Origin of the sequence: Candidatus Enterovibrio altilux (genome assembly GCF_002381345.1) — a bacterium.
In the GTDB taxonomy this organism is placed as follows: Bacteria; Pseudomonadota; Gammaproteobacteria; order Enterobacterales; family Vibrionaceae; genus Enterovibrio; species Enterovibrio altilux.
Genome location: NZ_CP020660.1, coordinates 1,211,102 through 1,326,444, shown reverse-complemented (window position 1 = coordinate 1,326,444; position 115,343 = coordinate 1,211,102). Strand labels below are relative to the sequence as shown.

Sequence of the window (115,343 nt, the reverse complement as noted above, 5' to 3'; positions counted from 1 at the left end):
CTCAGCATAAAGCTGCTTGCAAACGTTGTCATAAAATATTCAGAGGCAGCACTCCGGCGGTCTCTCATCGTTTTTTCAAGACGGCGTTTTGCTTGTTTAAACTCATGATTACCCGCAGATAATTCTTCTAGACATTTGAAATAAGCACAAATTGCATCTGCTTGTTTTACTATTTGATAATAGTCTTTATCAATAATTTTACTATCAATGAGTAGTCGATAATCATCTCTAAACTCTTCAGGCAACATAGACACCAATTTGGCTTCCGCAATACGCTCTATTTTTTTATATTCATCAGCAATCGCCGGATTGAAGTATTTAATGGGGGTAGGTAAATCACCAGTGAGTACTTCACTGCAATCATGGAACATAGCAAGCAGAGCCACCCGCTCCGGTATAATGTTAGCGTTAAATTTTTTATTTCCTATCAATGCTAGTGCGTGAGCCACAAAAGCTACTTGCAAACTGTGCTCTGAAATATTTTCATTAACAACATTACGCATAAGTGGCCAACGATAGATAAGTTTCATCCTTGCGAGATGAGCAAAAAAATGGCTTGTCTTCTGATTCATAACATTCTTAGCCTCAGTAAAATATTTTTTAATACCATTTTGTTGTTACATCACCGATACCACAAGGTCTTAGCCAATAAAATTTGATTGTAAATTGAAGATAAAGAAACTCACTGACGAAAGATATTGCAATTATAGACTTAAATAAGCTTTGTTTCCTCATTCGCGTTCAGATAACAAATCTCAACATAATTCACTATAAAATAATTGCTTTTGTTTTAGACATACCTCGCCCGGTAAGCTTATATAACGCTTTTATTATACTGTAAATTTTGCTAAATTAAATATTATGATTTTTTGAGCGCAATGTCCCTTCCAGGAGTTTTTTGACTCTAAACATTATCACCTCTGATAGGGAACGTTTATGGTGACCATATCTCGTTTTTAATGCTAGTTGGAACCGTATCAATTCTGGTAATTAACCGCTAAATTACGCGGATGACCTCGTTTCCAAAAGTTGCTCCTGTTCTTGGTGGGATCAGTAGAACCGCTCGTTTAATACGAAAGGTTTCGCAATATTATCAAGTGTCGTAAGATCCATCGTCGGATATTTTATTAATTCTTCGGCGGGTCTGTTTGAGTCAATTAAGTAGCACTGCACCGCCAGTCACCTTTGATGCACTTAACTCAGCAGCAATGATTTCAAACGTATTTATATCTATCATTAAATATCACTGCGACAGACTCGTAGTTCCCCCCTCAGTCCATGATTTTTCACTTGCCATTCACTGTCGCTGTAGACTTTTAGCCCGTGGAATCAATGGGGTAAGTACGGGATGGTTCCTTGAGTCTTAGTTTTGAACGCGGCATTAACCGTTTTGGTTAGCTGGCTAATGCATGAATAATGAGGACGTCACAACAACAGTTGAGAAAGCTTGAAAATAGAATTAATGAATTATTGCAAACTTTTCAACGGCATTGAAAACACTCATTAGACCATAAGAGTCGTCGTAATGGCTAAGCCACTAAATAAACGAGGCCTCCCATAATTCCTCTGCTTAGTTTTATTCCATAGTGAATAGCTTTTTCATAAATCCATAATGTTAGTGAACCGCGATTAATTACAGCTTGATTACACTACTTCCAGTCGGTTGTTTTGTGGCGACGCTTACCCATAGCCCTAAATACTGAAGTGAAACTAGCTATTTAGAGCATAAAGTAAGAATTTAGTTTCTTGATTTAGGAAACAAACTCATCAAAGTGTTGTTAAACAATCCAATAGTGAACGTTAATCCTCAATTATATGTGGAACATAAAAAACCGGTAATTGATTACCAACTATTGGAGAGCATTTCATAATCAGCTGATTTTATTTTTATTTTTAATGAAATTAATCTTATTTTTCATCAAGAGTGCTACTTAGTTTTTTCATAATGCATTCTATTACTGTAGGCAAGATATTACTTTGATTCTTGCGAAGATCATCATCCGTGGGCAATGGTTGACCGGTATAAGCATGCAGAAATACTTCATATAGCAGTTCACTGTTGGTGGCATGACGCAGATTAGTTACTTAATAACGAATACGTCGTCCATCAAAATTTTACTGATTTTCAATGATATAGAGACAGTAATTTTCTTTACTTACTCTTTTTTCACCATGTACGGCGTACAGGTTAATATAGTTACCATTCCAGTCTACCATTTTCCATCTTCTAAGTAATCTTAATTATTAATGTTGTTAACTTTGAAAATTTTGGCTAGGTTCGGTAAAATACATTTTTAGTAATATTTACGTCGATATGCCTCGGCATATCGACGTCTAGAGGCATTGACGGCCTATTTATGAGTCGTTAAGGTTGAAGATAATCTGAATATATTCTGCATACATTATTACAGGGAGGCTTCTATGAACGACAAAAAATCAACTACCATAGCTGTACGCGCTGATATCACCAGAAACTCACAACACCAGGCCGTAGTGCCTGCCATTCATCCCTCCACTAACTATGAATTCCCTGAATTTGATGAAGTGCTTACCTATGACTATACACATGACAACAACCCAACACAAACAAACTGGACACACTATGACATGATCTAGAAACCTAGCTAATCCTGTAGTGACAAATTACGGCAGGTCAACCATAAACTTAGTACTTTCATTGCTCAGTCCTTATGATTTAATTTTTGCAAGATATAATTATCATAACGGTACATACTGCTTGTTTGCTTCACGAGTAAAGAAAAAATATTTTGCAGTTTGCGTTTATTAATTAATTTGATGAAAAAATGTTAACGGCTATTTTTGCAAAAAATTTGAGGTTATTCTGGATTGAAACACAATTAAATCCACTTTTGCATGCCAATAATATCATATATGTCTTTAAAACAGTACATAATATAGATGCTTGGATAAGCATGAATAATACTTTTCTGTTTTCTTTTATGCAGAAACCGCTGCATTTAAGCGCAGATTTTGTGATGCACTTCACTACAATATTCATCGACGGACATTCCGATGCCACTAATGGTGTGGTGGTCGCAAAAGACCAAGCTTTGTCTAATGACTGTATATGACGGAGTAATCTTATAGGTACCACCGGTAGTGCCTTCGATAACTATCTAACGCCGCGTGGATTGCGAGCACTAAATGCTAGAATGTGTCAACATGAAGCAAATAGTGCCATAGTATTGGCGCATCTAAGAAGTAAAGCCTTGATACTGATTATATACCATTCGACGCTACCAAATAATCATGATTATAAATTTGCAAAAAAGCAGCCAGCAGGTTTTGATGGCATATGAAGTTCCGCCCGAAATGGCGTACAAGTTAGGTGACTCATCCTGATTCGATAATGCACCAATACATGCCTAATGAAACACAAGCGAAGGTTAGTATTGCCGAGACCCTATTACACTTATCTATTGATTTAGAGGATCATAACGACTTGGTCGCTAATCTGGCACATGCATTTGACACAGTAAGAGAGAGTCTGTGATGAGCGCGGTAGAAATTGCATCTCCACAGCATTCGCTGTCCCGCCAGTTACATAAATTTGGTGGTAGTAGCCTTGCCGATCCTGCTTGTTTTCGGCGCGTTGCTCATATTCTTAAGCAATACGGTGGAGAAAACGATTTAGTAGTAGTCTCTGCAGCAGGTAAAACCACTAATGCCTTAATTGAATGGTTAATGTTGTTCAACGAAGACAGTTGCTTGGCGAATGATAGTATTCAGGGCCTGCGTAAATACCAGCAAGACTTAATTGAAAACCTCATTGCTGGCGAAAAAAAACAGGCGCTGGTGGATGCACTGTATCAAGATTTTAGTGCGCTAGCGCTAGCAGCCGAAGCAGGATTCACAGATGCCGAATATGCTTGGGCACAAGGTTTTGGCGAAGTATGGTCTGCGCGCCTTTTGTCTGCACTACTCATCCAGATGGATTTACCCGCAATTATAATAGATTCTCGTTCATTTTTACGCGCAGAGCGCGCAGTGCAACCTGAAGTTGATCATGAGAGCTCGTGGCCATTGTTAAATGAGCAGTTAATTCAGCATAAGCATTGTCGCATTGTGATCACCGGTTTTATGGCTCAGAACCATGTTGGAGAAACAGTATTGCTTGGGCGCAATGGATCAGATTATTCGGCCACCGTTATTGCCGCGTTAGCAGAAGTAAATTGCGTAACCATTTGGAGTGATGTTGCGGGCGTGTATAGTGCAGATCCTCGTATCGTGAGCGATGCTTGCTTACTTCCACTACTTCGCCTTGATGAAGCAACAGAACTTGCACGTCTGGCTGCGCCAGTGCTGCACACAAGAACGTTACAACCTGTCGCCCAAAGTTGCATTAATCTTAATTTGCGTTGTAGTTACGATGCAGAATCAGGTTCAACGCGTATTGAACGTGTGCTTACTGCTGGCTGTGGCGCAAAAATCATTACCTCACTTAATGATGTATGTATATTACAATTAGACATTCCTCGTTCACATGATTTTAATACGGTATATTTAGATATTGAGCGTCTATTAACACGTAATCAACTTCAGCCATTGGCAACATCATCAAGTAAAGAGCAACATTGTATTCAATTGGCCTATACCGCTGAAATCGTAAATAGTGTGTTGGAACAACTGCAAAATACAGGTATTCCAGCCGAGATGCATTTACGAAAGGGATATTGTCTTATTGCTGCTGTGGGCGCTGGTGTCACAGGAAATTCTAAACATTGTCATGGTTTTGACCAGCAACTTCGTCAGCAACCTATTGAATTTATTTGTGAGTCAAAAGATGGCTTAAGCATTGCGGCATTGCTGCGCACAGCAGATACGAACGTACTTGTGGCAGGTATTCACCGAGCTTTGTTTCAGGTACAGCGCCGTATTGGTCTGGTTCTGCTAGGTAAAGGAAATATTGGGTGCCACTGGTTGAGTTTATTTGCTGAGCAAAAAGATGCGATGGAAAAATGCCATAGTATGAATTTTGAGCTGATTTCAGTATTAGACAGTGATAATCAATGGTTAGATTTTAATGGTATTGACCCCAAAACAGCCATGGATGAATTCCTCAAGCATTCAATTATTTATAGAGGTGCAGAATGGATTTATCGGTTACTTAATCACCCGTACAATGATGTTATCGTATTAGATGTCACTACAAGCGCGCCCATGGCAAAACAATACTTTGATTTTGCGAAACATGGATTTCACTTAGTGTCAGCGAATAAGGTAGCAAGATCTGCCAGCAGTTCAGATTACGGAGCTATCCAAGATGCATTTGCCAAGATGAGCCGCTACTGGTTGTATAATGCCACAGTAGACACTGAGTTACCTGTGAATACCACCGTACATCATCTGCGCGAAAGTGACGATCACATTCTAGCATTATCAGGCATTTTTTCTAGCACTTTGTCTCGCTTATTTCAGCAATATAACGGTGACATTAGGTTTAGTGTCTTACTTGAACGAGCATGGCAACAAGGATTAACAGAATCTGACCCACGTGAAGCTCTTAATGGCACAGATGTGATGCATCAGCTTGTGATTCTTGCACAAAAATTTGGACTTACATTGGAACCCAAACATATTTGTGTGCAGTCGCTCGTTCCAGAGGTATTGATGTCACTATCACTTGATACTTTCTTTGAACAAAGCTCTAAGCTTGATGAAATACTTGACGAGTGGCTAAGAGAGAATAAGAAAGAACATGGAGTATTACGCTATGTCGCCAGATTAACAAGAGATGGTAAAGGACGTGTAGGCTTAGAGATGCTTTCTAAGGAGCATCCGTTAGCATATTCATTACCATATGACAATATTCTGGTTATTGAAAGTAACTGGTGCAAAGCAAACCCATTGGTTATTCGAGGACCTGATGCTAATAAGAACGCCACTGCAGGTACCCTATTATTAGATGTGAACCAAATTGCGTCTTTGCTTAAATCAAGAAACTAAATTTTCAGTCAATACTCTAAACAATTAGGCTCACTCAAATATTCAGGTCTATGAAGAATCTTCGCCACAAAATAACTAACTGGAAACAGTATAATCAAGCTTTAATCAATGGTGGCTAGCTAACATTCTGGATGGATGAAAAAGCTATTCAGCTATGGAGTCAAATAAAGCATGGCAATCATGAAAGACTTAGTTTATTTAGCGACTTATTCATTACGACAGTCCTCATGGTTAAATGCGTATTTTCAATGCCATTGTAAGGTCTGCAAAAACTCCTTAATTTTATTTTCAACTTTGCTCAACTGCCATTGTCATACCCTCACTATTCATGCATTAGCAAGCGAGCCAAAACGGTTAACGTCACGTTCAAGAAAAAGAATAAAAGAACTATTCCGTACTTAGCCATTGATTTTACTGGGTTCACAGTCTATAGTGAAAAAATTGAACAGCATAGTACTGATGGAAAACAGTGAGTCTGGCGCAAGTTACATTTAGCGGTAGATATAAATATGCGTGAAATCATTGCTGCTGAGTTAAGTGCATCACATTTGACGGACGATGAAGTGCTACCTAACTTGCTCAAACAAACCTGTTGAAAAATCAGTGCAATATGAGCCGATGGTGCTTACAACACCAAAGAATATTAAGGAACCGCTCGCATTAAACGAGCTATTCCACTCATCCCACCCAAAAAAGCAACTTTTTAGGACGAGGTTATCCGCGCAATTTAGCGGTTAGTTACCAGAAGTTATACGGTCCCAATCAGCATTAAAAAACGAAGTATAGTTACCAGAAACGTTCCCTATCAAAGGCAGCAATAGTTCAAGTTAAAAAATTACTAGGAGGAAAATTGAGCTTAAGAGATCACAATGATCAGGTTAGTTAAATTTGCGCATAATAAAAGTATTAAATAAGCTAATCGGGCTAATTATACCTAAAACAAAAATTATCACTTAATGATTAATCATGATAGGATTGGCTATCTGAACTAGAGTTCAGAAACAAAATCCTCCTTTCAGGTGAAATGATTGGAATAATTCGGCATATCTTATACACTTAACTCAACTGCAATAATTTTATACGCATTTTAAATACCACTATATGTAGCTTACGCTAAACTTTATGTTTTCCATTAATGCCATGATCTTTTACTTACTATTCGCTGTCATCATAGGCTTTTAGCCCCATAGCATCAATAAACAAGTATTGGATGCTTCCTTTAGTCTTCGTTTTGAACGCGACGTTAACCATGTTGGCTCGCTTGCTAATGCATAGCTAGTGAGGGCGTAATAACAGCTGTTGAAAAGATTTAAAAAGCAAAATTAATGAATCCTTGCAAACCGCTCAATAGTATTGAAAATACGCGTTTAATCATGATAGCATTGCAATGGTTACGTCACTAAATAAACGAAGTCTCCTATAATTACCCTGCTTAATTTGAGTCCATAGTGAAATGACTTTTTTCATAAATTCACAATGTTAGTGAGCCACGATTGATTGCAGCTTGATTATACTGCTTGCAGTTAATTGTAGTGTAGCAAGTTTATGCATATATCTGAGTATTTAAATGAACCTAGCTGTTTAGAGCGTAAATTGAGCATTTAGTTTCATTGCCTAAAAACAAAGCCACTTACTATCTGAGCTCAAATTAGGAAACGAAGCCAATTTTAATATAAATAAAAAAATTTAACCTAATGATAATTAATCGCTAACGTACTAGGCTAGAATGAAGAATGCTAAGTTCCATTTTATTTAGCAGATGACGGAAGGAAGACATTCAAGAACTACAATCACTGCTCGAACAGTCGCAAGGAAGAATTACAATGTCGCTGTATGATCCAATGCTGGAAAAAAGCAACTGTGGCTTTGGTCTCATAGCTCATACTAAAGGTGAATCAAGCCACAAGCTTGTGCAAACCGCTATTTTTGCACTGACCCGGATGACTCACCGCGGCGCAATAAATGCTGACGGTAAAACCGGTGATGGCTGTGGTTTATTACTCCAAAAACCTGACACGTTCTTTCGCATTATTGCCAAAGAGAACCATTGGACACTTAGTAAGCTCTACAGTGTTGGGATGTTTTTTTTAAGCAATAACCTTAAAAAAGCACAGCATGCAAAGGAAGTGTTTACACGCGAGATAGAAGCTGAAACCTTATCTATTGTTGGTTGGCGTAAAGTACCAATAAATTTAGACATACTAGGTAAAATCGCATTAAGCTCAGCACCAAACATTGAACAGGTCTTCATAAATGGTCCCGCAGGATGGCGAGCTAGAGATTTAGAACGCCGTTTATATATTGCGCGACGCCACGCTGAAAAAATACTTTACGACGATAAAGACTTTTATGTCGCAAGCCTTTCTACCCGTACGATCGTCTATAAAGGTTTGTGTATGCCAGCAAATCTTCCAAAATTTTACTTAGATCTTGCCGATCTTCGTCTTGAATCATCTATCTGTCTATTTCACCAACGGTTCGCAACAAATACCATGCCCAGATGGCAACTTGCACAACCATTCCGTTATCTCGCACACAATGGCGAAATCAATACCATAGAAGGTAACCGTCAATGGGCGCGCGCACGAGCTTACAAATTTAAATCGCCATTATTACCTGATCTTTCTGAAGCCTCTCCTTTTGTAAATGAGACCGGCTCTGATAGCTCGAGCCTCGATAACATGTTGGAAGTATTCCTCGCCGGAGGCATGGATTTATTCCGCGCGATACGCATGCTAATTCCGCCAGCATGGCAAAATCATCCAGATATGGATGATGATCTTCGAGCCTTTTATGATTTCAACTCGATGCACATGGAGCCGTGGGATGGTCCTGCCGGCATCGTCATGTCAGACGGGCGCTATGCTGCATGTACCCTTGACCGGAATGGTTTGCGCCCTGCCCGCTATGTTATGACAAAAGATAAATTAATCACCTTGGCATCTGAAGTTGGTATATGGAATTACGCCCCTGATGAAGTGACTAAAAAAGGGCGTGTTGGCCCAGGTGAATTGCTTGTCATTGACACCTTCGAAGGAAAAATTTTGCACTCTACCGACATTGACCACGATTTAAAAAATCGTCACCCCTACAAAGCATGGCTTGATAAAAATGTTTTTCGCTTGATACCTTTTGAGGAGATAGCTCCCGCCCAGCGAGTGAGCCAACGTAGCATTGATGATGATAAACTGCAAACTTATCAAAAGCTCTTCGGAGTTTCTAGCGAAGAACTTGATCAAGTGTTACGTGTATTGAGTGATATTGGTCAAGAAGCCACGGGTTCAATGGGTGACGATACGCCAATGGCTGTTTTATCATCAAAAACGCGTAATATAGCTGACTATTTCCGCCAAAAGTTTGCTCAAGTTACGAATCCTCCCATTGATCCTTTACGTGAAAACCATGTGATGTCATTGGTGACTTTCATTGGCCGTGAAAAGAACGTGTTCTCAGAAACTGAGGATCATGCACACCGTGTTGCTTTCAGTAGCCCCATCTTACTGTATTCCGATATGGTTCAGTTACTTGAATTGGATAACGCATACTATCGCAACAACATCATTGATATAAATTTCAATCCAAAAAAAACAGACCTGAAACAAGCTATTTTTGATATGTGCAATCAGGTTGAACACGTTGTTCAGGACGGAACTATTTTAATTATTCTATCAGACCGAAGCATCGCAAAAAATACACTGCCTATTCCAGCTGCAATGGCGGTAGGTGCAGTTCAACAACGATTGGTTACGGCTAACTTACGTTGTGATACCAATATCGTGATTGAAACCGCATCAGCTCGTGACCCTCACCAATTTGCCGTTTTACTTGGTTTTGGTGCAACTGCAGTTTACCCATACCTTGCTTATGAATCAATTAGCAAAATGGTTGAAAGTAATGTCATTGCAAAACCAACGGCGGATGCACTGCTGAATTTTCGCAATGGCATTCACAAAGGATTGTTCAAAATCATGTCTAAAATGGGTGTTTCAACTATCGCTTCATACCGCTGCTCTCAGCTATTCGAAGCAATTGGCCTAAATAATAATGTGGTGGATCTATGCTTTACAGGAGTAGTTAGCCGCATTCAGGGTGCTGATTTTGATGACTTCCAGCAAGATCTCGTTAACTTATCGCGTAGTGCATGGCATAAACGCAAACCTCTCGAACCAGGTGGATTGTTCAAGTATATCCATGGCGGCGAATATCATGCCTACAACCCAGACGTTGTCAATAACCTACAGTTAGCGGTCAAATCCGGCGATGTCATGGATTACAAAGCATACGCTGCAACAGTCAATAATCGCCCTGCTTCCATGCTTCGTGATTTAATGAGCTTAAAGTTCATTGACAGACCGATTAAGCTGGACAAAGTTGAACCGGCGAGTGAGTTGTTTAAACGCTTTGATTCTGCAGCCATGTCTATTGGCGCACTGAGTCCTGAAGCGCACCAAGCATTAGCAATAGCAATGAATCGCCTTGGCGGTAACTCCAACTCCGGTGAAGGTAGTGAAGATCCTTGCCGATTCAATTCCGAACGCAACTCTCGTATCAAACAAATTGCTTCAGGTCGGTTCGGAGTAACACCCCATTATCTGACCAATGCTGATGTGTTGCAGATCAAGGTGGCTCAAGGTGCAAAACCGGGTGAAGGTGGTCAGTTACCAGGCCATAAAGTTACCGCAGAAATCGCACGTTTACGTTATTCAGTACAAGGTGTAACACTGGTTTCACCGCCGCCACACCATGACATCTATTCGATTGAAGATTTAGCACAGCTAATTTTTGATCTCAAACAGGTTAATCCGCAAGCTCTGATTTCAGTCAAACTGGCATCAGGGTCAGGCGTAGGTACAATCGCAGTTGGCGTAGCAAAAGCCTATGCAGACCTCATTACAATTTCAGGTTGTGACGGCGGCACAGGCGCAAGCCCACTAACATCAATAAAGTATGCGGGAAGCCCTTGGGAACTTGGCCTTGCTGAAACCCAGCAGGCTTTAGTTGCTAATGGTCTTCGCCACAGAATTAGACTCCAAGTGGATGGCGGTTTGAAAACAGGTTTAGACATCATTAAAGGCAGCATTCTGGGCGCAGAAAGTTTTGGCTTTGGTACTGCACCAATGGTGGCTTTAGGTTGTAAATATCTACGTATTTGCCACCTGAATAACTGTGCAACGGGCGTTGCAACCCAAAACGACATTTTACGTCGAAAGTGCTTCAAAGGTCTACCGGAACAAGTAATTAATTTTTTTAAAGGTCTTTGCGAAGAAGTACGTGAACTAATGGCTCAACTTGGCATAGAAAAGCTAACAGACCTTATCGGCAGAACAGATCTATTGGATGTAACTGAAGGCTTTACTGCAAAGCAACTTAAACTAGATTTGAGTAGTATTCTAGTAAGACCAACGTCAGGTATAGATAAAACCGTATATTGCAGTGAACCGAACCCACCATTTGATAAGGCCCTGATGAATCAGGCCTTATTAAGGGCATTTACTGATTCCATCGAAAAGCGACAACCAGCAAGCATTTATCTCAATGTAAAAAATACTGACCGTTCAATTGGTGCCAATTTATCAGGAAAAATTGCTAAACAATATGGCAACCAAGGTATGGCAAGTACACCGCTCAATATTCACCTACAAGGTACTGCAGGACAATCTTTGGGTGTATGGAATGCAGGTGGAGTACATATCACGTTAATAGGTGATGCTAATGACTATGTTGGTAAAGGTATGACAGGCGGTATAATTGTCATTAAGCCTCCCGTGGGATCCACTTTTAACTCTCATGAATCTACCATTATTGGTAATACCTGCTTATATGGCGCAACAGGTGGAAAACTCTTTGCAGCAGGTATGGCAGGTGAGCGTTTTGCGGTGCGTAACTCTGGCACATTAACCGTTGTTGAAGGCACAGGTGATAATGCTTGTGAATACATGACAGCCGGTGTTGTGGCAATTTTGGGGCATACTGGTGTTAACTTTGGTGCCGGTATGACTGGGGGGTTTGCCTATGTACTCAACGAAACAGGGGATTTTGTGGGGCACGTTAATCCTGAACTGGTTGAAATACTCTCGCTTAATGAGCTCACAACTCATCAAAAATATCTCCGTGATATGATTGATCAACATTTTAAGCTCACGGGTTCCAGCCGTGCGCAGGAAATTCTTGCCGATTTTGCACAATGGATCAATAGATTCTATCTAATTAAGCCAAAAGCAACTGACATTCACTCTCTACTCAATCACCAAAGCCGAAGCGCAGCTGAACTTCGTATTCAGGCACAATAACGAAGAATATTATGAATCAAAACGTATACCAATTTATAGATGTACAACGCATCGATCCGAGAAAGAAGCAGCTCAAAGCTCGAAAAACGCAGTTTTTTGAAATCTATGAATCCTTTACTAACAAACAAGCTTCTGCGCAATCTGATAGATGCTTGGATTGTGGCAACCCTTACTGCGAATGGAAATGCCCAGTCCACAATTACATTCCTCAATGGCTAAAGCTGGCTAATGAAGGCCGTATCATTGAAGCCGTTGAGCTTGCGCACCAAACCAACAGTTTGCCAGAGGTATGCGGGCGTGTGTGTCCACAAGATCGATTGTGCGAGAATGCGTGTACGCTAAACGAAGATTTTGGTGCAGTAACCATTGGAAATATCGAAAAATACATTACCGATAAAGCATTCGAAATGGGCTGGAAACCAAACATGTCTGGAGTGGAATTGACCGGTAAAAAAGTAGCCATTATTGGAGCTGGCCCAGCAGGGCTCGCCTGTGCAGATGTCCTGGTTCGAAAAGGCGTACAACCTGTTGTCTTCGATCGCTATCCAGAAATAGGCGGTTTACTCACTTTTGGTATTCCCGCATTCAAGCTTGAAAAAAACATCATGCGAAACCGTCACCGCATATTTTCCGACATGGGTGTTGAATTCCAACTAAACACTGAGATTGGCACGGATGTAGGTATGGTGACCCTATTGAAAGACTATGATGCAATCTTCCTAGGGGTTGGCACTTACCAGTCCATACGAGCAGATCTAAAAAATGAAAATTCCTCAGGCGTTTACGATGCTCTTCCGTTTCTCATTGCTAATGCCTATAATCTGATGGCGTTGAAAGGCAATGTACCAGAATACATCGACATGAAGGGAAAACAAGTTATCGTGCTTGGTGGCGGTGATACTGCTATGGACTGCGCGCGCACTTCAATTCGCCATAACGCAAAAAGTGTAGTGTGTGCCTATCGCCGTGATGAAGCCCACATGCCTGGTTCTCGCCGTGAAGTGCAAAATGCTAAAGAAGAAGGTGTTAATTTTATGTTCAATGTTCAACCTTTAGGCCTTGAGCTCGACTGTCGCGGTAATGTCTACTGCATCAAAGTAGTCAGAACTCAACTTGGAGAGCCGGATGATACAGGATATTGCCATCCTACACCTATTGAAGGCAGCGAACATGAACTGCCAGCCGATGCTGTGATTATGGCTTTTGGTTTTCAACCACATCAAATGACATGGCTCGAACAGTTCAACGTTAACCTAGATCAATGGGGCCACATTAAAGCACCCCAAAAAGGCCCCTTCGCTTACCAGACCTCCCATTATCAAATTTTTGCTGGCGGTGATGCCGTACGAGGATCTGATTTGGTTGTTACCGCCATTGATGATGGGAGAAAGGCCGCTGAAGGTATAATGGATTTCCTAAGAGTCTGACACTTACTATACTTAATCAACTTAAAAATGTATGCTTGTGCACGTAAAATTTATTATTTTTAGCCATGTTTCACTGAATCTAACTAGTATTATTTACCCTATTTTTACGGAATGATTAGGTTCTGTTTCCTAATTTAAGTTCAGATAATACAGCCCAAACATAATTCACTATTAGACAATAATTTTAGGGTTAGGGATATCTAGTTCTATCAGCTTATATGACGCTTTTATCATGCGTAGATTTAGCTAATCTAAGTTGTATAATCCCTTCGACTCAATATCCTTCTCAGTAATTTTTATTCAAGCCACGGCTGTCTTTGCTAAGAAACGTTTATGGTAACCGGCTTTGTTTCCTAAACCCGGGAGCTAAATTTTCAATCCACACTCTAAACAGCTAGGATCACTTAAATATTCAGGTCTATGGATAAGCTAAGCTACAAAACAACTCACCAGGAACAATATAAGCAAGCTTTAATCAATCATGGCTCACTAATATTTTGGATTGATGAAGAAGCTATTCAGTTATGAAATCAAGCTAAGCAGGGTAATAATGCGAGACCTGTTTATTTAGCGACTTAGCCATTAATTTTACTGGTCTCAAAGTCCACGGTGAAGGCGAATGGCAAGCAAAAAAAGCATGGCCCTTATGAAGAAGCGGCTAGTTTGATGCAAGTTACATTTAGTGGTAGATATCAATACGCATGAAATAATTCCTGCTGAGTTAAATGCATAAAATATAACTTAAGGTGAGTGCTACCTAACTCGCTCAAACAGACCTTCAAAAATTAATGGAATATCAGTCATTGGTGCTTACAACACCAAACAATATTACAGCATCCTTTGTATTAAATGAGCGGTTTCACTCATCCCCCAAGAAAAGGAACAATGTTTAGAGCCAAAGCACTACGCGGAGAGACATTGAACTTAAGAACACATAATGCTCAGATTAACGAAATTTACACCATGATAGAAGCGTTAAATAAGCTGACTGGGCTAGGTATGCCTAAAACAAAAATTATTCTTTAATCGTTGACCATGTTGGGACGTGTTATCCAAACTTGAATTAAGGAATAAGGCCATTTTAATGAAAAATAGCCTTACTTATTCCTGTCCTGATTTGGTAACGTGGGAATATCCATTTGTTGGTCTTCTACTAACCAACGCGCTACGTCTTTAGCAAAGTACGTGAAAATGCCATCAGCACCTGCTCGTTTAAAGCACATTAATGATTCCATCACGGTTTCGCGTTCGTTTAGCCAACCATTTTGTGCTGCAGCTTTATGCATTGAATATTCACCAGACACTTGATATACAAAAGTCAAGACCTGCAGTTCGGTCTTAACTCGACGAACCACATCCAGATAAGGCATACCAGGCTTCACCATAATAATGTCTGCACCTTCTTGTAGATCCATTGCCACTTCTTGAATGGCTTCGTTACAATTAGCAGGATTCATCTGGTAGGATTTTTTATTACCACCTTTCAGATCTACTGCAGAACCAACAGCATCACGGAATGGCCCATAATACGCAGATGCGTACTTAGCTGAATACGCCATAATTTGAGTATGAATGTGACCTACTTTCTCCAACGCAGTGCGAATAGCACCGATCCGTCCATCCATCATGTCAGACGGTGCAATAATATCTGCACCAGCTTCAGCATGAGACAGTGCCTGCTGAACCAACACCTCGATGGTCTCATCATTGAGTACATAACCCAGATTATCCGTCAAACCATCTTGACCAGACAATGTATATGGGTCGAGCGCCACATCGGTGATCACACCTATTTGTGATACATGTTCTTTAAGCGAGCGTACTGCGCGCTGAATTAAACCTTCTGGATTATATGCTTCTGACGCGCACGAAGATTTAAATTTTTTCGATACAACCGGAAACAAAGCAATCGCAGGTACACCTAAAGCTACCAAGTATTCTGCTTCATACAACATTAGATCGATAGATAAACGTTCAATACCCGGCATGGATTTAATACTTTCACGACGGTTCTGCCCCATCAGAATAAACATTGGATAAATTAAATCATTCACTGAAAGCTGGTTTTCTGCCATTAAGCGACGGCTAAAGTCATGCTTGCGCGATCTTCGCATACGACAGGCAGGGAAGGCACTTATAGTAGATACAGTCACAATATTTTCCTTATTCCAATGACGTTAAAAATTCAATTACATTGAATGTATGATAGCGTTTATATTTTGAAGAATCGATGGTTATTGCGTGATCAAATACTCAATGTTCTGTTGATGTAATTCTGTAATCAAAGTGGTTATATGAAACTTTAGTTCCATGATTCAGAAAATAAAGTCTTGATATGCCTAAAACAAAAGTAATAATCTAATCGTTAATCATGTGAGTATTTTCGATCTGAACTTTAATTAAGATAACAGAACCCTTCAAATTCTATAATATTCGCTGCGTTTACCACTACTTCACTACCGAATCACTGAAATTCATCAGATACATGCGAATGCTCAAGCTCATGCATGGTGTTCTGATTCCACTTTGATCTGACCCCATTCACCGAAAGGAAAGGCTTTTCTTATGCGCAGTTTATGTTAATAATTTCAAAAAATGAGAAAATATAATTTTTCATTACTTATGTTTTACGCCCAATCTTTAGTCAGACATAGTAAATTGAAAGTTAGTCAAAAAAGCATAAAATAAAGGAGGAACCGTGACTGAGGTAACAGAGCAACTAGTAGCAGCAACAATATTACAAGGCGCAGATGCCATGTATGGCCGTTTTCTTGATGTTACTGCTGGCGCGCAAGAGCGTTTTGAGCAACAAGACTGGAAAAATGTTCAATATGCACTAAAAAAGCGAATTAATTTTTACGATCTTCATGTAGGTATTGTGTCACAACAACTAAAAACCATGCTCGATAAGCAACATACAGCCCGTTCGTTTCTGATGGGAGTCAAAGATGCATACAGTCAACTCCTTTACGACTACCCTCGCTATGACATCGCCGAAAGTTTTTTTAATTCTGTTTACTGTAAAATTTTCGACCATCGTAATATTAGCCGTGACAAATTATTTGTAAATAGCTCCCAAGGTGGACGAATTCCCAAGTACCCTACTCCACTGTTAAAGCACTACACCAATAGCAAAAATTTAATCTATACGGTTGAAAGAATACTGGATGATACACCTTTTTCGCTTGAATGGGAGGATAAGGCTCGAGATATTTACCGCATCGTTGAAGCTCTTCAAAGCAAATTAGGCCCACAACTTACTCGCAAAATCACCATAGATATGGTGCGAGAGCCATTCTACAGAAACAAAGCAGCTTATTTAATTGGCCGAATCGAAATCGCTAACCAAACACGACCTTTGGTTATCCCTATTTTAATTAATAATAAAGAAGGCCTGTTATTTGCAGATGCCTGCCTTTCAGATTTTGATGACGTCAGCATGATCTTCGGTTTTGCCAGGTCATACTTTATGGTATATACCCCCGCACCAGCAGCCCTAGTCGACTTTTTGAATCAACTTATGCCTCACAAGACACCAGCTCAACTTTACACAGCTATTGGTTGCCAAAAGCACGGAAAAACAGAACTATACCGTGAATTTTTACACCATATAAATAACTCCGATGATAAATTTATTATCGCTCCTGGCATTAAAGGCATGGTCATGTCGGTGTTTACACTTCCTTCATATGGCTTTGTCTTTAAAATCATTAAAGACAAGTTTGCACCACAAAAAAACATTACCCATGCTGTTGTAAGAGAAAAGTACCAGTTAGTCAAAGAACATGATCGCGTTGGTCGAATGGCTGACACATTGGATTACCGTAACTTTATTTTCCCAAGAGATCGTTTTAGTACAGAACTCATTCAAGAACTACTCGCTGTTGCACCCTCACTGATCAAACTCACCAACAAAAAAGTGCACATCAGCCATCTTTATATGGAACGACGAATGATCCCACTTAATATTTATCTTAAGTACGCCAATGAAAACAAACTCAGAGAAGCAATTCAGGAATACGGTAATGCCATAAAACAACTCGCGGCGGCCAATATTTTTGCGGGAGATATGCTGTTTAAAAATTTTGGTGTATCAAGACACCGTCGAGTGATTTTTTATGATTATGATGAAATTATGTACCTCACTGAAATTAACTTTAGGCATATCCCATCACCCAAGTTCCTTGAAGACGAAATGGCAGCAGAACCTTGGTATAGCGTAGGAGAATATGATGTATTTCCCGAAGAATTTCGTACTTTTTTGTTAATTAACCCAAAAATTCGCTTTCTATTTAATGAACTACATTCTGATTTATTCGATGCAGACTATTGGAAACACCTACAAAATAATCTTCAACAAGGGCAATTTAACGATGTATTTCCTTACAGTGATAAATCTCGTTTCACCATTCTCTAAATTTTGCTTCCTAATGCAAGTCAGATAGTAAACCCCAGCATTATGAACTGTTAAACGATCGCTTTCAGTTGAGACATACTGAGCCCTATCAGATTACTTCACTTTTTTATCATTGCGTAGGTTTCTCTAATCTAAGCTTTGTGATCCTTTCACTCAATATTCTGCCGAGAAATTTTTTAATGCGAAACATTGCCGTTTATAACAATCATACCTCTTTTCCCAATGCTGATTTGAACCATATAATTTCTGGTAACTAACCACTAAATTACGCAGATGACCTCGTCCCCAAAAGTGCTCCTTTTTTTTAGTGGTATGAGTGGAACCGCTCGTGTAATACGAACGGTTTCATAATATTGTCTGGTGTCATAAGCACTATTGGCTGATATTTCATTGATTTTCTGGCGGGTCTGTTTGAGTAAATGAGATAGCACTTCACCATCAGTAACATTTGATGCACTTAATTCAGTAGCAATGATTCCACACGTATTTATATCTGCTGCTAAATATGATTTGCGCCAGACTCACCGTTTGCCACCCATATCATGTTTTTTACTTTCCATTCACTTTCACCGTAGACTTTCAGCCCCGTCGAATCAATGACTAAGTGCTGAATAGTTCCTTTGTTCTTCGTCTTGAACGTAATGTTAACCATTTGGGATCATTTGCTAATGTAGGACTAGTAAGGGCATGACAATGGCAGTTAAACAAGTTTAAAAATAAAATTAATGAATTTTTACAGACCTCTCAATAGCATTGAAAATATGAATGTAACCATGAAAAAAGTCGTCATGGCTAAGTTACTAAATAAACGAAACCTCCAATTATTACTCTGCTCAGTTTGATTCCATAACTGAATGACTTCTGCATCAATCCAGAATGTCAGTGAGCCACGATTAATAACAATTTGATTATACTACTTCCAGTTAGTTGTTTTGTAGCTAAGCTTGTTCATAGGCTTGAAAATTCAGTTCCTTGATTTAAGCAATAAAGTCGCAGTAATGACTCCACCATAAATGACCAAATATATCAAAAAGCTAGCATATATTTTCAATATTAACGTTATTTTCAGGACGTTGAGCATAACATTAACATGCAAAGAAAAATCAATACTGAGAGTGGCCTGAAAAATTTAAGCCACTCTAATTTAAGCAATTTACGCTAGCGCACAAGGAGATATATGGTTGATTCTCCACGCACAACATTAAAGACAAGTACGTTGGGTTTACTCTCAAGCAGTTCACGGAGGTCTTCAAGATCTTTTACGACATTCCGGTTTAAACCAACAATGATGTCGCTTTGCTTGAAACCATAATGTGCGGTGATTGAATCTTTTATTACGCTAATCACGCGTACACCTTTCACATTGTCTTCACTATAATTTGCCAGTTCGGCACCAGCTAAAGCTTCGTGCAAAGTTTCAGCTTTTTCTTGCATCATGCTTGCTCCGTTTAACGTAGCTGTGACGATTTGTTCTTTGCTATCGCGGATTAGGCCAAAGTTTACTGCCTTTCCAGCCCCTAATGTGGCAACTTTAGCTCTTAGTTCACCAAACGTACGAATGTCTTTACCATTGACTGAAACGATGATGTCACCTGCTTTTATTCCGGCTTTGTCTGCGGCAGAATTTGGAACCACTAGGCTTACAAATGCACCGTGATTTATTTTATAACCAAATACTTCTGCAAGCTCAGACGTTAGTTCGCCACCTTGAACACCTAATACACCACGACGTATTTCTCCATACTCAAGAATTTGTTCAACCAAATTCTTAACCATGTTTACTGGGATAGCAAAGCCAATACCAACATTGCCACCGTTAGGTCCAATAATTGCGGTATTAATACCAACTAATTCACCGTTCAGATTGACGAGTGCTCCACCTGAGTTGCCACTATTAATAGCAGCATCCGTTTGGATGAAATTTTCAAAGTTCTCCAGGTTTAATCCGCTCCGACCTAATGCTGAAATAATACCAGACGTGACAGTCTGACCAAGACCAAATGGATTACCGATCGCGATTGTAAAGTCACCAACACGCAGTGCATCAGAATCGGCGAATTTAATTTCAGTGAGATTTTTTGCTTTTTTTAATTTAAGCAATGCAACGTCTGACATACTATCACTACCAATGAGTTCTGCATCGTATTCACGCCCACCATGAAGTTGAACACGAATCTTATTGGCATCATCTATGACATGGTGATTAGTAACAATGTACCCTTTTTGGGCGTCAATAATGACACCAGAACCCAATCCACGAAAAGGGCGTTCTTGAACTTGTTCTGATGGAAAGTCGGGACCAAAGAAAAAGCGGAATGATTCAGGAATGCGCTGCTTGGAAATATGACGGCCTTCAACAGCAATACTGACAACAGCAGGACTGACTGTCTCAAGCATGGGTGCTAAGCTAGGCAAATTTTCACTGACGATAGCTGTGGGCAAAGTAATCGACGCATGTAAAACAGCAATAGTAGAACTAATGATAAGTGCTAGCGCACTCAAAGTAAGAAAAGGCATCTTTTTCATAAATACTCCCTGTATCAGTACGATGTAAGAGTGGGCATTGTTTAAAAAAGTTCAATCTTTCTTCAAATTAAACTCAGTCAACGTAAAGATGCAGGCTTAAGCACCTGAAACTTATTATTTATTAGGAACGTCAAATAGTCTATAATTTTTAAAAAAAACTACCAAATTTTATTTCCTAAATTAAGGGACTAAATGATTAAGCTATATTCTAAACAGCTAGGTTACTTAAATATTTAAGTCTATCCTCAATCAGATCGTGTGTTCAACGAATTGGGCTTTAATGTAAAATACTCATTTTTTATGAAGCTATTATTGTAGCTTTATTTCCTAATTCAAGTTCAGATAACAAATCCTACGCAATGATACAAGCGTTAAATAAGTTTACAGGGCTAGACATTCCTAAAACAAAAGCAGTTGTCTAATAGTAAATCATGTTGAAATTTGTTATCTAAACTTAAATTAACAAACAAGGCCACGATAACAAGCAGTGCTATTCAACTATTCGTATGAAACTAGCGGTCAGTTTCATCCCACCCCGAAAAAGTATACTGTTTAAGAACGTCCTCATCCACGTAATTTAGTGATCAGTTACTAACCGTTATATGGTTCAAATAAACATTGGAAAACGAAGTATGGTTACAATAAACGTTCCCTGTCAAAGATGGCAATGTTTTGAGTCAAAAAATTTCTCGAAGGGACATTGCACTGAAGAAATGAGAATACCCAAATTGGCGCAACCTACACAATGATAGAAGCATTATATAATGCTAACAGACTAAGTCTGTCAAAAGCGCAAACGAGCTAAAATAATTAACCGTATTAAAGTTTACTATCTGCACTCGAGTTAGGGGGGGACAAAACCTTACTTATCATTACATCATGACGACGTCAAACTGTTCTTGGGTATACAGAGGCTCAACATGGACCTTGACTTGCTTACCAATAAAGACTTCAAGCTCTGCAATGGAATGGGATTTTTCACCTTCAAGTGCTTCTCCTATGGCAGCTGATGCGTACACCACAAACTTATCTGCATCGTAAGAACGATTTACTCGTGTAATTTCGCGTAGCACTTCGTAACACACAGTTTCGACTGTTTTCACAGAACCACACCCAATGCACGTTGGACATTGACCACACAACACATGCTCAATACTTTCTCGTATGCGTTTACGCGTCATTTCCACCAAACCGAGCTGCGTAAATCCATTGATGTTTGTTTTTACTCGATCTTTAGATAAACCTTGCTCCAAGCACTGCAAGACGCGTTGGCGATGCCCCTCAACAATCATATCGATAAAGTCGATAATAATAATACCACCCAAGTTTCGAAGACGTAACTGACGAGCAATTGCTTCTGTTGCTTCCATATTAGTGTTGAAAATCGTCTCTTCAAGATTACGACGCCCCACAAACGCGCCTGTATTAATATCAATAGTAGTCATGGCTTCCGTCTGGTCGATAATAAGATAGCCGCCAGATTTGAGTTCAACTTTACGGTTTAAAGAACGCTGAATTTCATTTTCAGTGTCGAACATATCAAAAATAGGTTTATCATCCGTGTAAAGCTCAAGTTTATCACTCAACTCTGGCACAAACTCTTCGGTGAATTCACTTAGCGCATCCAAGCTTGCACGTGAATCCACACGGATTAACTGCAGTTCAGTACCAACAAAGTCGCGCAGAATACGCTGAGCAAGGCCTAGTTCACCATAAAGCATGGATTTTGATGGAAGTTTACTACGACGCTCTAGTACTTTATTCCAAAGGCGCTTGAGAAAAGCAGCATCATGTGCCATTTCAATGTTTGATGCGCCTTCTGCAGCAGTACGAACAATAAATCCACCCAGATCATCGCAGTAATCCGCTACAATACGCTTCAAACGCTCACGTTCAGCATCACATTCAATACGCTGTGAGACACCCACATGTGAGGCTCCAGGCATAAACACCAAATAGCGGGACGGCAAGGTAATATCTGTTGTTAAACGTGCCCCCTTCGTGCCAAGAGGGTCTTTAACCACTTGAACAACAATATTTTGACCTTGACGGACAAGCTCAGAGATACCTCTAGCCTGAAACTGCTGTTTTTCGTTTCCAGAAACACATTCAGTGTTCGACACAATGTCTGTCGCATGCAAAAAAGCAGCTTTGTCTAAACCAATATCAACAAACGCTGCCTGCATACCAGGAAGCACTCGACTAACTTTACCTTTATATATATTTCCGACAATACCTGGCTTTGCATCACGCTCAATATGAACTTCCTGAAGATTTCCACCTTCAACCATGGCAATGCGTATTTCTGTTGGTGTTACGTTAATCAATAATTCTGCATTCATAAATTTTCACCACGTTGGAATTCAGTCAACATAGCAACTGTCTTAAATAATAGCAGACAAGCAACAGTCAATGCGTGTTACAAGCCAACTTCTTCGCCTTTGAATACTATAGCTGCCCACGTTATCGACGGATTCACTACTACCCCAGTAAGCGTTAATTTTTCATCGTTCAATGGTTTAAAAACGGCTTTGTTTCTTAATACAAGTTTGAATAGCTAATTCTAATATGCTTGACTATTAAACGATTTCTTTTATTTTAGGCATACCTGACTTTGTCAATTTATCTAACACTTTTATTATTGTGTAGGTTTACCTAATCTGAGTATTATGATTCTTTAGACTCAATATCCCTCCTAAGTCATTTTTTTGACTAAAAACATAACCTTCTCTGGCAAGGCACATTTATAGTAACTATACTTTGTTCCCCAATGCTTATTTGAACCGTATAATTTTTGATAATTGATCGCTAAATTGCACGAGTGCTCTCGTTTCTAAAAAATTGCTCTTTTTTCTTAGTGAAATAAGTGGAACCACTCACCTAATACGAACGGTTTCGTAACATTGTCTGCTGTCATAAACACCATCAGCTAATATTCCATTAGCTTTGCGGTGACTCTGTTTGAGCAAGTTAGATAGCACTCCACCGTCAGCCATATTGGTTGCACTTAACTCAGCAGCAATGATTTCATACGCATGTATATCTACCATTAAATATAACTTGCGCCAGTCTCACAATCGTCCACCAGTATTATACATTTTATACTTTCCATTCGCCTTCACCGTAGGCTTTGAGCCCCGTAGTATCATTGGCTAAGTGCTGGGGATGGTTTTGTTTTAAACGTGACGTTAACCGTTTGGACTCGCTTGCTAATGCATAAATAGTGAGGATATGACAACGGCAGTTGAGCACGTTTAAATAATCCTTGCAGACCTCTCAATGGCATTGAAAGTACGCATTGAACCATGAGGGCCGTCGTCATGGTTAAACCGTTAAATAAACGAGGTTTTCCCTGATAACCTTACTTAATTTGATTCCATAGCTAAATGACGCCTTGATCAATACATAGTTTTAGTAAGCCACGACTGATTAAAACTTGATTATACTGCTTTCAATTAGTTGTTTTGTAGCGAAATTCATCATGGACTTAAATAGTTAAGTGACCTTAACTGTTTATCATGTAAATTGATAATTTAGTTCCTTCATTTAGAAAAATAAAACCATATCAACACGCAAAATAACATTAAAAATTATTAAAGAAGCTCTTTTCTTCGGAGTGAAACAGACGCAAGATATAATTGAAGCATCACCATAACCTCTCCAAATTACTTAATTGAAAACTTACGACGAACACGACGTAGCAAAAAGAATAGCCAAGGCCACAATAAAAAATTAAGCACACCAGACCACAATAAATTTGGATCAAATTTTACATCAGACACCAAGTACTCCGCCCAAAACTCTAGCACTTTTCCTACAAGCATTAACAGAGATAACAAAGCCGCCTGCTGCCATAAGGACATATTTATTAGCAATTGGCAGTTCAATGCAACAATATAAATCAGTACGGACATCATTAACCCTCGGACACCTAACGTAGAGCCAATCATCAAGTCCCATAATAAGCCTAAAACAATAGCAGTACCTATATTGATACGGTGTGGTACCGCCAACACCCAATAAAAAGCGACTAGCAACACCCAAGAGGGACGAAATGACGCTAGCTCACCCGGCCATGGTGCTGCTTGTAACATAAGCGCAACAATAAATGACAACCAAATAAGCACATGATTTCGTAATGTAAAATTAGTCATTAGTTATCTTTTATTGTTCTTGTGTGACATTAAAATATTCATCAAGTTATAGCTGCTACTTTGGCGTTCCTTGCACATCACCAGCTGCATTTAAATCGACATCAACAACTGCTCTCGCTCTGTCTACGTTGGTAGACCACACCAAGAGTAAGTAACGCAAACGATCAAACTGTACTTCTGGTTTTGCATCCACTTGCGCAAAAGGTCGACGGTTATCAAATGAAAATGCTGAGACTTGAGCCACCGGATAACCTTCAGGAAAAACGCCACCTAAACCAGATGTGACCAACATGTCACCCGGTTCGATATCAGCACTACTAGGAATATTTTCGAGCTGAATATTATCATTTTGACCACGACCTCCTGCGATAACTCGAACATCATTACGCACGACCTTAACAGGAATGCCATGTGTCGGATCGGTGATTAATAATACACGACTATTATGCGAGCCAACATAAGAAATCTGTCCTACGATACCATGTTCATTAATTACGGGCTGTCCTTCATACACACCATGTGTTCGTCCTTTATCTATCATAACCTGCTGTTTATAAGGGTCAGAATCAACTGACATCACTTTCGCAACTACTTTACGTTCACCACGCACAAACGAAGAACCTAATAACCTTCTAAGGCGTTGGTTTTCCTGTTTAATGTGTGTTAATAATAGCTGTTCGCTTTTAAGCATCAAAACTTCTTCTTTCAACTTCAAATTATTTAACAGAAGCTGTTGATGAGAGGTCAACTGGCTGGACAAATTATCCAGAATATTCCGCGGAAAATTTGACATATATTGCAGTGGTGCAACAACAGAATTGAGTAAATGGCGGAGATTAGCAAAGGCGTTAAGACGACTATCAGCCAGTATAAGACTGACTGATATTAGTAAAGCGAAGAATAGGCGTAATTGTAAAGATGGTCCACGGCCAAATATTGGTTTCATTCAGTTACAACCTGCTTTAGAGAAGGAAGACGCTCAATCTTCGCTAAACAGATCGCCACCGTGCATGTCGATCATATCAAGCGCTTGACCACCACCACGTGCAACACAAGTCAGCGGCTCCTCAGCAATAATAACCGGAATACCTGTTTCTTCTGTCAACAAGAGGTCCAAATCACGAAGCAATGCACCTCCACCCGTCAGCACCATGCCGCGTTCAGAAATATCTGACGCTAGCTCAGGAGGGCACTGCTCTAGAGCAACCATCACAGCTGATACAATACCAGTTAGCGGTTCTTGCAGTGCTTCCAAGATTTCATTTGAATTTAGTATGAAGCTACGTGGTACACCTTCGGCAAGATTACGACCACGAACTTCAATTTCAAGCATTTCATCACCAGGGTAAGCTGAACCGATTTCATGCTTAATGCGTTCTGCGGTTGCTTCACCGATTAAACTACCATAGTTACGACGTACATAGTTGATGATTGACTCATCAAAACGATCACCTCCTATACGGACTGACGATGAATAAACAACACCATTTAGAGATATAACCGCAACTTCGGTAGTACCACCTCCGATATCGATCACCATTGAACCCATCGCTTCAGACACGGGCAAACCAGCACCAATTGCCGCAGCCATTGGTTCATCAATCAAATACACTTCACGTGCACCAGCACCCAATGCAGATTCACGAATCGCACGACGCTCAACTTGTGTCGAACCACAAGGTACAGCAACAAGTACCCGAGGACTTGGACGCATAAAACTATGATCATGCACAGATTTAATAAAGTATTGTAACATTTTTTCCGTAACATAAAAATCAGCAATAACGCCGTCTTTCATTGGTCGTATAGCTGCAATGTTGCCGGGGGTACGACCCAGCATTTGCTTAGCTTCATGGCCTACAGCTGCAATGCTTTTTGGTGAGCCAGCACGATCTTGACGAATAGCGACCACGGAAGGTTCATCAAGAACGATGCCCTGTCCTTTAACATAAATAAGTGTGTTTGCTGTTCCTAGATCGATCGACAGATCATTAGAGAACATGCCACGAAGTCTTTTAAACATAATCTTCGGTTAATCCTACGAGCGTTAAAATTTTTTAAATTCCATTAAATGTACCAACGCTAACGATTCACGACAAGGTGATGATTTCCAAGCCTGTATGACATAAGTCTTTTTTCATTACCCTGTCAAAGTAATATTTTTTTCACCTTTAACTAGCTGTGTCTCCTAAGTCAAGGAACTTAATTATTGATCTACGCTCTAAATACCTAAATTTACTTACATATTCAGGTTGATGAATATGCTAGCTAAAAAAATTAAACTGGAAGTAGTGTGACCAAATTTTAATCAATAGTGATTTATTTACATGTGGATTAATGGAAAAGCCATTTAGCTATGAAATTAAACTAAGCTGGGTAATTATGAAAAATTTTGTTTATCTAATAACTTAGCCATTATGATGGTCCTCATGGTTAAATGCATTTTTTCAATGCCATTGAAAGCTCTGCAAGGATTCATTAATTCTATTTGCAACCTTGCTAGACTGTCCTTTTCATGCCCTCACTATTCATGCATCAGCAAGAGAGCTAAAATAGTAAACATCACGTTCAAAACGAAGACTAAAAAAATCATCCTGTACTTAACCATTGATTCTACAGAACTAAAAATCGACAGTAACAGCGAATGAAAAGTAAAAAAACATAGCACTGATGGGCAATGAAAAGTTTGGCATAAATTACATTTAGCAGTCAATTATCAAAAATTATACAGTTCAAATAAGCGTAAAATAATCTGGCCGAGTTGAGTATACCTAAAACTAAAGCGATTGCCAAATAGTGAATCGTGTTAAGATTTACTATTTGAACTCACATTAGGAAACAAGGCCTAATTAAACGCGTATTTTCTATGCCATGGAGGGTCTGCAGAAATTCACTCATTCTGCTTCCCAACTTACTCAACTGTCATTATCATGTATTCACGATTCATTCATTAGCAAGTAATCCGAGATGGTGAAGCTCGTGTTCATGACAAAGATCAAAGGAACTGTTCAACACATGGTCATTAGTTCTACTGGGTTAAAAGTTTGCGATGATAGCTAATAGCAAGTAATAAAGTATAATATGAGTAATAAACGTCTCATTTAGCGCAAGTTACATTTAGTAATAGATGTAAATACACGTAAAATCATTGTCGCTGAGTTCAGTTTTTTAAATGTAACTGGCGGTTAATTTTTGCTTAACTTGCGCAAACAGATCCGTTGAAAAATCATGGAATATCAGACAATAGGGCTTACAACACTAGGCCATGTGATAAAATCGTTTGTAATACACGAGCTGTTCTACTCATCCCACCAAGAACAAGAGCAATTTTTTGAGAACAAGGTTATCCGTGTAAATTAACGGTCAGTGACCAGCAATGATATGATTCAAATTAGCATTAAAAAATAAAGCATCGTTACCATAAACGTGGCTTTGCTTCCTAAATCCAAGAACTACATTATCAATCTATATTCTCAACAGCTAAACTCACTTAAATATTCAAGTCTGTAAACAAGCTTCACTATAAAATAATTAATGGAAAACAGTATAATCAATAGTGGCTCACTAACATTTTGGAGTAATGAAAAAGCCATTCAGCTATGAAATTAAACTAATCAAGGTAATCATGGGAGACCTCTTTTATTTAGCAGCTTAACTATGACAATGGTTCTCATGATTAAAAGCATATTTTCTATGCCCTTGAGATATCTGTAAAAATGCATTCATTCTATTTTTTAAACTTACTCAACTGCCATTGTCATTCTTTCACTATTCATGCATTAACAAGCGAACCAATACAGTTAACGTCTCGTTTAAAACGAAGATTAAAGAAATTATTTAGCACTTAATCATTGATTTTACAGGATTAAAATTTTACGGTGACGACTAATCAAAAGTAAAAAAGCGTGATATTAATGAGAAACAGCGAGCCTGACGCAAGTTACATTTAGTGGTAGATATCAATATTCATGAAATCATTGTTGTGAGTTAAATAAATTAAATGTGACTGAGAGTAAAGTGCTACCTAGCTTACTCAGACAAACCCACCGAATAATCAATGCAGTGTCAGACGATAAAGTCTACGATATCAGACAATGTTACGATAACAGAGCAGTTTCAATCGTCTCACCAAGAAACGGAGTAATTTTTGGGGAACGAAGTCATCCGTAGAATTAGCGGTTAGCTACCAGAAGTTATACGGTTTAAATAAACATTGAAAAAGGAAGTATGGTTACCACACACGTTTTTATCAAAATCGGTAATGTTTCAAGTCAAAAAACTACAGAGAGAAATTTAGCTTAAGGGAGCACAATGCTTAGGTTAGTGAAGTCTACGCCATAATAAAGTCGTTAAATAAGTTGATATGCCTAAAACTCAAGCGATTACCTAATAATGAATCATATTGAGATTTGCTATCTGCACTCACATTAGAAAATAAAGCCTGAAGCAAAAACCTTTTTTGTGCCTTACTTTATATCAGTGGTATACTGCATGCCTTGCGAAGAAATTTTGATGCAATAGACACGAGAGCGCTACAAAGTATGTAGAATAGTAGGGTGCAAAATGTACACTTCCACTACACATGCGATATCAAACACCTAAAGTCATTCACGTGCCAACGCACCCACAACTAAACCAGTTTGCTCACACAACGGTGCAATAGGCTTGTGGGAGTAAGCAGTTAATAGTATTACAACGTTCAGTACAACAGGTTCATCACACTAAACGATCAAGAGTGCTATGGAAAAGACATACAATCCAACATCAATTGAAAAAGCGCTGTACCAACGCTGGGAAGAAGCTGGTTACTTTAAGCCTCATGGTGATACATCAAAAGATGCTTACAGCATCATGATTCCACCACCGAACATTACTGGCAGTCTTCATATGGGCCATGCATTTCAATATACCATCATGGATATCTTGATCCGTTGCGAACGCATGAAAGGTAAAAATACCTTATGGCAAGTAGGTACCGATCATGCGGGCATCGCGACACAAATGATTGTTGAACGTAAAATTGCCTCAGAAGAGGGTAAAATTAAACACGATTATGGACGTGATGCTTTCGTCAATAAAATTTGGGAATGGAAAGCGGAGTCTGGTGGTACCATCACTAAACAGCTACGCCGTTTAGGCGCATCTGTCGACTGGGATCGCGAGCGATTTACCATGGATAATGGCCTGTCTAACGCCGTTCAAGAAGTGTTCATTCGTCTTTTTCAAGAAGATTTGATTTACCGTGGTAAGCGCTTAGTGAACTGGGACCCAAAATTACACACCGCAATTTCTGACCTCGAAGTAGAAAACAAAGAAGTAAAAGGTCACATATGGTATCTCCACTATCCACTGGCTGACGACATAAAGACCGCTGATGGCAAAAACTACATTACTGTTGCGACTACCCGTCCAGAAACAATGTTGGGCGACACTGGCGTTGCGGTAAACCCTGAAGATCCACGCTACATGGATCTAATTGGTAAAGAAATCATACTGCCAATTGTTAATCGTCGTATTCCTATCGTGGGTGATCAGAATGCAGACATGAACAAAGGCACAGGTTGTGTAAAAATCACCCCAGCCCACGACTTCAATGACTATGAAGTCGGCAAACGACACAAGCTTCCAATGATCAACATTTTGACTTTCAATGCTAACATCCGTGACAGCGCTGAAGTATTGAACACTCACGGTGAAAAGAGTGACGTTTACAGTACTAACCTACCAGAAACTTATCGTGGCATGGAACGTTTCGCTGCACGTAAAGCCATCGTTGCTGAATTCGACAACCTAGGCTTGCTAAAAGACGTTAAAGATCATGATCTGACCATACCTTACGGCGACCGTGGTGGCGTAGTGATAGAACCAATGTTAACTGACCAATGGTACGTGCGTGCAGCAAAACTAGCAGTTCCAGCAATTGAAGCGGTTGAGAACGGCAACATTCAATTTATACCTAAACAATACGAAAATATGTACTTTTCTTGGATGCGTGGTATTCAAGACTGGTGTATTTCCCGACAACTTTGGTGGGGACATCGTATCCCTGCATGGTACGACAAGGACGGCCACATCTATGTTGGCCGTAGCGAAAAAGAAGTGCGCGAAAACAACAATCTAGCACCAGTTCTTCTACTTCGACAAGACGACGACGTATTGGATACTTGGTTCTCATCTGCGCTGTGGACGTTCGGTACACAAGGCTGGCCTAAACAAACTTCTGATCTAAAAACTTTCCATCCTTCTGATGTACTAGTGACTGGTTTTGATATCATCTTTTTCTGGGTTGCTCGCATGATCATGATGACCATGCACTTCTGTAAAGACGAGAATGGTAAATCACAAGTACCGTTTAAAACCGTTTATATTACGGGACTCATCCGTGATCAAAACGGCAATAAGATGTCCAAATCTAAAGGTAACATCCTTGATCCTATTGATATTATCGATGGTATTGATCTGGAACTTTTAGTAAAGAAGCATTGTGGCAACATGATGCAGCCTCAATTAGCAGCTAAGATCGAAAAAAACACTCGCAAGACTTTCGAAAATGGAATCGAGCCTTACGGTACTGATGCACTACGTTTCACTCTTGCTGTAATGGCCTCCACTGGTCGTGACATCAACTGGGATATGAAGCGTCTTGCTGGTTACCGTAACTTCTGTAATAAATTGTGGAATGCAAGCCGTTATGTGTTACTGAATGCTGCAAAAAAAGACTGTGGCGCACAAGGTGGCAAAATGGAATTTGTACTGGCAGATAAATGGATTGAGTCTCAATTCCAACTGGCAGCGAAAGATTTCAACACGCATATCGATAACTTCCGGCTCGATATGGCAGCAAACACTCTGTACGAATTCATTTGGAATCAATTCTGTGACTGGTACTTGGAACTAACTAAGCCTATTCTATGGAAAGGCACTGAAGTACAACAACGTGGTACACGTTATACGCTAGTAACGGTACTTGAAAAGACACTACGGCTTGCTCACCCAATATTGCCGTACATTACAGAATATATCTGGCAGAGCGTGTGGTATCTAATCAATAATGTTGAGAGTACTGTTTTTGAAAAAACAAGTATCATGCTGCAAGCGCTGCCTCAATATGATGCAGTACAATTCGATAAAAATGCACTAGAAGATATCGTATGGGTAAAAACATTTATCACTTCTATCCGTAACCTACGTGCAGAATATAACATCGCACTAAGTAAAGCGCTTAATGTGATGCTAAAAACAGCTGACGAAAGTGACATTGAGCGTTTAGAAGCAAATAAGCAGATATTGATGTCTTTAGCAAAGTTAGCAACCATTCGTGTTCTGGCGGCAGGCGATGAAACACCAGCGTGCGCAACCGCGGTGGTAGGTAAATCAACCCTAATGATCTCAATGGCAGGTCTGATTGATAAAGACAAAGAACTTGCACGTCTAAACAAAGAAATAACAAAAACAAAAAATGAAATCAGTCGCATTGCAAGCAAATTAAATAACCAAATTTTTATTATAAAAGCACCTGAAACAATTATTATATCAGAGCGAACGAAACTAAATAGTTGCAACGAGACACTAGTAAAACTGGAAGAGCATAAAACAATTATGACTACTCTATAATTCTTTTTAACACTAAAATAACAGTCTAATTTGTTGAAGCAGTTTTCTGCTTAACAGCCATTACGCTGGTTCAATGATGGATTCATCAAATTGAATCTAACGTAATACCCTTTTTGCGGAATGATGATTATGATCACCCTTGATGTTAAGTGCCGTTCCCTCCACAAACAAGTGCAGTGCAAAAGTACGGGGTTAGGTATGGTGGACACTCATACTGCCATTGTGAACGACTCGGTTTGCTAAATCAGGGAACTAAATGATGATAGCTATGAACAGGCTTCACTACAAAACAACTAACTAAAAGCAGTATAATAAAGCTTTAATCAATCATAACTCACTAACGCTCTGGATTGGTACAGACGCCATTTAGCTATAAAATCAAACTAAGCAGGGTAATCATGGAAGATCTCATTTATTTAGTAACTTGGCCATTACAATAGCCCTCATGGTTAAGTGCGTATTCTCAATGCCATTAAGAGATCTGAAAAGATTCATTAATTCTGTTTTCAAATTTACTCAACTGCTGTTGTCATAGTCTCACTATTCATGCATTAGTAAGCAATCCAAAACAATTAATGCCACGCTTAAAACGAAGAATCAAGGAACCATTCAGCACTTTCCATGACTTCTACGGAGGCTCAAAGTATACGATGAAGGCGAATGAAAAATAAAAAAACATGGTACTAATAGGCAATGTCGAGTATGTCGCAAGTTACATTTGACGGTAGATATAAATATGCATGAGACTATTGCTGCTTAACTAAGTGCATCAAATGTGACTGACGACGAAATGTTACCTAACTTGCTCAAACAGACCCGCTGAAAAATTAATGAAATATCAGCCGATGGTGCTTACGACACCAAACAGCATTACGAAACCGTTCGCATTAAATGAGCTTCTCCATTCATTTCACCAAGAAAAGAAGCAACTTTTTTGAAAAAAATTATCCGCGTGATTTAACAGTCAGTTACCAGAAGTTACACAGTTCAAATCAGCATTAAAAAACAAGGTATAGTTACCATAAACATTCCCTAGCAAAGACAACAACGTTTCAAGCCCAAAAATTCCTCGGGAGAACATTGAACTTAAAATTTGTAATGTTAAGATTAGTAAAACTAATGCCATCATAAAAAGGTCAAATAAGCTGATATAACCAGGTATACCTAAAACAAAAAATTTATTTTTCGTGAATCGTATTAAAACTTTTTTATCTATACTCAAAGTAAAAAATAAGACTCTTCCGCTACGTAGAATCAATAACTAAGTGCTGGATAGTTCCTCTAATTTTAATTTTGAACGTGACGTTAAACTGCTTTGGCTCGTTTGTTAATGAATCAATAGTGAAAAGAATGGCAACAGCAGTTGAACAGGTTTGAAAGTAGTGTTACTAAGTCTTGCAGACTTATTAACAGCATTAAAAATATTTATTTAACTATTAGAATCATCGTAATAGCTCAGTTACTAAATAAACGAAGTCTCCCATGATTACCCTTCTTTATTTGATTCCATAATTGCATAACTTCTTCATCAGTCCAGAATATTAGTGAGCCACAATTAATCAAAACTTAGTTATACTGCTTCCAGTTAGTTATTTTATGGTGACGTTTGTTCATAAGCCTGAATATTTAAGTGAGCTTAGTTGTTTAGAGCGTAGATTAATCATTTAGTTCCCTGATTTAACAAACAAAGCACACGGGAAGCCATTAATTCTATAGACTATAATATTTAAATTGGCGAAACCTACGCCACAATAAAAGCATTAAATAAGCTGACAAAGGTCAGCATGTTTAAAATAGAAACGATTACCTAATGATGAATCATGTTGAGATTTGCTATCTGACTTTTAGTTAGGAAATGAAAGCCTTATTGCGAAAAATGCTTATGAGCATAAGTATTTAAATGATCTTAGTTGTTTAGATTATAACTTACTGATTTCAATATTTAAAATTTAAATTTATTTAACTATATTAGCTTAAAATTAAAGCTTCAACTTCAATTAATAATTATAATATTTAATTTATACGATTATCTATTGATTCATGTGAACGTACTGATTTATTTTTAGATAAGCCCGTTTTTTTACATAACTGAAAAATCGTATTTTTATAAAATATACATAAAGTATATCATATTAAATAACCATGACTTAACACCTTGTTAACTTTAACTTATTTATTTTCGAGCTAGATCTTATTTTCATAAATATCCTCCCTTAAATTTTGCCTTATACAATAAATTGTATATCTTAGTTGATAGTAGTTATAAACTAATTATAGTTGTAATTTAAATTAATTAAAAACTATCTCATACTATCAGTTTTTATATTTTTGGGTAACCAATTGCAGTAATAAGGCTTGTTTTTCTTACTTGTTGTTAAGAATGGAGTCATCAATGAAAAAGCTCGTATTCATCACCGGTGCAAAAGGTGGCATCGGCTCAGCGATCACGGAAAAGCTAGTCAGCCAAAATTATCGTGTTATTGCTACTTACTTAACCGGAAACATGCAATGTGCTGAGCACTGGTTCCAAGAAAAGGGATTCAATGCGAGTCAAGTACGCCTATTTGAGTTAGATGTTACTAACACACAAGAATGTACTATACGTTTGCCAGCACTGTTGGAGGAAGAAGGAACAATCGATGTAGTTGTCAATAATGCGGGTATCATTCGCGATGGACAGTTCAAAAAAATGGTTGCCGACAACTGGTATGCAGTGATTGATACCAATCTCAATAGCTTATTCAATGTAACCCAACCCCTATTTGCTGCCATGTGTGAAAAAGGCAACTGTCGTGTTATCAATATTTCGTCGGTAAGCGGCTTGAAAGGTCAGTTTGGTCAAACTAACTATGCTGCTGCAAAAGCAGGAATGATTGGTTTCACCAAAGCACTAGCTTTTGAAGGTGCAAAATTTGGCGTTACAGCAAATGTTGTAGCCCCTGGCTATACAGCAACCCCAATGATAGAAACCATGAGCGATGCAGTGCTTGATTCAATTAAAAATGAGATTCCGCTGAGACGTCTGGCTCGCCCGGAAGAAATTGCAGAGGCTGTTGCTTATCTTGCTAGTGATGCAGCTGCTTATATTACCGGTGAAACACTGTCGATCAATGGCGGCCTATACATGCATTAACAAGGCACAAAACACATGAAAAAAGTGTATATCGTTGCGGCCAAACGCACTCCGATTGGCGCATTCATAGGTTCATTAAAAGACACATCAGTAGGTCAACTTGCAGCTATTGCTATTAAAGGTGCACTGGAAGCGAGTAATGTCTCTCCTGATGCCATTAATGAAGTCATTCTTGGCAACGTTATTAGTGCCGGTCAAGGCATGGGCATTGGCCGCCAAGCAGCTATTTTTGCAGGCATTCCTTTAACAGTTCCTGCCTATGCTATTAACATGGTTTGCGGCAGCGGAATGAAAGCTGTCATGGATGCAGTCGCTCACATTCGTTGTGATGATGCTAACATTGTGGTTGCTGCGGGTGCCGAAAACATGTCTCAAATTCCATTTGCTACGTCAGGTTCATTGCGCAGCGGTCAAAAGATGGGTGAAATCCGCCTTAAAGATCTTCTGGTGAGCGATGGCTTGACCGATGTGTATAATCAATATCACATGGGCATGACTGCAGAAAATGTTGCAGAACTGGTTGGTCTCAGCCGAGCACAACAAGACTCCTATGCAACACAAAGTCAACAAAAGGCCGTTGCTGCCGTTGAAAACGGTCGATTCAAAGACGAAATCGTACCAGTGGAAATAAAACAACGACACCAAACTATTTTTTTTGATACCGATGAGTACCCTAAATCAGACACTACACAAGAAAACCTAAACAAACTCAGCCCTGCATTTAACCTTGAAGGCACAGTGACCGCAGGTAATTCTTCGGGTTTGAATGATGGTGCAAGTGCGATAATCGTAGCATCTGAATCTGCGGTTCAGCGTCTCGGATTAAAGCCACTAGCTGAGATTTGTAGCTATGCACAGGTTGGACTCGACCCAAAAATAATGGGTTTAGGTCCTGTAGGTGCAGTAACGGAAGCTTTGAAAAAAGCTAAAATTTTTATTGCCGACGTGGATCTGTTTGAACTCAATGAGGCCTTTGCAGCACAAGCATTAGGGGTTATCCACCAGTTGGCTGACGCACACAATGTCAGCCCAGACACCATCATAGAAAAAGCAAATGTAAATGGTGGTGCAATTGCGTTGGGCCACCCTTTAGGTGCATCAGGTAACCGTATTTTAGTTTCTCTGATCCACGAGTTGGAAAAACGTGAAGGCACGTATGGTGTGGCTTCATTATGTATCGGTGGTGGCATGGGTATAGCGATGATAATCAAACGTGCTAGCACTAACGAATGTAATACCCCGTTGAATCTAATTACTTACACTTAGGAGATACACCATGTATACAGATGTGTTTAAAACATTTTCAGAGCAAGCTGAAAAAACTCTGGCACCTTATGTAAAATTCAATAAAATGGTAGCAAAAACCGTTGAAATGCTTACTGAACTGCAACTAAATGCAGTTCGCACCTACAGTGAAATGGGCTTAGCACAAGTTAAAGCAGCAAGCAGCGTTACAGACGTAACTTCTCTAACTTCATACGCCAGCCAACAACTTACAGCAATGACGAAGCTATCTCAGTATATGATGGATGACAGTGCCAAATTGCAAGCAGTAGCTAAAGAATTCAAAGACGATCTTGAGCAACTAGCAACTGAAAATCTCAAAGCTGCTACTCCAGCTTAACCAAGGTTAACGCCCTCTTTTAAAGAGGGCGGTATCGTTTCCGATAAAGAGGGTTTACACATGTTTCAGAGCTTCTTCTCGGACTACCTTGTAAAACTCCAAGAAAGTAACCAGCAATGGTGGCAGGATTTTGAGCAAGGCAAGGCAGCCGTAAACACCCCCCTGAACCACGCAATGAAAAAAATAAGTATCGATGATACAACTCAGTTTCTTGAAAATGCCGCAAATCAACCTGCTACAATGTTACACATTCAAATACAGTGGTGGGAAAAGCAGCTACAAATTTGGCAAAATATTACTCTCGCTACAAATAGTGAAGAAATCGTTGCCCCAGAAAAAGACGATAAACGCTTCCAAGACAAAGGTTGGCAAGATGAAGTTCTTTACAACTTTATAAAACAATCCTACCTTTTGTTTAGCCGTACATTACTTGAAACCATCGACGCAGTTGACGGCCTAGATAAAAAAGCCAAAGAACGCTTAACCTTTTTTTCGCGTCAAGTCATTAATGCTATGTCTCCAAGTAATTTCATTGGAACAAACCCGGAGTTATTTCGCTTAACGCTTGAAAAAAATGGTAAAAACTTAATTCAAGGTCTCAAACAATTTCAAGAAGATCTTGAGTCAAGTTCAGACATCCTCAAAATCAGAATGACAAACAACGATGCATTTCGTATTGGCGAGGACATTGCGAGCACTCCAGGTGATGTAGTGTATCAAAATGAGCTATTTGAACTAATCCAATATCGTCCAATGACAAAAAAAGTAAACGCAATACCATTACTCATAGTGCCACCTTTCGTCAACAAGTACTATATTCTGGATCTTCGTGAAAATAACTCAATGATGCGTTGGTTAGTCGAGCAAGGCCACACTGTATTCATAATGTCGTGGCGCAATCCTGGTATTGAACAAAAAAATGTAGAATTTAGTGATTATGTTACTGAAGGTGTCGTTAAAGCAGTATCTGCTATTGAAGACATCACAGGACAATCACAAATCAATGCTGCAGGTTACTGTATAGGCGGCACTCTATTGGCTAGCACTGTCGCTTACTATGCGGCAAAACGCATGAAAACACGTATTAAATCAGCCACGTTCCTCACGACGATCCTTGACTTTGCACAACCTGGCGAAGTGGGAATATATATTAATGAAAATATTATTAGCGCTATAGAAACACAAAATAACGAGCGTGGTTACATGGATGGGCGCTCATTAAACGTAACATTTAACCTACTGCGTGAAAATAACCTATATTGGAATTACTACATCGACAACTATCTCAAAGGGAATAGTCCTGTCAATTTTGATCTCCTTTACTGGAACAGTGATAGCATCAATATTACAGCTGCTACTCATAATTTCATGTTACGTGAACTTTACCTAAATAATCGTTTAGTCAAAGAGAAAGGCGTAAAAATAGGTGGTGTATGGATCGATTTAAATAAAATCAAAATCCCTACCTATTTTATCTCAACTAAAGAAGACCATATTGCGCTATGGCAAGGGACTTACTGTGGCGCACTAAATTTAAATGGCAGTAAGACCTTTGTGTTAGGTGAATCAGGACACATTGGAGGTATCGTGAATCACCCAAGTAAAAATAAATATGGCTTTTGGATAAATCCAGAGTTATGTGAATCAGCCGAACAATGGTTGAATGCTGCAAAGCACAACACAGGCTCATGGTGGCCACACTGGAATAAATGGTTAAAAACCTACTGTCCAAAAGAACAAATTGAGCCATGTTCACAGGGTTCTGAAAACTTTCCTGTTCTTTTTATTGCACCAGGCAAATACGTAAAGCAGAGGCTTCCATTTGAAATGAAAGAAACCAAAGTAGCCCAAACTAAAACAAACGTTTAATATAAGCATCATTTCAATAATGCAAAATAAGAGGCCACTTAACTGAGTGGCTTTTTTTCAGTTATGTTATTTTGCTCTGCGTCTAATACACTTATTTCTGCATTATCAACTTTATCATAATGCGAGATACCGCAATAAAACCAAATGTGGCCGTTACCATGGCTGCCGTACCAAATCCACTGTTGCAATTCATTCGCTTATATCCTTCCACAGGAACTTTAATTTCACACACGCTACCATCAGGTTGCAGGTATTTTAGCCGCTCTGTAGAAAACACACAATCGACACCAAATGTACGGCCTGGAATTTTTGTAAAATTATGGAACCGACGCAACTTATTACGTAACTTAGCCGCCAAAGGATCCTGAATTGTTTTAGTAAGATCTGCTACTTGAATTTGGGTCGGATCAAGCTGACCTCCAGTACCTCCGACAGTAATAATCTTAATCTTATTTCGCTTACAGTATGCAATCAGTGCGGTTTTAGGTTTGAGGCTATCAATGGCATCTAAAACATAATCAAATTCTTTAGTAATATACTCAGAAATATTTTCTTCAGAAATAAAATCATCAATCAACTGCACACTACAATCAGGGTTAATCAAACGAACACGATCTGACATTACTGCGATTTTGCTTTGACCAATGGTGCCAGACATTGCATGGATTTGACGATTAATATTCGTCACACATATATCATCCATATCAATCAAAGTTAGTGCGCCCACACCGCTTCTAGCCAATGCTTCTACGGCCCAAGATCCAACACCACCGATACCAATCACACATACATGAGATTGCCTTAAAATTTCCAGTTTAGACATGCCATATAAACGACGTGTACCATCAAAACGTTGCTGATAACTTTTTGAAGCAGGTAATATAACAGTAGACATACTTAATTGTTCAGTTTTAGGTTTATACATATGGACTATCATTCATACACGTTTAACACAAAAATGTCCATGTTCATCGTTTTATAAGCTTTATTCCAAATATGAGTTCAGATAATAAATCCCAAAATGATTCACTATTAAACAATCGCTTTTGTTTTGGGCATACCTAGTCCAGTCAACTTATTTAACGCTTTTATCACGGCGTGAGTTTCGCTAACCTGAGCATTATGATCTCTTAAACTCAATGTCCCTCTTAGTAGTTTTTGACTCGAGACATTACCGTCTCTGATAGGAGACATTGATGGTAACCATACCTCGTTTTTCTATGCTCATTTGAACCATATAATTTTTGGTAATAAACCGCTAAATAATGCGGATGACATCGTTTCCAAAAAATTATTTTTTTCTTGATGGTATAAGTGATGCCGCTCGTTTAATACAAATTATTTCGTAACATTGTCTAATGTTATAAGCACTATTGGCTAATATTTTATTGATTTTTCGACGGGTCTGTTTTAGTAAGTTAGGTAGCACCTTATAGCCAATCACATTTGATGCATATTTATATCTACCGCTAAATGTAACTTACGTTAGACTCGCCGTTTCCCATTCGTACCATGCTTTTTTACTTTCTATTCTCCTTCACCGTAGACTTTTAACCCGTAAAATCAATAGATAAATACTGGATGCTTCCTTTTTTTTTCATTTTGAACGGGACGTCAACCATTTTAATTCGCTTGCTCATGCATGAATAGTGAGGGCATGACAACGGCAGTTGAGCAAGTTTGAAAACAAAATTAATAAATTTTGGCAAACTGCTCAATGGCATTAAAATACGCATTTAACATAAGAGCCATCGTAATGGCTAAATCGCTAAATAAACAAAATCTCCCATCATTACCCTACTTAGTTTGATTCCATAGCGGAATAGCTTCTTCATCAATCCAGAATGTTAGTAAGCCACTATTGATTAAAGCTTGATTATGCTGCTTCCAGTTAGTTGTTTTGCCGTGAAAATTATTCATAGACCTGAACATTTAAGTAAACCTAACTGTTTAGAGTGTTGAGTGAAATTTTTATTCCTTTATTTAGGAAATAAAGCCAGTCACCATAAACGCTCTCGAGCAGAGACAGCAATGGTACGATTCAAAAAATCACTTGGAGGGACCTTGAGCCTAAGGAGTCGTACAACTCAAATTAGTTAAACCGACACCATGATAAAGCGTTAAATAAGCTGACAAGACTAGGTAAATCTAATACGACAGCGGTTGTCTAATAGTGAATTATGTGGGGATTTACTATCTGAATGCAAATTAGGAAACAAAATTCCTTCGGTCATCAAGCTAACTTATCCATGATTTTCACTAAGAGCACCCACAATAAAGTTGATTTTACTGTAAAAATACGAGTACAAAACACAATAACTTTGCATATCTTCCATGTTGCTTCTGTCTTATTTCGCATATCTTCGATCAAAGATCATCAATATAGCCAAGACCGCGCAAGGCACATACGTCATCTGCCCAACCAGATTTCACTTTAATCCACAATTCAAGATAAACTTTACGTTCAAACATTGTTTCCATGTCTAAGCGAGCTTCACGACCAATAATTTTAATTTTATCGCCACCTTTGCCAATAATCATACGTTTTTGTCCATTGCGTTCAACCAAAATCAATCCATTAATTTTAAAGCCATTAGTATCTGAATTGTAATCAAAACGCTCAATTTCTACGGTTACAGCATATGGCAATTCATCACCCAAAAAACGCATTAATTTTTCACGAATAATTTCAGACGCCATAAAACGCTGTGAACGGTCAGTAACATACTCCTTCGGGAAATACCACTCACCTTCTGGTAGCGAATCACGTACCAACTTTTTAATTACGTCGACATTGGTGCCTTTTTTTGCTGAAACAGGCACAATATCGATGAAATCCATTTTCTCACTCAACGCCTGTAAATGTGGAAATAACTTCCCTTTTTCACGAATGTTGTCAACTTTGTTGACTAACAGAACCGTTGGAAGGCCTGACTTCTTCAACTTATTAAGCACCATTTGATCATCTTCGGTCCACTGAGTTCCGTCCACTAAGAACAGTACCAGCTCAACGCCTGTCAATGCACTTGTCGCAGTACGGTTCATTAAGCGATTAATCGTGCGTTTTTTTTCAATGTGAAGTCCTGGAGTGTCTACGTACATCGCCTGATAACTATCATGAGTATCAACACCCATAATGCGGTGGCGAGTGGTTTGAGGTTTACGCGAGGTAATAGATAGTTTCTGCCCAACCAAACGGTTAAGGAGCGTTGACTTACCCACGTTAGGGCGACCAACTATAGAAATGAAACCACTGTGGTGAATTTGATACGAGTCTGTCATGAGTCCAGCCTCTCTAATGCTCGTTCTGCAGCCTCTTGTTCTGCTTTACGACGATTGCTGCCTTTACCTACGACAGGGCGTTCCAGACCTGCGATTCTACATTCAACAGTAAATCGCTGGTTGTGCGCTTCTCCATCCACTTGAGTTATATCATAGACGGGTAATGGCTTATGCCGCCCTTGAAGGCATTCCTGCAATAGTGTTTTTGGATCTTTCTGATTAGTACCCGGCATAATGGTCTCTAGACGTTCTTTGTACCAACCCAGGATAGTTTCACGGACTGTTTCCAGATCACTGTCAAGATAGATAGCGCCAATGATCGCTTCAACTGCATCAGCAAGAATAGAATTACGACTAGAGCCCCCGCTTTTTAATTCACCTTGCCCTAATTTCAGAACATTACCTAGCTTAAATTCTCGACCTAGCTCAGCTAAAGTATTACCACGAACTAAGGTTGCACGCATACGACTCATGTCACCTTCATCAACGTTCGGGAAACGATGGTAAAGATTATCAGCCACAACGAAGCTCAAAATAGAGTCCCCCAAAAACTCTAAACGTTCATTATGGTGACCACTTGCACTTCGATGAGTTAAAGCAAGACTTAGTAGCATAATATTACGAAATTCATAAGCTATGCGACGCTGTAATTTATGTGTTGGTATTGTCATGTTATTCCAAGTTAATCAATGCCGCCGATACGATGAAAACGCACACTAACAGGTACCCATGAAGGTAAGAAACCATAGCCCTGATCATTAAATTCAAAACTGGTCCATATACCTACTGCCTTGCCAACTAAATTCGCCTCAGGAACAAATCCCCAGAAACGGCTGTCCCTACTGTTGTCACGGTTATCACCCATAACAAAGTACTGACCTTCGGGAACGATCCACTCATTCAAGCCCGGTTGCGGGTAATACTGCGCAGATTGATTTGGAGCATAGGGGTTAACTAAAATTTGGTGTGGTACTTCATCAAACAGCTCTTGTGCTTGAATTAAACTAACACCGTGCTGAGTAAATGAGTTTTCGTGAACGTCACCCATTTTCACCAACTCACAGGTTGCTTCACCTTTACTTTGAATACAAAGGCGCTTATTTTCACTATAACGAACTATGTCATCTGGAAGGCCAACCACACGTTTAATGAAGTCCAAGCTTGGCTGTGGCGGGTACTTAAACACTACCACATCTCCACGCTTGGGTTTACCAGTCTCAATTAATTTATGACGAAAAATAGGATCTTTTATGCCATAAGCAAATTTTTCCACCCAAATGAAGTCACCCGCAAGCAATGTAGGCATCATAGAGCCAGAAGGAATTTGGAATGGCTCGTAAATAAATGAACGCAGAACCAAAACAAAACCAATAACAGGGAACACTGAAACGGCCATTTCAATCCAAATAGGCTGCGATGCAACTTGTGCGGCACTTAACTCACTCCTCTCCGAGTTCAGCGTTTGTGTAGCTTTTTTAATGCGTTGCTGAGCCCATCTGAATCTATCCAGTGCCCAGATGACCCCAGTCAATAAGGTGACCAGCACCAAAACCAGAGAAAAAATATTTGCCATAATGCTCCCTAACTTTTAGTATTTATCCTTGCCTACATGCAAGATCGCAAGGAATGCTTCTGAAGAAAGTTCTATGTTACCTATCCGCTTCATGCGTTTCTTACCATCTTTTTGCTTCTGTAGTAATTTTTTTTTACGGCTGATATCGCCACCATAACACTTAGCAATAACGTTCTTTCGCAATTTTTTAACAGTAGAACGCGCAATAATATGTGTACCGATTGCAGCTTGAATTGCAATATCGAACTGTTGACGAGGAATATACTCTTTCATCTTCTCAACCAAATCACGTCCACGATTTTGTGCGTGTTCTTTGTGCGTGATGATCGCCAACGCATCCACTATATTGCCATGTAACAATACATCTATACGCACCATATTCGAGGTTTCATAACGTTGGAAGTTGTAATCCAGTGATGCATAACCGCGTGATGTCGACTTAAGACAATCAAAGAAGTCCAATACAACTTCTCCCAGCGGAATATCATAGGTCAAAGCAACTTGCTTTTCGTGGTAAACCATGTCTATCTGTGTACCACGCTTTTCAATACACAGCATAATAATGCTGCCAATAAATTTTGAAGGAACCAAAATATAACAGCGTGCAATAGGTTCACCTATGGTCGCAATATCATTAATCGCTGGTAATTTAGAAGGATTATCTATATATAAAATATTACCATTCGTTTTCTGGACTTGATATACTACAGTTGGTGCTGTAGTGATCAATGCTAAATTGTATTCACGCTCTAAACGTTCTTGAATTATTTCCATGTGTAACATGCCAAGGAAGCCACAACGAAAACCAAAACCTAGTGCAGCAGAACTTTCTGGTTCATAGAACAATGATGCATCGTTTAAACTTAATTTACTCAGCGCCACACAAAAATTTTCGTAATCATCTGAAGAGATTGGGAATAAACCGGCATAAACTTGAGGCTTCACCTTCTTAAACCCAGGTAATGCAGTTTGTGCACCATTTTTTGCATGAGTCAGTGTATCACCAACAGGTGCACCTAAAATATCTTTGATACCACAAACAACCCAACCAACTTCGCCAGTACATAAACTTGGGGTATCTTTTTGTTTGGGCGTGAAGATACCAATGCGATCAACCCTCCAAACCTGACTCATTGCCATAGCCTTTATCTTATCTCCTTTCTTAAGTCTACCATGTTTAATACGAACCAAGGCGACAACACCTAGGTAGTTATCAAACCATGAATCAATGATCAAGGCTTGTAAAGGTTCTTCTGGGTCACCTTCCGGAGCAGGAATATTTTTCACTATATCTTCAAGAACGAGATTAATGCCCCAACCTGTTTTCGCTGAACAACGAACAGCTTCCGCAGCATTAATGCCAAGAATGTTTTCGATTTCTGCCGCAACTCGATCTGGATCAGCAGCAGATAAATCAACTTTATTCAGAATAGGAATCACTTCAAGGTCCATTTCAATGGCCGTGTAATAATTAGCCAATGTTTGAGCTTCTACACCCTGACTTGCGTCCACTACCAGCAAAGCACCTTCACAGGCCGCCAAGGAACGTGATACTTCATATGAAAAATCTACATGTCCTGGAGTGTCAATGAAGTTTAACTGATAGGTTTCCCCATCATTTGCTGTGTAATTCAGCGTCACACTCTGTGCTTTAATAGTGATACCGCGTTCGCGTTCCAAATCCATAGAATCCAAAACTTGTGCTGCCATTTCACGGTCTGAAAGACCACCACAAAGCTGAATGAGACGGTCTGATAATGTTGACTTACCGTGATCAATGTGAGCAATAATTGAAAAATTTCGAATGTGCTTCATAAATAGTGTGACTAGTTCGTTTGTAACTAAATAGATCAAGTGACGTGATTCTACCGAAATTAATGACTAGTCGCTATCCTCAGTTGTGGCATTTATTGTCACAGTCTCCATAACAGATGCCTCGAAGACATGAATAAGCTTAGCTATCGTTCTTGTATCTCGTTCCAATTTATGTGAAAAATAGTGTGCTATAATAACACCTATTCCACCAGCAGATATGAAAGATAAAATTACAATGCCTTCACTACTTGCCATTAATATTGCAAAAAGTTGACCAATACATGCACCCACAATCATAAAAAATAAAGGAAATATATAAACAATAGCGGCAAATTTCAGAATGGTTTGCTCTTCAAAACCAATTTCCACCATGGTTCCCTCAGAAACAAATAAAGCAAAAGGTACTCTAATATTAAGAATTTTTTCTGAAAAAGTATTGCTAACAACACCTGTTCCACAAAAATTTTTCGATGCACAACTTCCACAACTGGTTTTCTGCTGACAACGAACGATAAGGTAGCCATCACCTCCACCAATGGTTTCAGCTAACACTGTAATCATTATTCTTGCTCCTCAATATAGTATGATTTATGTTCTGGCCTCTTTAATTACTACAGCGTCTGCTACGAGAATCGGACGTACAGACTATGCCACTTTTTTTGCAGTTGCCGGAGAGACATTACCAACAGTCATAGTTTCATTATTATCCGGCACACGGTGGTGAAGGGTAATATTACCTTTATATACTAGTTGTTCACACACGAACAGTGTGTTCTCTTCCGCTAATAATTTAACAAATCGGTACGCACACACAAATTAATATTTGAGTCAATCCATAGTATATAAGCATAATATGCGCCATTTTTTAAAATACTTTCATCAAATCGAACGGCAAACTTGCTTCACGTATTTGCTCTCATGCAATGAAATTGCATTATGGTTGCAAGGTAGATAATATGGATCTGTGTAATAACTAATAAAAATGCTCACATTCATGTACTTTAAGATTTTGTTTCCTAATCCAAGTTTAAATAGCGGCTTCAGTATGATGAACGATTAAACGCTCACTTTCATTTTAGGCATATATAGCCCTATCAGCTTATTTGACACTCTATCATAGCGTAGGTTGAACCAATCTGAACATTATAATCCTTTAGGCACATGTCTCTCTAAGTAGTTTTTGATTCAAAATCATTACCGTTTTGATAGAGAATGTTTATGATAACCATATCTCGTTTTCAATGCTGATGGAAATCGTATCACTTCTAATAACTGACCCGCTAAATTACAAAGATGACCTCGTTCCAAAAAAATTGTTCCTTTTCTTGGTGGTATGAGTAAAACTGATCGTTTAATACGAACGGTTTCGCCATATTGCTTGGTGTCGTAAGCACCATCAATTGATATTTCATTAATTTTTCAGTGGTCTCTTTAAGTAAACTAGGTAGAACTTCACCGTCAGGCACATTTGATGTACTTAACTCAGCAGCAATGATTTCATGCGTGTTTATATCTACCGCTAGATGTAACTTACATCAGACTCACCGTTTTTCATCAGTACCATGCTTTTTTACTTCCATTATCCTACACCGTAGGCTTTCAACCCTGTAAAATCAATGGCTAAGTGCTGAGTGCTTCCTTTATTCTTCATCCTGAACGTGACATTAACCGTTTTAGCTCGCTTGCTCAGGCATGAATAGTGAAAGCATAATAATGGCAGTTAAACAAGTTTAAAAATAGAATTAATGAATCCTTGCAAACCTATCAATGGCATTGAAAATACACATTTAACCATGAGAACCGTCGCAATGGCTAAGTCACTAACGAAATGAGGTCTCTCATGATTACTCTGCTTAGTCTGCTTCCATAGCTGAATAGCTTCTTCATTAATCCAGAATATTAGTAAGCCACGATTGATTAAAGCTGTATTTACTGCTTCCAGCTAGTTGTTTTATAACGAAAATTATTTATATGCCTTAATATTGAAGTGAGCCTAATTATTTAGAGTGTTGCCTAAAAATTTAGTTCCATGATTTAAAAAAATAAAGCCGATTACCATAAACATTTTCTAGCAGAAACAGCAATGAGACGAGTTAAAAAATTACTAGGAGAGTCATTAAGCCTAAGGAATCACACAACTTATATTAGCTGAACCTACGTATGAGCAAAGCGTTAAATCAGCTGACAAACTAAGTATGCTGAACATTAAAGCGTTTGCAATCATTTCATCTATTTCACTGCTGTTAAACAGGCTATTAGCTAGTGGCTCATCAATCTACGAAAACGCTCATCCACCGCTTTTTTGACACGAAAAATACGCTAATATACCACACCTACTAAGCAATCCATAATTTTTGCATTATACTAAAAACGATTGATTTTAATTGCTCTGATAACATAAGATTTTCAAAAGTGAAATTTTTTCATGCACCCATATTTTCATAGTGTATAGCTGCTTCCGCATCAATATTACTGGGTTGAAGACATCTTTCCTGCGCAACTAAATAATATTTAGTTTTATTTACCTCCATACGATACAATCATGAATAAAAAATACTTTCTTAGTGAAAATTTTTTAGCGAAAATCCGACAACACACAATACACTTTGATGCAGACTTCTTGAACCACATCCGGGACATCACCTCTATTTATGAACATAGCGTAAAATTAGACTGCACACTTTATTTGGATATTTGATTACCAAAAATTTAAACTCCTACTTATTACTATTTTATATGCGTTCAACCAGCGCGTAATAAGTAAAGAGCTCGTTCATTTGAACGTCTTTTCCTTATTATTGATATCAATAATAATTCCGGTTCTGTATTCAATAGATTATGCTGAGCATGATGTATCCACTTTTTACGGAGTAATTATTATAGCTACCGTTGATGTGAAGTCCTTTTCTTGTTAGCAAACAAATACAGTTCAAAAATATGCAATAGGTCATGGTAGACACCAACGCTATAGTTATGTATTCAATAAGTTGCTTATGCTTCACAGGTAATACTCGTGTTAATTTAATGTCCAATGACTTTATCATGCATGTACGTTGATTTTGAGCAGCTATTCGTTTTTTATTGAGTCGTTTAAAGCGAGTGCGAAGGGTTACATTATTCTTCTCAATGTTTTGCATATGGGGATTGTCAACAATGTGATTATTCTCGGAAAGAGTGTCGTATCCATTATACATTATCTGCACATTATAACGTAACTTAGGATCTTGGTAAATAATTGAAAAATATATAAATATTATTTTTAACAGTCATTAAATACGTCAGCAATAACTTTTTTTAATCTAGATATTCATGCACGTACAGCAGCAGCGTGGCTACACAGTAATTTTCAAGTTTTTAAAACACAAATAACTTTATTAATATTGATGTGTAACACTTGAGTCTAATCACGAATCCCCATATTATTCATTGTAAATTTAACAATATGCTCTTTGATATCTGGCTGATTAGCTTTATAGGTATATTTAAGCTAAAAGATTCAACAATATTACTTGCTATAGTTGCATTTCTGTCTACTCTAATCTATTATATTTTTTGGACACATTTATTTACTAGCAAAAACAGCACGAAAAATAAATGACAGTCACAATAATTACTTTGCAAAAAATAGATACATTACACTAAGTTCAATCTATGAAGTACATAACTGGCAATTTTATCACTTAAGTTACTTATGGGCGGTAATTATTTCTACATCATAGTCATCTTCGTGGTAATCATCCCACTTAAATGCAATTTTCGTTTCTTTTCTTGATTGTTTAACAAGATCAGATGACATTGTATCAATTAATTCCATCAAAGCGAAGGTTAACTGCTGTGTGTTATTTTTATTGATAGCAGAGATGGTGTAGTAAGATTCATTCCAACCCAATGCCTCTAGTGTACGTTTAATTTGAATTTTAGTATCTGTTTCTGACAACAAATCCATCTTATTGAACACAATCCAACAAGGTTTATGTGCAAGTTTTTCACTGTAACATTGTACCTCTTTGATAATCGTAAGTGCATTATCTACGAGATTGGAGCCATCTACCGGCATTAGATCAATGATGTGTAACAACACACGACAACGCTCAAGATGCTTCAAAAAGTGAATACCAAGACCCACTCCTTCTGCCGCACCCTCGATTAAACCAGGGATGTCAGCAACAATAAAGCTCTTATCTTGGGCAACACGCACAACTCCTAGATTAGGAACCAAAGTTGTAAACGGGTAGTCAGCTACTTTAGGTTTCGCTGCAGATATGGCTCGAATGAAAGTTGATTTACCTGCGTTAGGTAAGCCCAGCAGCCCTACATCTGCCAGCAGAAGTAGTTCAAGACGTAAGTGACGAAATTCGCCTTTAGTTCCCGTAGACTTTTGACGTGGTGCACGGTTCACAGATGATTTAAATCTGGTATTGCCTAATCCATGCCAGCCCCCTTTTGCCACCATAATCTTCATGTCATGTTGGGTAAGGTCCGCTATTACTTCACTAGTATCTTCATCAACAGCACGTGTACCAACAGGCACTTTAAGCACCGAATCATCACCACGTTTACCAGTGCAGTTACCACCACGACCATTGTCGCCGCGAAGTGCTGTGTGGTAAGATTCAAAGCGAAAATCAACCAGCGTGTTCAGGTTTTCATCTGCTAGCAGGTATACATCACCTCCATCACCTCCATCACCTCCATCAGGACCGCCTTTTGATTCATATTTTTCACGACGAAAACTGATAATACCATTACCACCGTCTCCCGCTACAACGCGGATCACTGCTTCATCTATAAATTTCATCTTTTTCTCCAAACTCTACTTCACCAAAATATAGGTTTTGTTTCCTAATTTGAATGCAAATAGACACTCCCAATATGTTAAATTATTAAACGTTCTCTTAGTTGTAGGCATACCTAGTCCTGTTAGCTTATTAAACTTTTTTATCATGACATAAGTTTAGCTGATCTGGGTATTATAATTCCTTAGGCTTAATGCACAACCGAGCAGCTTTTAACTCACAACGTTGCCGCCTCTTAGAGGGAACATTTCTGGTAATCACACCTCGTTTTACAATGCTGATTCAAACCGTTGAACTCCTGGTAACTCACCACTAAATTACGCAGATAATTTCGTTTCTAAAAGTTGTTTTTTTTGATGGGGTGCATGGAATGGCACGTTTAATACAAACAAGTTCATAACATAGTCTTGTGTCGTAAGCTCCATCGCCTAATATTTCCTTGACTCTTCGGCGGGTCTGTTTGAGTATATTAGGTAGCACTTCACCGTTAGTCACATTTGATGAACTTAACTCATTAGTAATGATTTCATGCGCATTTATATCTACCTCTAAATATAACGCACACTAAACTTGACGTTTACCGTCAGTGCTAGGTTTTTTACTTTTTATTCTCTTTCACCGTAGACTTTGAGCCCCGTAGAATCAATGGCGAAGTGCGGAATGGTTCCTTTAATCTTCGTCTTGAATGCAATTTGAACTACTTTAGCTCGCTTATCGTGCATGAATTGTGAGGGTGTGACAATGGCAGTTGAGCAAGTTTACACACAGAATGAATTCTTAAAAGTTTTTCAATGCATTGAAAATACGCGTTTAATCATGAAAGTTATCACAATGGATAAGTCGCTAAATAAACTAGAGTTTCCCACGATTACCTTATTTAGTTTAATTTCATAACTGAATGGTTTCTTCATCAATCCAAAGTATTAGTGAACTATGATTCTTTAAAGCTTAATGATACTGCTTCCACTTAGTTATTTATTAGCTAAGCTTATTCATAAACCTGAATACTTCAGTAAACTTAGCTGTTTAAAGTGTAGATTAATCTTTAAGTGCCCTGATTTAGGAAACATTACATATTTATAGAAGTCCACAAATAGCTCCTGATTTATCTCTAAGGCCAATATTTATAAATGATTTTAAGCTAAACATTCAGTGTTAAAGTTACTTATGTGCACAACGAAAAAGTCCAGCCGTGAAGCAGGACTTTTACATTAGAACAGAGAGTTATTATTCAATATTGATACTAACGAATTTACAATTTTTAGGACCTTTCACTCCAAATTTCACTTTACCATCAGACAGAGCAAAAAGAGTGTGGTCTTTGCCACAACCAACGTTAATTCCAGCGTGGAACTTAGTGCCACGTTGACGAACAATAATATTTCCTGCAGATACATATTCACCACCGAAACGCTTAATACCAAGGCGTTTACTCTCTGAATCACGCCCGTTACGTGTAGAACCACCAGCTTTTTTATGTGCCATTTATTTTTTCTCCTATATTAAGCAGTGATACCAGTGATTTTAACTTCAGTGAACCATTGACGGTGGCCCATTTGCTTACGAGAATGCTTACGACGACGGAACTTAATAATCTTCATTTTGTCACCACGTCCATGGGTAACCACTTCTGCAGTGACTTTACCTCCGACTACGAATGGTGCACCCGTAGCAACGTTTTCACTATTAGCTACCAACAGAATTGCATCAAATTCAACAGTTGAGCCAGCCTCAGTGTCTAGCTTTTCCAAGCGTATAGTTTGACCTTCAATAACACGGTGTTGTTTACCACCGCTTTGGAAAACTGTGTACATGATATTCTCCGCATTCCTGCACAGCTTATTACGTATATAAATCGTACAGTTAAGAATGCATTTAATTTAACAATATTTTGTAAATTTTACGGCAAAACTAATCAACTAACAAGAGGGTATTCAAAGACAATCGTGAAAATTTATTCAGCTAATCTTCCTATATTTTTTTCATAATAGACTCTGTATAGAGAAATACTATTTAGTGTAATATCATCGCAAAAATAACAGCAGGATACTGCATTCAATTCTTGGAACGGACGCATTAATGGATTTTCATACCATCCAAGTACTTACTGCCGACGACATGGCAAAAGTGGATAAAAAAATACTTGCTCAACTGAGCTCTGAAGTAGCACTGATCAACCAACTTGGTTTTTATATCGTCAGTGGTCGCGGCAAACGTCTACGTCCAACATTGGCGGTACTTTCTGCAAGAGCACTCGATTATCAAGGTGAAGGCCACTGTACAGCAGCAGCTTTTATTGAATTCATTCATACCGCGACCTTACTTCATGATGATGTTATCGATAAATCAGAGTTTCGCCGTGGTAAAGCTACTGCAAATGTTATGTTTGGTAATGCTGCCAGTGTACTAGTCGGTGACTATATATACACACGCTCTTTTCAGATGATGACAGAACTTAGATGCTTAAAGATCCTTGATCTTATGAGTCTAGCAACCAATGTCATTGTAGAAGGTGAAGTGTTGCAGTTAATTAACTGTAATGACCCAGATACTACTGAAGCTAGTTACATGCAGATTATCTATTCTAAAACGGCGCGTCTGTTCGAAGCTGCAACACAAATTGGCGCTATCCTAACTAATTCACCCAATAACATTGAAAGAGCAATGCAAGATTATGGCCGTTATTTAGGTACAGCCTTCCAGTTAATCGATGATATTATGGATTATACATCTCAAGGCGATGAGATGGGTAAAAACCCGGGTGATGACCTTGCTGAAGGCAAACCAACATTACCACTTCTCCACGCAATGAGACATGGTAATGACGATCAAGTTTCCATGATTCGTGAAGTAATCAAACAAGCAAACGGACTAGATAAACTTGATCAGATGCTCGACTGCATGAAACAATTAGGATCACTCGAATACACGCAACAGCGTGCAGAAGAAGAAGCAAAGAAAGCAATACTAGCACTAGCACCAATTCCCGAATCAGACTATAAAGAAGCACTCAAAGGACTTGCCTATATTACAGTCAAACGCAAGAAATAACCTTTCCACACACGTATTCTTTTAAAGACTTTTTTCATTAAAAAAGCTGCTAACCACAAAGCTTTATTTCCTAATTCAAGCTCAGATAGTAAATGCCCTCATGATTCACTATTAAAAAATCGCTTTTGTTTTAGGCATACCTAGTCCTGTCAGCTTATGTAACGTTTTTATCATGGCGTAGATTTTACTAATTTGAGTTGTCTTACTCCTTAGACTCAATGTGCCTCTCAGTAGTTTTTTAACTCGAGCCATTGCTGTCTCTACTAGCAAACGTTTATGATTACTGGCTGTATTTCCTAAATAAGGGAACTAAATCTTTAATCAACACTCTAAACAGTTAAGCTTACTTAAATATTCAGGTCTATAAATAATCTTCGCTACAAAATAACTAACTGGGAACAGTATAATCAAGCTTTAATCAACCGTGGCTAACTAAAATTATGTATTGATGAAGAAGTCATTCAGTTCTGGAATCAAACTAAGCAGGGTAATCATGGGAGACTTCATTTATTTAGCGACTTAGCCATTACGACGGCCCTCATGGTTAAATGCGTATTTTCAATGCCAATGTAAGGTCTGCAAGAACTCCTTAATTCTGTTTCAAATTTGCTCAACTGCCATTGTCATACCCTTACTATTCATGCATTAGCAAGTTAACCAAAACGGTTAACGTCACGTTCAAGAAGAAGAATAAAAGAACCACCCCGCACTTAGCCATTTATTCTACGGCTCAAAGTCTGCGATGAAGGAGAATGGAAAGTAAAAAGCATGGTACTGATGAAAACGGCGAGTCTGGCGTAAGTTATATTTAGCGGTAGATATAAATAGGCATAAAATTATTACTGCTGAGTTAAGGCATCAAATCTGACTGATGGCGAAGTGCTACTTACTTACTCAAACAGACCCGCTGAAAATCAACGAAACATCAGCCAATGTGCTTACGACACCAAACAATGTCACGAAACTGTTCGTATTAAACGAGCTGTTCCACTCATATCACCAAGAAAAAAGCAATTTTTAAAAATGATGTATAATTGCCATAAACATTCCCTATCAAAGACGGTAATGTTTCAAGTCAAAAAACTACTGAGAGGGACATTAAGCTTAAGATAACACAATGCTCCAATTAGAGAACAAAGTCCATTCATCTGCACCGTAGACTATGAGTCCCATAAAATTAATGGCTAAGTATTGGATCATTCCTTTATTCTTCATTTTGAACGTGATATTAATCATTTTGATTCGCTTGCTGATGCATTAATAGTGGGGGCATGATAATGCCGGCTAAGCAAGCGTAACACACAGAATTAATTAATTTTTGCCGACCTCTCAAAAGCATTAAAACTCCGCGCTTAACCATGAGGACCATCCTATGGCTAAGCCGCTAAATAAACGAAGTCTCCAATGCTTATCTTGCTTAGTTTAATTCCAGAACTAAATGACTTCTTCATTAATACATAACGTTAGTAAGCCACGATTGATGAAAGCTTAATTATACTGCTCCCAGCTAATTATTTTGTAGCGAAGCTTATTCATAGACCTGAATATTTCAGTTAACCTATCTGTTTAGAGTGTCAATTGAAAATTTAGTTCCTTAATTTAGGCAATAAAGCCAGTTATTATAAATATTCCCAGCTATTTAAAACAAAACCGATCTTACGACTGGCTTTTTTATGTCTAAACATTTATAATTAGTAACACTCGAGTTTCCAATACTTAGCTAATTCTTTTCGCTCAACATTACAGTAAATTACAGGACATTAAACGTAAATATTGGGTTAAATTTTTGAATCTCTTAAAACTCTCCAAACAATGTTTGTTTGATTGTCTTGAGCTGTTTTTCTACTTTCTTCTACTTTAGAGCTAATTATTTTAGCGTTCTGCGCAAAAGACTACCTTATTTATATATTAACATTTAAGTTATCATAATCTATAATATCATTAAGTGAAGACATATTCTCAATAAATCGTAAACTTCTGTTTTTTAAAGAGGTTGAAGTAAAAACGAGTTTATTTCACGAAAAAAAATATTCTTTCGAAAAGCATCACTAAATAGCTGCATAGAAAAGCTCGTTGATACTCTCAATTTAAAGAATGAAATTAAAGAAGCTCTAAAAAGAACGCACTTTCATCAAAACCCTGCCAGTTTTATTAGAAACAATGAAAAGATCAAATTTCCAACAATTTTTCATCACATTCGATCCCAAGTAGATCAATCTCTTATTGATAATATTCTTGAAAGTGAGCGGATAGAGTTTAACCTTAAAGTCCAATCAAATCAGATTCTAACGTTCAAAAATTACTTTGATAAAGTTAAAAGCAATCCCTTGACTCAAGAACAAAGAGAAGCGTATGTTAGTGATGAAGCAAACACATTAGTGCTAGCAGGGGCTGGATTGGGCAAAACATCAGTAATGATTGCTCGTTTGGGATATCTTCTGAAATCTGGCCTTGCAAAGCCACAAGAAGTAATGGACGCTTGCTTTTAATGCCGATGCAGCTAGAGAGCTAAAAGAGAGGCTTATTGAAAAGCTGGGAGATATACTTAATATTGAGGCTTGTCATATTAGCACCTTTCACTCTATCGAGAATTTTATTTACAACAAGGTTCATGATAGACCACACTCCATCTCGAAACACTGTGGAGATGAAAAACTATATATTAAAATCATTGATGATATAATTAATGACTTACTTCTAAAAGACCCTACTTTTCAAACTCCATTTCTACATGCTTATAACTCTACCTATTATCCGGAGCCTGAAATCAATGAAATAAGGTCTAGTGATGAGTATAAAAGATATATAGAGAAACAAAATCTACGTACATTAAAAGGTTATCTCATTAAAAGCTATGGAGAACTAACCATAGCAAACTTTCTTTACCTGAAAGGAGTTGATTATGAATACGAACCAGACTACTCAAAAATAACAGGCGCTAACATTGAATTTAAATATACTCCCGACTTCTATATTAAGAGCAAACATATTTTTCTCGAACACTTTGGTATCAATAGAAACCAAAACACTCACCCCGGTGTTAATAAAGAAGCATATAATCATAACATTCAACAAAAGAGAAATATTCACGAGACCCAAGGTTCAGTGTTAATTAAAAATTTTCACTATGAAGATCAAAAAGGTAATTTAACAAGTAACTTAGAACAAAAGCTAATCGAAAATGAAGTAGTATTTGAAGATATTGATAAAAGCAAAATCTTTGATAATATCAATCTTCTAGAGAAAAGAACCGCTCTTGGTAAAGAGTTTGTAAATGCAATTTCCAAGATTAGATCCAATGACGTTGCCAGAGAAAAAGTATTGGAATTACTTCAGAGAGAATATCGTGAACATGAAGCCCTCAGTATAACCAAAACCATCTGGACAATCCTTGAAGTATACAAAACCGCACTCAGAGAAAGAGATCTATATACCTTTGATGATATGATTATTAAGGGTTTAAAGTATGTCTCTGACTTAAAATTCTCTCCTTCTTGGAAGTATATTCTAGTTGATAAGTTTCAAGATATATCTCCTAAAAGAGCTGAACTTATTCAAAACCTAAGAGATCAAGCACATGAGTCAAGTTTGTTTTGTGTTGGCGATGACTGGCAGGCAATTAACCATTTTGCGGGATCAGATTTAGCCTATACTGTTCACTTTGATTCACTTATTAGATCTTGTAGCATAATTACCCTTGATAAGACTTTTAGATTTGATAACAACCTTTGTGATCTCGCTTCAAAGTTCATTACACAAAACCCATTACAGTATAAAAAAACATTTCAACTCTCAAGGTAACAAATGAGGCATCGGTCGAAATAGTTTGTGTTAATAAAGAGAATTACAAGAATACTATTAAAAAGCTATTAACAAAGATCCCCCCAGTGGCAAGTGTATTAATCCTTGAAAGAAACAAGTTAGGGTTTTATTTATCAATGAGAGAAATCAAAGAACTCTCTTCGAACCACGCTGTGAGTAAAATGAGCATACACAACTCAAAAGGTCTTGAGGCTTATTATGTAATAATACCCGAAGTAATAAACAGTTCCCCAGGTATTCCATCACTAATACCCAGCACTAGAATAGAGAAAGCATTTTCATTAAGCGATGATGATTATCCTCATGCAGAAAAAAGAAGGTTGTTTTATGTAGTTATTACAAGGGCTAAAAAAAGATGCTTTTTCTTAACTGAGTATGACTCCCCTTCTACTTTCATTAATGAGCTCTTAACCGACAAATAATATGTCGATAAGAGCTATATTGCTCAATCTCTTTTCTATGCCACTCAATCCTGCTCTAAATCTGGGGGGGTGATTTAAACAAGAGAACTAACAAGAAAACTGGTAATATTTTTTACGCATGCTCGAGAAGCCAATATTGTGGCGAACTTTATAATGGTTGTATTTCATGTGGATGCTTATGGGTAAAAAAGAATAGTTTTCATGACTGTATTAACGAGGAATGCGATTATAGCAAAGCTAATGGAACAAATACATGTAATGTTTGCCAAAAAGATACAAACAATGCATCAACAAGGATTGCGTAAACCCATACCAGTACACTTGTCTTTTTTGTAACAAGGTTCTAAAACAAAAATCAGATGGTAGATTAAGATGCAATTATAAAAAATTCTTTGCCTCAACATATAAGTGTCAGAAATGTGGGTCACCTACAAGAAAACGAACAGGGAAATATGAAGAATTCTATAGTTGTTCAAAAAAAGAATGTAAATGAACAATTACGAAACCATAAAAGACTTCTACACCATCAACAATATTATATCTAAGTAACTCAACTGCACGAGAATATTATTGGGATTATAGATATTAATGAATATCTCGATACGATTAATTGGAATAAATCGATATCAGGACTCTAGACATAAATGAAACCTGGTTGAAGGAATTTCCGCGCCTAAGTGTTTCTGACTAACCACCCTTTCTCCGAATCATAACATCATAAAGCACGTAGCTCAGGCTTAGAGCACCTCTAAAAAACTGATACTTGATGAGCTATTCTGCCAAAAGAATTGTCTTTGGTGGAATTTATTTTTATATTCCTCCAGTAAAGCCAACTTACTTTTTTAATAACTTCATCAATGGCTTTAAGGATAACCTCGTTCATACTCTTGCCACTTGCTTCTGCAAATCGAGATATTTCAAGATGCCTATCAATTCCCATTCTAAGATTCGTTTGACCGGAAACTAATTTTTTAGGCTCTCTACCTTCTTGTTCAGAAGTAATAGTTTGAGTTAAGAAACTACTGAAAGGACAGTGATCCTAAGGTATTACCATGTTCAGATCAGCTAAATTTACGCAATGATAACATCATGTAAAAAGTTGGTAGAATTAAGTATGCCTAAAACAATTGTCTAATAGTTCATTGTGTTGAAATTTATTAACTGGACTTTAATTAGCAGCAAAACCTCATTACAACAGCTTTCACAGTTAAACTAGTATTTTTAAGCTTGCTCACCTACAATTATCATTCCCTCACTATTTATGCATTAACAAACAAGCTAAAATGACTTTGTTCCTTAAATCAGAAAACTAAATTATCACTCTGCACTGTAAGCAGCTAGGTTCACTTCAATATTCAAGCCTATGAATGAATTTCACTATAAAATAGCACTTAACATCAATGGTAGCCACAATAATCACTTGGAGGTAAAGTATATTTTTTAGGCCTACTCTAATAGATACATAGCCTGCATCTAGAGCTTTCGATTCAGCAAATAAAGAGTCACACCAATCAATACCAAACTCGGTGCAATAGCACCAAAGAAAGGTGGTAAATGGTACACTAAAGTTAATGGTCCAAATACTTCATTGGAAATATAGAAACCAAAGCCAAAAATTACACCCGACAGTACCCTCTCCCCCATAGTTACAGAACGAAGTGGTCCGAACACAAAACTTAACGCTAGTAACATCATAATACCAATAGACAGTGGCTGAAAAACTTTACGCCAAAGTGCTAATTCATAACGAGAAGCATCTTGCTTTGATGCTTTCAAATACTTCACATAGCTATACACACCGGCAAGTGAAAGTTCTTCTGATTTTACTGTTACAATAGACAATTTTTCTGGCGTCAATGTTGTATACCATACCAATTTATCCTGTTTGATTTTATTCAAGTTTATAGGATCACTAAAATGCGTAATAGTTACCTGATCTAACATCCAACTGTTTTTACTTAAAAAAGCACCACTTTTAGCAAAAACTAGTTCTTTTAATTGCTGCTTTTCATCGAATTTCCAAATATTAACTCCTATCAATGATTCCTTGTGGTTGGTGCGCGCAATATAAATGAAATCATATCCATCTTTCGCCCAGACGCCATTGCGATCTAGCATAATAGTGCCACCAGATTTAGCAAATGTGCGTAATTCACGCGCAGATTGTTGTGCTTCTGGTGCGCCCCATTGCCCTAATACTAATACCATTAACATAAGTGGCATTGCCGTTTTTAACACGGACAGACCAATATTTAGTTTCGAAAAGCCTGATGCTTGCATAACAATAAGCTCAGAACTTGATGCTAAGGTACCAAGCCCAATCAAAGCCCCTAATAATACTGCCATAGGGAAAAACATTTCGATGTCACGTGGCATACTTAAAAGAACATATTGAACTGCCGTTGTCATGGTAAAAATACCATCACCGACAGAGCGTAGTTGTTCGACAAACTTAATAATTGCGGACAACCCCACCAGCGTTGATAAACACAATGATGTCGTCGCAATAATGGTTCGCCCAATGTAAAGATCTAAAATTTTAAATATTAGGATGGCCTTCTAAACCGACACTTAAATTTTCGCAATAGCAAGCTGTCCCAGCTAATAAGCATTATAGCTACGAACACTGCCGCCATATTGATACCCCAAAGCCCAATATCAGGTATCAGTTTCCCTTCTTCGATTGCTGATTTTGCAGCACTTATTGCTAAAAAATAAGCTAGATAGATAAGTACTGCAGGAAATAGTTTTGCAAAACTACCCTGGCGTTGATTCACTGACGATAATGGCACAACAATCATAGTCATCAATGGAATACATAGTACCATCGAAATTCGCCATTGAAGTTCAGCTTGCGCTTGCGCTGATTTTTCGTTGAATAATTGTTGCGTTGGCACAGTATTCCAATCACGGTACTTCAGCCTAACTTTACGCTGTCCGATCAAGACCTGATAATTTTCGTAATTCGTTATGGTATAATCCAAACTCGTTGGAGCTCCTTCATAGCGGCTTCCAGTACTCAGATCGAGTACTTGTCTGCCGTCCGGCAATTCCGAGACATAACCTTTCTCTGCAACCACGACATTTGGGCGTATTGTTCCTCGTAGGACATGCCGCGCAATAAATACATTATGGAGATCTTTACCGTTCCCAGTAATATCACCCACATAGACAACAGCTTCGCCATCTGATGAAGACTGGATCTGGCCTTTAACTAATAATGCAAGACCATTTTCCACTTCTAGGCTTGCCATCACATTGATTTCTTTATTATTAGCCCAAGGCGCCAACCAAAGCGCATTAAATGCAGCAACCGTACCCGTAAGAAGTGCAAGATACAATGCCGCACGGATCAAAAACTTATTGCCAATCCCTGTTGCATTCATAACGATAATCTCACTTCCGGCATAAAGACGTCCAAAAGTGATTAATATTCCGATATAAAGACTTAACGGCAATATCAACATAGCCATCGATGGCATATAAAAACCAACCAACATTAACACTTCATTACCTGGAATTGAACCAGCTGTAGCATTAGCTAACACACGAATGAATTTCTGACTAAAAAAAACTAAAAATAGTATAAATAGTACCGCTAGTTGCGTTTTCACTGTCTCTCGGATCAAATACCGAACAATAATCACAAAATTTTACCTTTAGAAAACTTGTTTTTTAACTCGAATCGCTATAGCTTTTGATCAATTGATTATTTTTAACTTTCCGGCCAAGTGTTGGCCTGCTTATTTCAATTTATCTCACATATAAATTCGAGTGTAAATAAAGTGAGTATTATTCAACATTTAGCCCCACTTGTCTTGAGGATGTAGGAGTTCGCATGGAGTTCAGTGTAAAAAACGGCAGTCCAGAAAAACAGCGTAGTGCTTGTATCGTAGTCGGTGTATTTGAACCACGTCGCCTGTCGCCTGTCGCAGAACAACTCGATAAAATCAGCGACGGTTACATCAGTAGTTTACTACGTCGTGGTAATCTCGAAGGTAAATCAGGGCAAATACTACTCCTTCATCATGTTCCTAATGTTTTGTCTGAGCGTGTTCTACTGGTAGGTTGTGGAAAAGAACGTGAGCTCGGAGAGCACCAATATAAAGAAATAATAAAAAAAACCATCAGTACGTTAAATGAAACCGGATCAATGGAAGCCGTTTGCTTCCTAACAGAACTGCACGTCAGAGGAAGTGATATTTATTGGAAAGTGCGCCATGCAGTTGAAAGCACCCAAGACAGTTTATACACTTTCGATCAATTTAAAAGTATTAAACTAGAAACACGTCGTTCACTACGCAAACTAGTATTCAACGTATCAACACGTCGTGAGCTTAATCTTGGGGAATCTGCCATCGCACACGGATTAGCGGTCTCTTCTGGTGTTAATGTCTGTAAAGATCTTGGCAACATGCCACCAAACATTGCTAACCCAGCTTACCTTGCATCACAAGCCCGTCAATTAGCAAATGACTTTGATAAAGTAAGCACTAAAATCATCGGCGAACAAGAAATGAAAGAGTTAAGTATGACATCATACCTCGCTGTAGGCCAAGGTTCAAAAAACGAATCCATGATGTCGATCATTGAATATAAAGGTCACCCAAATCCAGATGCAAAGCCAATTGTATTGGTTGGCAAAGGCTTAACATTTGATACCGGTGGTATTTCATTAAAGCCGGCAGAAAATATGGCTGCGATGAAATACGACATGTGCGGTGCTGCATCGGTCTTTGGTACCATGAAGTCGTTAGCTAAGCTTAAGTTGTCAATCAACGTTATTGGTGTTCTTGCGGGTTGTGAAAATATGCCAGGTAGCAATGCATACCGACCAGGTGATATTGTGACGACGATGTCTGGTCAAACAGTAGAAGTATTGAATACGGATGCTGAAGGTCGCTTGGTATTGTGTGATGTCTTGACTTACGTTGAACGTTTCAAGCCAGAATGTGTCATTGATGTTGCCACCCTTACCGGTGCATGTATCATTGCTCTAAGCCATCATATTAGTGGCTTAATCTCTAACCATAACTCCCTTGCACACGAACTTATTAATGCATCAGAACAAGCAGGTGACCGAGCGTGGCGCCTGCCAATGACTGAAGAATACCAAGAACAACTCAAGAGTACGTTTGCTGATATGGCTAACATTGGTAGCCCCGGCGGTGGTGCTATCATCGCTGGTTGTTTTTTGTCTCGCTTTACGAAGAAATACAACTGGGCTCACCTTGATATCGCAGGTACTGCTTTCCGCGACGGCACAAACAAAGAGGCTACTGGCCGTCCTGTTCCAATGCTAGTTCAGTTCCTTTTGAACCGTTCTGGTTTAGAGACAGTAGCGTAAAAATACCACTAACACAAAAGGGCTTTGTTACCTACGAGTTCAGATAACAAGTCCTAACATGGTTAACTATTCGACTTTTGTTTTCATAATAGGCAGACCTATACCTATTTAGAGCGTAGATTAAGAGTTTAGTTCCCTTATTTAGGCAGCAAAACCGGTAGGATGAGTGAAACCGTTCGTCTAATACGAATGGTATTCGTAACATTATCGGTGTCGCAAGCACCATCACCAGATATCTCATCGATTCTTCGACAGCTCTGTTTGTGCAGGTCAAGCAGCACTTCACAATTAGTCGCATTTAATGAACTAAACTCAGCAGCAATGATTTTACGCATATTCATATCTACCGTTAAATGTAACTTGCACCAGACGCAACAGTTCTCGTTATTGCCATGTTTTTTTACTTGATATTCGCCGGTATCGTAGACTTTCAGCCCTGTAGAATCAATGACAAAATGCTAGCTGGTTCCTGCAATCTTAGTCTTAACTGTGATGTTCACCGTTTTGACTTGTTTGCTAATGCATGAATAATGAGAGCATGACAGCAGCGTTAAAATAGGCATTTAACCAAGAGACTATCGTAATGGTTCAGGCACTAAATACATGAAGTTTCCTAGGATTATCTTGCTTGGGTTGATCCTATAGCGGAATAACTTCTTCATCACTTCAAAATGTTAGTGGGCCACGATTGACTACAGTTTGATTATATTGCTTCTAGTGGTTATTTTTGTGGTAAAGCTTGTCCATCAGCATAAATCTTTAAGTGAACCGAACTATTTAAAAAACTCAATCTACATATGTGTAAGCATTGAAAGTACTTATTTATTTAATCATTTATTATTAAATAATTGCTTTTATTATAAACATACTTAACTTGGTCAACTTATTTAACACTTTTATCATGCCGTAAATTTAGCTATCTGAACATTATGATCTTTCAAGCTCAATGTCCCCTCCTAGTAATTTTTTAACTTGAAACACTGCCGTCTTTAATAGGGAGCGTTTATGATAACCATGCCTCGTTTTTTTAATGTTTTTTGAACCGCATACCTTCTGGTAACTGATTGTTAAATTACGCGGATGACCTCGTCCCAAAAAGTTGTTCCTTTTTTGGGTAGCATAAATGAAACAGCGCGTTTAATACGAACGGTTTCGTAATATTACCTGCTGTCGTAAACACCATAGGCTAATATTTCATTGATTATTCAGCGAGTATGTTTAAGTAAGCTAGGTTACGCTTCACCGTCAGTTGCATTTGATGCACTTCACTCAACAGCAATGATTTCATGCATATTTATATCTATCACTAAATGTAACTTGTCAGACTCGCCGTTTCCATTAGTACAATGCTTCTTACTTTTCGTTTTTCTGCACCGTAGACTTTGAGCCTTGCAAAACCAATGGCTAAGTGGTGTATGCTTCCGTTAGTCTTCGTCTTGAGCGTGACGTTAACCGTTTTGACGCGTTTGTTCATGAATAAATAGTGAAAGCATGATAATGGCAATTGAGCAAATTTAAAAAAATTAATTAATTTTGCAGACTTCTCAATGGCATTAAAATACGCATTTAACCATGCAGACCATTATAACGGCTAAGTCACTAAATAAACGAAGTCTCCCATGATTCCTCTGCTTAGTTTAATTTCATAGCTGAATAGCTGCTTCATTAATCCAAAATGTGAGTGAGTCATAATTGGTTAAAATTTAATTATACTATTTTCAGTTAGTTGTTTTGTAGCGAAAATTGTTTATAAACCTGAATATTTCAGTTAGTCTCACTGTTTAAAATGCTGATTAAAAATTTCGTTCCCTGATTTAGGAAATAAAATCGGTTACCATAAACAAATGCCTCCTAGCAGAGACAGCAATGGTTTGAGTTGCAAAACTACTGGTAGGGACATCAGTCTAAAAAATAATTTCAATTGATCAGCTCCATATGGATATCGATGTAGCAGAATATCATTGAAGTAATTTCGTTAAAAATACAGTATTTACTCTAAATATTGATTCATTACTTTTCTTCTTATAACCCAATTTTCAACCTAACAAAGTAACTATGACAGGTGATAGATTGTAAGTGAACAATCCATAAGTAACGTTACTGCTAGAGTTAATATTGTTTACTAATAAAAATAATACATACTTAAATTATAGTCATAATCATCACAATAAAACAGTAAGTATGTGATGCTAAGTTCGCTTTAATGAATATAAAACCATATTTAGTAGTGAACTATTTTAATTATTTTGACCTACGCCAAACACCCTATATTCAGTTTGAGACTGGGCGCTATTTCATAGAGTGATCGCTCAGCTAACATTCCACTTACAATGTTATGATTGTGCTGTGCGCACATCCTGAACCAAATATTAGGTACTTAGATGGGAAGAATATTTCATGCTTGGGTGATTGTGCCAATCCTTGTCATTCGCGTTTCTGCGCATGCGGATGGGCTTGATGTTCAAAAGTTCAAATTTAGCCAATACGTCTCATATCAACAGACTATAATAAATAATAACAGCCCTATATTTGAACTATTGTCCATTCCTTCATTCCGTGCAATCAACGTTAGTCAACCTTATCAAACGCTTGCAAAACTTTATAATATTGCCCCTCAGGCACAGCAAGAACTTGAAAATCTCACCCATCAAATCGCTCATCACGTTAACGGTACAGTTCATTCCTCCGGTTTGAAAGAGAAAACGCGCGCAGAAGAAAAAATAGTTGGAGAACTTGCTGGAGACGCGTCTAAATTAACGGATATTGCCCGTATAACAGTGGAAGTCGATTCCGTTGAAGGACTAATAAGAGTGTACACCGAACTTACAGCTGCGGCGCGCACTCAAGAAGTTATAAATCGATTTCAATTACCAAAACCGTCAGGTTACCGTGACTTAAAAGTACTGCTGATGCTACCAGAATCTCAATTCATTGTCGAGGTTCAACTTCATTTAAAAGGCATCTTTGAGATTAAGAACGGTCAAGAACATAATATTTATCGCGAAATACAAATCATTGAACGCAATGCTGCTCTTCAAGACCGAATATTAAGTGAACATGAATTTGCTAGAATTGAGCATCTTCGTCAGCAATCTCGAGCACTGTATGACAATGCTTGGCAACATTATCAACTTATGAACATTGAAGTATAAAGGAAGGCTTCAATAAAGTAATAAAGCCCCTCAGGGATTACAATGACTAAATTGGCTAACTTATGCAATAATAAAAGTAGTAAATAAACTGATAAGCTAAGTATACCTAAAACAAGACTAGTCATCTAATAGTTCATTATATTGGAATTTGCTATCTAAATTTGAGTTAGGAAACAAAACTATGAAGCTTATTCATAGACCTGAGTATTGAAGGAAGCCTAGCTGTTTAGAGTGTTGATTGAAAATTTAATTTCATAATTTAGAAAATAAAACTGATTATCATAAACGGTTCCTAGCAGAGGCAGCACAGTTTGAGTCAAAAAACTACTCGGCAGGACAATTAATCGAAGCGATCACACAACTTAAGTTAGCGAAACCTACGCAATGATCAACGCGTTAAATAAGCTAATAAAACTAGGTGCACTTAACACGAAAGCGATTGTCTCTAGTGAATCATGCTTGAATTTGTCATTTAGACTTGAATTAGGAAACAAAGCCGACGGGAACAAGGAATAAAAAAGTCACCAGTTCTTAAGTTCATAGTATTATACATTGTAAGACTCTGGGTTATCTGATGGTACTGGCTTAAGCTGTGAGCTTTTAATAAACACGTGCTATACTCACAATACATTCATCATTTTTAAAAACTCATTTATTTTTTGTATTCATTCAACCATTGCTTAAGCACACCGAGATCATGGCTATAACTTGCTTGAATCTCATCGACCCAATCCGTAATGTTTTCCCACCATGCAGGAAGATCCGGAGATTGAGCCTTTTGAGCCACTTTCTGAATGTGTTTCAAACCAATAGAACATGCAGCACTTTTTATCTGGTGTGCCTTACTAGCAATACTTCTCTGATCTTTAGCTATCACATTGCTACCAAGAATTTGCAAGTATTCAGGCATCAACTTTTCAAACATAATAATGCTCTTATATACAGGTACAGGACCTACTATATCGACATAAGAACTCAACATTTCAAGATCCAATAATGTTGCATACAAATTATTGTTCAGTCGCTTTTGCCCAAGGACTACCGTCTGCTCTTTACTAAAATGACATTGCATAACTAAACGTTCAATAACGTCAACCACTGCGCTTACACTAATAGGTTTACTGATGGCATCGTCCATGCCTCTAGCAATATATTCTGTTTTATCTTTAATAACATTAGCGGTAAGAGCCACCAGAGGAGGTAATGATACATTACCATCACGCAATACCTTCACGATATCAAACCCTGTCATATCAGGAAGCTGAATGTCTAATAATAAAAGATCAAAATACGTAGTTGGGAGAATTTCCAGTGCTTTTTTTCCACATCGCGCAACAATCACCGTATGACCAAGGCCTTCCAGCAGATCTACCGTCACTGTAATGTTAAGTTCGATATCCTCAACAAGTAAGATTTTCAGTGGTATTTGCTCGACAATAATTATTCCTATATCTTTAGAAGGTTCAGACAAAGGCACACCCAAGGTAACGGTAAACGTACTCCCTTCACCAACTTTGCTATCTACAACAATATCGCCTCCCATCAAACGAGCAAGCTTTCTCGATACTGCCAATCCAATTCCCGTCCCTACTGCATGCAGGTTATTTTCTTCTTGCTGCACTTGATAGTACATCGCGAAGATCTTATTCTGTTCTTCAAGTGGAATGCCAATGCCACTGTCTCCCACATCAAATTGTAAGTGTGCGATATTATCCTTAACATTACACCTCGCCACAACGTTCACGATTCCTTGCTTAGTGAACTTCACGGCGTTACCCACTAAATTCCACAATATTTGACGAAGGCGCGTGGCATCAAGCATTACCGATGGAGGAAATAATGTGATTTTGTCTAGCGAAAAGCGAAGACCTTGCTGCTCAGCCATTAATCCGCTAATATTTTCAATTTCTGTCATAAAATCAAGTAAATCTATTGGTTGGGAAACCAACTCTAACTTACTACGATCATACTTATCTAAATCAATGATATCATTAAATATATTACCTAATGTAATAGCACTAACATGTATGGTACGTAAATAATCTGACTGCTCACAGGATAAACGAGTATCCAGCAACATACGACTCAAACCAACAATGCCATTTAGTGGCGTTCGCAATTCGTGGCTAATCGTGGAAATAAATGCTATTTTATCCTGATTCACTTTTTCTAGCTCATCTTGATAACGCTTACGTTCCGTTATTTCCCGACCAAATCCAACCAACCCCAATCGGAAACCATCTTGAGAGTAAAACGGTAGCTTTCGTAGTTCAAAATAGGCCTTCTGCCCGTCACTGTATATGAGCCATTGCTCATATGTAAGTGACACATTATTATCAAACACTTGTTGATCTGTTTCAACCACTTTACTGGCAATGTCTTTGCTATAAATATCCCAAGGCGTCAAACCAACGAGCTCACTCTCTCTTTTACCCGTTAAGTCTTCCATTGCTTTATTGCACCCTGAAAATTTACCTTTTTCATTACGGTAATAAATCAAGTCAGGTGACGCATCAATAAACGATCGAAGCAATGCTGTTTGCTCAGCTAATTCTAATTGTGCTTTTTCACGCCGATGTACTTCCTTTTTTAAAGAAAGTATCGCTGCTTTGCGCGCTACTTCTGCTCGTTTACGCTCCTCAATTTCTTGATTGAGCTGCTCAACATTATACGTCAGCTGACGATTTAACTCCATATCACGAAAGCGCATCTCTTCGAGCTTTTCAATAAATGTAGTAAGGTGCTGTCGTGATTTTTCAAGCTGATCAACAACGACAGACAGAAAATAGACAGCCCAAGGTGTGATAAGAAGACCGAAAATGACAAAACGAAGAATATCGTTATCATGAACACTACCATTAAGTACTAATGTAATAGTGACTTGCACTACAACAGCAAGCGCTATAAGCGCTAGGGCCAATAACATACTAAATCGAACAATGCCAAGTTTAACCAAAAGATTAACGTAGTATTGTGCCAAAAGTTTAATTTGCTTCATTGAACTTCCTAATCAACAGTGTAGAAGCAACATCACAGCGAGCGACATGAATAATCAAAAAAGGCATTCAAATACTGCAGATGTATCAATTTATTCACTGATTAGATTATGATTCTGTAGAAGTAATACCATTTGGCCATGCATGCTTTGCTAGATTATGTATTCAATAAGTTCATTATGATTTAAAAGTCAGACTCATATTCAATGAATTTACCAATGATTTTGTCATACGCTTCCGTTGACTTTTAATATCTGATCGTTTGTTTATGGTATCATTTCAAATAAATGTGAAGGATCAAGTTCTCCCTCTTAATGCATTACGTATAGAGCTTACCAACAATATCTTTGTTCTCAGGGAGAAATATTATATACATTAAAACTCTCTATACACCATAACGTCATTTTGAATCTGGATAATTCATTGAAAAATATATTAAGTATTTTTCTCATTACAAGCTTTGTTTTTCATTAAAGCTCAAGTAGCAAATTCCACATAATGCACGATTAAACAAGCGCTTTCATTTTAGGCATGCCTAACTCTGTTAGCTTATTTAACGTTTTTATCATTGCGTAGATTTCACTAATCTGGGCATTGTGATCCCTGAAGCCCAATATCTCTCCAAATCGTTTTTCACTCAAAACATTACCGTCTCTGATAGAGAACGTTTATGGTAACCATACCTCATTATTTTTCAATGCTGATTGAAACTGTATAATTTTTGATAACTAACCGCTAAATTAAACGGGTGATCTCGTTCCTAAAAAATTATTCCTTCTTTTGGTGAGATCAATGACTAAATTTTAGATGGACCCTTTCGTCTTCATCTTGGATGAATTTTATTTCCTAAATCAAAAAGCTTGACTATTAATCTATGCTTTAAATAGCTAGGTTCATTTAAATATTCAAGCCTATGACATTTTTTATCTGAACTCACATTAAAAAATAAAGCTAAACTATTATTACTGTTAGGCTAAAGTCATTAAAACTAGTAATAAACGGAGATAACAACAAGATAAAAAACCACTCTTCACTTTCATTGACTGAATGAGGATTATGTAGTTAGATAATTAATACATCGAGTACTTTATATTGGCAAATGAGGCTAAGACTAAGAAAAGGATTAAAGGGGTCTTTACCAAGGTTAGAGAAGCATTCAAATTCAGCATGGACACTAGCATAAGCAATATTAATAAGCTCAGCTTCGCGTTCAATCAACCAAACCAAACTTGCATCAAAAAATAAGAAAATACAGCTAGCATAGGCATTTAATCTTTTCGTAGCATTAACTCATCGACTATCAGTCATGGGAAATCGTATAAGCATAGCAATATTTTATGGTCATCGCTTCACGCGTGTCACCAACCAAAGTTTTAAACAACTGCTTCACATCACTTGAATAAATAAAATTATATCCTATATTCTGCAATTTAGTTGACATTAATACCATCGTTTTAGCCTTCTAGTTTTGTGTGGAACCTCTCTGAACTTTGCATTGTATGTTTCACCCATAAAAAGGCATTGCAATTGTCACAAATTCTTTCATTGCACATCTATAAACATTGCGCTTAAATGACACCACTTGCCTTACAGGATACCAATAACTCACCCAGCGCCAACCATCGAATTCAGGTATACTTCCACGCTGCACATTCACTTTAGACTCGACACATTCCAATTTCAACAAAAACCATTTTTGTTTTTGTCCAATACACACTGATTTTGCATTCCACCGAACTAAACGTTTTGGTAACTTATAATGTAACCAATAACGGCTTATCGCCATAATTCGCACATCTTTTTCAGACAGTCCAACTTCTTCATATAGCTCACGAAACATGGCTTGTTCAGAAGTTTCTCCGTCATCAATACCACCTTGAGGAAACTGCCAAAAGTGTTGTCCGCATCGACGAGCCCAGAGGACCTGACCGTAGATATTACAGATAATAATCCCTACATTAGGCCGGTAGCCATCGCCATCTATCACTGGACAACCTCAAATATAAATATCTATTAATAGTTATTTAATCACACTATACGAACAGTGGTAAATAAACATTACGTATGAAATCACACGCATGTTTATTCGCTAATTTTGTAGACAAACTTGTGCAGACTTACCTTTCACATAGTTTATTTCATCCCAACTAAACTAATTTGAACATGTAGGATTAAACACCTGAAACATCTGATGTATTCGGACGCTAATGAGTGGTTTTATTTTTTAATCCGTATTCAACGCAACAAGTCATAGTTAACTATTAGATGAGAGCTTTCATTTCAAGCATACTGAGCACTCTTAACGTCTTTAACGCTTTTATCATGGCTTCAGTATCACGAATCTAAATATTATAACCTCTTCGGCTCTATGTCCTCCAAGCAGTTTTTTGACTCGGAACATTGCCGTCTCTGATAGGGAACGTTTATGGTTACCATACTTAGCTCCCCCCAAAGTTACTCCTTTTCTTGACAAATCAAATGGAACTGCTCATTTAACACAAACAGTTTCGTAACATGGTTTAATGTCGCACATACCACGACCTGATATATTATGGATTACTCAGCGGATTTATCCGAGTCCATTAAATAGCACTTCATCGTCAGTCACATTGGATGCACTAAACTCAGCAGCAATAATTTCATATATATTTATATTTACCGCTAAATATAACTTGTGTGAAATTTTTCGTTCCCCATCAGTGCCAAGCTTTTTTACTTTTCGTTCTCCGGCACCGTAGACTTCTAAACCCGTAGAATCAATAGCTCAGTGTTGAATGGTTCTTTTAGTCTTCGTCTTAAATGCAAGAAGAATCGTTTTAATTCGTTTACTAGCGCACAAATAATGATGGCATGACAACGGCAGTTGAGCAAGTTTGAAAATGGAAGTAATGAATCCTTGTGGCTCTATTGCCTAATTCGAGTTCAAATAGCAAATCCCAACACCATGAACGATTAAGCAATCGCTTTTGTTTTAGGCTGACCGGACTAAGTATGCCTACAGTCAATACAATTGTTTAATGATGAATTATGTTAAAATTTATTATTTTAACTTGCATTAGGAAACAAAGTCACTTTTGTGCATAATGAATATCCAATTTATAAAAAAATTTAACTGAACATGGATTTAGTATTTATTGAACAACTTGAAGTTATTACCACTATAGGTGCTTATAGCTGGGAGCAGCACATCAAACAAAAACTTATGTTTGATATCGAACTAGCCCATGACAATAAGCCTGCTGCAGCAAGTGATAATGTAGGTTTTACGCTAAACTATGCTGCTGTTAGTGAGGCAGTGATTCAGCATATTGAGCAGGGACATTTCTTGTTAGTTGAACGTGTTGCAGAAGAAGTTGCATTTTTGATTCAAACGCAATTTTCAGTGCCTTGGATCCGTGTAAGGGTCAGCAAACCGGGTGCAGTACCACAAGCTCGCACCGTAGGTGTGACAATTGAACGAGGTACAAGATAGCACTAGGAATAGAGACGCAGGTATTGGTAATCGTAGGATACAATGTTGACCACAAATACTATATTTTTTACAGGGCTTGCCGCACTGAGCATGCTTAATCCGCATTGTCATTGTTCTCAGATTTTTGAAGCTGTACTGCTGATTTTTGGTGGCCCTAATTTTTATAACCTTGTCATTGAGCATCATACCAAACTGACGTTTGAAGGAAGTAAAGTTATACTGCGCAAAATAAAGCCGCAATGTGGAAGTGAACCTAAAAGAGTAAGGTGTCGTGATCGTACGTTAGATATTGATCTGCTGACGTATGGTGATGCAATGCGCTCATAAGGTTCAAAGTTTCCGTGAAAAGATATGTATAAATTTGCTTTCACAGGCGATCAGCCGTTATGGCCGGTTACTAATTTCTCCATGTCGTGATTTTTTTAACGCTATAAGTGATTATTTATGAGCATATTTGAAGCCTCTATGCTGGCTTTAATTCAGGGGCTAACAGAATTCCTTCCTGTTTCTAGCTCCGCACACCTTATTCTCCCTTCAATAATTTTAGGGTGGCAAGATCAAGGCATTGCATTCGATGTAGCTGTGCACATGGGTACACTCTTTGCGGTTGTTAGCTACCTTCGTAAGGAAGTTACACAGCTATTGGGGGCTTTTTTTCGTTCAATTTTTAAAGATGAACGCTCCGCTGATGCTACTTTGGCATGGATGATTGTGCTGGCTACCATTCCGACCTGTATCTTCGGTTTATTTATGAAAGATATAATCGAAGTCTATTTACGCTCTGTGTGGGTAATTACAGTGACCTGTGTTATTTTTGGTTTATTACTATGGTGGGTGGACAGCAACGCGAAATGCAACATTGACGAATACAAAACCACACCAAAGTCGGCATTATTAATTGGTTTGTGGCAAGCTCTAGCGATGATTCCTGGTACGTCTCGCTCTGGAGCAACCATAACCATGGCTTTGTATCTAGGGTATACTCGTGAAGCAGCTGCACGTTTCTCATTCCTGATATCGATTCCTCTTATCACCATTGCAGGTTGTTACCTCGGCCTTGGCTTAGCAAATAGTGATGTTCCTGTGATGTGGGAGCCAATCTTTGTGGGCGTCCTTGTTTCATTCGTGTGTGCGTATATTTGCATTCACTGGTTCTTGCAGATCGTGATGACGATGGGTATGAAGCCGTTCATTATTTACCGTATTTTGCTAGGCGTTAGCTTAGCGGTATTTTTGATGATACGATAACTAAAGAGAACTTTATGTCTCCAATCATCAATGATACAATCTGAAGAGTCAAGTGCATTTGCATACTTAGGTCTCTGTGTAAACTTGAATACAAAATAACTAACTGGAAGTAGTATAATCAATTGTAGTTCACTGACATTCTGAATTGTTGAAAAAGCCAATTAGCTATGGAATTGGATCAAACAGGATAATCGTGAAAAACTTTTTTATTTAATGACTTAGCCATTACGATGACTTTCATGGTTAAACGCGTATTTTCAACGCCATTAAGAGGTCTGCAAAAATTCATTAATTCTATTTTTTAAATTTGTTCAGCTGCCATTATCATTCCCTCACTATTTATACGTTAGCAAACAAAAACAGTTAACGTTGAGTTCAAAACGAAGATTCCAGTAACTATCCAACACTTAACTATTGGTTTTATTGAGCTAAAAGTTACGGTGAAGACGAGTGAAAAGTAAAAAGCATAGCATTAGCAGCAACTGGTTAGTCTGACTCAAATTACATTTCGCAACAGATATAGATACGCATAAACTCACTTTTGCTGAATCAAGTGTAACTGACGGTAAAATGCTACCTAATTTGCTCCAATAAACCTACTGAAAAACCCATAAAATATCAAGCTATGGTGCCTACGACCCCAAAAAATATTACGCAACCTTCGTATTAAATGAATGGTTCAAATCAACATTAGAAAACGAGGTGTGGTTACCATAAACGTTTCCTATCAGAGACAGCAATGTTGCGAGTCAAAAAACTATTCGGAGGAACATTGAGCTTAAGAGATTACAATGCTCAGATTAGCAAAATTTACGCCATGGTAAAAACGTTAAATAAGCTGACAGAACTAAGCATGCCTAAAATACAAAAAATTATGCAACCAACTATCACTGGGGTTTGAATACCCCAATCACTCGTGTGTCAGGATCTTCAGAAATATGCTCCACTTTCTCTTCCGTAAGCGGTGATCTGCGGTTCAAATACCCGCATTTAATGCAATCGATGACTTTCACATGGGGGTCTTTCCACCAACGCAGCGTATCACTTCCTTGACACAATGGGCAGATAGCACCCGCAATAAAATATTTCTTGCTCATGTTCTCCCCCCCTATAACTCTTAAGTCACACCAAACGGTGTTTATTCTCGATTCCAACTTTTGTGACGTTCGGTGTCCCCTTTCATCTCAAGGTCAAACAATTCCTCAAGCTCCAAACGGGCTTCTTTAGTTCGTGACGAAGCTGATACATCCTCACTGTGATGGGGTTGCATCTCATGCAATCGCGTCTCATCCAATTTTTTAAAAAAGGTCTCAGCACGTTTTGCTTTATATGGGTGCATACCCAAGGCAATTAATGTCTGCTTACCCAAGTCCAGTGCACTTAAAAAAGTTTCTCTCGCGAATCCATCCACATTGTGACCTAGCAGTTGATTAGCTTCAACACGACTTCGGGCTCGTGCAAACACCTGTAAATTTGGAAAATACTGTTGGCAAAGCTCAACAATTTCAATTACTTCTTCAGGCGAATCAGTACACACAACAATCACTTCCGCCGTTTCTGCTCCTGCCGCTCGCAACAAATCAAGCTGAGTAGCATCTCCATAATACACTTTGTAGCCAAACTTACGAAGCAGTGCAATTTGAGAAGGATCGCGTTCCAGGATCGTTAGTTTAATTTTGTTAGCAAACAATAAGCGTCCAACCATTTGTCCGAAACGACCAAAACCTGTTATAATAACACGTCCACATTCTTGATCAAATATCTGATTTGCAGGTTCTGCAATATCAGCATTAAAAGTACGTACAAACCAAATTTTTTGCAGCGTTAAAATAATAGGTGTGGTCATCATCGACAAACTCACTATTACCAGCAAAAAAGCATTTAGTGACGGATTAAGTAATCCTTCTCCTCGCGCAGCGGTAAAAAGAACAAACGCGAATTCACCACCTTGGCTAAGCAATATAGCCACTTGACTGCGTGATCTTTCGCTACCGCCAAACGCCCTCATTAAGCCATAAATAATCATAAATTTTATGCCAATGAGTGCCATGACAGCACCAAAAATTTCAAAAAAATATTTGAACAACAGACCCATATTAACTGCCATGCCCACGGCAATAAAGAACAATCCAAGCAATAGTCCTTTGAACGGCTCAATCGCAATTTCTAACTCGTGACGATATTCGCTTTCAGCAAGCAGCACACCAGCAAGAAATGTTCCTAGCGCCATAGACAGCCCGAGCGCTTGCATGCCTAGTGCAATGCCAATGACCAACAATAAAGCAGCGACGGTAAACATTTCTTTGACGCGACTAGTCACGACCCAACGAAGTAAAGGACGCAATAAATAGTGACCACCGATAAGCAATGCGGCAACAGCACCAAGCATAATACCCACGTCGATCCAACTACCTTCAGCTCCACCAACTAATGCAGGCAAGGTAGCAAGCATTGGGATCACGGCAATGTCTTGAAATAATAGAATAGCAAACGCCGATTGCCCGGCTTCACTACGCATAAGGCGTTGTTCTTCAATGATCCGCATTGCAATCGCTGTTGAAGAAAGTGTAAACCCCATACCTACGACTAAAGCATCAATGCGGCCAATACCAAAGGCCATCACCACACTACCAATCACCACACAACTGATAAATACCTGACTGCCACCAAGTCCCAAAATGGGTCTGCGCATTTGTAATAATTTTTTAGGATTCAGTTCTAAACCGATCAAAAACAGAAGCAAAACAACACCTAACTCTGCAAAGTGTAAAATAGCTTCAACATCGCTGATAAGACCTAAGCCCCACGGTCCAATAATAATGCCTGCTATCAAATATCCCAGCACAGAACCAATACCTAGATGCTGCGCCAACGGTACAGCCATAACAGCAGCAGCAAGAAAAATAAGTGCATCCATCAGATAATTGTGCCCCATCACACCACCACCAGAACAGGATTACAAAGCCAATCGGCGTAATATGCAGCGTGCACAGAACGAGTATCATCCGTTACACGACGTGCCCAGTGGAGTATCAGAGGCTCAACCCAGCACATTTGACACAATAAAACAGTTAATTCAAAAGGCTGAAGCAACTCTTTCATACTGTATTTGTTATAGCCCGTTTGGCTGAAAGCCTTTGCTGCACCACCTGTAGTTACAATAAATCGACAAATTTTTCCTGCCAATGCACTACCACCCCCGTGAGCAAAACCCTTACCAAGCACTACATCAATCCATTCTTTTAATAAAGAGGGGCAGGAATACATTTGTAATGGGTGTTGAAATACAATTACATCATGAGAGAGAAGCAGTTCACGTTCATAGTGAACATCAATAATAAAATCCGGGTATGCAGCATAGAGATCATGTACTGTAACATCACTACATTGACGGGCAGATGCAATCAAAATCTTATTTGCTACCGACTCATGAGGGTCAGGGTGGGCAAACAGCACCAAAACTTTAGACCGGGAACATGTTGCCTTGTTGATTTCCATTTCGCAGCAATATCCTTTTTACCAAGTAAATGGTTCTTTTTATAATACCATTATGATGACATCTAATGCCTGTTTTGAGGTGCTTTCTGTTATATTTTTCTCATCAGGTAACTTTGTTTCCTCATTCAAGTTCAGATAGCAAATCCCAACATGATGAACATTTAAACAATGCTTTTATTTTAGCTATACCTAGCTCTGTCATATTATTCAACACTTTTACCATGCCGTGAATTCCGCTAATCCGAGCATTATGATTTCTTAAGCTTAATGTCCTTCCTAGTAGTTTTGTGATTCAAAATCATTGCCTCCTTTGATAGGTAACGTTTACGGTAGCTATACCTCCCTTTCTAATGCTAATTAGAACCGCATAACTGTTAGTAACTGACTGCTAAATTGCGAAGATAATTTCATTTTTAAAAATTTGCTGCTTTTCGTGGTAGCATGGGTGGAACCGCTCGTTTAATACAAACGGGTTCGTAATATTATCTGGTGTCGTAAGCGCCATAACTGATATTTCATTGATTTTTCAGCGAGTCTGTTGGAATAAGTTAGGTAGCACTTCACTATCAATCACATTTGATGCACTTAACTCAGCAAAATGATTTCATACGTATTGATATCTGCCTCTAAATATAACTTACGCCATACTCGTCGTTTTTCATGAGTACTATGCTTTTTTACTGTCCATTCTCCTTCATCATAAATTTTCAATCCCGTAGAATCAATGGCTAAGTGCTGGATATTCCCTTTATTCTTCGTCTAGAGCATGACATTAACCGTTTTAGCTTGCTTGCTAATACATGAACAATGAGGGTATGACATTGGCAGTTGATCAAGTCTGAAAATAGAATTAGTTAATCCTTGCTAACCTCTCAGTGGTATTGAAAAGACGCATTTAACCATGAGAGCCATCGTAATGGCTAAGTCGTTAAATAAACGAGGTCTCCCACAGATTACACGACTTAATTTGGTTCCATAGCTGAATGGCTGTTTCATCAATCCAAAATATTAATGAGTCACAATGAATTAAAGCTTGATTATACTGTTTCCAGTTGGTTATTTTGTAACGAACCTTTTTCATAAACTTAAATATTTAAGTGAGCTTAGCTGTTGAGAGCGTAGGTTAATAATTTAGCAAACAAAGCCGTTTTGAGTCAAAAGACTCCTCGGAGAAACATTAAGCCTAAGAGATGACAACGCCCAAGTTGGCTAACCTGCGCCACGATACAAGCGTTAAATAAGCCAACAGAATTAGGAAACAAAGCCTAAATGAAGTCCAAAGAAAAAATGATAGAAGAATTAATCAAACTTGCAGCTCAAATTGGGGAATTATTACAAGACGCGGGTGGAACAGTCACGACGGCAGAATCTTGTACCGGTGGTGGCATATCTTATTTCCTGACAGAAGTTGCGGGAAGTTCTGCTTGGTTTGATCGTGCCTTCGTGACATATAGCGATGATTCTAAACAAACATTAGTTGGCGTACAACAAGCAACTCTTGATGCGCATGGCGCGGTAAGTGAAGAAGTTGTAGCTGAGATGGCAAATGGCGCTTTAGCAGTTGCTAATGCTGATTATTCGCTGGCCGTTAGTGGTTTAGCGGGACCTACGGGAAAGAATGACGAGAAACCTATTGGTATAGTCTGTTTTGGCTGGGCAACAAAAGTAGAGGTTGTAACAGAAACGTGTTTATTTAATGGAGATAGACATATAATCCGCCTTAATACGATTATTCATAGTTTATGTCATCTGCAATCTTATCTTACGAGTCAAAAATAAGGACCATACTACACAAAAAATAAAAATTTTAAATAGAACTAAATACTGTGTAAATAAAAGCAGGCTTAGTTACCATTGATAAAACATTATTAAAATACATATTACTGCTGTTAAAAAACCAAATTAACAAAGAATACACGTGGTGATTATAGGTTAAATCAAAAACCACTCATCAAGGATCGATCATGTGTTTTGGCAATGATCACACCATGAACATTAAAACTGTATCTATAGGTTCTTCGTTTCTGGATGTAGCATTAAGGAAATTTAATTTCTTAATTCAAGTTCAGACAACATGTTCTATTCTAGCATGATTTATGATCATACAATCGCTTTCATGTTAGGCATACTTAGCTCAGTCAGCTTATTTGGCGCTTTTATCATGGCGTAGGCTTCACTAATCTGAGTATTCTCAGCACCTAGATTCAATACCCCCAGTGGTTTCTTAACTCAAAACATTGCCGTCTTTAATAAAAAACGTCTTTGGATAAGCTTCGCAACCAAACAATCAACAGAAAATAGTATAATCAAGCTTTAATTAATCATGACTCACTAACATTTTGGATTGACGAAACAGCCATTCAGCTATGGAATTAAACTAAGCAGAGTTATTTTGGGAGGCTTCATGTATTTAACGACTGAGCCATTACGACGGTCCCATAGTTAAGCGCATATTTTCAATCCCGTTACCTGGCCTATAAGGACTCATTAATGCCATCTATAAATTTGCTCAACTGTCGTTGTCATACCCATACCCTGACTGTTCATGCATTAGCAAACGGTTAACATTACGTTCAAGACGAAGACTGAAGGAACCATTTAACGATAGATATAAATACACATGCAATTATTGCTGTTGAGTTAACTTAATCAAACGTGACTGACAGTGCAGTGCTACCTAACTTACTCCAACAGACCGCTGCAAAATCAATGCATATCAGGCGATAGCGTTTACAGTACCAGACAATGTCACAAAGCCATTCGGATTAAACGAGCGGTCCCACTCATCCCACTCAGAAAAAAATAACTTTTGGATAATGAGATTATCCGCATAGTTTAGCAGTTATTTGCCAGAAGTTATGCTGTTCAAATTGGCATTAGGAAACGAGGTATTAATACCATACATATTCCCTATCATAGACGGCAGCAGTTCGAGTCAAAAAGCTACTCGGAGAGACTTTAAACCTCAGGGATCACAATGCTCAGATTAGAGAAACTTACGCCATGATAAAAGCGTTAAATAAACTAATAAGATTAAGTATATCTCAAACTAAAGTGATCGTCTACTAGCTAATCATGTTGAAATTTGCTCTCTGACGCAAATTAAAAAACAAAACTACGATTACGGTTACGATTACGATGACTTTACGTTTCTTTATGACAAAATAAATTTCAAAATTTTCCAAAAAATTTAAGAGGACTAGTAAAAGGTCTAATAATATTTTCATGCTTTATCAAGATCTGAGAACGTTAACACTAGAATAAAGCCTGATGTTGTAGATGAAATCAGTCTCTGGTGACAACGTATTCAATGCATGGGAATCACTGACGAGAAAAACAGCTACGGCAACCAAAATTAGTCCAAAGCTACAGCATTTTTTTGAAAAAAGCAGACATAGTGCTAACATACACAACATCTCCAGCGTATCATCTGGGCACAGGAAACAACTTTAGTTTGACTACCGCAAATTTCAATGCAGGCTACTACATGCAAGTCGAAGTGGCAACCAAAGTAAAAGACTCAACAAACCAAACTTTAGCTGGTGAATACATGCGATTTATTTTGAGTGATGAATTCCAGGACCTAATCTCAACTAGGGACTGGATGTATCCAGTTACTAATATTAAATTATTTGATAATTTTAATATTTTATCTATGCAAGTCAATAGCTGGCTAGGGACACCAAAAATATGGCAGATAAGAGTCGCCATTAGATCCTAGAATGGCAATTATCCCTAGTGAACAAATTTTATGCTAAACTCATCTAAAATATGGCCAGGTATAGTTTCGGCGGTGTTGATAGCGGTGCTAATTAACGCCGCTCTGTTTTTTTTGCTCGCACAATCGCGATCTTTGAATATCGCATCCTTATGGCAAGATCCTTATCTTCAGTATGTCACCGCATTCAGCTTAAAACAGGCTTTTTTTTCAACATTGCTCTCGGTCGGTTTAGCTATACCGGTTGCTCATGCTTTGTCTCGACGTCGCTTTGCAGGTAAGGAACTACTACTTAAACTGTTCTCTATGACTTTGGTGTTACCTGTTCTTGTAGGTGTATTTGGCATCCTTTCTATCTATGGAAAAAGTGGCTTACTTTCCGATATACTTCTAATATTTGGCTTAAAATGGAATATTAATATTTATGGGTTATCTGGAATTTTACTTGCACATGTTTTCTTTAACTTACCTTTTGCCACCCAACTATTAGTACAAGCTTTGAATCAGATTCCATGTGATCAACGCCGACTGGCGTATCAACTTGGTCTACAAGGCTGGCACCAATTTAGATTAATAGAATGGCCATATTTGCGTTTACAGTTATTCCATGCTACTGGTTTAGTTTTTATTCTATGCTTTACCAGCTTTGCAACAGTAATGGCTTTAGGTGGCGGTCCAAGTGCAACCACGATTGAGCTTGCAATCTATCACGCTATTCGTTTTGATTTCGATTTACAAACGGGTGCACTTTTAGCACTCTGGCAATTACTGCTTTGTGGTACTTTTCATCTTATCGTACAATGCGCCACCAAACCCATTGCAATACAGGGCAAAGATATTAATATCATCTTACCTCCGAGGTTAGATAGCTTTGGTGAAAAAATGTGGAATTATTTTTGGATTGGCGCAGCTGTGTTGTTGGTTATTCCCCCATTGGCCATGATTATTATAAGTGGCGTAAACTCAAGTGCTCTGTCGATACTTAAACAATCAGCAATTTGGAATGCCACTATAACTTCACTGATGTTAGCAACATGTTCAGCCATAAGCGCATTATCACTTGGCACAACTATAATACTTACCAGTAGATCTTGGCGGCTGTTGGGTAAATCAATACGCGCCAACGGCATAGAAATCATAGCATCCCTTGTGCTGGTTGTACCAGGCAGCGTGCTTAGTACTGGACTTTTCCTGATGCTACGCAGCTATATTGATGTGTTCAATTCTGCTTTTTGGTTAATACTTACCGTTAACACCATGATGGCATTGCCCTATGTAGTTAAAATATTGAGCCAACCTGCGTATCAACTTGCTCAGCAATACCATGGTCTCTGTTGTAGCTTAGGGCTTAAAGGCCTCAATCAATTAAGACTTATCGAATGGCAAGCATTGAGAGCCCCCATTGCACGGGCACTTGCCATCAGCTTTGTACTTTCTACCGGCGATCTTGGTGCTATCGCTTTAGTTGGCAGTAAAGACTTCGAAACACTACCTTTATATCTATTTCGCCTGATGGGCAGTTATCAAATGGATGCAGCAGCAGCAGTCTCTCTGATCTTATTCACTGTTAGCTTAGGCTGTTATGCACTCATAGAAAAAATTACCACATGGAAATCATATGCTTAACGTCAGTGCATTATCATACCAATATCAGGCAGAAACATTATCATTTTCTTTCTCACTTTCATCAGGCTCGGTCACCGCAATTTTAGGGCCAAGCGGCGCTGGTAAAAGTACCTTGCTTGCGCTGTTGTGCGGACTCCTCACACCAAGTGATGGTAAGGTATTGTTTGACGATCAAGAATTTACTAGAATGCCAGCACACGAACGTCCTCTCTCAATATTATTCCAAGAGCATAACTTATTCAGTCACTTAACTGCTTTTAATAATATTGCACTCGGTATTGATCCGACTCTATCTCTAACAGACCACCAAGAATTAACCGTACAACAAACTGCAAAAAATATAGGTATTGAAACCTATCTGAATCGTCTCCCGGGTCAATTGTCTGGTGGGCAAAAGCAACAAGTCGCACTTGCTCGTTGTTTTGTGCGTTATCGCCCACTTTTACTTTTGGATGAACCTTTCTCCGCCCTAGATCCAGCACTACGTCACAATATGCTCAAGCAAGTGAAGGCACTAACTCAGCAATACAGCACCACCATTTTAATGGTGACGCATCACCCTGAAGACGCAAAAGCCATTGCTGACACTGTACTGTTTATTGATAAAGGTAAAGTAGCTTATCAGACCGACATTTCAGCCTTGGACGATCTTTGTTTCCTAAATGAGAGAACAATCATTAATCTATGCTCTAAACAGCTAAGTTTTAACTTTGTTTCCTAATGCGAACTCAGATAAAAAATTTCAACATAATGAACTATGGCAGCAAACCAAACAGAGCAATAGGGGGGGAGATTTCATTTATTTAGTAACTTCTCCATTGCGAAGATTCCCATAGTTAAACTTCTGCTCTTAATGCTGTTGAGAAGCCTGCCTAGATTCATGAATTTTGCTTTCAAGTTTGCTCCACGGCTGTTATCATGCGTGTATTAGCAAACGCACCAAAAAATTAACATCGTGTTCAAGACGTAAATTAAATGAACCATCCTGCACTTAGCTATTGATGCGACTCATTTGGAAGCCTATAGTAAGATAGAATAACAAGCAAAAAAAACATTGTACTGACAGTAAAAATAGAGTTTAGTATAAGTTGCATTTAGTAGTAGGTATAAATACGCATGCAATCATTTTTAACAAACAGTTCCACTCATCTCACCAAAGAAATACGCGGCTTTTGGGGAAACAAGATTATAGAATTCAAATCAGCATTGGGAAACGAAATATAATTACCATAAACGTTTTCTATCAGAGACACTAACCTTTCGAGTCAAAAACTACTTGGAGGAATATTGAGTTTAAGGTATTATAATCCCCAAGTTAGTCTTTCATTTCCTAAATAATAAAATTAAAGTATTAATCTACGCTCTAAATAGTTAAGTTCACTTAAATATTTCAGTCTCTTTACAAACTTCGTTACAAAGTAACCAACTTGAAGCAGTATAATCAAATTTTAATTAATCGTGACTCCCTAACATTCTGGATTAATAGAGAAGGCATCCAGCTATGGAGACAAACTAAGCAGAGTAGTCATAGGGGACCTCGTTTATTTAGCACCTTAGCCATTACAATAGCTTTCATGCTCAAACACATATTTTCAATACCATTAAGAAGTTTGCAAGGATTCATTCATTTTATTTTGAAACTTGCTCAACTTCTATTATTATACCCTCACTATTCATGCATTAGCAAGCGTACCAAAACAGCGAACGTTGTACTCGAAACGAAGACTAAAGGAACAACTCAGTACTTAGCCATTAATTCTACGGGGCTAAAAATCACGATGAAAAATAACAAATAAAAAAAGCACAGTACTGACGATAAGCGTTGAGTCTGGTGCAAGTCACATTTAGCGGTAGACATTGATACACATGCAATAATTGCTCTTGGATTGAGTTCATCAAATGTGACTAGCAGTGAAGTGTTACCTAATTTACTCAAACAGACCCGACAAAGAATCAATGCAATATCAGGCTATAGTATTTACGACACTAAACACTGTTACAAAACTGTTTCTATTAAACGAATGGTTTCACTCATCCCACCAAAAAGGAGCAACTTTTGGGGCACGCGGTCATACGCGTAATTCAGAGGTCAGTTACCAGCAATTATACGGTTCATGTCAGCATAAAGAAACGAAGTATGGTTACCATAACTGTTCCCTATCAGAGACGGCAATCTTTCAAGTAAAAAACTACTCGAAAGGACATTGAACCTGAGGGCTCATAAAGCCAAGATTAGCGAGACCTACGCCATAATAAAAGAGTTAAATAACATAGTCAGTTAAGTATACATAAAACGCACGCGATTATCTAATAGTGTATCATATTGGGATTTGCTATCTAAACTCGAAGGAGGAAACAAAGCCCATTCTCAATAAAAGTGAGCATATTTTTTGAATATAAATGAAATTAAACGACAGCTTCAATTACTTGCAGGTCTGATATCAATGTTATTACTCACCGCTTGTGAGTGGCATTACGACAACAGAACTAAGCTTGAGCAAATCCGCGATAGCGGTGTCTTACGGGTGGGTACGCTTAACAATCAATTATCTTATTACATCGGTTTTGATGGCCCAACCGGATTCGACTTTGAACTTGCTACCCGGTTTGCCGATAGCCTCGGTGTAAAACTTGAAATGCAGCCAGCTTATACATTATCCGATCTTTTCCCTACACTTGAACGAGGGGATGTCGATATTATTGCAGCGAGTTTAACCATTACTGAAAATAGGATGGAGCACTTTCGTCCAGGTCCTGCATACTACTTTGTCAGTCAACAACTGGTGTATAAAAATGGTCATTGGCGTCCTCGTAACCTTACCGAACTAAATAAAGATGGAGCACGCATTGCCGTCGTTGAAGGTTCAAGCCACGCCATAACTTTGGAAAATATTCAACATGAATTCCAAGATCTTACCTGGGACAGCATCAAAGATACTGATGACGATGAGCTACTTAAGCAAGTCGCTGATGGTCAACTAGATTTTACCATTGCTGATTCTGTCGAAATCGCACTTATCCAGCGCACACACCCCACCATTACTGTCGCTATTGAGCTCGCTGAAGATGAGCCCGTAGCATGGTTTATGAAAAAAAGTCAGGATGATAGTGTTTACGCGCTGATGATTGAGTTTTTCGGTGAACAAAACCAAAGCGGTAAATTGGCAGCACTGGCAGAAAAGTATTTTGGGCATGTCGATAGTTTTGACTTTGTTGATACGCGTGCATTTTTACGTGCTATCAATAGTAAGTTACCTAATTGGGAACCATTATTTAAAAAATATGCTGATGAATTTGATTGGCGTTTACTTGCTGCGCTCTCTTATCAAGAATCACATTGGGATCCTCTGGCGGTCTCTCCAACTGGCGTTCGCGGCATGATGATGCTAACATTGCCCACAGCCCAATCTATGGGTGTGACCAATCGGCTTAACCCTGAGCATAGCATTCGCGGTGGTGCACAATACCTTCGTAAAATGATGAATCGTGTACCAGACAGCATCCATGAACATGAACGCATTTGGTTTGCTCTTGCATCCTACAACATCGGATTCGGTCATATGATGGATGCTAGACATCTTACAAAAGCTCAAGGAGGTAATCCAGATGCATGGGTAGATGTTAAACAGCGGCTTCCATTACTGGCCAATCGGCAATACTACATGCAAACTCGTTATGGTTATGCACGAGGTTATGAGGCCAAAAACTATGTAGAAAATATACGTCGTTACTACCAAAGCATCATTGGCCATGAACAAAATAAAGGAATGGTGATCCACAGCGAAGAGGCGGATAATGCTAACGATTGGCAAACGATTAAGGTTACAACAAAACAGACCACAGTAGATAAAACGGCAATCATAATCAATGCAGTCATCACAGAATAGCCATAAAACATAGAGCCTTTAGTATAAAACGAGTCATTATCAAGGTGCTGCGAACAGAGGTAAAAAATTTATTTCTTAGTTCGAGTCAAGCAAGATAACAAATCTCAACATGATGCACCATTAAACAACCGTTTGCGTTTTGGGCATACCTAGCTATATCAACTTATTTAACGCTTTTATCATGATGTTGATTCTTCGACGGATCTATTCGAGCAAGTTAAGTACCAATACACCATTAGTCACATTTAACTCAGCAGCATTGATTTCATGCGTACTTACATCTATTCCTAAATGTCACTTATACCGGACTCTACATTTTTCATCAGTGCCATACTTTTTCACTTTTCATTCTCCAGTGCCATAGATTTTTAGCTCTGTAGAATTAATGGCTGAGCTCGGGATGATCCCTTCAGTCTTCGCCTTGAACGTGACGTTAACCGTTTTAGCTCGTTTGCTAATGCATGAATAATGAGGGAATGTGAGAATGATAACGGCAGTTGAGCAAATTTAAAAAACAGAATTAATGACTCCCAGCAGACCTCTTAATAACATTAAAAATACGCTGTTAACTATAATAGCCATCGTAATGGTTAGGGCGCTGAATAAAGATGGTTTCCCATGATTACCCCCGCTTAGTTTAATTCCATAACTGAATGACTTCTTCATTGATTCAGAATTTTAGTAAGCCACGATTGATTAAAATTTCATTATACTGCTTCTGTTAGTTGTTTTGTAATTCAGTTTGTTCATAGATCTAAATATTTAAACCAGCCTAGCTGTTTTAGAGAGTAGATTGATAATGTAGTTCCCTGATTGAGGAAACAAAGCTATCCATAACATAAAAAAATTTTATTTATAACGATAAAATAGAAGCTGTTATCAAACTTTACGCACAAAAATAAGTTGTCATTATTAACAATGCTAAGGCTTTAGATGGCCCTCTAGACCGTTCAAATGCTAACACAGTATTTAATATCATGAGTAGCGATACATCAACAGAGACATACGTCACTGTTTGCGACCCTGAACTCATCCAAAATTCTCCTGCTCCCCTCGCCATTTGTTCAATTATCGCAATGTATAGAGCAACAGGAATCATCAGCAAGCAAGGTTAGGTAGTAATAAAAAGAAAATAATGACATTCGCAGCCCCAATCAATGAGGGCAGCCACTACAGCATCACATCATTAGGACTTTGCCAAAAAGCAATACTATAGAGAATGGGAGCCACAAAAAATTGAGCAAACCTAGAATTAATCTTTCTCTCGGCAATATGAAAAATACATCGTTAAACAATGAACAAAAGAGACCCACTAAGATAAAATCAGATAAGTATAGCTAGTGGTTTCTCCCCACAACCCGACAATAGCCATCATCAGCATAATCGTTACAGGTTTGAAAAGATACAATTGATCGCGCAGTCCTTTATAAGCGGCATGGATGTGCAGGGCATCTGAATAGCAAGCAACAAACTAACTCAACATGTCTTTATTCCCTTAAGATAATCCCCACGTAATTTTGAGATAACAAGCATAAAGCCTCCCGCATAAGTTTCAGAGATGACCAGCGCACTAAAAACAATGATGATCCACTTGTCACGTGAATACACATCAATGAGCATACATGCCAATAACCTCAAATCTATATAAGCATTCACTTATTAGTCCTAGTCAGTTTAATGCTTGACTTCTTTGATTGAAATGAATACGAGATACTCCCAGCCAGCAAGATGATACAATTACAGTATTGCATATACTCGACTGAGCATATGTTGCTACGTTAGTTAACAACAATTCCAATAATAATTTATTTTTAGAGTATCAGATATTCTTAAAGTTCATCAGACCTTCTATCACCCGCGTTAAATATCGTCACTTTGGCGGAGGTAATACCTCCTTGATTATTGATCATAAAGGGCTTTATGCCCTACATCAACTTGAACCATGCATAAAAATTTTATTTCCTACACCAAGAAACTACATGGCTTTGGTATACTTCAGAGCCCCGATTAAAGACAAGTATTGCATTCGCATTTGGTTGCCATAAAAGAAAGACTTTCAATATTTATCCCTATAGATTATTTATATTCAACCTTGAATTTTGGTGTATAGATAGTTTTAATGTATACTGTATTTTTTCTAAAATAAGCACATTGTTCTACGCTCTATATGTAACATATTGAAATTTTTTGTACCTGCTTGAAACAACTTAATAAAAAAATAATGAGAGACTACAAACCAGCTGAAATGCAAGAGATAGGTAATGGGGCACTTATTGAAATTTTATTTTTATTCAAGTTTAGATAGCAAATTCCAACATAATTCACTATGAGTCCATCGCTTTCGTTTTGAGCATATCTAGTTCAGTCAGTTTATTTAACGTTTTTATCATGACATAAGTTTCTCTAATTTGAGAAATGTGATCCATTAGGTTAAGATCCCCCCTTCAGTAGTTTTTTAACTCGAATCATTGCTGGCTCTACTAGGGAACATTTATGGTAACCGGCTTTATTGCCTAAATCAGGAAGCTAAATTTTTAATCAACACTCTAAGCAACTAAGCAACTAAACAACTAAGCAACTAAGCAACTAAGCAACTAAGCAACTAAGCAACTAAGCAACTAAGCAACTAAGCAACTAAGCAACTAAGCAACTAAGCAACTAAGCAACTAAGCAACTAAGCAACTAAGCAACTAAGCAACTAAGCAACTAAGCAACTAAGCAACTTAAATGCTCAGGTCTATAAAAAAACTTCGCTACCAAAAATTACTTAAAACAGTATAATAAAGCTTTAATCAACCGTGGCTCAACTAATATTCTGGATTGTTGAATGAGCCATTCAGTTATGGAACCAAACTAAGCCAAGTAATCGTGGGAAACCTGGTTTATTTATCGACTTAGTCATTACGATGACCCTCATGATTCAGCGCATATTTCCATTGCTAGTGAGAAGTTTGCAAAGACTAATTAATTCTATTTTCAAACTTACTCAACTGCCATTGTTATACCCTCACTATTCGTGCATTAGCAATGCGAGCTACAATAATTAACATCGCGTTACAGACGAAGAATAAAGAAATGATTCCGTACTGAACCAGTGTTTATACAGGACTAAAGGTCTAGGGGGGATAAAAGCCAATGAAAAGCAAAAAGCATGACACTTATCGGAAACAGCGAGTTTAACGCAAATTACATTTAGCTGTAGATATAAATATGCATGAAATAATTGCTTCTGAGTTAAGTGTATCAAATATGACTGACGGCACAGTACTATCTAGCTTGCTCAAACAGATCCGGCGAAGAATCAATGAAATATCAGCTGATGGTGCTTACGACACCAAAAAATATTACGAAATCGTTTGTATTAAACGAGTGATTCCACTCATCCCACCAAGGAAAGAAGCAACTTTTGGGGAATGAAGTTTTCGTAGAATCTGACGGTAAGTTATCAGACATTATACAGTTCCAATAAACATTGAGCTTAAGAGATTACAATATTCAGGTTAGAGAAACCTACGCAATAATAAAGGCATTACATAAGTTGACAGGGCTAGATATGCCTGAAATAAAAGCGGTTATCTCATAGTAAATAATGCTCGAATTTACGATTTGAACTCCAATTAAAAAACAAAGTCACTCGTTAAATATGAATATCAATTACAAATCACGATTAATTCATAAGATATATAACCATAATACAAATCAATTCGCAACACTACTTGGGGTCATAAACACCATCAAAAGTGATCAAAGAAATTTACACAAACTAAACTGAGGAAGCTCCAATACTAGAGCAAACTCTAGACCTTTTAAGCCGCTTTTTAAAAAAATACATCTACTGGCTTCTCTTTGTTAGCTTTTTTTGAGTATGGACCTAAGGTTGGCAATTGCAGCCGATCCTTTAGTTATTCTCTCTTCTTGAGTTTGCGGTTGCTTCTTTTCTTCCCACTCCACGTTACAAGACAGCTCTTCCAAAAAACGACTAGGCATTGGCTTTATTAATCCACCATACTGACGACGTTCTTCGCACAATGTAAAGGTCATCTCTTGCTGTGCGCGGGTTATCCCGACATAAGCTAAACGGCGTTCTTCTTCGACATTGTCTTCATCAATACTTGATTGATGCGGCAATAAACCCTCTTCCATGCCAATTAGAAATACGTACGCAAATTCTAACCCTTTTGATGCATGCAAAGTCATCAACTGCACCTGGTCAGCATCGACACTTTTTTCATTACGTTCCATCATATCACGAAGCGTTAAACGTTGGACCACTTCATGCAACGTTTGAGGCTCGTTATTATAATTGTCACCTTCCAGTTCAGCGACAATCCAACTATACAAATTAGACACGTTTTTCATCTGCATCTCTGCCACTTTTACAGAAGATGCTGTCTCGTATAAGTAATCTTCGTAGCGGTAATCACGCACTAGCAAACGAATAGCTTCAACAGCATTACCACGTTCAGATTCCTCAAAAAGTTCAAGAATCCAACGAGTGAATCGCTGGAGCGACCCTAAGCTACGACCATTCAGATGCTGCTGTAAGCCCATTTCTAAACTTGCAGAAAAAAGACTTTTCCCACGCATGTTTGCATATAACCCCAGTTTTTCAAGCGTCACGGAGCCAATTTCACGACGCGGTCTATCCACGATTCGTAAAAAAGCATTGTCATTATCTTGGTTCGTTAGTAAACGCAAATATGCCATAATATCTTTGATTTCTACACGAGAAAAAAAAGAGGTTCCCCCGGAAATTTTATAAGGAATCCGGTTTTGCATCAGGACCTTTTCAAACAGAATCGACTGGTGGTTACCACGGTACAAAATTGCATAATCTTTATAGTTAGTGCCATTCATAAATTTATGCCTGATGATTTCACTCACTACACGTTCTGCTTCATGATTTTCATTGTTTGTTTTTAACACCTTCAGCATGTCACCGTTAGGCCTCTCAGAAAAAAGAGTTTTTTCAAACACGTGAGGATTGTTAGCGATTAATATATTTGCTGCACGAAGGATGCGACTGGTTGAACGATAGTTTTGTTCCAGTTTAATCACTTTAAGATTGGGAAAGTCCTGATTCAATGTAAGCAAATTTTTAGGTTGTGCACCGCGCCAGCTGTAAATCGATTGATCATCATCACCTACTACGGTAAAATATGCTCTCTCACCCACCAATAGCTTAATCAATTGATACTGGCTGGCATTAGTATCTTGATATTCATCCACCAATAAATAACCAATTTCACTCTGCCAACGTTCTCGTACTTCTTGATTCGTTTGCAATAAAACAACTGGCATTAAGATTAGATCATCAAAATCTAAAGCATTATACGCCTTCATCTGCTTGTGATACAGACTAAAACACTGCGCAAACAACTGATCTTGCTTTCCCGTTACCAAAATTTTAGCTTGAGCTGGTGTTAACATGTCACTTTTCCAACTAGCAATTTTGCAAAAAAGTTGTTTCAACAGGCCTTTATCACCCTCAATTGTATTCTCCGTTAAACTTTTTAATAATGACATTTGGTCTTCCGCATCAAAGAGAGAAAACCCAATTTTTAGGCCTAATATTTTATATTCACGCCGAATAATATCGAACCCCAAAGTATGAAACGTCGATATCGTTAACCCTCGTAATTCTTGTTTTCCGAAAATTTTCCCAACACGCTCTTTCATTTCTTTGGCTGCTTTATTGGTGAATGTTACTGCCATAATATGACGTGCCTTGTAACCACAATGCTGAATTAAATAGGCGATTTTATTAGTAATAACACAGGTTTTACCCGATCCAGCACCCGCCAAGACTAAACACGGTCCAGACACATGATGGACAGCGTTATTTTGGGCAGGATTGAGTTGCATATGGTGCCTCTATTTATCTTGAGCGATAGGTCATCTGTACATTGTCAAGGCTATGTTGCCTAATTCAAATCCAAATAGCAACTTTCTACATAATGAACTATTAGACGTTCACTTTTTTTTAGGCATACTTGGCTCTACCAACTTACTTCACTCTTTTATCATGGCATAAGTTTCGCTAATCTAAATATTGGAATCCTTTAAGTTCCACGTCACTCTGAGGAGTTTTTGATTCGAAAAATTACCGTCTTTGATCAAAAAGATTTATGGTAACTGACCGCTAAATTACATGGATAACTTCATTTCCAAACAGCTGCACTTTTATCTGGGTGATATCAGTGAAACCGTGACTTTAATACGAACAGCTTAGTAACTTAATTGTGTGTCGTAACCACCTTTGCCTGATATTGCATTGATTCATCAGAGAATATGTTTGCGCACGTCAGGTAACACGTCACCGTCAGTCACATATGGCGCATTTAACTCAGCAGCAGTGATTGCATGCATCTTTATGTTTACCAATAATGATAACTTATGCCAGACTCTCTGTTCCCATCAGTGCCATGCTTTTTTATTTTTTATTCGTCGTTACCGTAGACTTTAGATCCCTATATTCAATGGTTAAGTGCTAGATGATTCCGTTAGTCTTCAGTTTTGAACGCTACATTAACTGTTTTGGCACGCTTGCTAATGCATGAATAATAAGAGCATGACAACAACATTGATAATACGCGTTTAACCATGAGAGCCATCATAATGGCTAAGTCACTAAACAAATGCGAGCCCTCCATAATTACTTCATTTAGCTTAATCCCATTGCTAAATGGCTTATTAAGCAATCCATAATGTTAGTGAATCACGATTGCTGAAAGCTTGATTATGCTGTTTCTAGTTAGTTTTTTGGTAGCAAAGCTTTTTCATAGACTTAAATATTTAAGTGCCTAGCTATTTAGCGTGTAGCTTAATAATTTAGTGTCCTAATTTAAGAAATACATCCTGAATCAATGCATTGAATGCATGACTCCATTTTGATGTATAGTTCAAGCTAGGTAATATTAGGTAGATAGTTTTTTTGCGTATGCACATCAATAAAGACGATTAAGTTATTTACCTTAGAGGATTTGATTCAATAAATGATCAACTTTAATTCGTTTAATCCGCTTCAATAGTTTACGAACTCTCACAGGATAATCCTCTAATTTTTCAAGGTGTTTGTAGCTGCCAATGAATTGTGTATGTTCTAGGATCGTGTCAATTTCCTGTTGAGTTTGTGCTTCCAATAACCGATGATGGTCATGAATTAAGATAGCATTTTCTAAATCCAGCTTCCATGCTCTAGGGTTTAAGTTATTACCTGTGAGTAACATATAGGTTCTGTCTACCCAAATCCCCTTCAGGTGGAAACTATTATCATCATGTTTCCAGAGGTTGATGCGAAGTTGTCGTTTTGCGATAATGGCTTCATTGCGACGAGCAAAATTACGAAGATTTATTTCGTACAGATATGGTAGTCCTGCAATTGTTTTGAATGGTTCACTGGGCGGAATATAAAAGTCGTTTGCCGTTTTATCACCAACAATGATGGTAATAGTGGCACCACGCTGCAGAGCTTTACGCAGCTCTCGCATCACGCTTCTTGGTGGGTTGAAATAAGGTGTACAGATAATGAGTTCATTACGTGCACTAGCAATCAATCGGCATATTTGAGTATTTAAATAATTTTTATGTTTCCCTAGACCAACCATTGGTGTCAAACCTACGTGTTTTTCTGTGGTATGTTGAGAAATAAAATTATAACTGGAACTTTGTAATCGGGAGCGAAGATCGCGAATTGCTAATTTTAGAACTTTGGCATTAGGACGATGTGGCTGCGTCAAACAAGTCACTGCAGCACTAGAGACTAATGTGTTTCCAATAAAGTTAACCATGCAATCGGCAAGCACTTTATTTTTTATAATATGGTAGCGATCGTAGCGATAACGGTCATGCTGTGCGAGATAGACATCATTTAAGCTTGCGCCACTATAAATAACAGTATTATCCATAACAAAGCCTTTAAGATGAAGAACACCAAAAACTTCTCTATTTCTCACTGGTACGCCAAGAACATCAATTTTATGAGTGAATCTTTCGGCATAGTCTCGATATAGCAATGCATTCCCGTCTGATTTGTTGGCACCAATAAGACCACGCTGTGCGCGATGCCAATCAACCAGTACTTTGATATCTAGTATTGGATTCTTTTGTTTGGCCACATAGAGAGCATCTAAAATACTACGGCCAGCTTCATCATCTTGTAAATAAAGTGTGACGAGAAAGATGCGAAACTTGGCCTGTGCAATTTCGAGCAGCAAACGCTTTCTAAAAGATGCAGCATTAAGTAACGTTTCAAGCTGATCTGGACATTGCGCAATTTTTGGGAGCTGATCGATCAACTGCTTATTTACAGTAGCTGAATCCATTATGGCCTCATTAAATTTAACTGAATCTTGGGTTAACCGAAAATTAAACTTTATTTTACACCAAATATTGCGTGATTTTAAACGTCCTTGAGACGTTGTTTTACAGCAAAGCTTATTCATAGACCTGAATATTCAAGTTAGCCTCGTCGTTTAGAGCATACAATAATAATGTAGTTGCTTGATTTAGGAAACAAAGCCGTTATAGGATTCCAATCAACATTAGAAAACGAAGTATGGTCACCATAAACGTTTCCTATCATAAACGGTAACCTTGGAGTCAAAAAATTACTCGGATAAAGATTGAATTTAAAAAAATATAATGTTCAGCTTAGTGAAATCTACGCGATCATAAAAGCATTTAATAGGCTGACAAGGTTAGGTATGCCGAAAACGAAAGCAATCATATAATAGTAAATCATATTGGGTTCTGCCATCTGAACTTGAATGAGGTAACAAATTCATTAACACCTGACTTTGACTTGAGTTAGAATCATAGAAAAGCAACTACCTAAACTAATAACATATAATTGAGTGGCAGCCCAGTAATGACAAGCCGTACTTTTAATATAGATGCCATTCGCAGCATTTTTCCTTCATTGAACCACCAGATCCATGGACAATCATTAATCTACTTAGATAATGCAGCAACAGCACAAAAGCCTCAACCTGTAATTGATTGCATCAGCAATTACTACTCAGCAGCAGCGGCAAATGTTCATCGCGGGAGTCACGCATTGACGACATCAATAACTAACCGTTTTGAAACAGCACGAAACACGGTCGCACAATTTTTAGGTGCAAAAAATAATTGTATTGTTTGGACCAGGGGCGCAACTGAGGCGTTAAATTTAATTGCTCAAAGCTATGGCCGGCAAACATTGAAACCGAACGATGAAATTCTCATAAGTGAAATGGAACATCACGCTAATATTGTGCCATGGCAACTGATCGCAGAGCAAACAGGCGCCCGCATCGTGAAATGGCCCATTAATACCGTCACATGCACTTTAGACATGACAGTGTATGAAGAACTACTTAACGAACATACAAAAATTGTGTGTATAAATCATGTTAGCAACGTAACAGGTACCAGAAATCCCATCGAAGTAATTATTAAAAAAGCACACGCCATAGCATCTATTGTTGTGATTGATGGCGCACAAGCTGTTGTGCACGAACCGGTTGATGTCATTGCGTTAAACGCCGATTTCTACGTTTTTTCTGGCCATAAAATGTTCGGTCCCACAGGAATTGGAATCTTATATGGCAAAGAGGAATTGCTAGATACAATGCCACCATGGCACGGTGGAGGAAATATGATAAAACAAGTCACTTTCAAAGAAACACAATTTGCTGAATCTCCAGCCAAATTTGAAGCAGGTACACCGCATGTGGCTGGAGCTCTCGCGCTTTCTGAAGCTATTACTTGGCTAAATACACTTGACAGACAAAAAGCTGCAATACATATTGCGACACTACAATCACAGCTCATTGAAGGTATAAAAAACATCAACAACCTCTCTATTATTGGTTTACAAATAGGTGCAAGTGTTATTGCATTTACCGTTAACAACGCGTGCCATTCCGACATCGCGATCCTATTAGACCAACAAGGTGTTGCTGTTCGCTCTGGTCATCACTGCGCGCATCCATTAATGGACGCACTTGGAATTACAGGTTGTGTGCGCGTTTCTATCGCCTTGTACAACACATCAGATGACATTGCATGTTGCATTACTGCCATTCAAAAAGCTTGCGAATTGGTCTGAATAAAAAAGTACCCTAAATACATTACTTGCCCATGCGTTTGGTACGAACATAACAAACAACCATAGTTTAAATTTTATTTCCTAATTCGAGCGCAGATAACCAATCTCCACATGATTGACGATTAGACGATCGCTTTCGTTTGAGACATACTGAGCTCTGTCAGCTTATTTAATGCTTGTATTATGGTGAAAGTTTGGCTAACCTGAGCATTATAATCCTTTAGGCTCAATGTCCCTCTGTGTAATTTTTAACTCAAAATAATGTCATATTTGATAGGGATAGGGAATATTTATTGTAACTATACCTCAATTTTTCAGTTCGAATTTGAATTATATTACTTTTGGTAACTAACCGTTAAATTACGCGGATGATATCGTAAGCATCATCGTCTGATATTGCATTTATTCTACGGCAGGCCTGTTTGAACAAGTTAGGTAACGCTTCACCGTCAACCATTTTTGATACACTTAACTCAGCCGCAATGATTTTATGCATATTTATATCTCCCGTTAAATGTAACTTACGTCCGACTCGTCGTTTTCCATTAGTGCCAGGCTTTTTTACTTGCAACTCTACTTCACCATAGACTTTTAGGCGTATGGCATCAATGGTTAAGTACTGATGCTTCATTTATTCTTCGTCTTGCACGTGACGTTAACCGTTTGAGATCGCTTGCTAATACATGACTAATGAGGGCGTGACAATGACAGTTGAGCAAGTTTTACTATATCACTGTCAGCTCGTTGTCTTGTGACGAAGATTATTAATATACCTGCATATTTAAGTAAACCTAGCTGTTTAGAGCGTAGATTCGTAATCTGATTGCCTAATTGAGGCAACAAAGCCTATCAAATTATTGAAAACGACACTTGCTGAGGCTTATGCTGAATACAAATTTTTCTTCACTTCTTTTCGTAGCTGGTAAGGTTGTTTACAATGTATTCTAACTGTGACTTTAAGCAATCTCGCTTTAGTATGATTCAGTTACTATTATAATCCAAGGTTAGCCAATGTACATAAGTACCGACGAACTTCGCACAATATTTCTCAAATTTTTTGAAAACAAAGGGCACAAAATCGTGCTAAGTTCATCGCTTGTGCCTGCAAACGACTCAACACTTTTGTTTACAAACGCAGGTATGAATCAGTTTAAAGATTGCTTTCTTGGCACAGAAAATCGCGCATATACACGCGCAACATCAGTACAAAGATGTGTACGTGCAGGCGGTAAACACAATGATTTGGAAAATGTAGGTTTCACTACCCGTCATCATACATTCTTTGAAATGTTGGGTAATTTTAGCTTCGGTGACTACTTTAAAGAAGATGCTATTCGCTATGCATGGGAATTTTTAACTGATGTTTTGAAACTGCCAGAAGATAAGCTGGTAGTAACGATTTACGAAACGGATGATGAATCATTTATGCTGTGGCATGAAAAAATTAATATTCCGGTTGACCGTATTGTGCGAATTGGCGATAAAGAAGGTGGTAAACCCTTTGAGTCAGATAACTTCTGGCAGATGGGTGACACTGGCCCGTGTGGCCCTTGTACTGAAATTTTTTACGATCACGGTGATCACATATGGGGTGGCCCTCCGGGTTCACTGGAGGAGTATGGCGACCGCTATATCGAGATCTGGAACAATGTATTCATACAGTTCAATCGTCTAGCCGATGGCACGATGGAACCATTGCCGAAACCGTCAGTTGATACAGGGATGGGCATTGAGCGTATTGCTTCAATTATACAAGGCGTTCACTCTAACTATGAAATTGACATCTTCCAAGCACTGATCAAATCAGCAGCAGAGATTATCGACTATCCAGAATTGTCACACCAGTCTTTGCGCGTAGTGGCGGACCACATTCGATCATGTGCATTTTTAATTGTTGATGGTGTCATACCATCAAATGAAGGCCGTGGTTATGTACTGCGTCGTATTATTCGTCGTGCAATTCGTCATGGTAAGAAACTAGGCGCACAAGGTTCTTACTTCTACAAGCTTGTTGGGCCACTGGCAAAAATCATGGGTACCGCAGGTGAGGAACTGAACACTCAACAAGCATTCGTTGAAAAGGTACTAAAGATTGAGGAAGAAAATTTTGGTCGTACTCTTGAGCGTGGGATGGCTATGCTTAATGATGCATTGAGAAACCTTCAGGGTAACGTACTTGATGGCGAAACTGTCTTCAAACTTTATGATACTTTTGGGTTCCCTTCTGACTTAACCAACGATATAGTACGAGAGCGCAATTTAGCAATCGATGAAGTGCGCTTTGAAGCTGCGATGACCAAGCAACGTCAACGTGCACGTAACACGGGTAACTTTAATACCAAATATAACTCTATAATTAAAATAGATAATCATTCAAATTTTATAGGCTACAATACGACACAAGCACAAGGTATAATTACCCATATTTTTATTAATGGGTTATCGATTGAAATGCTAGCTACGTCAGATGAAGCTATTATTACTCTTGATCAAACGCCATTTTATGCTGAGTCAGGCGGTCAGAGTGGTGATGCTGGTTTCCTTATCTTAGGCACAAGCAAGTTTAAAGTTATTAATACCCATAAATTTGGCTCAACAATTGGCCATCGTGGTAAATTAATTGAGGGTACGTTGTCTGTTGGCGACAATGTAGACGGACAGGTTGATGTAGAACGTCGTCAAGCGATTACATTGAACCACTCAGCAACACATCTTCTTCACAAAGCATTACGCATTGTTCTTGGCGAGCATGTGCAACAGAAAGGTTCTTTGATTCGTGCAGAGAATTTACGCTTTGATTTTTCAAACCTAGAAGCAGTTAAGCCTGAAGAATTACGTATCGTAGAAAAATTAGTGAATCAACAAATTCGTTGTAACTATGACGTATCTACTCAGTTGATGGACATTGATTCAGCCAAAGCAAAAGGAGCAATGGCGCTATTTGGCGAAAAATACGATGACCAAGTCCGCGTACTAAGCATGGGTGATTTTTCAATTGAACTATGTGGTGGCACACACGCAGATCGTACTGGTGATATAGGCATGCTGAAAATCATCTCCGAAGGTGGTATAGCCGCTGGCATTCGTCGTATTGAAGCGGTGACAGGTCAAGGCGCTGAAGATGTATTTTATCGTCAACAGCAAGCATACACTCAAAAAGTAAATGAATCTCAAGCCCGCATCAAAGCACTTGAAAAAGACATTCAACAACTGAAAAATAAAGTGGCTGTCCAAAAGAGCGCTGACCTTATCAATCAAGTAACAGAAATCAATAACATTAAAGTTCTTATTAGCCAGCTAAATAATGTTGATAACAAAGCATTACGCACTATGGTTGATGATCTTAAAAATCAGATAGGTTATGGCATCGTCTTCCTTTGTAATGTTACCAACAACAAAGTTGATTTGATTGCTGGCGTAACAAAAAACTTGACACATAAAGTGAAAGCGAACGAATTGGTTAATATGGTTGCACAGAAAGTAGGTGGTAAGGGCGGTGGACGTCCGGACATGGCACAAGCTGGAGGTAATGATATTACTGCACTGTCAAGCGCGCTAAATTCAGTGACGCCTTGGCTAACGGAGCGTCTATAAAGGTTATGTTCCCTAATGCAAATTCAAACAGCAAATTTCAATATGATTCACTATTAAACGCTCATTTTCGTTTTAGACATACTTAATCTACCAACTTATTTAATGCTTTCATCATGCTCAGGTTTCGCTAGTCTGAGTTGTATGCTCCCTTAGGTTCAAGGCCCTCTCACAGTAGTTTTTTGATTCGAACCATTGCTGTCTGCTAGGGAGCCATTATGATAACCAGCTTTATTTCCTCAAGCATAGAACTAAATTTTCAATCCACACTCTAAATAGCTAGACTAACTTATAACGGGAAGCAATATAATCAAACTTTAATTAATCGTAGCTCACTAATATTCTGAATCAATGAAAAAGCCATTCAGCTATGAAATCAAACTCAGCTAGGTGATCATAGCAACCTCGTTTATTTAGCAACTGAGCCATTACGACAACCATCATGGTTAAACGCGTGTTTTCAATGCCATTGAGAGGTTTGCAAGGATTCATTAATTCTGTTTTCAAACTTGCTCAACTACCGCTGTCATGCCCACACTATCCATGCATTAGGAAGCGAACTAAAGCAATTAATGTCACGTTCAAAGCTAAAAATAAAGGAAGCGTATCGTACTTAGCCATTGATTTCATGTGACTCAAAGTCTATGGTGAAGAAAAATGAAAAGTAAAAAAGCATAGCACTGATGGAAAATAGCAAGTCTGGTGCAAGCTACATTTAGCGGTAGATATAAATACGCATGTAATCATTGTAGCTTACGGTGCAGTGCTACTTAGTTTGTTCAAACAAACCCGTCAAAAAATCAATTAAATATCAGCCGATGGTGCTTGCTACACCAGACAACATTACGAAACCGCTCGTATTCAACGGGTAATTCCACTCATCCCACCAAGAAAAGGAGCAACTTTTTAGGAACGAGGTCATCCGCATAATTTAGCGGTTAGTTACTAGAAGTTATACAGTTTCAATCAGCATTAAAAAACAAGGTATGGTTACCATAAACGTTCTCTATCAAAAATGGCAATGTTTTGAATCAAAAAACTGCTGGGAAAAACATTGAACTTAAGAGATTATAATGCTCAGATTAACTAAACTTACACCATGATAAAATCGTTACATAAGCTGGCAAAACTAGCTATGCCTAAAATGAAAGCAATTATCTAATAATTCATCATGTTAAAATTTACTCTCTGAACTAAAAGTAGGAAACAACGCCCAATAAACCTGCGTCTTTAAGTTAACCTAGCTGTTTAGAGCGTAGCTTGATAATTTAATTCCCTTGTTTAGGGAATAAAACCGAAACAAAGCCACAATAAAGTGACGTACTGATCACCTTCCCACATTCTCCAGTCTATTATGCAAACCACCAGGCAAAAAAATTGAGAAGTGAAGCTTATCCTTACTGTTACATGCTTGAACCTATTAGTATTAGACACGTATGATATTTATGTATCATTTTTTAGGCATGGATCTATTAGTTCCAAGTATAATGTATTCTGGTAGCAAACGATAACCTAAGGTCTAAAATAAAATATGCGTACATTAAGGAGAACAAAATGAGAGTTGCTGTAATTGGTGCTGCTGGCGGTATTGGTCAGGCTTTGGCCCTACTTCTGAAAAATCAACTGCCAGCGGGTTCAGATTTGGCATTATATGACATTGCCCCTGTTACACCAGGTATTGCGGTTGACCTTAGCCACATCCCTACATTCGTATCTATTAAAGGTTTTTGTGGTGATGATCCAACACCAGCATTAGAAGGTGCTGATATTGTTTTAATTTCAGCGGGTGTTGCTCGTAAACCAAGAATGGATCGTTCAGACCTATTTAACGTAAATGCAAGTATCATTCGTTCTTTGAGCAACAGAATCGCTAATGTTTGTCCAAAAGCGCTAGTTGGTATTATTACTAACCCTATTAACACCACAGTAGCGATTGCAGCCGAAGTATTGATGGCAAAAGGTGTATATGATAAGAATCGTTTATTTGGTATTACGACTCTTGATATTATTCGTTCAGAAACCTTTGTGGCTGAATTAAAAGGAAAAAATCCAAGTCAAATACACGTACCTGTTATTGGTGGTCACTCTGGCGCAACGATTCTTCCTTTGTTATCTCAAGTTGAAGGCGTAATCTTTACAGAAGATGAAGTGAAAACACTGATGATTCGTATTCAAAATGCGGGAACTGCAGTGGTTACAGCGAAAGACGGCGGTGGTTCTGCTACACTTTCTATGGGTTACGCGGCTTGTCGCTTCAGTCTAGCATTGGTTCGAGCGGCACAAGGTGAAAAAAATGTAATTGAATATGCTTATATTGAAGGTAATGGTAAATACGCACGTTTTTTTGCACAACCAATACGGCTGGGCAAAGGTGGAGTAGAAAAAATTTTAGACCATGGTCCATTGAGCATATTTGAACAAGAAGCGCTGGACAACATGTTAGATACACTGCATAAAGATATCAAAATGGGCGAAGAATTCGTAAAATAATTTCAAAATTTAGAAGAAGAGGCTATTAAAACCAATTTTTTTTTAACATCTAGGTCATGTATCCATTAGGTTGTCTTACGTATGTAACTTCTCTGTTTTATGGTGATCATTATAGTTACCATGAATGTTCAATGTCATTTTTATTAACACATGAAAATAATGTCCTTTATAATAATACTCCGCAAAAACGAATGCATTATACAACATTCAATTTAAGTTGTATATCCTAGCAAAAATGACAATAGTTCAAGTTAAAAAACTGCTGATAAGGACATTAAACCTAAGGAATCACACAACTCAGATTAACGAAATCTATGCCATAATAAAAACATTATATAAACTGGCAGACTAGATATGCCTAACATAAAAGCAATTATCTAATAGTGAATCATGTTGAGGTTTGCTATCTGAACTCGAGTTAAGAGACAAAGTCCCATTTTGTTAAAAAGTTATCAAATACTTTATGATTTTTTGAAGATTACAGGTACTTTAACGTTCAAAATGAATGAAATGTTTCACAGGCTCCAGCTGGAATTTTTACCTTTATTGAATATAATCTTAATGTAGTTCCTGCAGTTAAATAAAAAATGAACTCTATCCATTGCGTCCATTTGATGTATTTGATAGTTTAAACACTGAATGACGATCCACAACCACAGGTCATCGTTGCATTCGGATTATTAACGAAAAAACATGAACCTTGTAACCCTTCAGTGTAATCAACAATACCACCAATTAAATATTGTAAGCTCATCGGATCAACAACCAAAGTAACCCCTGATTTTTCAATGGTCATATCGCCATCATTTATACTTTCATCAAACGTAAAACCGTATTGAAAGCCGCTACAGCCACCTCCAGTAATATATACACGCAATTTCAGGTTAGGATTGTTTTCTTCCTGAAGCAGCGTCTTTACCTTATTCGCCGCCGTCTCTGAGAACTGCAACGGTAAATTCATGTTGCTCATCTCTACCTCACATTCGTTTTTATATTATTTGCATTATCTAATACCTAACTATTTCATTCAAGTATTGCGCATTTTATGCTAATAAATCTGATAATGTGTGTTTGAGGGGGGTTGTTTTCTCAATGAAGGAACTAAATTATTAATCTACACTTTAAGCAGCTAAACTGGCTTAAATATTCAGATCTATAAACAAGCTTTGCTACCAAACAACTCACTGAAAATAGTAAAGTGAAACTTTAATTAATCGTAGCCCACTAACATTCTTGATTGATGAAGAAACCATTTAGCTATGGCATAAAATTAAAGCAGGTATCATGGAAATCCTCATTTATTTAGTGACTTAGCCATTGATTATATGGAGGTTACAGCCTACGGTGACGGTCAAGCACTATTTAATTTGCTTAAACAGACCCACCGAAAAATTAATGCGATATAAAACGGTAGTGCTTATCATACCAGACAATGCTACGAAGCCGTTCGGATTAAACAAGCAGCTCCAATCACCCCACCAAGAAAAGGAACAATTTTAAAAAATGAGGTTCCGTAGAATTTAACGGTTAATCACCGTCAATATTCCCTAGTAGAGACGGTAATATTTCGAGTTAAAAAACCACTACAAGGGACACTGAGCCTCAGGGATTACAATGCTTACATTAGCTAAACCTGCGCTATGATGAAAGTGTTACATAAACTGACTGAGCTAAGTATGCCTAAAATGAAAGCGATTGTCTAATAGTGAGTCATGTTGGAATTAGCTATCTGAACTCGCATGAGCAAACAAAGTCTAATCAATGATAATTTGAAAGTATTTCAATCTGAATTTTTACGTTACTTAAGTCTATACAATGCATTAATAGGGTCCATTTAACACCCCGTAGACGCTTAAAGCGATTCCAAAAGGGCAATAGTTTGATACTCAAAAGCAACGAAAAGGCGTGACAAAGTGCTTGCTATATGCATTGAACATGAATATTACCTTTAAACCATAGTCAACTTATTAAGTACACATCGCAAACATTGTGCGTCACACAACCTTATCGATACTTATTGTAAGACACTTTATCCATAAGAGAGATGAAACTGTGGCTGTTACCAGTATTAATCTACTGGACTCAGTGGTCGATATCACTGCCCAAACAGAGTTTAATACAATTTCCGAAAACTTAATTACAATTATTTTGCAGCTCACACCATCTAATCAAGTTTTAACACTAAATTATAACCCAAATACCATTCCAACATTCATGGTTATTGCATGTTCAAATGTTTTCCTTTTTTGAAAAAAAAGAATGATATCGAGTGTGTATTAAGAACTTGTGTAGCCATTGGCGACAACGTAGTCGAGTTGAGTGGCGCGAACAAACAATCTTTACTTGCGATACCTATTCGATCCAGCGAAAAAAATGCCATTCATGGGTCAAGCATTATGGATAACCCTACTCACCATCATGGGATTTGCATTTTTGATATTGATGATTTCAAGCACATAAATGACACATTAGGGTATGTATTTAAAGACGAAGTCATTCTCTTAATCACGGTGTTAATGAAAAAACTATTCAGTGATGAAAATATTCTCTTTCGTTACGGGGGTGATGAGTTTGTCGTTATCCTGCACTCATCATTTCAAAAAAAATAAAAAAACAGTTTTTCACTCCCTTGAAAGAGTGAATGAACGTGATTACGGTCAAACTAAAGATGTTTCAGTTTCCATGGAAGCAGCCTTAATCAACGATCAAGAGCTAAATGCTATCACAGTGTTAGATTTTGCTGATCAAGCACTTTATAAATTAAAAAATAGCCGTACTCAAGTTACTGTTTATGAGAACCTTATTGCAAGTTATGAGTTGCAAAATCTGGTGCCAGAAGGTAATGTAGAGCCCTTCTAAACAAACGCCCTATAATAAGTGGAATTATTTTTTTTGATATTTTTGGGTTTTACTTCTTAATTTGAGTTCAGATAGTAACTTTCAACATGATTCACTATTAAATAATCACTTTCGTATTAAACATACTTAGTCCCATTAGTTTACTTAGTACTTTTATCATAACGTTGATTTCGCCAATCTGAATTATGTGATCCTTTAGGTTCACTGTCCCTCCGAGTAGTTTTATGACTCAAACTAGTGCTATCTCTGCTAGAAAACATTTATGATAATTGACTTTATTTTTTAAATTAGGGAGCTAAATCTTCAATTAGCACTCTAAACAACTAGATTCACTTAAATATTCAGGTTTCTGAACAATTTTCGCTACAAAGCAACTAACTGGATGCAGTACAAGCAAACTTTAATCAATAGTGACTCACTAACATTCATTGGTTGATGAAGAAGCTATTCCATTATGGAATCAAATGAAGCCGGGGCATCATGGAAAACATCATTTATTTAGCAATTTCGCCATTACAACGACAATGATAGTTAAATACGTATTTAAAATATCATTGAAAGACCTGTCAAGATTCATTCATTCTATTTTAAATTTATTTAACTACCATTGTCATACTCTCACTACTCATACATTAGCAAGTAAGCCAAGACGATGAACCTCACGCTCAAGACGAAGAATAAAGTAAACATCCGACATTTGGCCATTCATTTTAGGGGGCTAAAAGTCTACGGTGAAGGCGAATGAACAGTAAAAAAGCATGGCATCCATGGAAAATGGCAAGTCTAACTCAAATCACATTGAGCAGTAGATATAAATACACATGAAATCATTGATGCTAAATTAACAATTAAATGAAACTTATATAAAAAATTTATTATTCTTAAATTACAGTATACATTTATATTGTTTAGATGAAAGATGAGATAATTTTTTAATGATTGCTATTAAATTTTAACTATATAAAATATTTATTTATATTCGTAATTATTGGCGATGTTTGATTGTTTAGTGTTTCAAGATCATATCAGGGACGATGGAAGTATCTCTAACTGATAGTAAAAATTTAAAATCTAGCATGATAATACACATGGTGGTCAAGTGCGTAACCGTATAAAGAATAAAAGAGGTATTTCATACATCCGTAGGTTAGAAGACAACCATTATTTTTTAAACGCAACGTGTCCATGCAATAATAGTCCGACGTCACCTCAAAAATTGCGAGCAGTTTAGGGTGAAATATATGGTAGCAAAAATTAATAAGTAGCTTCATAAGCATTCGTTTAGTTATAAGATGTAAAAGAAATTCAATACAAATTAGATGCCGAAAAAAAGAAATTTTATTTATCTCTATAAATAATTCATTTTATTCATTGATACCGTTCATTCAATGCCAACATCAAAAAGGGTACATAACGTGGGAAAGAGAACTTTAAAAACAACAGGCAGCAGTTGTTATTTAATCTTATTTGTGCCCTCAATCTTCGTAATATTGTGGGCACAATGGGTCACGAGATGAAACAATCAATAATGAAAGTATTAATTATTTTTTCTGTAAACTGAACAAAAATTACCCATCAGCACCATCTTATCCTCAATGGAGCGGCATATTATCGAAGTATCCTCGTCAAAAAGGCAATATTCATTTTCAATATTGGGCTTCACTGTCTTCCTCCTTATAGCTCAAATTTCGAGTCAATAAAACGGCTATAGGAATGAATACATAACGTCCACTTTAAGAGTCAGCATTATTTTGAAGGAGCTATTGCATATTTTTGCGAGGGCTTTTTTTAAAAATTTAAGTTCTTTAATATCCCGAATACATAGCAAGTTTCAGATATTCAAACCCGTATTTTCAAGTTAATTGAATATATGCTCATTTTCATGGATGAGTTGTGTTATTCAAAGGAAGTGCACCATCTTTAACGTTTGAAGAACACACTTAAATTACCATAAACATATATTCACGTTGTAAGAGCTTGTTTGCAATACCGCTACTAACCATGGCTTAACTATTAGTTTATTACATACATCAAACACCAAATAAACGTAATGATAACAATATTTTATCCTTGGGTCACGTTCGACAGGAGAGAATTCCACATGAAAAAAACCAAGATCGTTTGTACAATTGGACCAACAACAGAATCTGTTAAAATGCTAACCAAACTTACGGATGCAGGGATGAATGTTATGCGTCTAAACTTATCACACGGTGATCTAACAGAGCACAGCACTCGCATCATGAACCTTCGTGAAGTCATGCGAAATTCAGGTAAGCAACTAGCAATTCTATTAGATACTAAAGGTCCTGAAATCCGCACTATTAAACTAGAAGGCGGTAACGACGTTTCTCTGGTTGCAGGTCAAATCTATACTTTCACTACTGATATCACAGTGATTGGTAACGTTGAGCGTGTAGCAGTTACTTACTCTGGGATAGCTCAAGATCTAAGTGCAGGTAATATTATGTTGATTGATGATGGTCTGATTGAAATGAAGGTTCTGAAAACAACGGAAACCGACGTGATCTGTAAAGTTCTGAACAACGGTAATCTAGGCGAAAATAAAGGTATAAATCTTCCAGGTGTTTCTGTAAATCTACCTGCCTTGTCCGCAAAAGATAAAAATGACTTAGTGTTTGGTTGTGAGCAAGACGTTGATTTTATTGCAGCTTCTTTTATTCGCAAAGCATCTGACGTTAAAGAGATCCGTAGAATCTTGGCTGTTAACGGAGGCGAGAGCATTCAAATTATTTCAAAGATCGAAAACCAAGAAGGTGTAGATAACTTTGATAAAATTTTAGAACTGTCTGACGGCATTATGGTTGCGCGTGGTGACCTAGGTGTTGAAATCCCGGCTGAAGAGGTAATCTTCGCGCAAAAAATGATGATTGAAAAATGCAACCGCACACGTAAAGTAGTTATCACGGCTACTCAAATGCTGGACTCTATGATCAAAAATCCACGTCCAACTCGGGCAGAGGCGGGTGACGTTGCTAACGCAATAATGGATGGCACCGATGCAGTTATGCTTTCTGGTGAAACTGCGAAAGGGAAATACCCAATTGAAGCAGTAACCATCATGGCGCAAATTGCTAACCGTACTGATGGCGCAATGCAAGCTGAAATGGGCTCACGTCTAGACAATGCACGTCTCCGTATTACTGAAGCAGTATGTAAAGGCGCAGTAAACACCGCCGAAAAACTGGGAGCCCCACTGATTGTTGTTGCGACTGAAGCTGGTAAATCTGCCCGTTCTGTTCGTAAGTACTTCCCAACCGCAAATATCATTGCAGTAACGACTAACAAGAAGACTGCTGCGCAACTTTGTTTAAGCAAAGGCATTATACCCGTCATAGTTGACCAGTACGAGAACACTGACGAGTTCTACCGGCAAGGTAAAAAAATTGCCCTAGAATCTGGTCTTGGCACAAAAGGTGATATCGTTGTTATGGTGTCTGGTGCACTTGTGACTTCAGGTACCACTAATACATCTTCTGTACACGTTCTGTAATATACCCATAATTATTGAACATACTCGACTGCTTAATGCTTCAAAATTATACGCTAGACTGGCTTTGTTTCCTACACCAAGGAATTAAGTGAGCCTAGCTGGTTAGAGTGTTGATTGATAATTTAGTTTCTTGATATAGAAAATAAAGCCGGTTACCACAAGTAGTTCCCTAGCAGGGGCATAAACAATTTAAGTTAAAAAACTACTTGGAGAGACATTGAGCCTGAGGAATCACACGGCTCAAATTAGTTAAACCTACGCATGATAAAAGCGTTAAATAAGCTGGCAGAATGAATCCTATAATGCTGCATTTTAGCTATTTATTAGAAAACGTTCACAGTACGTAACATGCTCATTAATTATTGAACGACCAAGTACCTCTAATGATTACTAAAGATATAAATACATCATGAAGCAATTCTAACTGAAAACAAATTAAACTTAAAGTTAGTACTATAATAATCTATTATACGATTACTAATATCATAGATCAAGTTTCACTTCAAGCTTAGCGCTTAAAATAACACTGATTCCCGCCTCAAATCAAAAGGGGCATCACTGTGATGCTTTTTGTAATGTTAAATATGCTAACATCACTTAATTTTTCCAATTCAAGCGCTGCGGCAACAATGATGCCGACAATACACATAACACCCCACCTAGATTAGCGTGACGAATTGCTACTTGCGCTTCTTGCTGCACTTTCGGCTTCGCGTGATATGCAATGCCTAAACCCGCAGTCGCCATCATTTTTAAGTCATTAGCACCATCGCCTACAGCGATAGTACTAGCAAGCATGAGGTCATAGCTTGCAGCAAGATCTCGCAAAATATCTGCTTTACGCAGCGCATTAATAACTTGCCCTTCAACTTCACCAGTCAACTTACCGTTTTCAATTACCAAATGGTTAGATTCCGCATGCAAAAGTGATAATTGATCACGCAGGACGTCAGAGAACCAAGTGAAGCCTCCCGACACAATGGCAACAATCCAACTTCTAGCCTGCAAATATGCCGCAAGCTGGCGCATACCAGGCATTAGAGGTAACGAATTCCTAACGTGTTCAAGCACGGAGACGTCAGTTCCTTTAAGTTGCGCAACACGCTCACGTAAACTTTGCTCAAAATCAAGTTCACCTTGCATAGATTGCTCTGTCACAGCAGCAACTTGCTCCTCAACACCTGCCAATTTAGCAATTTCATCAATACATTCAATTTGGATGGCTGTTGAGTCCATATCGAATACTGCCAATCCAGGTTCAAATAAGTTCGGGATGTTATCCAAAGGTCCGCAATCCAGTGCGAGCACATTACACAGTGCATAAATTTCAGATGTTAACTCACCTCGCATTAATAAAACTTCATATGGCCCAACAGTCCAGCCCGCTAGCGGCTGCTCACGACCCTTCATAAGGAGCGAAAAATTTTCCAGACATGATGGACTAATATGTAAACCAAATAATATCCACCCAGCGTGTCGACAGTCTAATGGACGAAAATCACGGATGGAAGGAAAGCGTGTGAAAAGTTTAGCCTGTTTCTGAATTAAAAAAACTGAAGTTGAATTCATTGCGAAGAATCCTTATCGAACACTCATTCTACCGTATCAAACAGTAGAATTAATCACATTAAGGGGCTTTATTCCTAAATCAAACAACAAAATTTTCAATCTACGCTCTAAACAGCTAGGCTCACTTAAATATTCAGATCTATGAACAAGCTTCATTGCAAAACAACTAACTGGAAGCAGTAGAATTAAGCTTTAATCAATTGTGACTCACTAACATTATGGATTAATGAAAAAAGCCATACAGCTATAGAATCAAACTAAACATGATAACCATGGGAGACCCCATTTATTTTACAACTTAGCCTTTACGATAGCTTTCATGGTTCAACGCGTATTTTCAATGCCATTGCGAAGTCTGTAAGCATGCATCAGTTCTATTTTAAACTTAATCAATTACCGTTATCATGCTCTCATTGTTCATGCATTTGCAAGCAAACCAAAACGATTAACGTTGCGTTCAAGATAAAGATTACAAAACCCATCCAACACTTAATCCTTGATTTTGCAGGGCTCAAAATTTATGGTGATGGCGAATGGAAAGTCAAAAAAAGCATGGCACTTATGGAAACCGGAGAGTTTCGTGCAAGTTACCTTGAGTGGCATATATAAATACGCATGCAATCATCCTGCTGAGTGAAGCACATCAAATACAACTGACTTTAACGTGCTACCTCATTTACTCAAACCAGACCCATCGCAGAATCAATAAAACATCAGGCAATGGTGCTTACGACACCAGACCATGTTAAAAAAGCCATTGTCTGATAGTGAATCATGTAAGGCTTTGCTATCTGCACTCAAATTAGAGAACAAAGCCTTCCTAGGCTACAAAAAAATTTTAATACTATGTATACATGGAGATGTATAGTGAAAATGTTATCCGGAGCTGATATGATCGTTCATTCGATGATCGACCAAGACGTAAAACATATTTTTGGTTATCCAGGTAGTGCAATACTAGATATCTATGATGCTCTACATAAAAAAAATGTTATAGAACATATCCTTGTAAGACATGAGCAAGCAGCGGTTCACATGGCTGATGGCTATTCTCGCGCAACTGGTAAAGTGGGCGTAGTATTAGTTACTTCTGGTCCAGGCGCAATGAATACGATCACAGGGATCGCGACAGCCTACATGGACTCAGTACCAATAATTGTGCTATCTGGTCAGGTAATGAGTCACTTAATCGGTCACAATGCCTTCCAAGAGTGTGACATGATAAGTATATCTCGCCCTGTCGTCAAACACAGCTTTTTGGTAAAAAATACTGAAGACATCCCTCACATCATCAAAAAGGCATTCTATCTCGCTTCAACAGGTCGTCCTGGTCCTGTCGTTATAGATTTACCAAAAGATATGCTAAACTCAGCCAATAAATATCCATATAAATGTCCAGAAACCATCGCGAAGCATTCGTACAATCTAACAACCAACAGATGCAAAGGCCAGCTCAAGCATGGGATTAGAGCCTTACTGGAAGCGAAAAAGCCTGTGTTATATATTGGTGGTGGCGCAATTATTTCTGAGTGCAGTGAGCAAATTAAAACGTTGGTTGACACCATGAATATTCCAGTTGTCAGCACCTTGATGGGCTTAGGTGCGTACCCATGCACTAGTGATAAATTTCTCGGTATGCTTGGTATGCATGGCACCTATGAAGCTAACATGGCAATGCACCACACCGATCTAATTTTTGGTATTGGTGTGCGCTTTGATGATCGCACGACCAATAACCTTGAAAAATATTGTCCACACGCAAAAGTTGTGCATATCGATATTGATCCATCAAGCATCTCAAATACTGTCTCGGCGGATATTTCAATAGTAGGTTCAGCAGATGCCATTCTTGACATTCTGCTTCGTATGTTAACGGAGCAAAACAGTACCAATGATGAAAATGCACTTAAAATTTGGTGGAATCAAATAAATGTATGGCGTAAGAGGGAATGCCTAAAATACAAAAAAAGCAATGAACGTATCAAGCCGCAACAAGTGATTGAAATACTTTATAAACTCACTAACGGTGATGCTTATGTGACATCAGATGTAGGCCAGCACCAGATGTTTGTGGCGCTTTACTACCCATTTGATAAACCTCGTCGTTGGATTAATTCAGGCGGCCTTGGCACCATGGGCTTTGGTTTGCCAGCAGCTATGGGTGTAAAGTTCGCGTTGCCAGATGCTGAAGTTGTCTGTGTAACAAGTGATGGCAGTATCCAAATGAATATTCAGGAACTGTCTACAGCGCTACAATATGATATCCCCATTAAAATTATCAACCTCAACAATCGCATTCTTGGTATGGTCAAGCAATGGGAGGATATGATTTATCAAGGTCGTCATTCTCACTCATACATGGATTCAGTACCTAATTTTACCGCGATGGCAGAAGCTTATGGGCATATAGGTATCGGCATCAGCGACCCTCTTCAGCTAGAAAAAGAGATGGCGCGCGGCCTAGCCATGAAAGATAAGCTTGTTTTCATCGACATCTTAGTTGATGAAACGGAGCATGTTTACCCAATGCAAGTACATGGAGGTGCAATGAATGAAATGTGGTTGAGTAAAACTAAGAGAACATAATGCGCAGCATTGTATTAATTTTGATGAAAAATGAAACGGGTACATTATCGCGCATTATTAATTTGTTCTCTCAGCGTGGTTATAATATTAAATTATGAACGATATCCTCTGCAAACGATGTATTTTTGTTCCAATCTTATATTACTACGAACGTGGTAATATACTTAAAATGAGAGTAAGTTGAGAAGTCTCTTCACATGAGCTAATTAATATTCTGCAGGTTAGGGTAATATGGCAAAACATGCATATATCGAACATAAGCTAGCAATGCTGAAACTGAAATCGATTGGTTCTGAACAGGCTGAAGTCAAACGCATAGCGGCTTTTTAGGTATACCTAATTCTGCCGACTTCTTTAACGCTTTTATCGTGCCGTAGTTTTCGCTAATCTGAGCATTGTGATTCCTTAGACTCAATGTCCCTACGAGGGGTTTTTGACTCAAAACATTGTCGTTTCTCTTTGAGCTAGTTAGGTAGCACTTCACCATCAGTCTCATTTGACACACTTAACTCCGCAGAAAGAATTTTATGCGCATTTATATCTACCACTCAAGATAATTTGCGCCATACTCAACATTAACGATAAGCATCATGCTTTTTTACTTGCCATTCTCCTTCACCATAGATTTATCACCCCGTAAAATAAAGGGGAGTAAGTGCTGGATGGCTCCTTTAGTCTTCGTCTTAAAGGTAACGTTGCTAATGCATGAATATGGAAAACATAACAATAGTTGAGCCAATTTGAAGATAGAATCACTGTAATAATGGCTTAGTCACTAAATAAACGAGGTCTCCCATTATTACCCAGTTAGTTTTATATTGTCGTTGAATAGCTACTTCCTCAATCCAAAATATTAGTGAGCCATTATTGGTTAAAGCTTGACTATACTGCTTCGAATTAGTTGTTTTTGTAGCTAAGCTTCTTCATAGACTTGAATATTGCAGTGAGCCTAACTGTTTAGCGTATTGCTTAAAAATTTAGTTCCATGATTTAGAAAACAACGCCAAAATAATATTGCACACCCTTAATTATTCCTATTGGCGAAAGCCAATATCAATAATCCACCAGTTATAATAGCGATCAACATCATCGATCGCACCAAGTTAATATTTTGCTCTAACCTATTTGATGTGGCTTTGATGATCTTTGCGTGCTCAAGGGTAATGCGAACAAATCCAGCCATATGGCCATCACGAAAAATGGGCTCTACTAATTGATGGCGACCAATACTTGCGACAGAAAGTGGGATGCTGATACCTGCTAGCTGCTCCAGAGGCATGGCACCAATAGAGCTTACCAACCGGTTACCTCGTTGATCATAAATAGTAGCATCAAAGATCAGTTTATCTGCTTGTAAACGTGCCACTAAGCTGTCTAATACTTCAATTTCATCATTTACTACCGCAGAATAAGCGGTATTAGCAGCTTGCCGTAGGATGACCCGGGAAAGTAGTTCGGTCTGTTCATAGAGCATGTGATGATTATGATTGTTGAGTTGAGTACTATACATAAAAAGTAGTATGATAGTTGTAAAGCAAGTAAACACCACAAAACATTGCCGAAGTAAACGTAGACGTTGCTTATTTATTTGTAACATAAACGGTCCAAATCCAAGTGAAGGCACCAGGCTCCGCAGACAATCAGCATAATATTAGTATGCTGTCCACGCGAAGAAAATGCAAGCAACTCTTTAGATTAACATTATGCAACCTCCCATGACTTTGTTTCCTAAATTATAGAACTAAACTATCAACCTATGCTCTAAACAGCTAGGTTTACTTAATATTCAAGTTTATGAATCAGCTTAGCTACAAAACGACTAACTAGATACAGTATAATCAAACTTGAATCAATGATGGTTCACTAACATTCTAAATTGATGAAGAAGCTATTCAGCTATGGAATCAAACTAAAC

68 protein-coding genes and 31 pseudogenes (2 of these 99 running past the window's edge) are annotated in these 115,343 nt (G+C 38.1%); 48 read left to right on the top strand and 51 right to left on the bottom strand.

Going from position 1 to position 115,343, the window contains the following annotated elements:
* The 3 genes and pseudogenes from yfbR to metJ form a co-directional block, all read right to left on the bottom strand.
* Positions 1–572 carry the 5' portion of a 5'-deoxynucleotidase gene (gene yfbR / locus BTN50_RS05555; protein WP_096619326.1) on the bottom strand. The gene continues 28 nt to the left of window position 1, outside the view, so 572 of the gene's 600 nt are visible here — the first part of the coding sequence; the start codon lies at positions 570–572; the stop codon falls past the left edge of the window.
* 196 nt (positions 573–768) lie between these two features.
* A pseudogene (locus BTN50_RS10450) lies at positions 769–1,634 on the bottom strand (IS5 family transposase).
* A gap of 274 nt (positions 1,635–1,908) precedes the next feature.
* A pseudogene (gene metJ / locus BTN50_RS05545) lies at positions 1,909–2,217 on the bottom strand (met regulon transcriptional regulator MetJ).
* Between the two features lie 204 nt (positions 2,218–2,421).
* Here metJ and BTN50_RS11235 point away from each other — a divergent pair.
* From BTN50_RS11235 to BTN50_RS05515, 7 genes and pseudogenes are all read left to right on the top strand, one after another.
* Complete coding sequence (locus tag BTN50_RS11235; protein ID WP_235610965.1) at positions 2,422–2,616, top strand: PLP-dependent transferase; 195 nt, start codon at positions 2,422–2,424, stop codon at positions 2,614–2,616.
* A gap of 188 nt (positions 2,617–2,804) precedes the next feature.
* Positions 2,805–3,320 (top strand): annotated as a pseudogene (locus BTN50_RS11230) (PLP-dependent transferase).
* Positions 3,321–3,513: 193 nt separating this feature from the next.
* Complete coding sequence (locus BTN50_RS05535) at positions 3,514–5,967, top strand: bifunctional aspartate kinase/homoserine dehydrogenase II (protein WP_096619325.1); 2,454 nt, start codon at positions 3,514–3,516, stop codon at positions 5,965–5,967.
* A 50-nt stretch (positions 5,968–6,017) separates the two neighbouring features.
* Positions 6,018–6,924: pseudogene (locus BTN50_RS05530) on the top strand (IS5 family transposase).
* An 866-nt stretch (positions 6,925–7,790) separates the two neighbouring features.
* Positions 7,791–12,257: a glutamate synthase large subunit gene (gltB, locus tag BTN50_RS05525; RefSeq protein ID WP_096619324.1), complete on the top strand. Its 4,467-nt coding sequence runs from the start codon at positions 7,791–7,793 to the stop codon at positions 12,255–12,257.
* Positions 12,258–12,268: 11 nt separating this feature from the next.
* Positions 12,269–13,684, top strand: a complete 1,416-nt coding sequence (locus tag BTN50_RS05520) for an FAD-dependent oxidoreductase (protein ID WP_096619323.1) — start codon at positions 12,269–12,271, stop codon at positions 13,682–13,684.
* Positions 13,685–14,104: 420 nt separating this feature from the next.
* Positions 14,105–14,710 (top strand): annotated as a pseudogene (locus BTN50_RS05515) (hypothetical protein).
* Between the two features lie 71 nt (positions 14,711–14,781).
* On the opposite strand, the gene hemB reads toward BTN50_RS05515, so the two are convergent.
* On the bottom strand, positions 14,782–15,837 hold the full coding sequence (hemB, locus tag BTN50_RS05510) for a porphobilinogen synthase (RefSeq protein WP_096619322.1): 1,056 nt from the start codon (positions 15,835–15,837) through the stop codon (positions 14,782–14,784).
* A 545-nt stretch (positions 15,838–16,382) separates the two neighbouring features.
* Between hemB and aceK the strand changes: the two genes are divergently transcribed.
* The gene (aceK, locus tag BTN50_RS05505) at positions 16,383–18,101 is read left to right on the top strand and encodes a bifunctional isocitrate dehydrogenase kinase/phosphatase (protein WP_096619321.1); all 1,719 of its coding nucleotides are present in this window, start codon (positions 16,383–16,385) and stop codon (positions 18,099–18,101) included.
* A 98-nt stretch (positions 18,102–18,199) separates the two neighbouring features.
* Here aceK and BTN50_RS05500 read toward each other — a convergent pair.
* From BTN50_RS05500 to BTN50_RS05470, 7 genes and pseudogenes are all read right to left on the bottom strand, one after another.
* Positions 18,200–19,005, bottom strand: a pseudogene (locus BTN50_RS05500) (IS5 family transposase).
* A gap of 254 nt (positions 19,006–19,259) precedes the next feature.
* Positions 19,260–20,627 carry a Do family serine endopeptidase gene (locus tag BTN50_RS05495; RefSeq protein WP_096619320.1) on the bottom strand — a complete coding sequence of 456 codons (1,368 nt, stop codon included), beginning with the start codon at positions 20,625–20,627 and terminating at the stop codon, positions 19,260–19,262.
* 872 nt (positions 20,628–21,499) lie between these two features.
* Positions 21,500–22,969: a ribonuclease G gene (gene rng / locus BTN50_RS05490; protein ID WP_096619319.1), complete on the bottom strand. Its 1,470-nt coding sequence runs from the start codon at positions 22,967–22,969 to the stop codon at positions 21,500–21,502.
* Between the two features lie 237 nt (positions 22,970–23,206).
* Positions 23,207–24,057: pseudogene (locus BTN50_RS05485) on the bottom strand (IS5 family transposase).
* Positions 24,058–24,292: 235 nt separating this feature from the next.
* Positions 24,293–24,781 (bottom strand): rod shape-determining protein MreD, encoded by a 489-nt coding sequence (gene mreD / locus BTN50_RS05480; protein WP_096619318.1) that lies wholly within the window; start codon positions 24,779–24,781, stop codon positions 24,293–24,295.
* Between the two features lie 55 nt (positions 24,782–24,836).
* Positions 24,837–25,727, bottom strand: coding sequence for a rod shape-determining protein MreC (gene mreC, locus BTN50_RS05475; RefSeq protein WP_096619317.1), 891 nt, complete (start codon positions 25,725–25,727; stop codon positions 24,837–24,839).
* 33 nt (positions 25,728–25,760) lie between these two features.
* Positions 25,761–26,804: a rod shape-determining protein gene (locus BTN50_RS05470; RefSeq protein ID WP_096619316.1), complete on the bottom strand. Its 1,044-nt coding sequence runs from the start codon at positions 26,802–26,804 to the stop codon at positions 25,761–25,763.
* A 379-nt stretch (positions 26,805–27,183) separates the two neighbouring features.
* Here BTN50_RS05470 and BTN50_RS05465 point away from each other — a divergent pair.
* The 5 genes and pseudogenes from BTN50_RS05465 to BTN50_RS05450 form a co-directional block, all read left to right on the top strand.
* Positions 27,184–27,459, top strand: a pseudogene (locus BTN50_RS05465) (transposase); the annotation flags it as partial.
* Positions 27,460–28,009: 550 nt separating this feature from the next.
* Positions 28,010–28,141, top strand: a complete 132-nt coding sequence (locus BTN50_RS11795) for a hypothetical protein (protein WP_256386966.1) — start codon at positions 28,010–28,012, stop codon at positions 28,139–28,141.
* Between the two features lie 174 nt (positions 28,142–28,315).
* Positions 28,316–29,187: pseudogene (locus BTN50_RS05460) on the top strand (IS5 family transposase).
* 334 nt (positions 29,188–29,521) lie between these two features.
* Complete coding sequence (locus tag BTN50_RS05455; protein ID WP_096619314.1) at positions 29,522–32,395, top strand: valine--tRNA ligase; 2,874 nt, start codon at positions 29,522–29,524, stop codon at positions 32,393–32,395.
* A 322-nt stretch (positions 32,396–32,717) separates the two neighbouring features.
* Positions 32,718–33,549: pseudogene (locus BTN50_RS05450) on the top strand (IS5 family transposase).
* A gap of 274 nt (positions 33,550–33,823) precedes the next feature.
* Here the strand turns inward: BTN50_RS05450 and BTN50_RS12315 are convergent.
* Positions 33,824–33,958 (bottom strand): annotated as a pseudogene (locus BTN50_RS12315) (IS5/IS1182 family transposase); the annotation flags it as partial.
* 829 nt (positions 33,959–34,787) lie between these two features.
* Here BTN50_RS12315 and BTN50_RS05445 point away from each other — a divergent pair.
* The 4 genes from BTN50_RS05445 to phaC are packed head-to-tail and all read left to right on the top strand — an operon-like array spanning position 34,788 to position 39,021.
* The gene (locus tag BTN50_RS05445; RefSeq protein WP_096619313.1) at positions 34,788–35,528 is read left to right on the top strand and encodes an SDR family oxidoreductase; all 741 of its coding nucleotides are present in this window, start codon (positions 34,788–34,790) and stop codon (positions 35,526–35,528) included.
* 15 nt (positions 35,529–35,543) lie between these two features.
* Entirely contained in the window at positions 35,544–36,794 is a 1,251-nt protein-coding gene (locus tag BTN50_RS05440) for an acetyl-CoA C-acetyltransferase (protein WP_096619312.1), read from the top strand.
* Positions 36,795–36,804: 10 nt separating this feature from the next.
* The gene (locus BTN50_RS05435) at positions 36,805–37,152 is read left to right on the top strand and encodes a phasin family protein (RefSeq protein WP_096619311.1); all 348 of its coding nucleotides are present in this window, start codon (positions 36,805–36,807) and stop codon (positions 37,150–37,152) included.
* Between the two features lie 60 nt (positions 37,153–37,212).
* A complete protein-coding gene (gene phaC, locus BTN50_RS05430) occupies positions 37,213–39,021 on the top strand; it encodes a class I poly(R)-hydroxyalkanoic acid synthase (protein ID WP_096619310.1) in 1,809 nt (602 codons plus the stop codon).
* Between the two features lie 91 nt (positions 39,022–39,112).
* On the opposite strand, the gene tcdA is transcribed toward phaC, so the two are convergent.
* The 14 genes and pseudogenes from tcdA to rplU all read right to left on the bottom strand — a co-directional run bounded on the left by tcdA (position 39,113) and on the right by rplU (position 52,301).
* The gene (gene tcdA, locus BTN50_RS05425) at positions 39,113–39,916 is read right to left on the bottom strand and encodes a tRNA cyclic N6-threonylcarbamoyladenosine(37) synthase TcdA (protein WP_096619540.1); all 804 of its coding nucleotides are present in this window, start codon (positions 39,914–39,916) and stop codon (positions 39,113–39,115) included.
* 137 nt (positions 39,917–40,053) lie between these two features.
* Positions 40,054–40,941, bottom strand: a pseudogene (locus BTN50_RS05420) (IS5 family transposase).
* A gap of 447 nt (positions 40,942–41,388) precedes the next feature.
* Entirely contained in the window at positions 41,389–42,303 is a 915-nt protein-coding gene (era, locus tag BTN50_RS05415; RefSeq protein ID WP_096619309.1) for a GTPase Era, read from the bottom strand.
* The gene (rnc, locus tag BTN50_RS05410; protein WP_096619308.1) at positions 42,300–42,974 is read right to left on the bottom strand and encodes a ribonuclease III; all 675 of its coding nucleotides are present in this window, start codon (positions 42,972–42,974) and stop codon (positions 42,300–42,302) included. Before rnc ends, era begins: the two co-directional genes overlap by 4 nt.
* An 11-nt stretch (positions 42,975–42,985) precedes the next feature.
* Positions 42,986–43,876 (bottom strand): signal peptidase I, encoded by an 891-nt coding sequence (gene lepB / locus BTN50_RS05405; protein WP_096619307.1) that lies wholly within the window; start codon positions 43,874–43,876, stop codon positions 42,986–42,988.
* A 15-nt stretch (positions 43,877–43,891) separates the two neighbouring features.
* Positions 43,892–45,691, bottom strand: coding sequence for a translation elongation factor 4 (lepA, locus tag BTN50_RS05400; RefSeq protein WP_096619306.1), 1,800 nt, complete (start codon positions 45,689–45,691; stop codon positions 43,892–43,894).
* 66 nt (positions 45,692–45,757) lie between these two features.
* The gene (locus tag BTN50_RS05395) at positions 45,758–46,252 is read right to left on the bottom strand and encodes a SoxR reducing system RseC family protein (RefSeq protein WP_096619305.1); all 495 of its coding nucleotides are present in this window, start codon (positions 46,250–46,252) and stop codon (positions 45,758–45,760) included.
* Positions 46,253–46,747: 495 nt separating this feature from the next.
* Positions 46,748–47,662: pseudogene (locus BTN50_RS05390) on the bottom strand (IS5 family transposase).
* Positions 47,663–48,519: 857 nt separating this feature from the next.
* Positions 48,520–48,885 carry an IS1 family transposase gene (locus tag BTN50_RS12310; RefSeq protein WP_096619304.1) on the bottom strand — a complete coding sequence of 122 codons (366 nt, stop codon included), beginning with the start codon at positions 48,883–48,885 and terminating at the stop codon, positions 48,520–48,522.
* Positions 48,886–49,091: 206 nt separating this feature from the next.
* Positions 49,092–49,160: pseudogene (locus BTN50_RS12305) on the bottom strand (hypothetical protein); the annotation flags it as partial.
* Positions 49,161–49,376: 216 nt separating this feature from the next.
* Positions 49,377–50,489 carry an Obg family GTPase CgtA gene (cgtA, locus tag BTN50_RS05375; protein WP_096619303.1) on the bottom strand — a complete coding sequence of 371 codons (1,113 nt, stop codon included), beginning with the start codon at positions 50,487–50,489 and terminating at the stop codon, positions 49,377–49,379.
* Positions 50,490–50,585: 96 nt separating this feature from the next.
* Positions 50,586–51,462: pseudogene (locus tag BTN50_RS05370) on the bottom strand (IS5 family transposase); the annotation flags it as partial.
* A gap of 252 nt (positions 51,463–51,714) precedes the next feature.
* Positions 51,715–51,972 carry a 50S ribosomal protein L27 gene (gene rpmA / locus BTN50_RS05365; protein ID WP_096619302.1) on the bottom strand — a complete coding sequence of 86 codons (258 nt, stop codon included), beginning with the start codon at positions 51,970–51,972 and terminating at the stop codon, positions 51,715–51,717.
* Positions 51,973–51,989: 17 nt separating this feature from the next.
* Positions 51,990–52,301: a 50S ribosomal protein L21 gene (gene rplU, locus BTN50_RS05360; RefSeq protein ID WP_096619301.1), complete on the bottom strand. Its 312-nt coding sequence runs from the start codon at positions 52,299–52,301 to the stop codon at positions 51,990–51,992.
* A gap of 265 nt (positions 52,302–52,566) precedes the next feature.
* Here rplU and ispB point away from each other — a divergent pair, with 265 nt between their 5' ends.
* Positions 52,567–53,538: an octaprenyl diphosphate synthase gene (gene ispB / locus BTN50_RS05355; protein ID WP_096619300.1), complete on the top strand. Its 972-nt coding sequence runs from the start codon at positions 52,567–52,569 to the stop codon at positions 53,536–53,538.
* A gap of 111 nt (positions 53,539–53,649) precedes the next feature.
* Here ispB and BTN50_RS09470 read toward each other — a convergent pair.
* A pseudogene (locus BTN50_RS09470) lies at positions 53,650–53,817 on the bottom strand (IS5/IS1182 family transposase); the annotation flags it as partial.
* Between the two features lie 84 nt (positions 53,818–53,901).
* On the opposite strand from BTN50_RS09470, the pseudogene BTN50_RS10440 reads away from it, so the two are divergent.
* Positions 53,902–54,648 (top strand): annotated as a pseudogene (locus BTN50_RS10440) (IS5 family transposase); the annotation flags it as partial.
* On the opposite strand, the gene BTN50_RS11790 reads toward BTN50_RS10440, so the two are convergent.
* Positions 54,643–54,774, bottom strand: coding sequence for a hypothetical protein (locus BTN50_RS11790; protein WP_256386965.1), 132 nt, complete (start codon positions 54,772–54,774; stop codon positions 54,643–54,645). The pseudogene BTN50_RS10440 and the gene BTN50_RS11790 sit on opposite strands and share 6 nt — an antisense overlap.
* Positions 54,775–55,865: 1,091 nt before the next feature.
* On the opposite strand from BTN50_RS11790, the gene BTN50_RS11705 reads away from it, so the two are divergent.
* Genes BTN50_RS11705 through BTN50_RS05335 form a run of 3 tightly spaced genes read left to right on the top strand, consistent with a single transcriptional unit; the run spans position 55,866 to position 57,782 of the window.
* A complete protein-coding gene (locus tag BTN50_RS11705) occupies positions 55,866–56,027 on the top strand; it encodes a UvrD-helicase domain-containing protein (protein WP_161492960.1) in 162 nt (53 codons plus the stop codon).
* A 34-nt stretch (positions 56,028–56,061) separates the two neighbouring features.
* Complete coding sequence (locus tag BTN50_RS05340; RefSeq protein ID WP_096619298.1) at positions 56,062–57,339, top strand: UvrD-helicase domain-containing protein; 1,278 nt, start codon at positions 56,062–56,064, stop codon at positions 57,337–57,339.
* Positions 57,321–57,782 carry a 3'-5' exonuclease gene (locus tag BTN50_RS05335; RefSeq protein WP_335582446.1) on the top strand — a complete coding sequence of 154 codons (462 nt, stop codon included), beginning with the start codon at positions 57,321–57,323 and terminating at the stop codon, positions 57,780–57,782. The genes BTN50_RS05340 and BTN50_RS05335 overlap by 19 nt, the downstream gene beginning before the upstream one ends.
* A gap of 748 nt (positions 57,783–58,530) precedes the next feature.
* Here the strand turns inward: BTN50_RS05335 and BTN50_RS12300 are convergent.
* From BTN50_RS12300 to lptF, 3 genes are all read right to left on the bottom strand, one after another.
* Positions 58,531–58,785 carry a toxin-antitoxin system HicB family antitoxin gene (locus BTN50_RS12300; RefSeq protein ID WP_096619296.1) on the bottom strand — a complete coding sequence of 85 codons (255 nt, stop codon included), beginning with the start codon at positions 58,783–58,785 and terminating at the stop codon, positions 58,531–58,533.
* A gap of 470 nt (positions 58,786–59,255) precedes the next feature.
* Positions 59,256–60,329 carry an LPS export ABC transporter permease LptG gene (gene lptG, locus BTN50_RS05325; protein ID WP_096619295.1) on the bottom strand — a complete coding sequence of 358 codons (1,074 nt, stop codon included), beginning with the start codon at positions 60,327–60,329 and terminating at the stop codon, positions 59,256–59,258.
* On the bottom strand, positions 60,329–61,429 hold the full coding sequence (gene lptF / locus BTN50_RS05320; RefSeq protein WP_096619294.1) for an LPS export ABC transporter permease LptF: 1,101 nt from the start codon (positions 61,427–61,429) through the stop codon (positions 60,329–60,331). Before lptF ends, lptG begins: the two co-directional genes overlap by 1 nt.
* A 191-nt stretch (positions 61,430–61,620) precedes the next feature.
* Here lptF and pepA point away from each other — a divergent pair, with 191 nt between their 5' ends.
* Positions 61,621–63,129, top strand: coding sequence for a leucyl aminopeptidase (gene pepA, locus BTN50_RS05315; RefSeq protein WP_096619293.1), 1,509 nt, complete (start codon positions 61,621–61,623; stop codon positions 63,127–63,129).
* Between the two features lie 137 nt (positions 63,130–63,266).
* On the opposite strand, the gene BTN50_RS09460 is transcribed toward pepA, so the two are convergent.
* Positions 63,267–63,578, bottom strand: coding sequence for a transposase (locus BTN50_RS09460; RefSeq protein ID WP_118779916.1), 312 nt, complete (start codon positions 63,576–63,578; stop codon positions 63,267–63,269).
* Between the two features lie 391 nt (positions 63,579–63,969).
* Positions 63,970–64,832: pseudogene (locus BTN50_RS11210) on the bottom strand (IS5 family transposase).
* A 678-nt stretch (positions 64,833–65,510) separates the two neighbouring features.
* On the opposite strand from BTN50_RS11210, the gene BTN50_RS05305 reads away from it, so the two are divergent.
* On the top strand, positions 65,511–66,281 hold the full coding sequence (locus BTN50_RS05305; protein WP_096619291.1) for a nucleotidyltransferase family protein: 771 nt from the start codon (positions 65,511–65,513) through the stop codon (positions 66,279–66,281).
* Positions 66,282–66,933: 652 nt separating this feature from the next.
* On the opposite strand, the gene arcB is transcribed toward BTN50_RS05305, so the two are convergent.
* The 4 genes and pseudogenes from arcB to BTN50_RS11200 form a co-directional block, all read right to left on the bottom strand.
* Complete coding sequence (arcB, locus tag BTN50_RS05300) at positions 66,934–69,279, bottom strand: aerobic respiration two-component sensor histidine kinase ArcB (RefSeq protein WP_096619290.1); 2,346 nt, start codon at positions 69,277–69,279, stop codon at positions 66,934–66,936.
* A 504-nt stretch (positions 69,280–69,783) separates the two neighbouring features.
* Positions 69,784–70,073: pseudogene (locus BTN50_RS11205) on the bottom strand (IS5/IS1182 family transposase); the annotation flags it as partial.
* Positions 70,074–70,781: 708 nt separating this feature from the next.
* Positions 70,782–71,264, bottom strand: a complete 483-nt coding sequence (gene rppH / locus BTN50_RS05295; RefSeq protein WP_096619289.1) for an RNA pyrophosphohydrolase — start codon at positions 71,262–71,264, stop codon at positions 70,782–70,784.
* Between the two features lie 384 nt (positions 71,265–71,648).
* Positions 71,649–72,176, bottom strand: a pseudogene (locus tag BTN50_RS11200) (transposase); the annotation flags it as partial.
* Between the two features lie 213 nt (positions 72,177–72,389).
* Between BTN50_RS11200 and folB the strand changes: the two are divergent.
* From folB to BTN50_RS05270, 4 genes and pseudogenes are all read left to right on the top strand, one after another.
* Positions 72,390–72,749, top strand: coding sequence for a dihydroneopterin aldolase (folB, locus tag BTN50_RS05285; RefSeq protein WP_190319738.1), 360 nt, complete (start codon positions 72,390–72,392; stop codon positions 72,747–72,749).
* Between the two features lie 42 nt (positions 72,750–72,791).
* Positions 72,792–73,076 (top strand): 2-amino-4-hydroxy-6-hydroxymethyldihydropteridine diphosphokinase, encoded by a 285-nt coding sequence (locus BTN50_RS05280; protein ID WP_096619286.1) that lies wholly within the window; start codon positions 72,792–72,794, stop codon positions 73,074–73,076.
* A gap of 117 nt (positions 73,077–73,193) precedes the next feature.
* Positions 73,194–73,997 (top strand): undecaprenyl-diphosphate phosphatase, encoded by an 804-nt coding sequence (locus tag BTN50_RS05275; protein WP_096619285.1) that lies wholly within the window; start codon positions 73,194–73,196, stop codon positions 73,995–73,997.
* A gap of 74 nt (positions 73,998–74,071) precedes the next feature.
* Positions 74,072–74,898: pseudogene (locus BTN50_RS05270) on the top strand (transposase).
* On the opposite strand, the gene BTN50_RS05265 reads toward BTN50_RS05270, so the two are convergent.
* The 4 genes and pseudogenes from BTN50_RS05265 to BTN50_RS10435 all read right to left on the bottom strand — a co-directional run bounded on the left by BTN50_RS05265 (position 74,885) and on the right by BTN50_RS10435 (position 78,576).
* On the bottom strand, positions 74,885–75,094 hold the full coding sequence (locus BTN50_RS05265) for a YheV family putative zinc ribbon protein (RefSeq protein WP_096619284.1): 210 nt from the start codon (positions 75,092–75,094) through the stop codon (positions 74,885–74,887). The pseudogene BTN50_RS05270 and the gene BTN50_RS05265 overlap by 14 nt on opposite strands.
* A 41-nt stretch (positions 75,095–75,135) precedes the next feature.
* On the bottom strand, positions 75,136–76,932 hold the full coding sequence (gene kefB, locus BTN50_RS05260; protein WP_096619283.1) for a glutathione-regulated potassium-efflux system protein KefB: 1,797 nt from the start codon (positions 76,930–76,932) through the stop codon (positions 75,136–75,138).
* On the bottom strand, positions 76,932–77,495 hold the full coding sequence (gene kefG / locus BTN50_RS05255) for a glutathione-regulated potassium-efflux system ancillary protein KefG (RefSeq protein ID WP_096619282.1): 564 nt from the start codon (positions 77,493–77,495) through the stop codon (positions 76,932–76,934). Before kefG ends, kefB begins: the two co-directional genes overlap by 1 nt.
* A gap of 121 nt (positions 77,496–77,616) precedes the next feature.
* Positions 77,617–78,576: pseudogene (locus BTN50_RS10435) on the bottom strand (IS5 family transposase).
* Positions 78,577–78,785: 209 nt separating this feature from the next.
* On the opposite strand from BTN50_RS10435, the gene BTN50_RS05245 reads away from it, so the two are divergent.
* From BTN50_RS05245 to mltF, 7 genes and pseudogenes are all read left to right on the top strand, one after another.
* Positions 78,786–79,274, top strand: coding sequence for a nicotinamide-nucleotide amidohydrolase family protein (locus BTN50_RS05245; RefSeq protein WP_096619538.1), 489 nt, complete (start codon positions 78,786–78,788; stop codon positions 79,272–79,274).
* 537 nt (positions 79,275–79,811) lie between these two features.
* Positions 79,812–80,564, top strand: a pseudogene (locus BTN50_RS05240) (transposase).
* Between the two features lie 328 nt (positions 80,565–80,892).
* Positions 80,893–81,216: a hypothetical protein gene (locus BTN50_RS05235; RefSeq protein WP_150137124.1), complete on the top strand. Its 324-nt coding sequence runs from the start codon at positions 80,893–80,895 to the stop codon at positions 81,214–81,216.
* 30 nt (positions 81,217–81,246) lie between these two features.
* Positions 81,247–82,839, top strand: coding sequence for a thiamine/thiamine pyrophosphate ABC transporter permease (gene thiP / locus BTN50_RS05230; RefSeq protein ID WP_096619280.1), 1,593 nt, complete (start codon positions 81,247–81,249; stop codon positions 82,837–82,839).
* Positions 82,832–83,560, top strand: a complete 729-nt coding sequence (gene thiQ, locus BTN50_RS05225) for a thiamine ABC transporter ATP-binding protein (protein ID WP_096619279.1) — start codon at positions 82,832–82,834, stop codon at positions 83,558–83,560. Before thiP ends, thiQ begins: the two co-directional genes overlap by 8 nt.
* Positions 83,561–84,224: 664 nt before the next feature.
* A pseudogene (locus BTN50_RS05220) lies at positions 84,225–85,150 on the top strand (IS5 family transposase).
* A 79-nt stretch (positions 85,151–85,229) separates the two neighbouring features.
* Positions 85,230–86,726 carry a membrane-bound lytic murein transglycosylase MltF gene (mltF, locus tag BTN50_RS05215; protein WP_096619278.1) on the top strand — a complete coding sequence of 499 codons (1,497 nt, stop codon included), beginning with the start codon at positions 85,230–85,232 and terminating at the stop codon, positions 86,724–86,726.
* Between the two features lie 207 nt (positions 86,727–86,933).
* On the opposite strand, the pseudogene BTN50_RS11195 reads toward mltF, so the two are convergent.
* Positions 86,934–87,476, bottom strand: a pseudogene (locus tag BTN50_RS11195) (transposase); the annotation flags it as partial.
* A 136-nt stretch (positions 87,477–87,612) separates the two neighbouring features.
* Positions 87,613–87,825, bottom strand: a complete 213-nt coding sequence (locus BTN50_RS11190; RefSeq protein WP_256386964.1) for a lysoplasmalogenase family protein — start codon at positions 87,823–87,825, stop codon at positions 87,613–87,615.
* A gap of 1,692 nt (positions 87,826–89,517) precedes the next feature.
* Here BTN50_RS11190 and BTN50_RS05205 point away from each other — a divergent pair.
* Positions 89,518–90,309 (top strand): annotated as a pseudogene (locus tag BTN50_RS05205) (IS5 family transposase).
* 266 nt (positions 90,310–90,575) lie between these two features.
* Here the strand turns inward: BTN50_RS05205 and rep are convergent.
* Positions 90,576–92,591, bottom strand: coding sequence for a DNA helicase Rep (gene rep, locus BTN50_RS05200; protein WP_096619277.1), 2,016 nt, complete (start codon positions 92,589–92,591; stop codon positions 90,576–90,578).
* 1,109 nt (positions 92,592–93,700) lie between these two features.
* Complete coding sequence (gene pssA / locus BTN50_RS05190; protein WP_096619276.1) at positions 93,701–95,050, bottom strand: CDP-diacylglycerol--serine O-phosphatidyltransferase; 1,350 nt, start codon at positions 95,048–95,050, stop codon at positions 93,701–93,703.
* A 545-nt stretch (positions 95,051–95,595) separates the two neighbouring features.
* On the opposite strand from pssA, the gene BTN50_RS05185 reads away from it, so the two are divergent.
* A complete protein-coding gene (locus BTN50_RS05185; protein ID WP_096619275.1) occupies positions 95,596–96,819 on the top strand; it encodes an aminotransferase class V-fold PLP-dependent enzyme in 1,224 nt (407 codons plus the stop codon).
* A 373-nt stretch (positions 96,820–97,192) separates the two neighbouring features.
* Here BTN50_RS05185 and BTN50_RS05180 read toward each other — a convergent pair.
* Positions 97,193–97,548, bottom strand: a pseudogene (locus BTN50_RS05180) (IS5/IS1182 family transposase); the annotation flags it as partial.
* A 282-nt stretch (positions 97,549–97,830) separates the two neighbouring features.
* Here BTN50_RS05180 and alaS point away from each other — a divergent pair.
* The 3 genes and pseudogenes from alaS to mdh all read left to right on the top strand — a co-directional run bounded on the left by alaS (position 97,831) and on the right by mdh (position 102,900).
* Positions 97,831–100,413 carry an alanine--tRNA ligase gene (alaS, locus tag BTN50_RS05175; RefSeq protein ID WP_096619273.1) on the top strand — a complete coding sequence of 861 codons (2,583 nt, stop codon included), beginning with the start codon at positions 97,831–97,833 and terminating at the stop codon, positions 100,411–100,413.
* A gap of 272 nt (positions 100,414–100,685) precedes the next feature.
* A pseudogene (locus BTN50_RS05170) lies at positions 100,686–101,572 on the top strand (IS5 family transposase).
* Between the two features lie 392 nt (positions 101,573–101,964).
* Complete coding sequence (gene mdh / locus BTN50_RS05165) at positions 101,965–102,900, top strand: malate dehydrogenase (protein ID WP_096619272.1); 936 nt, start codon at positions 101,965–101,967, stop codon at positions 102,898–102,900.
* Between the two features lie 628 nt (positions 102,901–103,528).
* On the opposite strand, the gene erpA is transcribed toward mdh, so the two are convergent.
* Entirely contained in the window at positions 103,529–103,870 is a 342-nt protein-coding gene (erpA, locus tag BTN50_RS05160; protein ID WP_096619271.1) for an iron-sulfur cluster insertion protein ErpA, read from the bottom strand.
* 1,255 nt (positions 103,871–105,125) lie between these two features.
* Here erpA and BTN50_RS11180 point away from each other — a divergent pair.
* The 4 genes from BTN50_RS11180 (at position 105,126) to pykF (ending at position 109,273) form a co-directional block, all read left to right on the top strand.
* Positions 105,126–105,509 (top strand): diguanylate cyclase, encoded by a 384-nt coding sequence (locus tag BTN50_RS11180; RefSeq protein WP_235610964.1) that lies wholly within the window; start codon positions 105,126–105,128, stop codon positions 105,507–105,509.
* Between the two features lie 28 nt (positions 105,510–105,537).
* Positions 105,538–105,759 (top strand): GGDEF domain-containing protein, encoded by a 222-nt coding sequence (locus BTN50_RS11175; RefSeq protein WP_223823210.1) that lies wholly within the window; start codon positions 105,538–105,540, stop codon positions 105,757–105,759.
* Between the two features lie 464 nt (positions 105,760–106,223).
* Positions 106,224–106,415 (top strand): transposase, encoded by a 192-nt coding sequence (locus BTN50_RS12295; protein WP_096619270.1) that lies wholly within the window; start codon positions 106,224–106,226, stop codon positions 106,413–106,415.
* Positions 106,416–107,860: 1,445 nt separating this feature from the next.
* A complete protein-coding gene (gene pykF / locus BTN50_RS05145; RefSeq protein ID WP_096619269.1) occupies positions 107,861–109,273 on the top strand; it encodes a pyruvate kinase PykF in 1,413 nt (470 codons plus the stop codon).
* Positions 109,274–109,870: 597 nt separating this feature from the next.
* Here pykF and serB read toward each other — a convergent pair.
* The gene (gene serB / locus BTN50_RS05140) at positions 109,871–110,842 is read right to left on the bottom strand and encodes a phosphoserine phosphatase (protein WP_096619268.1); all 972 of its coding nucleotides are present in this window, start codon (positions 110,840–110,842) and stop codon (positions 109,871–109,873) included.
* A gap of 195 nt (positions 110,843–111,037) precedes the next feature.
* On the opposite strand from serB, the pseudogene BTN50_RS11170 reads away from it, so the two are divergent.
* The 3 genes and pseudogenes from BTN50_RS11170 to BTN50_RS12290 all read left to right on the top strand — a co-directional run.
* Positions 111,038–111,588: pseudogene (locus tag BTN50_RS11170) on the top strand (transposase); the annotation flags it as partial.
* 118 nt (positions 111,589–111,706) lie between these two features.
* Complete coding sequence (locus tag BTN50_RS05130; RefSeq protein WP_235610994.1) at positions 111,707–113,428, top strand: acetolactate synthase 3 large subunit; 1,722 nt, start codon at positions 111,707–111,709, stop codon at positions 113,426–113,428.
* Complete coding sequence (locus BTN50_RS12290; RefSeq protein ID WP_394336746.1) at positions 113,428–113,526, top strand: hypothetical protein; 99 nt, start codon at positions 113,428–113,430, stop codon at positions 113,524–113,526. The genes BTN50_RS05130 and BTN50_RS12290 overlap by 1 nt, the downstream gene beginning before the upstream one ends.
* 209 nt (positions 113,527–113,735) lie before the next feature.
* Here BTN50_RS12290 and BTN50_RS12285 read toward each other — a convergent pair whose 3' ends face one another.
* The 3 genes and pseudogenes from BTN50_RS12285 to BTN50_RS05120 form a co-directional block, all read right to left on the bottom strand.
* Positions 113,736–113,912, bottom strand: coding sequence for a hypothetical protein (locus BTN50_RS12285; RefSeq protein ID WP_394336745.1), 177 nt, complete (start codon positions 113,910–113,912; stop codon positions 113,736–113,738).
* Positions 113,896–114,336, bottom strand: a pseudogene (locus tag BTN50_RS09450) (IS5/IS1182 family transposase); the annotation flags it as partial. The gene BTN50_RS12285 and the pseudogene BTN50_RS09450, both read right to left, overlap by 17 nt.
* Before the next feature lie 116 nt (positions 114,337–114,452).
* Positions 114,453–115,025, bottom strand: coding sequence for a YtjB family periplasmic protein (locus BTN50_RS05120; protein WP_096619265.1), 573 nt, complete (start codon positions 115,023–115,025; stop codon positions 114,453–114,455).
* A gap of 251 nt (positions 115,026–115,276) precedes the next feature.
* On the opposite strand from BTN50_RS05120, the pseudogene BTN50_RS11165 reads away from it, so the two are divergent.
* A pseudogene (locus BTN50_RS11165) lies at positions 115,277–115,343 on the top strand (IS5/IS1182 family transposase); its annotated part runs 23 nt beyond the window's last position; the annotation flags it as partial.

Excerpts from the sequence above, each read along its gene's own strand:
- BTN50_RS11235 (WP_235610965.1), top strand. The coding sequence starts at position 2,422 with ATGAACGACAAAAAATCAACTACCATAGCTGTACGCGCTGATATCACC.
- BTN50_RS05535 (WP_096619325.1), top strand. The coding sequence starts at position 3,514 with ATGAGCGCGGTAGAAATTGCATCTCCACAGCATTCGCTGTCCCGCCAG.
- gltB (WP_096619324.1), top strand. The coding sequence starts at position 7,791 with ATGTCGCTGTATGATCCAATGCTGGAAAAAAGCAACTGTGGCTTTGGT.
- BTN50_RS05520 (WP_096619323.1), top strand. The coding sequence starts at position 12,269 with ATGAATCAAAACGTATACCAATTTATAGATGTACAACGCATCGATCCG.
- BTN50_RS05495 (WP_096619320.1), bottom strand. The coding sequence starts at position 20,627 with ATGAAAAAGATGCCTTTTCTTACTTTGAGTGCGCTAGCACTTATCATT.
- rng (WP_096619319.1), bottom strand. The coding sequence starts at position 22,969 with ATGAATGCAGAATTATTGATTAACGTAACACCAACAGAAATACGCATT.
- mreD (WP_096619318.1), bottom strand. The coding sequence starts at position 24,781 with ATGACTAATTTTACATTACGAAATCATGTGCTTATTTGGTTGTCATTT.
- mreC (WP_096619317.1), bottom strand. The coding sequence starts at position 25,727 with ATGAAACCAATATTTGGCCGTGGACCATCTTTACAATTACGCCTATTC.
- BTN50_RS05470 (WP_096619316.1), bottom strand. The coding sequence starts at position 26,804 with ATGTTTAAAAGACTTCGTGGCATGTTCTCTAATGATCTGTCGATCGAT.
- BTN50_RS11795 (WP_256386966.1), top strand. The coding sequence starts at position 28,010 with ATGGAATATCAGACAATAGGGCTTACAACACTAGGCCATGTGATAAAA.
- BTN50_RS05455 (WP_096619314.1), top strand. The coding sequence starts at position 29,522 with ATGGAAAAGACATACAATCCAACATCAATTGAAAAAGCGCTGTACCAA.
- BTN50_RS05445 (WP_096619313.1), top strand. The coding sequence starts at position 34,788 with ATGAAAAAGCTCGTATTCATCACCGGTGCAAAAGGTGGCATCGGCTCA.
- BTN50_RS05440 (WP_096619312.1), top strand. The coding sequence starts at position 35,544 with ATGAAAAAAGTGTATATCGTTGCGGCCAAACGCACTCCGATTGGCGCA.
- BTN50_RS05435 (WP_096619311.1), top strand. The coding sequence starts at position 36,805 with ATGTATACAGATGTGTTTAAAACATTTTCAGAGCAAGCTGAAAAAACT.
- phaC (WP_096619310.1), top strand. The coding sequence starts at position 37,213 with ATGTTTCAGAGCTTCTTCTCGGACTACCTTGTAAAACTCCAAGAAAGT.
- tcdA (WP_096619540.1), bottom strand. The coding sequence starts at position 39,916 with ATGTCTACTGTTATATTACCTGCTTCAAAAAGTTATCAGCAACGTTTT.
- era (WP_096619309.1), bottom strand. The coding sequence starts at position 42,303 with ATGACAGACTCGTATCAAATTCACCACAGTGGTTTCATTTCTATAGTT.
- rnc (WP_096619308.1), bottom strand. The coding sequence starts at position 42,974 with ATGACAATACCAACACATAAATTACAGCGTCGCATAGCTTATGAATTT.
- lepB (WP_096619307.1), bottom strand. The coding sequence starts at position 43,876 with ATGGCAAATATTTTTTCTCTGGTTTTGGTGCTGGTCACCTTATTGACT.
- lepA (WP_096619306.1), bottom strand. The coding sequence starts at position 45,691 with ATGAAGCACATTCGAAATTTTTCAATTATTGCTCACATTGATCACGGT.
- BTN50_RS05395 (WP_096619305.1), bottom strand. The coding sequence starts at position 46,252 with ATGATTACAGTGTTAGCTGAAACCATTGGTGGAGGTGATGGCTACCTT.
- BTN50_RS12310 (WP_096619304.1), bottom strand. The coding sequence starts at position 48,885 with ATGTATAATGGATACGACACTCTTTCCGAGAATAATCACATTGTTGAC.
- cgtA (WP_096619303.1), bottom strand. The coding sequence starts at position 50,489 with ATGAAATTTATAGATGAAGCAGTGATCCGCGTTGTAGCGGGAGACGGT.
- rpmA (WP_096619302.1), bottom strand. The coding sequence starts at position 51,972 with ATGGCACATAAAAAAGCTGGTGGTTCTACACGTAACGGGCGTGATTCA.
- rplU (WP_096619301.1), bottom strand. The coding sequence starts at position 52,301 with ATGTACACAGTTTTCCAAAGCGGTGGTAAACAACACCGTGTTATTGAA.
- ispB (WP_096619300.1), top strand. The coding sequence starts at position 52,567 with ATGGATTTTCATACCATCCAAGTACTTACTGCCGACGACATGGCAAAA.
- BTN50_RS11790 (WP_256386965.1), bottom strand. The coding sequence starts at position 54,774 with ATGATTAATATCACGTTCAAAATGAAGAATAAAGGAATGATCCAATAC.
- pepA (WP_096619293.1), top strand. The coding sequence starts at position 61,621 with ATGGAGTTCAGTGTAAAAAACGGCAGTCCAGAAAAACAGCGTAGTGCT.
- BTN50_RS05305 (WP_096619291.1), top strand. The coding sequence starts at position 65,511 with ATGGGAAGAATATTTCATGCTTGGGTGATTGTGCCAATCCTTGTCATT.
- arcB (WP_096619290.1), bottom strand. The coding sequence starts at position 69,279 with ATGAAGCAAATTAAACTTTTGGCACAATACTACGTTAATCTTTTGGTT.
- BTN50_RS05280 (WP_096619286.1), top strand. The coding sequence starts at position 72,792 with ATGTTGACCACAAATACTATATTTTTTACAGGGCTTGCCGCACTGAGC.
- BTN50_RS05275 (WP_096619285.1), top strand. The coding sequence starts at position 73,194 with ATGAGCATATTTGAAGCCTCTATGCTGGCTTTAATTCAGGGGCTAACA.
- BTN50_RS05265 (WP_096619284.1), bottom strand. The coding sequence starts at position 75,094 with ATGAGCAAGAAATATTTTATTGCGGGTGCTATCTGCCCATTGTGTCAA.
- kefB (WP_096619283.1), bottom strand. The coding sequence starts at position 76,932 with ATGGGGCACAATTATCTGATGGATGCACTTATTTTTCTTGCTGCTGCT.
- kefG (WP_096619282.1), bottom strand. The coding sequence starts at position 77,495 with ATGGAAATCAACAAGGCAACATGTTCCCGGTCTAAAGTTTTGGTGCTG.
- thiP (WP_096619280.1), top strand. The coding sequence starts at position 81,247 with ATGCTAAACTCATCTAAAATATGGCCAGGTATAGTTTCGGCGGTGTTG.
- thiQ (WP_096619279.1), top strand. The coding sequence starts at position 82,832 with ATGCTTAACGTCAGTGCATTATCATACCAATATCAGGCAGAAACATTA.
- BTN50_RS11190 (WP_256386964.1), bottom strand. The coding sequence starts at position 87,825 with ATGATTCCTGTTGCTCTATACATTGCGATAATTGAACAAATGGCGAGG.
- rep (WP_096619277.1), bottom strand. The coding sequence starts at position 92,591 with ATGCAACTCAATCCTGCCCAAAATAACGCTGTCCATCATGTGTCTGGA.
- pssA (WP_096619276.1), bottom strand. The coding sequence starts at position 95,050 with ATGGATTCAGCTACTGTAAATAAGCAGTTGATCGATCAGCTCCCAAAA.
- BTN50_RS05185 (WP_096619275.1), top strand. The coding sequence starts at position 95,596 with ATGACAAGCCGTACTTTTAATATAGATGCCATTCGCAGCATTTTTCCT.
- alaS (WP_096619273.1), top strand. The coding sequence starts at position 97,831 with ATGTACATAAGTACCGACGAACTTCGCACAATATTTCTCAAATTTTTT.
- mdh (WP_096619272.1), top strand. The coding sequence starts at position 101,965 with ATGAGAGTTGCTGTAATTGGTGCTGCTGGCGGTATTGGTCAGGCTTTG.
- erpA (WP_096619271.1), bottom strand. The coding sequence starts at position 103,870 with ATGAGCAACATGAATTTACCGTTGCAGTTCTCAGAGACGGCGGCGAAT.
- BTN50_RS11180 (WP_235610964.1), top strand. The coding sequence starts at position 105,126 with ATGTTCAAATGTTTTCCTTTTTTGAAAAAAAAGAATGATATCGAGTGT.
- BTN50_RS12295 (WP_096619270.1), top strand. The coding sequence starts at position 106,224 with ATGAAGCCGGGGCATCATGGAAAACATCATTTATTTAGCAATTTCGCC.
- pykF (WP_096619269.1), top strand. The coding sequence starts at position 107,861 with ATGAAAAAAACCAAGATCGTTTGTACAATTGGACCAACAACAGAATCT.
- serB (WP_096619268.1), bottom strand. The coding sequence starts at position 110,842 with ATGAATTCAACTTCAGTTTTTTTAATTCAGAAACAGGCTAAACTTTTC.
- BTN50_RS12290 (WP_394336746.1), top strand. The coding sequence starts at position 113,428 with ATGCGCAGCATTGTATTAATTTTGATGAAAAATGAAACGGGTACATTA.
- BTN50_RS05120 (WP_096619265.1), bottom strand. The coding sequence starts at position 115,025 with ATGTTACAAATAAATAAGCAACGTCTACGTTTACTTCGGCAATGTTTT.